This is a genomic window from Streptomyces sp. NPDC037242 (assembly GCF_055604165.1).
The window spans coordinates 34,715-146,760 of the sequence record NZ_JBVJUY010000018.1; the positions used below are offsets into that span (position 1 = coordinate 34,715).

General features: G+C 72.5%; 97 protein-coding genes, 4 tRNA genes and 3 pseudogenes (1 of these 104 cut by a window edge). 55 read left to right on the forward strand and 49 right to left on the reverse strand.

Annotation, left to right across the window (positions count from 1 at the left end; translation table 11 throughout):
- Both ACZ7GJ_RS21865 and ACZ7GJ_RS21870 read right to left on the reverse strand, forming a co-directional pair.
- Positions 1 to 354: hypothetical protein (locus ACZ7GJ_RS21865; RefSeq protein ID WP_470753910.1), on the reverse strand; the 354-nt coding region annotated here is incomplete at its 3' end.
- A gap of 63 nt (positions 355 to 417) precedes the next feature.
- Positions 418 to 594 carry a hypothetical protein gene (locus tag ACZ7GJ_RS21870; RefSeq protein WP_470753912.1) on the reverse strand — a complete coding sequence of 59 codons (177 nt, stop codon included), beginning with the start codon at positions 592 to 594 and terminating at the stop codon, positions 418 to 420.
- 189 nt (positions 595 to 783) lie between these two features.
- Between ACZ7GJ_RS21870 and ACZ7GJ_RS21875 the strand changes: the two genes are divergently transcribed.
- The 3 genes and pseudogenes from ACZ7GJ_RS21875 (at position 784) to ACZ7GJ_RS21885 (ending at position 2,975) form a co-directional block, all read left to right on the forward strand.
- Complete coding sequence (locus ACZ7GJ_RS21875; protein ID WP_470753915.1) at positions 784 to 1,320, forward strand: GNAT family N-acetyltransferase; 537 nt, start codon at positions 784 to 786, stop codon at positions 1,318 to 1,320.
- 50 nt (positions 1,321 to 1,370) lie between these two features.
- Positions 1,371 to 2,465 carry a hypothetical protein gene (locus ACZ7GJ_RS21880; RefSeq protein WP_470753918.1) on the forward strand — a complete coding sequence of 365 codons (1,095 nt, stop codon included), beginning with the start codon at positions 1,371 to 1,373 and terminating at the stop codon, positions 2,463 to 2,465.
- A gap of 118 nt (positions 2,466 to 2,583) precedes the next feature.
- A pseudogene (locus ACZ7GJ_RS21885) lies at positions 2,584 to 2,975 on the forward strand (very short patch repair endonuclease).
- Between the two features lie 839 nt (positions 2,976 to 3,814).
- Here the strand turns inward: ACZ7GJ_RS21885 and ACZ7GJ_RS21890 are convergent.
- Together ACZ7GJ_RS21890 and ACZ7GJ_RS21895 are read right to left on the reverse strand one after the other, a co-directional pair.
- Positions 3,815 to 5,536, reverse strand: coding sequence for a GmrSD restriction endonuclease domain-containing protein (locus ACZ7GJ_RS21890; protein ID WP_470753921.1), 1,722 nt, complete (start codon positions 5,534 to 5,536; stop codon positions 3,815 to 3,817).
- 50 nt (positions 5,537 to 5,586) lie between these two features.
- Complete coding sequence (locus ACZ7GJ_RS21895; RefSeq protein WP_470753924.1) at positions 5,587 to 6,588, reverse strand: SEC-C domain-containing protein; 1,002 nt, start codon at positions 6,586 to 6,588, stop codon at positions 5,587 to 5,589.
- A 56-nt stretch (positions 6,589 to 6,644) separates the two neighbouring features.
- Between ACZ7GJ_RS21895 and ACZ7GJ_RS21900 the strand changes: the two genes are divergently transcribed.
- From ACZ7GJ_RS21900 to ACZ7GJ_RS21925, 6 genes are all read left to right on the forward strand, one after another.
- Positions 6,645 to 7,445, forward strand: coding sequence for a class E sortase (locus ACZ7GJ_RS21900; protein WP_470753926.1), 801 nt, complete (start codon positions 6,645 to 6,647; stop codon positions 7,443 to 7,445).
- A 9-nt stretch (positions 7,446 to 7,454) separates the two neighbouring features.
- Positions 7,455 to 7,691 (forward strand): DUF3311 domain-containing protein, encoded by a 237-nt coding sequence (locus tag ACZ7GJ_RS21905; protein ID WP_470753928.1) that lies wholly within the window; start codon positions 7,455 to 7,457, stop codon positions 7,689 to 7,691.
- A 38-nt stretch (positions 7,692 to 7,729) separates the two neighbouring features.
- On the forward strand, positions 7,730 to 9,271 hold the full coding sequence (locus tag ACZ7GJ_RS21910; protein ID WP_470754082.1) for a sodium:solute symporter family protein: 1,542 nt from the start codon (positions 7,730 to 7,732) through the stop codon (positions 9,269 to 9,271).
- Between the two features lie 104 nt (positions 9,272 to 9,375).
- On the forward strand, positions 9,376 to 9,687 hold the full coding sequence (locus ACZ7GJ_RS21915) for a DUF6412 domain-containing protein (protein ID WP_470754083.1): 312 nt from the start codon (positions 9,376 to 9,378) through the stop codon (positions 9,685 to 9,687).
- Between the two features lie 70 nt (positions 9,688 to 9,757).
- Positions 9,758 to 10,516 carry a YidC/Oxa1 family membrane protein insertase gene (locus tag ACZ7GJ_RS21920; protein ID WP_470753930.1) on the forward strand — a complete coding sequence of 253 codons (759 nt, stop codon included), beginning with the start codon at positions 9,758 to 9,760 and terminating at the stop codon, positions 10,514 to 10,516.
- A 122-nt stretch (positions 10,517 to 10,638) separates the two neighbouring features.
- The gene (locus ACZ7GJ_RS21925; RefSeq protein ID WP_470753933.1) at positions 10,639 to 11,496 is read left to right on the forward strand and encodes a fumarylacetoacetate hydrolase family protein; all 858 of its coding nucleotides are present in this window, start codon (positions 10,639 to 10,641) and stop codon (positions 11,494 to 11,496) included.
- A 76-nt stretch (positions 11,497 to 11,572) separates the two neighbouring features.
- Here the strand turns inward: ACZ7GJ_RS21925 and ACZ7GJ_RS21930 are convergent, their stop codons facing one another.
- Together ACZ7GJ_RS21930 and ACZ7GJ_RS21935 are read right to left on the reverse strand one after the other, a co-directional pair.
- Positions 11,573 to 12,763: an ALF repeat-containing protein gene (locus ACZ7GJ_RS21930; RefSeq protein WP_470753934.1), complete on the reverse strand. Its 1,191-nt coding sequence runs from the start codon at positions 12,761 to 12,763 to the stop codon at positions 11,573 to 11,575.
- Between the two features lie 85 nt (positions 12,764 to 12,848).
- A complete protein-coding gene (locus ACZ7GJ_RS21935; protein WP_470753936.1) occupies positions 12,849 to 13,946 on the reverse strand; it encodes a Gfo/Idh/MocA family protein in 1,098 nt (365 codons plus the stop codon).
- A 56-nt stretch (positions 13,947 to 14,002) separates the two neighbouring features.
- Here ACZ7GJ_RS21935 and ACZ7GJ_RS21940 point away from each other — a divergent pair, with 56 nt between their 5' ends.
- Positions 14,003 to 15,115, forward strand: a complete 1,113-nt coding sequence (locus ACZ7GJ_RS21940; protein WP_470753938.1) for an ROK family transcriptional regulator — start codon at positions 14,003 to 14,005, stop codon at positions 15,113 to 15,115.
- Positions 15,116 to 15,520: 405 nt separating this feature from the next.
- Here the strand turns inward: ACZ7GJ_RS21940 and ACZ7GJ_RS21945 are convergent, their stop codons facing one another.
- Positions 15,521 to 16,255 (reverse strand): hypothetical protein, encoded by a 735-nt coding sequence (locus ACZ7GJ_RS21945; protein ID WP_470753940.1) that lies wholly within the window; start codon positions 16,253 to 16,255, stop codon positions 15,521 to 15,523.
- A gap of 714 nt (positions 16,256 to 16,969) precedes the next feature.
- Here ACZ7GJ_RS21945 and ACZ7GJ_RS21950 point away from each other — a divergent pair.
- The 11 genes from ACZ7GJ_RS21950 (at position 16,970) to ACZ7GJ_RS22000 (ending at position 27,628) form a co-directional block, all read left to right on the forward strand.
- Positions 16,970 to 17,740: a GntR family transcriptional regulator gene (locus tag ACZ7GJ_RS21950; RefSeq protein WP_470753942.1), complete on the forward strand. Its 771-nt coding sequence runs from the start codon at positions 16,970 to 16,972 to the stop codon at positions 17,738 to 17,740.
- 147 nt (positions 17,741 to 17,887) lie between these two features.
- Positions 17,888 to 19,009, forward strand: coding sequence for a TIGR03364 family FAD-dependent oxidoreductase (locus tag ACZ7GJ_RS21955; protein WP_470753944.1), 1,122 nt, complete (start codon positions 17,888 to 17,890; stop codon positions 19,007 to 19,009).
- A gap of 5 nt (positions 19,010 to 19,014) precedes the next feature.
- Entirely contained in the window at positions 19,015 to 19,716 is a 702-nt protein-coding gene (locus ACZ7GJ_RS21960) for a phosphonatase-like hydrolase (RefSeq protein WP_470753945.1), read from the forward strand.
- Positions 19,713 to 20,762 carry an ABC transporter ATP-binding protein gene (locus ACZ7GJ_RS21965; RefSeq protein WP_470753947.1) on the forward strand — a complete coding sequence of 350 codons (1,050 nt, stop codon included), beginning with the start codon at positions 19,713 to 19,715 and terminating at the stop codon, positions 20,760 to 20,762. The genes ACZ7GJ_RS21960 and ACZ7GJ_RS21965 overlap by 4 nt, the downstream gene beginning before the upstream one ends.
- Positions 20,755 to 21,720, forward strand: coding sequence for a 2-aminoethylphosphonate ABC transporter permease subunit (locus ACZ7GJ_RS21970; protein WP_470753948.1), 966 nt, complete (start codon positions 20,755 to 20,757; stop codon positions 21,718 to 21,720). The genes ACZ7GJ_RS21965 and ACZ7GJ_RS21970 overlap by 8 nt, the downstream gene beginning before the upstream one ends.
- The gene (locus tag ACZ7GJ_RS21975; RefSeq protein ID WP_470753950.1) at positions 21,707 to 22,504 is read left to right on the forward strand and encodes an ABC transporter permease; all 798 of its coding nucleotides are present in this window, start codon (positions 21,707 to 21,709) and stop codon (positions 22,502 to 22,504) included. Before ACZ7GJ_RS21970 ends, ACZ7GJ_RS21975 begins: the two co-directional genes overlap by 14 nt.
- A gap of 63 nt (positions 22,505 to 22,567) precedes the next feature.
- Positions 22,568 to 23,644 (forward strand): 2-aminoethylphosphonate ABC transporter substrate-binding protein, encoded by a 1,077-nt coding sequence (locus ACZ7GJ_RS21980; RefSeq protein WP_470753952.1) that lies wholly within the window; start codon positions 22,568 to 22,570, stop codon positions 23,642 to 23,644.
- Positions 23,645 to 23,776: 132 nt separating this feature from the next.
- Positions 23,777 to 25,315: an alkaline phosphatase family protein gene (locus tag ACZ7GJ_RS21985; protein ID WP_470753954.1), complete on the forward strand. Its 1,539-nt coding sequence runs from the start codon at positions 23,777 to 23,779 to the stop codon at positions 25,313 to 25,315.
- A gap of 107 nt (positions 25,316 to 25,422) precedes the next feature.
- A complete protein-coding gene (locus tag ACZ7GJ_RS21990; protein WP_470753956.1) occupies positions 25,423 to 26,202 on the forward strand; it encodes an HAD-IIA family hydrolase in 780 nt (259 codons plus the stop codon).
- Positions 26,203 to 26,294: 92 nt separating this feature from the next.
- Positions 26,295 to 26,972, forward strand: a complete 678-nt coding sequence (locus tag ACZ7GJ_RS21995) for a hypothetical protein (protein ID WP_470753958.1) — start codon at positions 26,295 to 26,297, stop codon at positions 26,970 to 26,972.
- Positions 26,969 to 27,628, forward strand: coding sequence for a class F sortase (locus ACZ7GJ_RS22000; protein ID WP_470753959.1), 660 nt, complete (start codon positions 26,969 to 26,971; stop codon positions 27,626 to 27,628). The genes ACZ7GJ_RS21995 and ACZ7GJ_RS22000 overlap by 4 nt, the downstream gene beginning before the upstream one ends.
- A gap of 167 nt (positions 27,629 to 27,795) precedes the next feature.
- Here the strand turns inward: ACZ7GJ_RS22000 and ACZ7GJ_RS22005 are convergent.
- Positions 27,796 to 27,869 (reverse strand) — tRNA-Lys (locus ACZ7GJ_RS22005).
- 236 nt (positions 27,870 to 28,105) lie between these two features.
- Between ACZ7GJ_RS22005 and ACZ7GJ_RS22010 the strand changes: the two genes are divergently transcribed.
- The 5 genes from ACZ7GJ_RS22010 (at position 28,106) to ACZ7GJ_RS22030 (ending at position 34,577) form a co-directional block, all read left to right on the forward strand.
- Complete coding sequence (locus tag ACZ7GJ_RS22010; protein ID WP_470754084.1) at positions 28,106 to 29,461, forward strand: peptidoglycan-binding protein; 1,356 nt, start codon at positions 28,106 to 28,108, stop codon at positions 29,459 to 29,461.
- 11 nt (positions 29,462 to 29,472) lie between these two features.
- Complete coding sequence (locus ACZ7GJ_RS22015; protein ID WP_470753961.1) at positions 29,473 to 31,899, forward strand: SPFH domain-containing protein; 2,427 nt, start codon at positions 29,473 to 29,475, stop codon at positions 31,897 to 31,899.
- Positions 31,900 to 32,101: 202 nt separating this feature from the next.
- Positions 32,102 to 32,725, forward strand: coding sequence for a lytic polysaccharide monooxygenase auxiliary activity family 9 protein (locus tag ACZ7GJ_RS22020; RefSeq protein WP_470753963.1), 624 nt, complete (start codon positions 32,102 to 32,104; stop codon positions 32,723 to 32,725).
- A 26-nt stretch (positions 32,726 to 32,751) separates the two neighbouring features.
- Positions 32,752 to 34,455: an AMP-binding protein gene (locus ACZ7GJ_RS22025; protein WP_470753965.1), complete on the forward strand. Its 1,704-nt coding sequence runs from the start codon at positions 32,752 to 32,754 to the stop codon at positions 34,453 to 34,455.
- A 48-nt stretch (positions 34,456 to 34,503) separates the two neighbouring features.
- Positions 34,504 to 34,577 (forward strand) — tRNA-Lys (locus tag ACZ7GJ_RS22030).
- 84 nt (positions 34,578 to 34,661) lie between these two features.
- Here ACZ7GJ_RS22030 and ACZ7GJ_RS22035 read toward each other — a convergent pair.
- Positions 34,662 to 35,420, reverse strand: coding sequence for an IclR family transcriptional regulator (locus ACZ7GJ_RS22035; RefSeq protein WP_470753967.1), 759 nt, complete (start codon positions 35,418 to 35,420; stop codon positions 34,662 to 34,664).
- A gap of 250 nt (positions 35,421 to 35,670) precedes the next feature.
- On the opposite strand from ACZ7GJ_RS22035, the gene ACZ7GJ_RS22040 reads away from it, so the two are divergent.
- Together ACZ7GJ_RS22040 and ACZ7GJ_RS22045 are read left to right on the forward strand one after the other, a co-directional pair.
- Entirely contained in the window at positions 35,671 to 36,804 is a 1,134-nt protein-coding gene (locus ACZ7GJ_RS22040; protein ID WP_470753968.1) for an LLM class flavin-dependent oxidoreductase, read from the forward strand.
- Between the two features lie 254 nt (positions 36,805 to 37,058).
- Complete coding sequence (locus tag ACZ7GJ_RS22045) at positions 37,059 to 38,753, forward strand: glycosyl hydrolase family 18 protein (RefSeq protein ID WP_470753970.1); 1,695 nt, start codon at positions 37,059 to 37,061, stop codon at positions 38,751 to 38,753.
- Positions 38,754 to 38,826: 73 nt separating this feature from the next.
- On the opposite strand, the gene ACZ7GJ_RS22050 is transcribed toward ACZ7GJ_RS22045, so the two are convergent.
- A complete protein-coding gene (locus tag ACZ7GJ_RS22050; RefSeq protein WP_470753972.1) occupies positions 38,827 to 40,659 on the reverse strand; it encodes a putative bifunctional diguanylate cyclase/phosphodiesterase in 1,833 nt (610 codons plus the stop codon).
- Between the two features lie 356 nt (positions 40,660 to 41,015).
- Between ACZ7GJ_RS22050 and ACZ7GJ_RS22055 the strand changes: the two genes are divergently transcribed.
- Positions 41,016 to 42,251, forward strand: coding sequence for a M6 family metalloprotease domain-containing protein (locus tag ACZ7GJ_RS22055; RefSeq protein WP_470753973.1), 1,236 nt, complete (start codon positions 41,016 to 41,018; stop codon positions 42,249 to 42,251).
- Positions 42,252 to 42,325: 74 nt separating this feature from the next.
- Here the strand turns inward: ACZ7GJ_RS22055 and ACZ7GJ_RS22060 are convergent.
- From ACZ7GJ_RS22060 to ACZ7GJ_RS22090, 7 genes and pseudogenes are all read right to left on the reverse strand, one after another.
- Positions 42,326 to 42,399: transfer RNA gene (locus ACZ7GJ_RS22060), tRNA-Lys, on the reverse strand.
- A pseudogene (locus ACZ7GJ_RS22065) lies at positions 42,361 to 42,982 on the reverse strand (bifunctional DNA primase/polymerase). The gene ACZ7GJ_RS22060 and the pseudogene ACZ7GJ_RS22065 overlap by 39 nt, the downstream one beginning before the upstream one ends.
- A gap of 119 nt (positions 42,983 to 43,101) precedes the next feature.
- Positions 43,102 to 43,449, reverse strand: a complete 348-nt coding sequence (locus ACZ7GJ_RS22070; RefSeq protein ID WP_470753974.1) for a hypothetical protein — start codon at positions 43,447 to 43,449, stop codon at positions 43,102 to 43,104.
- Positions 43,450 to 43,604: 155 nt separating this feature from the next.
- The gene (locus tag ACZ7GJ_RS22075) at positions 43,605 to 44,936 is read right to left on the reverse strand and encodes an AAA domain-containing protein (RefSeq protein ID WP_470753976.1); all 1,332 of its coding nucleotides are present in this window, start codon (positions 44,934 to 44,936) and stop codon (positions 43,605 to 43,607) included.
- Entirely contained in the window at positions 44,933 to 46,507 is a 1,575-nt protein-coding gene (locus tag ACZ7GJ_RS22080; RefSeq protein ID WP_470753977.1) for a hypothetical protein, read from the reverse strand. Before ACZ7GJ_RS22080 ends, ACZ7GJ_RS22075 begins: the two co-directional genes overlap by 4 nt.
- Positions 46,495 to 47,688 (reverse strand): hypothetical protein, encoded by a 1,194-nt coding sequence (locus ACZ7GJ_RS22085; RefSeq protein ID WP_470753979.1) that lies wholly within the window; start codon positions 47,686 to 47,688, stop codon positions 46,495 to 46,497. The genes ACZ7GJ_RS22080 and ACZ7GJ_RS22085 overlap by 13 nt, the downstream gene beginning before the upstream one ends.
- Entirely contained in the window at positions 47,618 to 48,463 is an 846-nt protein-coding gene (locus tag ACZ7GJ_RS22090) for a phosphatase PAP2 family protein (protein WP_470753980.1), read from the reverse strand. The genes ACZ7GJ_RS22085 and ACZ7GJ_RS22090 overlap by 71 nt, the downstream gene beginning before the upstream one ends.
- Before the next feature lie 155 nt (positions 48,464 to 48,618).
- Between ACZ7GJ_RS22090 and ACZ7GJ_RS22095 the strand changes: the two genes are divergently transcribed.
- Entirely contained in the window at positions 48,619 to 49,215 is a 597-nt protein-coding gene (locus tag ACZ7GJ_RS22095; protein WP_470753981.1) for a histidine phosphatase family protein, read from the forward strand.
- A gap of 13 nt (positions 49,216 to 49,228) precedes the next feature.
- On the opposite strand, the gene ACZ7GJ_RS22100 is transcribed toward ACZ7GJ_RS22095, so the two are convergent.
- Positions 49,229 to 50,587, reverse strand: a complete 1,359-nt coding sequence (locus ACZ7GJ_RS22100; protein ID WP_470753983.1) for a tetratricopeptide repeat protein — start codon at positions 50,585 to 50,587, stop codon at positions 49,229 to 49,231.
- 344 nt (positions 50,588 to 50,931) lie between these two features.
- Here ACZ7GJ_RS22100 and ACZ7GJ_RS22105 point away from each other — a divergent pair, with 344 nt between their 5' ends.
- Together ACZ7GJ_RS22105 and ACZ7GJ_RS22110 are read left to right on the forward strand one after the other, a co-directional pair.
- Positions 50,932 to 51,318 carry a hypothetical protein gene (locus ACZ7GJ_RS22105; protein ID WP_365926696.1) on the forward strand — a complete coding sequence of 129 codons (387 nt, stop codon included), beginning with the start codon at positions 50,932 to 50,934 and terminating at the stop codon, positions 51,316 to 51,318.
- 43 nt (positions 51,319 to 51,361) lie between these two features.
- Positions 51,362 to 52,237 carry a spermidine synthase gene (locus tag ACZ7GJ_RS22110; RefSeq protein ID WP_470753985.1) on the forward strand — a complete coding sequence of 292 codons (876 nt, stop codon included), beginning with the start codon at positions 51,362 to 51,364 and terminating at the stop codon, positions 52,235 to 52,237.
- Between the two features lie 12 nt (positions 52,238 to 52,249).
- On the opposite strand, the gene ACZ7GJ_RS22115 is transcribed toward ACZ7GJ_RS22110, so the two are convergent.
- Positions 52,250 to 52,792: a hypothetical protein gene (locus ACZ7GJ_RS22115; protein WP_470753986.1), complete on the reverse strand. Its 543-nt coding sequence runs from the start codon at positions 52,790 to 52,792 to the stop codon at positions 52,250 to 52,252.
- Between the two features lie 79 nt (positions 52,793 to 52,871).
- Here ACZ7GJ_RS22115 and ACZ7GJ_RS22120 point away from each other — a divergent pair, with 79 nt between their 5' ends.
- From ACZ7GJ_RS22120 to ACZ7GJ_RS22145, 6 genes are all read left to right on the forward strand, one after another.
- Positions 52,872 to 53,561 (forward strand): response regulator transcription factor, encoded by a 690-nt coding sequence (locus tag ACZ7GJ_RS22120; RefSeq protein WP_365926690.1) that lies wholly within the window; start codon positions 52,872 to 52,874, stop codon positions 53,559 to 53,561.
- Positions 53,558 to 54,925 (forward strand): sensor histidine kinase, encoded by a 1,368-nt coding sequence (locus ACZ7GJ_RS22125; RefSeq protein ID WP_470753988.1) that lies wholly within the window; start codon positions 53,558 to 53,560, stop codon positions 54,923 to 54,925. Before ACZ7GJ_RS22120 ends, ACZ7GJ_RS22125 begins: the two co-directional genes overlap by 4 nt.
- 152 nt (positions 54,926 to 55,077) lie before the next feature.
- Positions 55,078 to 55,242 carry a DUF5993 family protein gene (locus ACZ7GJ_RS22130; protein WP_365926686.1) on the forward strand — a complete coding sequence of 55 codons (165 nt, stop codon included), beginning with the start codon at positions 55,078 to 55,080 and terminating at the stop codon, positions 55,240 to 55,242.
- A 10-nt stretch (positions 55,243 to 55,252) separates the two neighbouring features.
- On the forward strand, positions 55,253 to 55,900 hold the full coding sequence (locus ACZ7GJ_RS22135) for a disulfide bond formation protein B (protein ID WP_470754085.1): 648 nt from the start codon (positions 55,253 to 55,255) through the stop codon (positions 55,898 to 55,900).
- Positions 55,901 to 55,970: 70 nt separating this feature from the next.
- Entirely contained in the window at positions 55,971 to 56,633 is a 663-nt protein-coding gene (locus tag ACZ7GJ_RS22140) for an NADPH-dependent F420 reductase (RefSeq protein WP_470753990.1), read from the forward strand.
- A 111-nt stretch (positions 56,634 to 56,744) separates the two neighbouring features.
- Positions 56,745 to 57,044, forward strand: coding sequence for a hypothetical protein (locus ACZ7GJ_RS22145; RefSeq protein WP_470753991.1), 300 nt, complete (start codon positions 56,745 to 56,747; stop codon positions 57,042 to 57,044).
- Here the strand turns inward: ACZ7GJ_RS22145 and ACZ7GJ_RS22150 are convergent.
- The gene (locus ACZ7GJ_RS22150) at positions 56,989 to 58,233 is read right to left on the reverse strand and encodes an MFS transporter (RefSeq protein WP_470753993.1); all 1,245 of its coding nucleotides are present in this window, start codon (positions 58,231 to 58,233) and stop codon (positions 56,989 to 56,991) included. The two genes, ACZ7GJ_RS22145 and ACZ7GJ_RS22150, sit on opposite strands and share 56 nt — an antisense overlap.
- 107 nt (positions 58,234 to 58,340) lie before the next feature.
- Positions 58,341 to 58,871 (reverse strand): MarR family winged helix-turn-helix transcriptional regulator, encoded by a 531-nt coding sequence (locus tag ACZ7GJ_RS22155; protein ID WP_470753995.1) that lies wholly within the window; start codon positions 58,869 to 58,871, stop codon positions 58,341 to 58,343.
- A 93-nt stretch (positions 58,872 to 58,964) separates the two neighbouring features.
- On the opposite strand from ACZ7GJ_RS22155, the gene ACZ7GJ_RS22160 reads away from it, so the two are divergent.
- On the forward strand, positions 58,965 to 59,789 hold the full coding sequence (locus ACZ7GJ_RS22160; RefSeq protein WP_470753998.1) for an NmrA family NAD(P)-binding protein: 825 nt from the start codon (positions 58,965 to 58,967) through the stop codon (positions 59,787 to 59,789).
- An 89-nt stretch (positions 59,790 to 59,878) separates the two neighbouring features.
- Here ACZ7GJ_RS22160 and ACZ7GJ_RS22165 read toward each other — a convergent pair.
- The 4 genes from ACZ7GJ_RS22165 to ACZ7GJ_RS22180 form a co-directional block, all read right to left on the reverse strand.
- Positions 59,879 to 59,951 (reverse strand) — tRNA-His (locus ACZ7GJ_RS22165).
- Positions 59,952 to 60,048: 97 nt separating this feature from the next.
- The gene (gene orn, locus ACZ7GJ_RS22170) at positions 60,049 to 60,651 is read right to left on the reverse strand and encodes an oligoribonuclease (protein WP_266577198.1); all 603 of its coding nucleotides are present in this window, start codon (positions 60,649 to 60,651) and stop codon (positions 60,049 to 60,051) included.
- Positions 60,652 to 60,732: 81 nt separating this feature from the next.
- The gene (locus ACZ7GJ_RS22175) at positions 60,733 to 61,905 is read right to left on the reverse strand and encodes a helix-turn-helix domain-containing protein (RefSeq protein WP_470754001.1); all 1,173 of its coding nucleotides are present in this window, start codon (positions 61,903 to 61,905) and stop codon (positions 60,733 to 60,735) included.
- A gap of 374 nt (positions 61,906 to 62,279) precedes the next feature.
- Complete coding sequence (locus tag ACZ7GJ_RS22180; RefSeq protein ID WP_365926709.1) at positions 62,280 to 62,600, reverse strand: hypothetical protein; 321 nt, start codon at positions 62,598 to 62,600, stop codon at positions 62,280 to 62,282.
- A 422-nt stretch (positions 62,601 to 63,022) separates the two neighbouring features.
- On the opposite strand from ACZ7GJ_RS22180, the gene ACZ7GJ_RS22185 reads away from it, so the two are divergent.
- Both ACZ7GJ_RS22185 and ACZ7GJ_RS22190 read left to right on the forward strand, forming a co-directional pair.
- Positions 63,023 to 63,553, forward strand: a complete 531-nt coding sequence (locus ACZ7GJ_RS22185) for a universal stress protein (protein WP_365926674.1) — start codon at positions 63,023 to 63,025, stop codon at positions 63,551 to 63,553.
- Positions 63,554 to 63,652: 99 nt separating this feature from the next.
- On the forward strand, positions 63,653 to 64,222 hold the full coding sequence (locus tag ACZ7GJ_RS22190) for a GPR1/FUN34/YaaH family transporter (RefSeq protein WP_470754003.1): 570 nt from the start codon (positions 63,653 to 63,655) through the stop codon (positions 64,220 to 64,222).
- 80 nt (positions 64,223 to 64,302) lie between these two features.
- On the opposite strand, the gene glmS is transcribed toward ACZ7GJ_RS22190, so the two are convergent.
- From glmS to ACZ7GJ_RS22205, 3 genes are all read right to left on the reverse strand, one after another.
- Positions 64,303 to 66,120, reverse strand: a complete 1,818-nt coding sequence (glmS, locus tag ACZ7GJ_RS22195) for a glutamine--fructose-6-phosphate transaminase (isomerizing) (RefSeq protein ID WP_470754007.1) — start codon at positions 66,118 to 66,120, stop codon at positions 64,303 to 64,305.
- 74 nt (positions 66,121 to 66,194) lie between these two features.
- Entirely contained in the window at positions 66,195 to 66,470 is a 276-nt protein-coding gene (locus ACZ7GJ_RS22200; RefSeq protein ID WP_385220695.1) for a hypothetical protein, read from the reverse strand.
- A gap of 107 nt (positions 66,471 to 66,577) precedes the next feature.
- Positions 66,578 to 67,510: a DUF4429 domain-containing protein gene (locus ACZ7GJ_RS22205; protein WP_470754010.1), complete on the reverse strand. Its 933-nt coding sequence runs from the start codon at positions 67,508 to 67,510 to the stop codon at positions 66,578 to 66,580.
- 63 nt (positions 67,511 to 67,573) lie between these two features.
- Here ACZ7GJ_RS22205 and ACZ7GJ_RS22210 point away from each other — a divergent pair, with 63 nt between their 5' ends.
- The gene (locus tag ACZ7GJ_RS22210) at positions 67,574 to 69,166 is read left to right on the forward strand and encodes a beta-N-acetylhexosaminidase (RefSeq protein WP_470754012.1); all 1,593 of its coding nucleotides are present in this window, start codon (positions 67,574 to 67,576) and stop codon (positions 69,164 to 69,166) included.
- Between the two features lie 71 nt (positions 69,167 to 69,237).
- Here the strand turns inward: ACZ7GJ_RS22210 and ACZ7GJ_RS22215 are convergent, their stop codons facing one another.
- The 10 genes from ACZ7GJ_RS22215 to ACZ7GJ_RS22260 all read right to left on the reverse strand — a co-directional run bounded on the left by ACZ7GJ_RS22215 (position 69,238) and on the right by ACZ7GJ_RS22260 (position 82,446).
- The gene (locus tag ACZ7GJ_RS22215) at positions 69,238 to 71,019 is read right to left on the reverse strand and encodes an IucA/IucC family protein (protein ID WP_470754015.1); all 1,782 of its coding nucleotides are present in this window, start codon (positions 71,017 to 71,019) and stop codon (positions 69,238 to 69,240) included.
- Entirely contained in the window at positions 71,016 to 71,603 is a 588-nt protein-coding gene (locus tag ACZ7GJ_RS22220; RefSeq protein WP_470754017.1) for a GNAT family N-acetyltransferase, read from the reverse strand. Before ACZ7GJ_RS22220 ends, ACZ7GJ_RS22215 begins: the two co-directional genes overlap by 4 nt.
- Entirely contained in the window at positions 71,600 to 72,901 is a 1,302-nt protein-coding gene (locus ACZ7GJ_RS22225; protein WP_470754020.1) for a lysine N(6)-hydroxylase/L-ornithine N(5)-oxygenase family protein, read from the reverse strand. Before ACZ7GJ_RS22225 ends, ACZ7GJ_RS22220 begins: the two co-directional genes overlap by 4 nt.
- Entirely contained in the window at positions 72,885 to 74,375 is a 1,491-nt protein-coding gene (locus ACZ7GJ_RS22230) for a pyridoxal phosphate-dependent decarboxylase family protein (protein WP_470754022.1), read from the reverse strand. Before ACZ7GJ_RS22230 ends, ACZ7GJ_RS22225 begins: the two co-directional genes overlap by 17 nt.
- Before the next feature lie 181 nt (positions 74,376 to 74,556).
- Positions 74,557 to 75,459 (reverse strand): siderophore-interacting protein, encoded by a 903-nt coding sequence (locus ACZ7GJ_RS22235; RefSeq protein ID WP_470754025.1) that lies wholly within the window; start codon positions 75,457 to 75,459, stop codon positions 74,557 to 74,559.
- A 68-nt stretch (positions 75,460 to 75,527) separates the two neighbouring features.
- Positions 75,528 to 76,565: an ABC transporter substrate-binding protein gene (locus ACZ7GJ_RS22240; protein ID WP_470754027.1), complete on the reverse strand. Its 1,038-nt coding sequence runs from the start codon at positions 76,563 to 76,565 to the stop codon at positions 75,528 to 75,530.
- Positions 76,566 to 76,700: 135 nt separating this feature from the next.
- Positions 76,701 to 77,861 carry an acyl-CoA dehydrogenase family protein gene (locus tag ACZ7GJ_RS22245; protein WP_470754029.1) on the reverse strand — a complete coding sequence of 387 codons (1,161 nt, stop codon included), beginning with the start codon at positions 77,859 to 77,861 and terminating at the stop codon, positions 76,701 to 76,703.
- Between the two features lie 7 nt (positions 77,862 to 77,868).
- Positions 77,869 to 78,801, reverse strand: a complete 933-nt coding sequence (locus ACZ7GJ_RS22250) for a hydroxymethylglutaryl-CoA lyase (protein ID WP_470754031.1) — start codon at positions 78,799 to 78,801, stop codon at positions 77,869 to 77,871.
- Complete coding sequence (locus tag ACZ7GJ_RS22255) at positions 78,798 to 80,813, reverse strand: acetyl/propionyl/methylcrotonyl-CoA carboxylase subunit alpha (protein WP_470754032.1); 2,016 nt, start codon at positions 80,811 to 80,813, stop codon at positions 78,798 to 78,800. The genes ACZ7GJ_RS22250 and ACZ7GJ_RS22255 overlap by 4 nt, the downstream gene beginning before the upstream one ends.
- 16 nt (positions 80,814 to 80,829) lie before the next feature.
- Positions 80,830 to 82,446 (reverse strand): carboxyl transferase domain-containing protein, encoded by a 1,617-nt coding sequence (locus tag ACZ7GJ_RS22260; RefSeq protein ID WP_470754034.1) that lies wholly within the window; start codon positions 82,444 to 82,446, stop codon positions 80,830 to 80,832.
- A 99-nt stretch (positions 82,447 to 82,545) separates the two neighbouring features.
- Between ACZ7GJ_RS22260 and ACZ7GJ_RS22265 the strand changes: the two genes are divergently transcribed.
- The 3 genes from ACZ7GJ_RS22265 to ACZ7GJ_RS22275 all read left to right on the forward strand — a co-directional run bounded on the left by ACZ7GJ_RS22265 (position 82,546) and on the right by ACZ7GJ_RS22275 (position 84,979).
- On the forward strand, positions 82,546 to 83,124 hold the full coding sequence (locus ACZ7GJ_RS22265) for an SACE_7040 family transcriptional regulator (RefSeq protein ID WP_365926642.1): 579 nt from the start codon (positions 82,546 to 82,548) through the stop codon (positions 83,122 to 83,124).
- A 56-nt stretch (positions 83,125 to 83,180) separates the two neighbouring features.
- On the forward strand, positions 83,181 to 84,008 hold the full coding sequence (locus tag ACZ7GJ_RS22270) for a phosphatase (RefSeq protein ID WP_470754037.1): 828 nt from the start codon (positions 83,181 to 83,183) through the stop codon (positions 84,006 to 84,008).
- 134 nt (positions 84,009 to 84,142) lie between these two features.
- Complete coding sequence (locus tag ACZ7GJ_RS22275) at positions 84,143 to 84,979, forward strand: DUF4253 domain-containing protein (protein ID WP_470754039.1); 837 nt, start codon at positions 84,143 to 84,145, stop codon at positions 84,977 to 84,979.
- Positions 84,980 to 85,028: 49 nt separating this feature from the next.
- On the opposite strand, the gene ACZ7GJ_RS22280 is transcribed toward ACZ7GJ_RS22275, so the two are convergent.
- The 3 genes from ACZ7GJ_RS22280 to ACZ7GJ_RS22290 all read right to left on the reverse strand — a co-directional run bounded on the left by ACZ7GJ_RS22280 (position 85,029) and on the right by ACZ7GJ_RS22290 (position 88,164).
- A complete protein-coding gene (locus ACZ7GJ_RS22280; RefSeq protein WP_470754040.1) occupies positions 85,029 to 86,012 on the reverse strand; it encodes a cation diffusion facilitator family transporter in 984 nt (327 codons plus the stop codon).
- 82 nt (positions 86,013 to 86,094) lie between these two features.
- Positions 86,095 to 86,979: an acyl-CoA thioesterase II gene (gene tesB / locus ACZ7GJ_RS22285; protein ID WP_470754041.1), complete on the reverse strand. Its 885-nt coding sequence runs from the start codon at positions 86,977 to 86,979 to the stop codon at positions 86,095 to 86,097.
- A gap of 27 nt (positions 86,980 to 87,006) precedes the next feature.
- Positions 87,007 to 88,164 (reverse strand): acyl-CoA dehydrogenase family protein, encoded by a 1,158-nt coding sequence (locus ACZ7GJ_RS22290; protein ID WP_470754042.1) that lies wholly within the window; start codon positions 88,162 to 88,164, stop codon positions 87,007 to 87,009.
- 201 nt (positions 88,165 to 88,365) lie between these two features.
- Here ACZ7GJ_RS22290 and ACZ7GJ_RS22295 point away from each other — a divergent pair, with 201 nt between their 5' ends.
- Complete coding sequence (locus ACZ7GJ_RS22295) at positions 88,366 to 89,130, forward strand: alpha/beta fold hydrolase (RefSeq protein ID WP_470754043.1); 765 nt, start codon at positions 88,366 to 88,368, stop codon at positions 89,128 to 89,130.
- 33 nt (positions 89,131 to 89,163) lie between these two features.
- Here ACZ7GJ_RS22295 and ACZ7GJ_RS22300 read toward each other — a convergent pair whose 3' ends face one another.
- The gene (locus tag ACZ7GJ_RS22300; RefSeq protein ID WP_470754045.1) at positions 89,164 to 90,618 is read right to left on the reverse strand and encodes a helix-turn-helix domain-containing protein; all 1,455 of its coding nucleotides are present in this window, start codon (positions 90,616 to 90,618) and stop codon (positions 89,164 to 89,166) included.
- 102 nt (positions 90,619 to 90,720) lie between these two features.
- On the opposite strand from ACZ7GJ_RS22300, the gene speB reads away from it, so the two are divergent.
- Together speB and ACZ7GJ_RS22310 are read left to right on the forward strand one after the other, a co-directional pair.
- Entirely contained in the window at positions 90,721 to 91,692 is a 972-nt protein-coding gene (gene speB, locus ACZ7GJ_RS22305; RefSeq protein ID WP_470754046.1) for an agmatinase, read from the forward strand.
- A gap of 3 nt (positions 91,693 to 91,695) precedes the next feature.
- Positions 91,696 to 93,363, forward strand: coding sequence for a thiamine pyrophosphate-binding protein (locus tag ACZ7GJ_RS22310; RefSeq protein WP_470754048.1), 1,668 nt, complete (start codon positions 91,696 to 91,698; stop codon positions 93,361 to 93,363).
- Here ACZ7GJ_RS22310 and ACZ7GJ_RS22315 read toward each other — a convergent pair.
- Positions 93,344 to 93,760 (reverse strand): ATP-binding protein, encoded by a 417-nt coding sequence (locus ACZ7GJ_RS22315; RefSeq protein ID WP_470754050.1) that lies wholly within the window; start codon positions 93,758 to 93,760, stop codon positions 93,344 to 93,346. The two genes, ACZ7GJ_RS22310 and ACZ7GJ_RS22315, sit on opposite strands and share 20 nt — an antisense overlap.
- 163 nt (positions 93,761 to 93,923) lie before the next feature.
- Between ACZ7GJ_RS22315 and ACZ7GJ_RS22320 the strand changes: the two genes are divergently transcribed.
- Positions 93,924 to 94,685, forward strand: coding sequence for a GntR family transcriptional regulator (locus ACZ7GJ_RS22320; RefSeq protein ID WP_470754051.1), 762 nt, complete (start codon positions 93,924 to 93,926; stop codon positions 94,683 to 94,685).
- A 248-nt stretch (positions 94,686 to 94,933) separates the two neighbouring features.
- Positions 94,934 to 98,803 (forward strand): ABC transporter ATP-binding protein, encoded by a 3,870-nt coding sequence (locus ACZ7GJ_RS22325; protein ID WP_470754053.1) that lies wholly within the window; start codon positions 94,934 to 94,936, stop codon positions 98,801 to 98,803.
- A gap of 81 nt (positions 98,804 to 98,884) precedes the next feature.
- Here the strand turns inward: ACZ7GJ_RS22325 and ACZ7GJ_RS22330 are convergent, their stop codons facing one another.
- Positions 98,885 to 99,439 carry an EF-hand domain-containing protein gene (locus tag ACZ7GJ_RS22330; protein WP_470754055.1) on the reverse strand — a complete coding sequence of 185 codons (555 nt, stop codon included), beginning with the start codon at positions 99,437 to 99,439 and terminating at the stop codon, positions 98,885 to 98,887.
- Between the two features lie 201 nt (positions 99,440 to 99,640).
- On the opposite strand from ACZ7GJ_RS22330, the gene ACZ7GJ_RS22335 reads away from it, so the two are divergent.
- Both ACZ7GJ_RS22335 and ACZ7GJ_RS22340 read left to right on the forward strand, forming a co-directional pair.
- Complete coding sequence (locus tag ACZ7GJ_RS22335) at positions 99,641 to 100,042, forward strand: hypothetical protein (protein ID WP_470754056.1); 402 nt, start codon at positions 99,641 to 99,643, stop codon at positions 100,040 to 100,042.
- A gap of 84 nt (positions 100,043 to 100,126) precedes the next feature.
- Positions 100,127 to 101,563, forward strand: coding sequence for a S28 family serine protease (locus tag ACZ7GJ_RS22340; RefSeq protein ID WP_470754057.1), 1,437 nt, complete (start codon positions 100,127 to 100,129; stop codon positions 101,561 to 101,563).
- A 24-nt stretch (positions 101,564 to 101,587) separates the two neighbouring features.
- Here the strand turns inward: ACZ7GJ_RS22340 and ACZ7GJ_RS22345 are convergent, their stop codons facing one another.
- Together ACZ7GJ_RS22345 and ACZ7GJ_RS22350 are read right to left on the reverse strand one after the other, a co-directional pair.
- Positions 101,588 to 103,423 carry a glycoside hydrolase family 3 protein gene (locus ACZ7GJ_RS22345; RefSeq protein WP_470754086.1) on the reverse strand — a complete coding sequence of 612 codons (1,836 nt, stop codon included), beginning with the start codon at positions 103,421 to 103,423 and terminating at the stop codon, positions 101,588 to 101,590.
- A 55-nt stretch (positions 103,424 to 103,478) separates the two neighbouring features.
- Positions 103,479 to 104,453 (reverse strand): LysR substrate-binding domain-containing protein, encoded by a 975-nt coding sequence (locus tag ACZ7GJ_RS22350; protein ID WP_470754058.1) that lies wholly within the window; start codon positions 104,451 to 104,453, stop codon positions 103,479 to 103,481.
- A 107-nt stretch (positions 104,454 to 104,560) separates the two neighbouring features.
- Here ACZ7GJ_RS22350 and ACZ7GJ_RS22355 point away from each other — a divergent pair, with 107 nt between their 5' ends.
- A complete protein-coding gene (locus tag ACZ7GJ_RS22355) occupies positions 104,561 to 105,496 on the forward strand; it encodes an EamA family transporter (protein WP_470754060.1) in 936 nt (311 codons plus the stop codon).
- Here ACZ7GJ_RS22355 and ACZ7GJ_RS22360 read toward each other — a convergent pair.
- Positions 105,447 to 105,944, reverse strand: a pseudogene (locus ACZ7GJ_RS22360) (GNAT family N-acetyltransferase); the annotation flags it as partial. The gene ACZ7GJ_RS22355 and the pseudogene ACZ7GJ_RS22360 overlap by 50 nt on opposite strands.
- Before the next feature lie 72 nt (positions 105,945 to 106,016).
- Complete coding sequence (locus tag ACZ7GJ_RS22365) at positions 106,017 to 106,556, reverse strand: DUF937 domain-containing protein (RefSeq protein ID WP_470754061.1); 540 nt, start codon at positions 106,554 to 106,556, stop codon at positions 106,017 to 106,019.
- Between the two features lie 288 nt (positions 106,557 to 106,844).
- On the opposite strand from ACZ7GJ_RS22365, the gene recD2 reads away from it, so the two are divergent.
- Both recD2 and ACZ7GJ_RS22375 read left to right on the forward strand, forming a co-directional pair.
- On the forward strand, positions 106,845 to 109,091 hold the full coding sequence (gene recD2, locus ACZ7GJ_RS22370) for an SF1B family DNA helicase RecD2 (RefSeq protein ID WP_470754063.1): 2,247 nt from the start codon (positions 106,845 to 106,847) through the stop codon (positions 109,089 to 109,091).
- 183 nt (positions 109,092 to 109,274) lie between these two features.
- Positions 109,275 to 110,564 carry a citrate synthase gene (locus tag ACZ7GJ_RS22375; protein WP_365920199.1) on the forward strand — a complete coding sequence of 430 codons (1,290 nt, stop codon included), beginning with the start codon at positions 109,275 to 109,277 and terminating at the stop codon, positions 110,562 to 110,564.
- 352 nt (positions 110,565 to 110,916) lie between these two features.
- On the opposite strand, the gene ACZ7GJ_RS22380 is transcribed toward ACZ7GJ_RS22375, so the two are convergent.
- Positions 110,917 to 112,046: the 3' portion of a heavy metal translocating P-type ATPase gene (locus tag ACZ7GJ_RS22380; protein ID WP_470754065.1), read on the reverse strand. 1,126 nt of this gene lie beyond the right edge of the window; only the last 1,130 of its 2,256 coding nucleotides appear in the window; its start codon lies off the right edge, out of view; the stop codon is at positions 110,917 to 110,919.

Here is a 112,046-nt window from a genome sequence, read left to right on the forward strand (position 1 = left end):
GGGGGTGGGGTGTGTGGGGGTGGGGGCGGCCCGCCCCGGACCGGCCCCCCCCCCCCCCCCGCGGTCGGCGACGACCCAGGCGGCGGTGGCCACGACCGCGGTGGCCCCGAGTACCGCCGGCCAGGCGCCGACCTTCTTGGCCAGCGGGTGCGCGCCCGCGAACCCGGCGAGGTACAGCGCGCCGAGCCCGGCCGCGGCGGGGGCGCCGCCGCTGCGGTGCCACTCCCGTCCGGCGGCGATCCCGGCGGCGGCGAGGACGACACCGCCGAGGGGTCGCCTCTTGGACCACCGGGCGACGGCGTAGCCGCCGACCAGACCGGCGGCCGCCACTGCGGAACTGGGTACGCGAGCCATGCCAACTCCCTCGTTCGTCTTGTCTGATGAATCGCTCAATGATTGATGAATCGCCCTACGAGGCTAACGGGACCGCTTGGCCACCCGGCGGGCACCCAGTCCCGCCAGGACGATCACGGCCCCGCCGATCACGGTGTTCGGCACCGATTCCTGCACGGTGCGGGGCAGCAGGGCCACCAGGCCCAGTACGAGAAGAAACGCGAGCGCGCACCAGCCGGCGGCCCGAAACAGTCTGTCCACGGGCTGCTCAACGCCCCCGTCGGGTTTCCCGACACGGAGGACGGGGAGGGGATTTGTCGCACACTCGCCGGATCCGTGCGATGTAGGACCCTGGAACGCGACTGGCATAAATTCACTCTCCCCACCCAAACGGGCAAACCACCCCCACCCCTCCCCTTCTCACACATCGACATCAGGAGCTCGGACATCGTGATCTGCTACGGACAGGCCGTCCTCGACCTCGCGGACGAACTGGTCGACGCCTACGCCGACGTCTTCTCCGCCCCGCCGTGGAACGAGGACGAAGAAACCATTCGCCAGTTCGCGATCCGCCTCCAGGCCGACGCCCGGCGCCGTGGCTTCCGTACCGCCCTCGCCCAGTCCGCGGCGGGCATCGACGGCTTCGCCACGGGCTGGATCACCCCCGCGGCCTTCCCCAAGAACCGCGCGTACGCCCAGGTCGCGGCGCAGCTCGGGCCGGACCGGGTGAAGCAGCTCCTGACGGGTGCGCTGGAGATAGACGAACTCGCCGTACGCCCCTACGCGCGCGGCCACGGCACCGGCCGGACCCTGCTCACGGAGATCACCGCCGACGCCCCGGACCAGCGCGCCTGGCTCCTGACCTCCCGCCTGGCGGCGGACACGGTGGCCACCTACCGCCGCCTGGGCTGGCACGAGGTCCCGGCCCTGCCGGGTACGGAGACGGGCGTGGTCGTCTTCCTCTCGCCCCACCACCCGAACCGCTAGCGGGCACCTCCGAGGGGTGTCCGGTCGATCGGGCCGGGCATAACCCGCGCATGATCACGACGCAGCGCACAACGCACCCGGCACACCCGACAGGTTCGGCACACAAGGCGCACCCGGCACACAAGGCGCACCCGGCACACAAGGCGGCCGGCGAGACGGCCCGCATCGCGCGCCGCCAGCTCAACCTCGCGACCCGCCACCAACTCACCACCGCAGCCGGCGTCCCCGCCGGCACCCTCACCTCCCGTACCCGCCCCGGCGGGCCCTGGCAGCGGTTACTGCCGCGCGTGTACCTCCTCCAGACCTGCCCGCCCGACCACCGTCAACGCGCCCTCGCCGCCGTCCTGTACGCCGCCGAGCCCGTCGCGGACCCGCTGTCCGGCGACACCGCCGCCCTCACCGGCGGCGCCGCGCTGGCCCTGCTCGGCATCGGCGACGCCCCCGACACCCCGGCGGACGTCCTGATCCGCGCCCCGCGCCGGCTCGGGGCCACCCCGTACGCCCGCCCGCTGCCGACCAGCCGGTGGCCCCGTACCATCGCCGTCCGCGGCATCCCGAGCACCCGCCCGGTCCGCGCGGCCGCGGACTACGCCGCCCGCGCCGAGGACCCCGACCGCATCCGCTCGACGCTGGCCCACGTGGTCCAGGCCGGCTGGTGCCACCCGCAGGACCTGTACGCCGAACTGCGCGCGGCCCGCCTCCTGGCCCGGCCCGCGGTCCGCGCGGCCGCGGCGGAACTGCTCGTCGGCGTCCGCTCGTTCGCCGAGGCCCGGGCCCGCGACACCCTGACGGCGACCGACCTGCCGACCCCGCTCTGGAACGCCCGCCTCCACACCCCGGACGGCACCTTCCTGGCGAGCCCCGACGCCTATTGGCCCGACGAGGGCGTGGCCCTGGAGATCGACTCCGCGGAGTACCACTACACACGCGACGCCTGGCACGCCACACTCCGCCGCCGCCTCCGCCTGGAGTCCCACGGCATCCTCGTGGTCAGCGCGACCCCCTCGATGATCCGCGACACCCCCGAACAAGTCCTCGCAGCCCTCCGCACCCTCCTCACCCTCCTCACCCTGGCCACCACCCGCCCCACCCCACCCACAGCCCAAGCCCGCGGCCACCAACAACTCCAGCTGTTCAGGTGCTAGGAGAAGGGTTCAAGACGGCAGCTACACTCCGGTTCCCATGAGCGACCAGTCGCAACAGGGCATTCCCTGGGCCCCGCCGCCGGGCTCCTGGGCCTCGTCGGCAGCGAACCGCCGGAGCATGCGCGGCAATCGGAGCAGGGACACTTCGCCTGAGCGGGCGCTGCGGTCCCTCCTCCATGCGAAGGGGCTGAGGTACCGGTGGCGGCCAAGCCGCTCCCGGGCATGAGGAGAACCGCCGACCTGGTTTTCCGGCCGACGAAGGTGGCCGTGTTTATCGACGGCTGTTTCTGGCACGGCTGTCCGGAGCACTTCGTGGCCCCGAAGACCAACCCCGACTACTGGCGGGACAAGATCGGCGGCAAATTCCGGCGGGACCGGGAGACTGATGCGCGGCTCGCTGCCGAGGGATGGCTGGTCCTGCGATTCTGGGAGCACGAGGGCGCGGCCGGCTGTGCGAAGGTGGTGGCGGACGCCGTCAGCGCACGCCGTACGCGGCGCGCTAGGAGCTGATCGCTGTCCGTGAGGCCACTGAGCCCCTGTAGCCGAAAGGCGTCGCCTTCGGCGAAGAGGGAGCCTGACACTGCATGTCATCCGACCCCGCTGCGCCTTCGCCCTTGAAGTCGTACCCCCTGATGAGTCCGCTCTGGTGCTCGGGTCGAAGCACTGCGGCGATAGCGAGGCCACTGTTCCCGCCACCGGCGGCGGGAACGCATTGCCTACTTGCCTGTCCTGAGCAGTCTTGCCGCCTGAGAACGTCCGGCCTTCGAGGAGTTCGAAGGCGCGGTCTCGGAGGGCGCACACCTTTGCAGAACAGCGGCTCGACGGCCGGTTGAGATACGCAATGACGAGGCGGCGGATGTCAGCTTCCAGCTGCTCCAGCGTGCGTGGTCCCACGTTGCTGCCCTGTGCCTTTGCCGCGAGATGCGCCGACTCATGCGCCGCCGCCATGACCACGTCTTCAAGGCCGTACGCGGATGGATCCACCGCATTGCGATCGTCAGCCGCTGGGTGGTGCGGCGAGGCCACAGGCTTGGACTCTGCAGGTCCGAGGAGTCGGGCAGCCGGGATGCGCGGGAACACGAACTCCAGGACGCGGCGGGCGACGGTCTCCTGGGTCCGGACCTCGCCGTGCGCGTACCGGAAGAACTGCCGGCTCCTCGAATGTCGCGGTCGCGATCGGGGGCCCCTCCAGCTCGGCTAGCTGCTTGGCCGCCTGCCCGTAGCGCCGCTTGAAGGCTTGGTAGTCCTGCCATGCCCGTGCCCCGCCGCCGGCACCCCCTACCCACGAGCCACTTCAGAACGCAGATTGCCGCCAGCCAAAGCTGACGACAACTCACAAGACGTCGGGGTTAGTGAGTTGCATCGCGCTGGATCGTCTTTCCAGTGGCCTCTTCGATGAGCTGGATGACGATCTCCAATCGCTCATCGAGGAACATCGTGTAATCGTCCTCCAGGAGCCCGCCGGCCTGCTGACTGGAGATGGCATGGGATGCCAGCACGTCCGCCAGCCTCTGCTCGCCGTATGCGGTCTTCATCTTCTCGATGTACACGCTGGGGGCGTTGCTCGCGATGATGCGATTCGTCTCCCCGTCGATGAGGGAGCGGTTGAGCATCAGCTCGGAACTCTCCGAACCGTGCTGCTTGGCCAGGTACGCCTTCGGGAAGATGTGGTGGGACTCGGCCTCGAGGGCACGGTTGGCCGTCATGCTCTGCCCAGTATGGAAGTCGGCAGCCTTATTCTTGACGAGCAGGCAGATCAGCCCTGAGTAGAGGGCCTTGCGCCGCACCGTCGCCGTGCGCAGAGTTGTGGCGTTGATGTGCAGATCGTCAATTACCTCCGGCGCCTCGCCCTCGCCGGTGCCGATCCACTTCGCGAGACGTGAGTAATCGGCGCCCATTTGACTGTTGGCGCCTTGGTCGTAGTTGGTTGTGAAAGTGCTAGCCCAGAAGAACTGCTGGAGTCGACGCAGCGCCTGGGACCGCTCCAGCGGCTTCAGTTCTTTCTGTTGGTCCCATACGGCCGCCATGGGGGTGAGGATCATCCCGTACGGGAGCCATTTCTGGGAGGTGACACCACAATCCGACTGAATCATGTCGATCACACCCGCGAAGCCTGCGGTGGTGCTCGCCCAGTGGTTCTTGATGTCATCGCCACTTAGCTTTTTCAGAACGTCTGACCGCTGCGCAGTTCCGCGGACCCGCAGGCAAATCGCCTGGAGTACGTTGTACGGATCGATTCGAAAGTCCTTGAGGGCTCTATGGTTCGCCTCAGCCTCGTCCCAAAGGTCGCGAAGATTCACTCCCTGCGGGAAGAAGCGCGCTGTGAGGAGCTCGAAGGGTCCGAGTGGTTTTCCTGTCCGGTTCAACGTCTCGAAGATGGTGCAAACCGCGTCCATGGAGGTCGAACTGGGAAGCGTCAACACAGGCAGGCCGTATGTCTTCAGGGGGCTGATGTATTTGTCGCGCATTTCCCGGTAGAGGCTTTTTGCTTCCCTTGCGGTGAGGGGGAGTTTCGGGTCTTCTCCTATGGTATCCGCATAGTCGTCCAACCAGTCGTCGAACTGGTGCACCGCAGCGATGGGGAGCTGGGATGGGATCAGTGGCTGGCTACGGCGACCCGCCTTCGCTACGGCCGGCATCGAGAAAATTGCCTTCTCGAAGTCGACGTCCGGCACCTCGCGCACGCGCCGGGACGGGATATCGACAAACTCGTCGACGTTGATGAAGTATCGCTCGTCGCCCGATCCAGTCAGGGCTTGGTAGAGGGAGGTGAGGCGCTGCTGCCCGTCGAGGACGAGCACCGAAGGAGGGTTGTTGGACGAGGTCGGGGCGCCGTCGAAGCTCCGACTAGCGAAGGTCTGCCCCTCTCCTTGCTCCCAGAAGAGGAGCGTCCCGACAGGGTAGCGTGACATGATGGAGCCGAGGAGTTCGGCGGTGCGAGCGGAATCCCATACGAAGTCACGTTGGAAATCGGGGAGAGCGATTTCTCGACTTTGGATTCGGGTCACAATATTCAGTACCTGAAGCGGGTTGGTCTGAAAGATCGGGTCCGACTCGTATGCGCTGGTCATGGATTCCTTTATGATGGGAACTGTCTAGCTGGGAAGAGCCTGGCCTTCTGTTACGCGCTCGTGCCGTGGCACTCCGCGTACGGCTTGCCCGAGGTGCACCAGCAGGGGTCGGTGCCCGTCGGGGGCCAGGGGGTGGCTTTGCCGCGGGCGGCCAGGGTGGTGGCGTACTCCGCCAGGAGGGACGGGGAGGCCGGGGAGGTCTTCTCCGAGGCGGCGAAGGCCTCGTACGAGGGGACGCTCGCGGTGACGATGCCGAGGTTCGTCGTGCCCGAGGCGGCCAGGGCGCGCAAGGAGGACTCGATCTGCGCGAGGTGGGCCTCGTGCGAGGGGTACTCCGCCGCCAGGGTGGGGTACGACGTCAGGAGCTCGGCCAGCTCGCGCTGCGGCCAGTGCAGGAGCGCGACGGGGAAGGGCCGCGAGAGGGCGGCCCGGCGGTCGCCCAACTCGGCGCGCAGGCGGGCGATCTCGGCGCGCAGCTCGGCCGGGTCGTCGGAGCCCAGGGCCCAGATGCGCTTCGGGTCGTGCAGTTCGTCCAGCGGGATCGGGCCGATGTGACGGGTGTCGGCGACCATGTCCCAGTCGTCGTGCGGGAGCCCGAGCAGGCGCCGGACCCGGTGGCGGCCCGTGAGGAGCGCGGTGGTCGCCCGGGTGAGGGGGGCGTTGTCGGGGATCAGGAGGGTCACCGCCTCCGTGAAGCAGTCGTGCGAGGCCTCCAACTCGTCGTGTGCCTCCAGGGCTTCGGCGATGACCTCCCAGGGGGCCGGGTCCGCGGGGGCCGCCGCGCGGATGCCCTGGATGAGGGCGCGGGCCTCGGGCTCGTGGCCGTACTCCCAGAGGTTGGCCGCCTGAAGTGCCTTGATCAGGTGGGGGTCGGCGGGTGAAGCGGCGAGGAGCTGGTCGTACAGCGCGCTGGCGCGGTCCCGCGCGTCGCCCAGTTCGAGGTGGGCGGCGGCCTGGAGGAGCAGGGGCTCCTGGTCCTCGGGGTAGCGGGTCGCCGTGCGGATGAGGCGCTCGGCTTCGGCGATGTGCTCGGCAGGCGTGTCGGGGCGCATGGTTCACACCGTACTGCTGCTGGTCAGTTGACGGGGGAGGACTTAAGGTGCGGGCCGTGCGGGATCACGTGCGGGTGGTGGTGCAGGGCCGCGGCCGGCGGGTGCGCCGGGCGGGTCTCGTGGGACTGCTGTGGGTGTGCGCCGAGGTGGCCGTCACGGTGGGCGTGGTGGTGTTGTTGCTGGTGGTGCACCAGGTGTGGTGGACCAACCGGCAGGCCCTCGCCGCCGCGCACGAGCGGGTCGGCCAGCTGGAGCGAGAGTGGAGCGACCTTCCGCCGGTTCTGCCGGCCCCGTCCGACTCGTCGGACCCGCCACCGGCTCCGGTCGATCCGTCTTCCGTTCCCGATCCCACTCCTGTGGCGCCCGCCGCCGAATCCCCCGCCCCCGCCGCCCCCGCCGCCCCCAAGCCCCGGCCGCGGGAGTCGGCGTACGGGGTCCTGCGCATCCCGCGCCTCGGCGTCGTCGTGCCGATCGCCCAGGGGGTCGACAAGCGCACCGTGCTGGACAAGGGGTACGCCGGGCACTACGCCGGGACCGCGCAGCCCGGAGCGCAGGGGAACTTCGCGCTCGCCGGGCACCGCAACACGCACGGGGAGCCGTTCCGGTACATCAACCGGCTGCGGGCGGGGGACGAGGTCCTCGTCGACGTGCGGGGCAAGAGGTACACGTACGTCGTGGGGAAGGTGCTCGCCGAGACGACCGAGCGGGACACCGGGGTCATCGCGCCCGTGCCGCGGAGCAGCGTCAAGCCGGAGTACGGCTACAGCGCGCCCGGGGCGTACATCACGCTCACCACCTGCACGCCCGAGTACACCTCCAAGTACCGCCTGGTGGTCTGGGGGACCCTCAAGTCCTAGGGTGGGGCGGTGCGTCGGAATCGGGTGAAACGTCCTCAGTTGCTGTGGCTGGGTGTGCCGTTCGTGCTGTTCTGCGGGGCGCTGCCGCTGGTGAACCGGGTGGAGCCGCTGGTGTTCGGGCGGGTGCCGTTCCTGCTGGCGTGGTTGGTCGGGGCGACTCTTGTGACCCCGTTCGCCGTCTGGCGGACCTGGCGCGGTGACCACGGCGGTGATCACGGCGGTAGCCGCGGCGGTGGCCGCCCGTGAGTGCGGCGGCCGTGGCGACCTCCGTCTTCGCCGTGTTCATGGTCGCGACCGTCGTGCTCGGGCTGCTCGCCGTACGGGGAGGCGGCGGCGGGGGCGGGCTCGCCGAGTGGTCGGTGGGCGGGCGTTCGCTGGGGACCGTGTTCATCTGGGTCCTGATGGCGGGCGAGGGCTACACCAGCTTCAGCTATCTCGGCGCCGCCGGCTGGGGGTACAACTACGGGGCCCCGGTCATGTACGTGGTCGCGTACATGTCCTGCGGATACGCCCTCGGCTACGTGGTCGGGCCGATGCTGTGGGACTACGCCCGGCGCCACGGGCTCGTCGGGATCACCGACATGGTCGCCCACCGCTACCGGCGGCCCTGGCTGGGCGCGGCCGTGGCCGTGCTGGCCACGGTCTTTCTGCTGCCCTACATCCAGCTCCAGATCACCGGAATGGGCGTCGTCGTCTCCACGGTGACGTACGGGGCCGTGTCGCTGGAGTGGGCCTACTTCGTCGCCTTCGCCGTGACCACCGGCTTCGTCGTGGTCAGCGGGCTGCGCGGCAGCGCGTGGGTGTCGGTGCTCAAGGACGTGCTGGTCATCGGCACGCTCGGGTTCCTGGCGGTCTACGTCCCGGTCCACTACTTCGGCGGGTACGGGGAGCTGTTCGACCGGCTCGTGGAGCAGCGGCCGCAGTGGCTGACGCTGCCCGGCCACGGGAGCCTCGGGGCGGACGCCCAGGGGGCGGGCGGTCGGGGGAACCTGGGGACGGCGTGGTTCGCCTCCACCACCGTCCTCAACGCGCTGACCGTCGTCATCTTCCCGACCACGGTGGCGGGGTACCTCGGCGCGCGCGACGCGGACGCGCTGCGCCGCAACGCGATCCTGCTGCCCGCCTACAACGTGCTGCTGTTCGTGCCGATGCTGCTGGGCATGGCCGCGCTGTTCGTGGTGCCGGGGCTGGCGGGCGCGGACTCCAACCTCGCGCTGTTCAGGCTGATCGTGGACCTGCTGCCGGCGTGGGCGGTCGGGCTGATCGGGGTGGCGGCGGCGCTGTCGTCGATCGTGCCGATGGCGGTGTTCATGCTGGTGATCGGGACGATGTGGGGGCGCAGCGTGCTCTCGCTCGCGCCGCGCTGGAGTTCGGGGGAGCGGCAGAAGCTCGCCTCGCAGGTGGTCGTGGTGGCGGTCGGGTCGGTGGCGCTGGTGATGACGTACGTCGCCCCCAACACGCTCGTGCGCCTGTCGCTCGTCTCCTACGAGGGCATGGCACAACTGGTGCCGATGCTGCTGCTGGGGCTGGTGTGGCGGCGGTTGACGACGGCCGGCGCGCTGAGCGGGCTGCTCGTGGGGGTCGGGGTGGTCTGCGCGCTGGTCTTCACGGGCAACGACCCCGCCTGGGGCGTGAACGCGGGCATGGTCGCGCTCGCCGCGAACCTCGCGGTGGCTCTGGCGGTGACCTGGCTCGGGCCGCGCGAGACGGGGGACGGGCGGCCGGACGAGGAGGTGCTGGCCCGCGATCCGCAGCCAGGGGCGGGGCCGGGGGACGCCGCGGGGTCCGGGGCCGGGGCCGTGCCGGTTGTCAGTGGATCCGGCTAGTATCGACAGCGAGTGTCCGATCTCGTACGGGAGTTCGTACGCGGGAGTGGGAGGGGGCGGTTCGCATGGCTCAACACAGCAGCGGGCGCTCGCTGTCGTTCCTGATGTTCAACGGGGCCTCCCGGATACCGGCCCTGCTGGTCTCGCTGCTCCTGCTCGGCGGAGTCCTCGGGCTCTGCCTCGGGGAGGGCGGCCTGGGCGCGCTGGGCGCCGCCGTGGTCGCCCTCGCGGCCACCGTCGCCGTGGGTTCCGCCGCGCTGGCCGCGCGTCTCGTACGGCCCGTGCCGCCGCACCGAATACGCACCGCGATCCGTGATCGCGAACAGCGCACGGCGTTCCTGCCGCAGCGCGATCCCGACGCCTCGGGCCGGTCGCGGCCCAGGGCTCCCGGCCGTCTGGTCCTGACGGCCGCGTAGGGGCGCGCAGTACTTCTCGCCTTCTGCTGACTGATCACTGTTGTCGCCCCTCGCGGGTCGTCACGCCGAAATGCACCTCTTTTCGACGTTCGACGAGACCCTTCGGAGGGCCCGCGTGTCCGTTTTCACTCATCTTGTTGCCGAGCTGGGCCGGCTCCTGGAGCCGGCGCTGGCCGGGTCCGCGACCGCTGCCGCGATCGTGCTGTTCACCGTTCTCGTACGGCTCGCCCTGCACCCGCTGAGCCGTGCCGCCTTCCGCGGGGCGACGCCTGCGGCGGGCTGCCTGCCCGTACTGCTCCAACTGCCGGTGTTCTTCGTGATGTACCAGGCGTTCTCCTCCGACCGGATCGGCGGGGCCGCCAATGAGCTGCTGGGCCACCGGCTGTTCGCCGCGCCGCTCGGGGCCCGGTGGACGGAGGCGCTCGGGGAGGGCGGCCTGTTCGGGGCGCAGGGGCTGGTGTTCCTCGGGCTGTTCGCGGTCATCGCGGCGGTGGCCGCGTGGAGCGCGGTACGGGGCCGGCGCGCGGCGGCGCTGGCTGCTGCCTCGGCGCCGGCCGCCGGCGCGGTGCCCGGGGGCCCTGCCGTGACCGCCGAGCAGCAGGAGCTCATGCGCAAGCTGGGCGGCGTACTGCCCCTGCTGTCGTTCGGGACGCTGATCACCGCTGCCGTCGTGCCGCTGGCCGCGGGGCTGTACCTGGTGACGACCACCGCCTGGTCGGTGGCGGAGCGCGCGTGGCTCCAGCACCGCAAGGACCGCAGGGAGCGCCAGGAGGGCGGGAGCCCACGCAAGGAGGCGCAGATCACCGGAGCTGGGCGTTCCAGTCTGTGAACAGGGTCTTGCGGATTGGTCCGACTTCTTGGAGGATCGACCAAATCCTCCGATGGCCGCAACCCATCGGCCGGCCCGGGCACGCCCATGGGCCGACCACCCTCGACCACGGGAGAATGCCCATGAAGCTGCTGCGTGTCGGACCCGTCGGGTCGGAGCGCCCCGCGCTGCTCGACCAGGACGGGACCCTGCGGGACCTGTCCGGCCTGATCACGGATGTGGACGGCGCACTCCTGGCCGACGGCTCCGTGCTGTCCCGGGTGCGGGACGCGGCGGTATCGGGCGAGCTTCCGGTCCTCGACGCCGAGGGGCTGCGCATCGGCGCGCCCGTCGGCCGCGTCGGCAAGATCGTGGGCATCGGCCTGAACTACTTCGGGCACGCGGCCGAGGTCGGCGCCGAGCCGCCGGCCGAGCCGATCCTGTTCCTCAAGGCCGCGGACACCGCGGGCGGCCCCGACGACACCGTGCTCATCCCGCGCGGCAGCGTGAAGACCGACTGGGAGGCCGAGCTCGGCGTCGTCATCGGCAGCACCGCCCGCTACCTGGACTCCGCGGCCGAGGGCCTCGCGCACGTCGGCGGCTACGTGCTCGTCAACGACGTCTCGGAGCGCGAGTTCCAGATCGAGCGCGGCGGCACCTGGGACAAGGGCAAGAACTGCGAGACCTTCACCCCGCTCGGCCCCTGGCTGGTCACGGCCGACGAGATCCCGGACCCGCAGGTCCTGGACGTGAAGCTGTGGGTCAACGGCGAGCTGAAGCAGGACGGCAACACCGCGGACCAGATCTTCCCGGTCGGCGAGGTCGTGCGGTACCTGAGCCAGTTCATGACGCTGTACCCGGGCGACGTCATCGTCACCGGGACCCCGGCCGGTGTGGCCATGGGTCAGCCGGAGCCGAAGCCGTACCTGCGCGCCGGTGACGTCGTGGAGCTGGAGATCGAGAACCTCGGCCGCCAGCGCCAGGAGTTCAAGGGCGCGTAAGCGCGGATAGCGGATATACGCAAGGGGTGGGACCGCCGACGGCGGTCCCACCCCTTGCGTATTCGTGCGCTGCCCGTCAGCCCTCGGCCGACATACGGCGACGGCGGCCCGCGAGCACGAGGCCCGCGCCCGCGGCGAGCGCGGCGGCGCTGCCGCCCGCGATCCAGGCGTTCTCATCGCCGGCGCCGGTCTGGGCGAGTGAACCGGAGCCGCCTGCCGGGGTCACCTTGGTGTTGCCACTGGTGGTGGTGACGTTGCCGGTTCCGGTGGCCACGGCCGGCTTGGCACCGGCGGTGTTGCCCGTGTTGCCCGTGTTGCCCGTGTCCGGCTTGCCGGTCTGGCCCTCGGCGGCCTTGTCCTTGGCGCGCGCCTCGTGCTGCCCGACCTTCAGGAAGTCGGCGCGGGCCTCGGGGGTGCCGTTCAGGGCGGCGAGGGCGGCCTTGTTCAGCTCCGCACCCGTTTCCTTGCTGATGATCGAGAGGATGGCCACCCGGTTGTCCGTGTCGCGCAGCTGGTGCTGCGTGGTCTTCACGAACTCGCGCAGCTGCGCGGGGCTCGGGTTGCCTTCGAGGAGCTTGATGATGCCCTCCTTCAGGCCCGGCCCGGCGGCGCCCAGCATCCGGAGCACCGCCACCCGGTCGTCCTCCGCCCGGACCTTGTGCTGCCCGGTCGCGACGAACTCGCGGACCTGCTCGCGCGTGCCGCTGCTCAGCAGGAGGTTGACCGCCTCGGTGACGCCCCGGCCGGCGCCGTCCAGCATCCGCGCCAGCTCGACCCGGTCGTCCTCGAAGCGGGCCACGTGCTGCCCGTTCTTGAGGAACTCGGTGAAAGCGGCCTGTGTGTTCGTGTCGAAGGCCCGCTGGGCCGCGCGCTTCACGGCGGTGCCGCCGGCCTCTGCGATCCGCGCGGTCCGTATCCGGTCGTCGTCGAGCTGCTCCCGGGCCCACTCGACCTCAAGGAAGTGCCGCATCTGCGCGGCCGTCCCCTGGAGGGCCTTCTCGGCCGCCTTGCGTACGCCCGACCCGCTGGCCGGGTCCCTCAGGATCGCCTCTATCGCGGCCCGGTCCCTCGCGGCCTGCGGGTCCTCGGCCGTCTGCTCCGCGGCCCTGTCCGCGGTGTTCTCACCCTGGGGGAGCCGGTCGGGCACGGTCGAGCCCGAAGGCGCCACCGGCGACGTGGAGTCCGCGGCGAAGGCCGGGGAGGAGAGCAGGACGGCCGGGGCCATCGCCGCGGCGGCGACGACGGTTGCGATCCGGGGCAGCTTCAAAGCGGAATTCCATTCTTCACATGTGTGATGATCGATAGCCTGTCAAGAATAGATCGTTTTTCGGCCCCGGCGTGCGAACTTTCCGCTAAATGACGGCTTTCAGGTCGACGGCCACCCCGTCCCGGGACGACACGCGCGCCGCCTCCAGCACGGCCAGGCACTCGGCCGCCTCGCGCGCCGTGACCGGTGCCGGGCCGCCTTCGCGCAGCGCGGCCGCCACCGCCGCGTAGTACGCGGGGTAGTCGCCGTGCTCGGTCGGCACCGGGGTCCCGCCGCCGGTCGCCGGGGACTCCCCGGAGCCCAGGCGGCCCCACAGGTGCGGCGGCTCCTCGCCCCACAGCACGTCCGTGGCCGGCCGCAGCCCGTCCCGCAGGGCGGCTTCCTGCGGGTCGAGGCCGTACTTCACGTAGCCCGCCCGCGAGCCCAGGACGCGGAAGCGCGGACCCAGTTGGGCGGTGGTCGCGCTGACGTACAGGTGCGAGCGGACCCCGCTGGCATGCGTGAGGGCGATGAAGGTGTCGTCGTCCGCCTCGGCGCCCGGGCGGCGCACGTCGGTCTCCGCGTAGACCCGTACCGCCGGGCCGAACAGCACCAGCGCCTGGTCCACGACATGGCTGCCCAGGTCGTACAGGAGGCCGCCGATCTCCTCCGGTGCGCCGGACTCGCGCCAGCCGCCCTTGAGTTGCGGACGCCAACGCTCGAAGCGGGACTCGAAGCGCTGGATCTCGCCGAGTTCGCCCTCGGCGAGGAGGCGGCGCAGGGTGAGGAAGTCGTTGTCCCAGCGGCGGTTCTGGAAGACCGAGAGGAAGGTTCCGGTCCGGTCGGCCAGGTCGGCCAGTTCGCGGGCCTCGGCGGCGGTCGCGGCCAGCGGCTTGTCCACGACCACCGGGACTCCGGCGTTGAGGGCGGCGGTGGCGAGCGGGACGTGGGTCTTGTTGGGGGAGGCGATGACGACGAGGTCCAGGGCGGGGGCGCGCTCCCAGAGCTCGGCCGCGGAGTCGGCGGTCCGGGCGTCCGGGTACGCCTCGCGCACCTGGGCCCGGCGGTCCGGGTCGGAGGTGACGACGGTGTCGAGGACCAGGCCCTCGGTGGCGGTCACGAGGGGGGCGTGGAACACGGAACCGGCGAGTCCGTAGCCGATCAGTCCGACGCGGAGGGGGGTGCCGGGGGCGGTGTCGTTCATGGTGAACACTTTGGCAACAGTGTTGCCGAAGTGCAAGGAGGGTGGAGAATGGGCGGGTGAACAGGGGCGATGAGGGCGGCGGCGCGGGTGCGCGCGGGAGCGGTACGGGCGGTGGGCGCGGCGGGGTGAACCTGCCTGCGCTGCGCGGGCACAACGACGCGCTCGTGCTGGACCTGCTGCGCGGCGCCGGCCCTGCGGGACTGGGGCGCGGCGAGCTCGCGGGCCGTACGGGGCTCACCCCGCAGGCGGTCAGCAAGATCACGGCGCGGCTGCGTGCCGAGGGGCTGGTGGCGGAGGCCGGCCGCGAGCCCTCCACCGGCGGCAAGCCGCGCACGCTGCTGCGGCTCGCGCCGGGGGCCCGGCACGCGGTCGGGGTGCAGCTCGACCGCGACGAGCTCACGGCGGTACGGGTGGACCTGGCGGGCCGCGTCCTCGCGCGGTGGCGGGGTCCGCTGGACTTCGGGGCCGGTCCGGAGGCGGTCGTGGAAGCGGTCGTACGGGGAGTCGCGCGGGTGGCGGACCCCGCCGGGCCCCCGCTCGGGGTGGGGGTGGCGGCGCCGGGTCCGCTGGACTGGCGGGCCGGGGTGCTGGGGCGGGTCACCGGGTACCCGGAATGGGAGGGGTACCCGCTGCGGGAGGTCCTGGCGGGGCGGCTGGGGGCTCCGGTGCGGCTGGACAAGGACACCAACGCGGGTGCGGCGGCCGCGGCCGGCTTCGGCGACGGCTCCGCGGTGTACGTGCACGTCGGCACCGGGCTGGGCGCGGGACTCCGGCTGGGCGGCGAGGTGTACCGCGGGGCCCGTTCGGCGGCGGGGGAGTTCGGCCACCAGGTGCTGTCGCTGGACGGGCCGCCGTGCCGGTGCGGGGCGCAGGGCTGCGCGGAGGTGCTCTGCCTGGCCGCGGTGGCCCGCGGGGACTCGGCGCGGGCGGCACGGATCGTGGGCGAGGCCGCGGCGAACCTGGTCGCGCTGCTGGACGTGGACCGGGTGCTGCTGGGCGGGCGGGTGGTGGCGGCCGCCCCGGAGGCCTTCGTGGCCGGGGTCCGCGCGGTCCTGGCGGCCCGAGCCCTCACCCCGACCCCGCCCGAGGTCTCCCTGTCCCCGACGACCGTCGCCGAAGGCGCCGCAGAACTGGCCCTGTCCCCCTTCTTCGGCCACGGCCCCACGTAACCCGGGGCGCCGGCGCGGCGCCGCCGTGCTGTCGGCACCCTGTGCAGGTGTGCCCCGGGTGGCGTGCACTCGGGACTCGCGCCCGCCGGGCCATTGCGTGCCCCGGCCACGCCGCCTGCGCGGCCGGTGCCCCCGGGCCTCGGCTGTGCTGCCTTGCGTGGCGGCACCTTGCGCAGGTGTGCCCCGGTTGTGGTGGCCGTGCTGGGTGCACCTGGCAGTCGCGCACGCCGGGCCTTCGGCGCCCCGGACGCGCTGCCTTGCGCGGCGGCATCTCCGGGCCTCGGCCGTGCTGCCCGGCGCGGCGGCAGCCTGCGCAGCTGTGCCCCGGGGCCGCGCACTCGGCACTCGTGTCAGGGCTCCGGCCCGGGGCGCCACCCGCCGGCCACGCCGGGTGGCGACGGGGTGTCAGTGGTCGGAGGGGCGGCGCAGGCGGCGGGCGCCGAGGAGCAGGGCGCCGCCGGCGGCCAGGGCGGCCACCGCGCCGAACGCGTACGTCGTCTCGCGCGGCCCGGTGTGCGCGAGCGAGCCCGCCTCGCCGTCGTCCGGCCCTTCCACGGCGAACCGGTAGCCGCCGGCCTCGCCGATCCAGTCGCCGTCGTCGCCCTTGCGCTGCACGAGGGCCGCGTCGGCGACGGCCTCGCCGTGCGGGGCGTCGGAGGTGAAGGCGAGCCGGACCTTGACGGTCAGGGACCCGCCGGCACCGACGGTGAAACCTGAGAAGGCGTCGCCCCCGTCGAACACGGCGATGATCTCGTCGCGGTCGGTGCGCTCCATGCTGACGGGGAAGGTGCCGCCCTGGGTGTCGAACTCCATCCGGAAGTGCGCGGGCCGCAGCGCGCGGGCGGTGTCCGTGAACACCACCACGGGGTGGATGGCGCTGCACTCGCCGGCGGTGGTGTTGGTGAGGTCCAGGTACCAGCCCTGCGCGTCCCCGCCGGTCCGGTACACGGCCGGGCCGCCCCGGATCCGGGCTCCGATGGGGAACTGCGGGGCCTTCGCGTCCCCGCACGTGGCTTCCACGCGGGAGGGCAGCGCGGGCGCGGGGCGGGCTCCGCCGCCGGTGCCGATGTCCGCGGCCGCGGAGGATGCGGCGGCGGCGACCAGGACGGCGGCGAGGGCAAGGGCTTTGCGCAGTCGCATGGAGGGCCTCGCTACTCGCCGGACAGGACGATGGTCGGACCAGGCGACAATCACCCCGGCCTGCCCGCACCCTGCCACGCGTGCGCGACCCCCCTCCGCCGCCACGCCTGGATCACACGGGTTTACCCCCATTCGGCCACCCGGTCAACCCACCCCCAGCCCAACGCCCCGCCCCAGCACAGCACCGGGCGCCGCGGCAGCGGTGCGCAACGGCCCGGAGGCCTCCCCCACCCGGCCAGGCCCGCCCACGCCCCCGGAACCCCGCACGCCGATGCCCCGCCGCCGGGCCCGGCGCCCCCGCGCCCCGCGCCCCGCGCCCCGCACCCCGTGGCCTGCCCGCCTCCGGCGGCCCGTGGCAGGACCCGCAGCCTCGCGCGCCGCCGCCCGCGCCCGGGCGGCCCGCAACCCCGCAACCCCGCAGCCCCGCAGCCCGCACCGTGCGCCCCCCGCGGCCCCCGCCCCCGGTGCCCCGCGGCCCGCACTTTCCGCCCGGCAGCCCGCAACCCGCATCCGGCGGGCAGGCGGCGGACCCGCAACCCCGCTGCCCGGCGCCCCGCACCCGGCGGCCCGCAGCGGGACCCGCAACCCGCCCCCGGCCGCCCGCGGCGGGACCCCCGGCCCCAGCGGCGGACCCGCACCCCGCCCCCGGCGCCTCCGGCGCCCCCGGCCCCGCGCCCGTGATCTCCGTACACCTCGCCCACGTACAGTCCGAGGGTGGAAGAACAGACCCGGCATCAGCCCCATCGGCCCGGCCAGCCGGTGCGGGCCGGCATTCCGGAGCACGGCCGCATCCCCAAGTACTACGCCGTCAAGGCCCGCATCGCCGAGCTCCTCGACGAGCTCGGCGAAGGCGGGCTGCTGCCCACCGAGCGCGATCTCGCCGAGCGGTACGAGGTCTCGCGAGAGACCGTCCGCCAGGCCCTGCGCGAGCTGCTGCTGGAGGGCCGGCTGCGCCGCTCCGGCCGCGGGACCGTCGTCGCCGGGCCGAAGCTGGAGCAGCCGCTCTCGCTCGCCAGCTACACCGAGGGCGTACGCCGCCAGGGCCGCAGCCCCGGCCGCCACCTCATCGGCCTGGAGCGCTTCCCCTGCCCGCCCGACCTGGCCGCCGGCATCGGCGCCGAGCCGGGCGAGCCCGTCTGGCACCTGGAGCGCGTACTGCTCGCTGACGACGAGCGCGTCGGCCTGGAGAGCACCTACATCCGGGTCGCCCGCGCACCCCGCCTCGACGACGATTTCCAGCCGGATTCCTCCTTCTACGGATACCTCCACGACAGCCTCGGGATCTCCTTCGGCGACGCCGACGAGAAGCTGGAGACGGTGCTCGCGACCCCCCGCGAGGCGCTGCTGATCGGCACCCCGCCCGCCCTTCCGATGCTGCTCATCCACCGTTTCTCCAGGGACCAGGACGGCCGGCCGCTGGAGCGGGTGCGTTCGCTCTACCGTGGCGACCGGTTCAGCTTCACGACCCGGCTGCGGCCCGAATAGTCCCCGGCCAAACAGTCATCAAGGGAAGAAAGGTGCATACCAGCATCACGGAACAGTAACGGGTCTGGTCCAAGCGTCGGAGGCTGTTCACCGGCCCGTTGCCGGGGGGATCCCCCCGGTCCATGGGCCGCGGCCACCGTGGACGACGTGAGAGTCATAGTCGTCGGAGGCGGCGTGGTCGGCACCATGCACGCCTGGCAAGCAGTCGAACGCGGCCACGAGGTCGTCCAGATCGAGCGAGAAGCGGAGGCCCGCGGAGCGTCCCTGCGTAATTTCGGCCAGATCTGGGTCAGCGGACGGGCCGGGGGCGAGGAGCTCGACACCGCCCTGCGGGCCCGTGAGCTCTGGGAGCGCATCGGCGCGGAGGTGCCCGGCCTGGGCTTCCGCGCGATCGGCTCCCTCACCCCCGTACGGGGCGCCCACGAGTACGCGGTCGCCGAGGCGGCCGTCGCCCGCCCCGACGCCGCCGCCCGTGGCTACGAACTGGTCACCGCCGCCCGGGCGCGGGAGATCAACCCGGCCCTGCGCGGGGACTTCGAAGCCGCCCTGTGGTGCGAGCGCGACGCGGCCGTCGAACCGCGCACCGCGCAGCCGTACCTGCGCGAGGCCCTGCGGGCCACCGGCCGCTACACGTTCCTGCCCGGCCGCGAGGTCCGCGAGGTCGTCGGCGCGGGCGCCGTCCGCGACGACCACGGCGACGTCCACCGGGGCGACGCCGTCGTCCTCGCCACCGGCGCATGGCTGTCCGGCCTGGTCCGCGAGCTGGTCCCCGACCTGCCCGTGCGCCGGGTCCGGCTCCAGATGATGCAGACCGCCCCGCTCGGCGAGCCGCTGACCACCTCGGTCGCGGACGCCGACAGCTTCCGCTACTACCCGGCGTACCGGGGCGAGGCCCTCGACGCGCTGGCCGCCGCGCAGGCGCAGGCCCCGATCGCCGCCGCCCACAAGATGCAGCTCCTGATGGTCCAGCGCCAAGACGGCGGACTGACCATCGGCGACACCCACGAGTACGAGCACCCCTTCGCCTTCGACACCCTCGAAGACCCCTACGACCACCTCACCGGGGTCGTCGAGTCCTTCCTGGGCCGCCCGCTGCCGAAGATCATGCGGCGCTGGGCGGGCGTGTACGCGCAGTGCACCGACACCACCCGCGTCGTCCACCGCCAGCAGGTGGCCGAAGGCGTCTGGCTGGTGACGGGCCCCGGCGGCCGCGGCATGACCTGCTCGCCCGCCATAGCCGAGACCACCGCGAACGAACTGGGCTGGTAAGTCAGATGACCGACAACAGCGAGAAGAACCTGATCGTCCTCGACATGGCCGGCACCACCGTCGCCGACGGCGGCCTCGTCGAGCGAGCCTTCGAGCGGGCCGCCGAGCACCTCGGCGTCGAGCCCGGCAGCGCCGACCACGCCGCCAAGCTCCAGTACGTACGCGACACCATGGGCGAGTCGAAGATCTCCGTCTTCCGGCACCTCTTCGGCACCGAGGAGCTCGCCCGGCGCGCCAACTCCGCCTTCGAGGAGGCCTACGGGGGGCTCGTCGACGGCGGTCTCGTCGCCCCGCTCCCCGGCGCCCGCGAGACCATCGAGGAGCTCCGCGCCGGCGGCCGCACCGTCGTCCTGACCACCGGCTTCGCCCGGGTCACCCAGGACGCCATCCTCGACGCCCTCGGCTGGCGGGACCTGGCCGACCTCACCCTGTGCCCCGCCGACGCGGGCGGCCGCGGCCGGCCGTTCCCCGACATGGTGCTGGCCGCCTTCCTGCGCACCGGCGCCGTGGCCGACGTACGCCACACCGTGGTCGCCGGAGACACGGCGTACGACATGCTCAGCGGCAGCCGCGCCGGAGCCGGGATCGTGGCCGGCGTCCTCACCGGCGCCCACGACCGCGCGGCCCTCCAGGAACACGGCGCCACCCACGTCCTCGCCTCCATCGCCGGACTCCCGGCGCTGCTGGCCCAGGAGCCCGGCGCGTGAGCGGCATCCGGTTCGACGCGGTCTGCGTCGCCTACGGCGGCAACACCGTCCTGGACTCCCTCGACCTGACCGTCGAGCCGGGCGAGGTCATGGCGCTGCTCGGCCCCTCCGGCTCCGGCAAGACCACCGCCCTGCGCGCCGTGGCCGGCTTCGTACGGCCGGTCCGCGGCCGGGTGCTGATCGGCGGCCGGGACGTCACGGCGCTCCCGCCCCACAAGCGCGGCATCGGCATGGTCGTCCAGCAGTACGCGCTCTTCCCGCACATGCGGGTCGAGGACAACGTCGCCTTCGGACTGAAGGCGCACAAGGCCCCCAAGCCCGAGGTCCCCGGCCGGGTCGCCGAGGCCCTGGAGATGACCGGGATGGCCGCGTACGCCAAGCGCTACCCCCGCGAGCTCTCCGGCGGGCAGCAGCAGCGCGTGGCCATCGCCCGCGCGCTCGCCATCCGCCCCGGCGTGCTCCTGCTCGACGAGCCGCTGTCCGCGCTCGACGCGCAGCTGCGCTCCGGGATGCTCACCGAACTCGCCCGGCTGCACCGCGAACTGCCCGACGTCTCGATCCTCTACGTCACCCACGACCAGGTCGAAGCGCTCACCCTGGCCGACCGGATCGCCGTCATGGACAAGGCCCGGCTGCAGGACTGCGGCACCCCGCAGGAGCTCTACCGGGCCCCGCGCACCGAGTTCACCGCCTCCTTCGTCGGCAACGCCAACCTGCTACCGGTGACCGTGGCCGCCGGCGGCGCGCTCTTCGCCGGGCGGACCCTCGAACTGGACGCGGGCCGGGCGGCCGTCGGGGCCGGCGCCACCCTGTGCGTACGGCCGCACCTGCTCGGCCTCGGCGACGGCCCCAACGCCCTGTCCGGCACCATCACCGAGGTGCAGTGGCGCGGTGCGACGCACCGGCTCTACGTCGACGTCGGCGGCCACCGGGTCAAGGCGGACCTCCCGGAACTGCGCGAGACCCCGGCCCTCGGCGACCGCGTCACCCTGCACTTCGAGCCGCGCGACGCCGTACTGCTGGCCGCGGGGGTGTCCGATGGCTGAGGCCGCGCCGCGCACCGGGGCCGCCCTGGCCCAGCGCGCCGGACGCGGTGTGCGGGCCGAGCCGCGCGGGGGCGGCGGCGGCCGCACCAGCGGTCCCGTCCCGCCGCAAGGGCACGACCGCGCCGCGCGGGCGCCCCGCGGGGTTCCGCGCTGGGTGTGGTCCCTGCCGCCCGTGGCCGTGCTCGCGGTGGTCTTCCTCTACCCCCTCGCACTGGTCGTCCAGCAGTCCCTCACCCCCGAGAACGGCGGCGGCGCCTTCGACGCGTACGCCTCCGTCTTCGCCTCGCGCGGCTTCCGCGAGGCGCTCGGGACCACGGTGTGGCTGGCCGTCGGCGCCACCGCCGGCTGTCTGGTCCTCGGCTTCGCGCTCGCGCTGGTCATCGCCTTCGTCCCCTTCCCCGGGGCCCGCGCGGTCGCGAAGTTCATCGACGTCTTCCTCTCCTTCCCCTCCTTCCTCATCACCCTGGCCCTCCTCTTCCTCTACGGCACGGTCGGCATGGCCAACGGGCTGTGGACCGACGTGTTCGGCGTCGCGGACGGCCCCTTCCACTTCCTGACCACGCCGTGGGGCGTCCTGCTCGCGGAGATCACGTACTTCACGCCCTTCGTGATGCGCCCGCTGCTCGCCGCCTTCTCGCAACTGGACACCGCGCAGCTGGAGGTGGCCTCCTCGCTCGGCGCGAAGCCGGGGAGGATCATCCGGCGGGTGATCCTCCCCGAGGCCCTCCCGGCCCTGGCCGCCGGCGGCAGCCTCGTCCTCGTCATGTGCCTCAACGAGTTCGGGATCGTCCTCTTCACGGGAGCCAAGGACGTCACCACGCTCCCGATGCTCATCTACGGCAAGGCGATCCTCGAATCCGACTACTCGGCCGCCTGCGTGGTCGCCGTCGTCAACATCGCGATCTCCGTCGGCCTGTTCGGCCTCTACCGGGTGGTGGGCAAGCGTGCTGGTGCATAGCAAGACGGGCCGCTGGGCGGCCTGGGGCCTCTTCGGCCTCCTCTTCCTGCCCCTCTTCGCCCTGCCGCTGCTCGTCGTGGTCGCGGCCTCCTTCGCCACCCACTGGTCCGGCGCCTTCCCCTCCGGCCCGACCACCTCGAACTACGCCTCCGCCGTCCAGGGCGAATCCCTCCAGGCACTGACCACCTCGCTGGTCACCGCCCTGGTCGCCAGCCTGCTCGCGCTCACCGTCGGCAGCTGGGCGGCGCTGGCCGCGGCCACGCTGGGCAAGCGCGGGAAGCGGTCCCTGGACGCGCTGTTCATGCTGCCGGTCGCCGTGCCGTCGGTGGTCGTGGGCCTCGCCGTGCTCGTGGCGTTCAGCAAGCCCCCGCTGCTGCTCAACGGCACCAGCTCGATCGTGATCCTGGCGCACACGATTCTTGTCACGGCGTTCGCCTACCAGTCGGTTTCGGCCGCCATCATTCGTCTCGACCCCGCGTACGAGCAGGCGGCGGCCTCCCTGGGCGCCCGTCCCTCGTACGTGCTGTGGCGGGTCAAACTGCCCCTCCTGCTGCCGTCCCTCACCGCGGCCGCCGGGCTCTGCTTCGCCCTGTCCATGGGTGAGTTGAGCGCCACGATGATGCTCTACCCGCCGGACTGGCTGCCCCTGCCCGTCCGCATCTTCACCGCCACCGACCGCGGTTCGCTCTTCAGTGGCTCCGCCGTCGCCGTGGTCCTGATGGTCACCACCCTGCTGGTGCTGCTGGCCGTCTCGCGCATCCGTACCAAGGCCTCGTACCGCTGAGGCCTCCGCTGTTTCCCCGCCCCCGCTTCCCCCGCTGACTCCCTTTCCCCGTAAGGAAGTTCCATGCCCAGAGCGCTCCTGATCCGTACTGCCGCGGCCGTCACCGGCAGCCTCGCCCTCGCCGTCTCCCTCACGGCCTGCGGCGGCTCCTCCACCGCCGACTCCAAGGACGGCGGCGAGAAGGTCGTCACCGTCTACAGCGCCGACGGCCTCAAGAGCGACAAGGGCGACGGCTGGTACGACAAGGTCTTCGCCGACTTCACCAAGAAGACCGGCATCGAGGTCAAGTACGTCGAGGGCGGCTCCGGCGAGATGGTGCAGCGCGCCGTCCGCGAGAAGACCAACACGCAGGCCGACGTACTGATCACGCTGCCGCCGTTCATCCAGCAGGCCGACGGCAAGGGCCTGCTCCAGACGTACCGGCCGCAGGGCTCCGACAAGGTCAAGGGCGCCGACAAGGCCGCCGACGGCAAGTGGACCTCGGTCGTCAACAACTACTTCGGCTTCATCTACAACAAGAAGGAGCTCGCCGCCGCCCCCAAGACCTGGGAGGAGCTGCTGGACGGCAAGTACAAGGGCAAGCTCCAGTACTCCACGCCCGGTGTCGCGGGCGACGGCACCGCCGTGCTCATCAAGTCGATGCACGACTTCGGCGGCAAGGAGCCGGCGATGGAGTACCTGAAGAAGCTCCAGGCCAACAACGTCGGCCCGTCCTCCTCCACCAGCAAGCTCGCGCCCAAGACCGACAAGGGCGAGCTCCTCGTCGCCAACGGCGACGTCCAGATGAACTTCGCGCAGTCCAAGTCCATGCCGAACCTGGGCATCTGGTTCCCGGCCAAGGACGGCGGCAGGCCCACCACCTTCGCCCTTCCGTACGCGGCCGGCCTGCTCGACAAGGCCCCGCACACTGAGAACGGCAAGAAGCTCCTCGACCACCTCCTCAGTGAGGACGCCCAGAAGCTGGTCAGCGGGGTCGGCGGCGGCTTCCCGGCGCGCAGCGACGTCAAGCCCACCGACGCCAACGCCGTCGAGCTGACCAAGCTCATGGGCGGTGTCGAGATCTTCGAGCCGGACTGGGCCGACATCGACAAGAACCTCACCGCCTACGTCGACGCGTGGAAGTCGGCAACCGGAAGCTGACTCGTCGCCTCCTGGTCACCCCGGACCGGGACCGTGACACTTACATAACGGGTCTGGACCGAAGACCGCACCTTCGGTCCGGACCCGGCGCATGTCCGAGCGCCTTCCCCACGATTACTCCCGGAGGAGTACGTGCCCACTGTCCTGTCCGGACGGACCCTCGCCGTGGCCGCCACCGCCACCGCCCTGCTCGCCACCGCCCTCGGTGCGCACGCCGCCACCGCCGCCCCGGCCGCCCCCGCCGCCAAGGCCGCCGCCAACACCGACAAGGTCCTCGTCATCGGCATCGACGGCACGGTCCTGGACCGCGTCAAGGTCGCCGACGCCCCCCACCTGAACGGTCTGATGGCCGAGGGCCTGACCGCCCGCAGCAGCCTCTACGCCGGCCCGATGGGCGCCACCTCCTCGGGCCCGGGCTGGTCCACCATCGCCACCGGAGTCTGGCCCGACAAGCACGGCGTGAAGGACAACTCCTTCACCGGCAAGAACTACGCGGCGTACCCCGACTTCCTGACCCGCATCGAGAACGCCAAGCCGGCGCTCAACACGTACGCGGCCGCCGACTGGGAGCCGGTCACCTCCACCGACCAGAACGGCCCGATCTTCTCGGCCAAGGTCGACAAGCGCCTGAGCCTCAAGGGCGACCGCGACGGCTACGGCAGCGAGGACCCGAAGATCGCTGCCGCGGCCTCCGCGGAACTGCGCGACCAGAACCCGGACGCCGCCTTCGTCTACCTCGGCGAGATCGACCACGCGGGCCACACCTCCGGCGCCGCCAGCCAGGAGTACCTGAACACCATCGCCCGCGTGGACAAGCTGGTCGGCCAGCTCCTCACCGCCGTCCGGTCCCGCCCGACCTACGGCCAGGAGAACTGGAAGATCGTGGTCACCACCGACCACGGCCACACCGCCACGGGCGGCCACGGCGGCTCCACCATCGCGGAGCGCGGCACCTTCGTCATCGCCAAGGGCGCCGGAATCCCGGCCGGTTCGGTACGCGACGACGTAAAGCTCGTCGACGTCGCGGCCATCGCCCTCGGCCAGGTCGGCATCACCAGCCCCGCCATCGACGGGCTCCCGCTGAACGCCCCGGACAGCGACCCCTTCGACACCCTGCGCCCCAGCCTCCAGGCGCGCGTGGACGAGACGGGCATCCCGGCCGGCACCAAGGGCTTCACGCACACCCCGCCGGCCGGCTGGTCGGTCGACAACTCCAAGATGGGCACCGGCGGTGTCACCGAGTGGGCCGGCTGGGCCTTCGCGACGGACGAGTTCTGGACCCAGTCGCAGCGCGACCAGTGGCGCGAGCTGAACGTCCGCTCCCGTGACGTGTTCGCCGTGGCCGACTCCGACGAGTGGGACGACAAGGCCCACACGGGCACCTTCGACTCCACGCTGATCACCCCCAAGTGGGCGGTGTCCGGCGGCACCACGAAGAACCTGACCTTCCAGACGCACTACCGCCACGAGACGGGCCAGACCGCCCAGGTCCTGGTCTCCTACAACGGCGCCGCCCCGACCGTGGTCAAGACCTACACCGCGGACGCCGTCGCCCGCTCCGAGTCGCTCGCGCTCCAGGTCCCGGCCGGCGCCACCGACGTCCGGGTCCACTTCCGCTACAGCGGCACCAACAACTGGTTCTGGACCGTGGACAACGTCCGGCTCGGCTGATCCGTCCGGGCCGTGGACGCCGAACGCGTCCGCGGCCCGGCCCGGATAGGGTGGTCGAGACCACAGGTCCCAGAGGTCAGACGCCACCGAGAGCGGAGAACAGTCCAGTGGCAGAGCGCAAGCCGATCGAATCCTGGCTCACCGACATGGACGGGGTCCTCATCCACGAGGGCACCCCGATCCCCGGCGCCGATGCCTTCATCAAGCGGCTGCGCGACTCCGGCAAGCCCTTCCTGGTGCTGACCAACAACTCCATCTACACCCCGCGCGACCTCCAGGCCCGCCTGAGCCGCATGGGCCTCGACGTCCCGGTCGAGAACATCTGGACCTCGGCGCTGGCCACCGCGAAGTTCCTCGACGACCAGCGCCCGGGCGGCACGGCGTACGTCATCGGCGAGGCCGGTCTGACCACCGCCCTGCACGACATCGGCTACATCCTCACCGACCACGAGCCCGACTACGTGGTCCTGGGCGAGACCCGCACCTACAGCTTCGAGGCCATGACCAAGGCCGTCCGGCTGATCAACGGCGGGGCCCGCTTCATCTGCACCAACCCGGACGAGACCGGCCCCTCCACCGAGGGCCCGCTCCCGGCCACGGGTGCAGTCGCCGCGCTGATCACCAAGGCGACCGGCAAGAGGCCGTACTTCGCCGGCAAGCCCAACCCGCTGATGATGCGGACCGGTCTGAACGCCATCGGCGCGCACTCCGAGAGCAGCGCGATGATCGGCGACCGGATGGACACCGACGTACTGGCCGGGCTGGAGGCGGGCATGCAGACCTTCCTCGTGCTGACCGGACTGACCTCGGCCGAGGACACCGAGAAGTTCCCCTACCGGCCCACCAAGACGGTGAACTCCATCGCTGACCTGGTCGACCTCGTTTAGCGCGTTCGGCTGACACGTACGGGCCAAGAGAGCGCCGCTCCGGATGCGGAGCGGCGCGTCGCGCGTGAATCTCCTTGTTGAGGAGGTTCACCATGCGCACCGATCCGATCGCTCTCCGTGCCGCCGGGGTGGCCGTCGTCCTGACGGCCCTCACCGCCGTGACCGCGCCCATCGCCCTCGCGAACGAGGGGAACCGCGGCAGCGTCTCGGCCGACCCGAACCCGGCCGAACCGGGGGCGCAGGTCAAACTGCGCGTCCACGGCTGTGACGCCGACTGGGCCGTCGCCCAGTCCTCCGTGTTCGTCTCGGAGGTCCGGCTGTCCTCCGGCCACGACCGCCGCACCCTGTGGGGTGACGCGATGATCCGATCCTGGGCCGATCCGGGCCGGCACGACATCCGGGTGAAGTGCGGCGGCCGGGGCGGCGACCGGGAGTGGGGCTCCATCGAGATCGTCCGCCGCCGCGACCACCACCCCAACCCGCACCACACGCCCGTCTGGCCGGTCCACGCGGGCGGCGGCGGCATGGCCGCGGAGCTCGCCCGGAAGGCGGAGCTCGCCGAGGCGGCCAAGGCCAAGGCCCAGGGCAAGGCCGCCGCCGACGCCGCGGCGCCGCAGACGGGCGAGCAGGCCGCCGCCGCCAAGCGCGACCACGAGGGCGACGGCCCCGGCCTGCCGCACACGGTGATCGGCGCCATCCTCGCCGCCGTCGCCACCCTGGCGGTCGCGGGCCGGGCGCTGACCTTGCGCCGCCGCCGCAGCGGCGAGTGAACGAGGGCCGGGCGAGCAGCGGCGGCCGGCTGCTGACCTTCGCCGCCTGGTCGGTGCTGGTGCTCGGGCTGTGGCTCTGGGGCCGCGAGATCACCGGGGTCCCGGCCTCGCTCACCGGTCAGGCCGGGGGCGTGGCGCTGCCGGGCCTGCCGGTCGCGCACGCCCCGCTGGCGGCGGCCGCGCCCGCGCGGGTCGACGTACCGTCCATAGGCATCCAGGCCCCGGTGATCGCCCGGGACCTGGACCCCCAAGGCGCGATCGACCCGCCCCCGTACGACCAGCCGGGCGCGGTGGGCTGGTGGCGCGGCGGCGCCCAGCCGGGCGCGGCCGGCACCGCGCTGATGGTCGGGCACGTGGACACGAAGTCCAAGCCGGCGGTGTTCTACGGCCTGAGCTCGGCGCAGCCGGGCGACAAGGTGCGCGTGGTGCGGACGGACGGATCGGTCGCGGAGTTCACGATCGAGGACGTACGGGTCCACGAGCGCGCGGGCTTCGACCCGGACAAGGCCTACGGGCCGCGGGTCAGGGGCCGGGCCGAGCTGAGGCTGGTGACCTGCGGCGGCACCTACGACAAGACGATCAAGCAGTACACGGCGAACGTGGTCGTGTCGGCCTACCTGACGGGCGTCGGGATCCGGCCCGGCACGGCGGCGTGAGGAAGCTCCGCTCCGGCCGCCGGCCGGCCGGCCCTCGACCGCGCGGGAATGCCCGGAGCGCGGGAGGAGTCCGGGAACCGGCGGGAGGCCCGCTCGCCACTGTAGGGCCGCAGGGCACGACGAAGAAGCCCCCCGCAGCTTTCGCTGCGAGGGGCTTCTTCCGTCTGTGCGCCGCCAGGGACTCGAACCCCGGACCCGCTGATTAAGAGTCAGCTGCTCTAACCAACTGAGCTAGCGGCGCTTGCTGACAGGGAAAACTCTACCCCACCTCCGGTGGTGCTCGTGACCAGCCGCGCCCGCGTTGTCCGATTAACCCATGTTTGAGGTGTTTATCGTGCACGATATGTCTGGGCCCGGCCCTATCTGACGCCCCGCCAGGTACGGCCCGCCCGATCAGTGCCAGTAGGGGACGAGCAGGGGAGTGGACGGAACCGCATGACGACGCAGCCTCCGAAGCACGTGTGCACGCCGACGTCGATGCCGATGCCCGTTTTCGAGGAGTACGAGCCCGCCGGCGACTGCGTGTGCCGGGGCTGCGCGCAGCGCCGTCGCGCTCTCGCGCGCGGCCGGGCCATACGGCTGCGCGACGGCGGACACCCCGCCGCGCGCGGGGCCCGCCGGGCGCTGGTCCTGGCCACCGCGGCGGGGGTGGTCCTGGGCGGTGGCGGCGGGGCCGCGGTGGCGGTGACGGCGCAGAGCCCCGAGGCCGTCTCGCTGGACGACCCCGGTTCGCCGCAGGGCGCGAAGTCCCCGCTGCACGGCCGTCCGGCGAAGCCGGGGCCGGTGGGCACGCCCGGGCGGCCGGGGGCGCCGCCCGCGGTGAAGCGGATCGACCGCACGACGATCATCAAGCGGGCGAAGCTGTGGCTGGACGCGCAGGTCCCCTACAGCATGTCCGAGTACTGGACGGACGGCTACCGGCAGGACTGCTCGGGGTACGTGTCGATGGCCTGGAACCTTGGTACGAACGAGTGGACCGGCAGCCTCGACACCTTCGCCACCAAGATCACGAAGGAGGAGCTGCTGCCGGGGGACATGCTGCTCTTCCACAACCCGGCGGACCCCAACAAGGGCTCGCACGTCGTGCTCTTCGGCGGCTGGGTCGACGAGACCCGGGGCCACTACATCGCCTACGAACAGACCCGGCCGACGACGCGGAAGCAGGCTACGCCGTACGGGTACTGGGAGAACTCGGCGAAGTACATCCCCTACCGGTTCAACGGGGTGACGGGCGGGATCGTGCCAGAGCCCCCGCCCGCCGAACCGCCCGCGCCGGGCGCCAAGCCGGTGGTCTCGGCGACCTTCCCCGGCGCGTCGAAGTTCGGCCCCGGCGCCAAAAACGAGTACGTCGCCCAGCTCGGCGCGATGCTGATCGAGCGCGGCGGCGCCCGCTTCTACCCCCAGGGCGCGGGCAAGCTGTGGACCGACTCCGACCGGCTGGCCACCCAGGCCTTCCAGCGGGCCCAGGGCTGGACGGGCGCGGACGCCGACGGCATCCCGGGCGAGTACACCTGGCGGCTGCTGGCCCTCCACCAGGGCAAGGACATCCCGCCGACGCCGGGCAGCGCGGTGGGCGCACCGGGCCCGTCGGGGGTCCCCGCCTACCCGGGGCGGGCCGCCTTCCGTCCCGGGGCGTCCCACCCGTCCATCACCGCCCTTGGCCGCCAGCTGGTGAAGAAGGGCTTCGGCAAGAACTACACGTCCGGCCCGGGCCCCCGCTGGAGCGAGGCCGACCGCCGCAGCGTCGAGGCCTTCCAGCGCGCCCAGGGCTGGCGCGGCGCCTCGGCCAATGGCTATCCGGGCCCGGAAACCTGGCGCCGGCTGTTCGCATGACGGAGGCAACGATGTACCCCACGCGCACCACATCGACCACGGGCACCCTCCAGGTCCCCCCGGCCCTACGGACCCCCGCCGCCGCTGCCGCGGGCTCCGCGCAGGAACCGACCCCGGGCCTCGCGCCCGCCGCCGGTTCGGGCCTCGCGCCCGCCGCCGGTTCGGGCTTCGCGCCGGGCCTCGGCTCGGGCCGTGCGCCGGAGCCCGCCCCGGGCCTGGCGCCGGGCCTCGCCCCGGGCCTGGCGTCGGACGCCGAGTCGGGCTCCGCCCGGGAACCCGCGTCCGGTTTCGCGCCGGGCCTCGGCTCGGGCCGCGCGCCGGAACCTGCGCCGGGCCGAGCGTCGGACGTCGAGTCGGGCTCCGCCCGGGAAACCGCGTCCGGCTTCGCGCCGGGCCTCGCCTCGGGCCGTGCGCCGGAGCCCGCCCCGGGCCTCGCCCCGGGCCTGGCGTCGGACGTCGAGTCGGGCTTCGCCCGGGGACCCGCGTCCGGCTTTGCGCCGGGCCTCGCCTCGGGCCGCGCGCCGGAACCTGCGCCGGGCCGAGCGTCGGACGCCGAGTCGGGCTTCGCCCGGGAATCCGCGTCCGGTTTCGCGCCGGGCCTCGCCCCGGGCCTGGCGTCGGACGCCGAGTCGGGCTCCGCCCGGGAACCCGCGTCCGGCATTGCGCCGGGTCTCGGCTCGGGCTGCGCACCGGAACCTGCGCCGGGCCGAGCGCCGGGCTTCGCCTCGGAACCCGCCTCCGGCTTCGCGCCCGGCCTCGGCGCGGGCTTCGCGCCGGAACCCGCGGCCGGTTTCACGCCGGGCCTCGGCTCGGGCTTCGTGCCAGAACCCGCGTCCGGCCTCGCGCCGGGACTGGGCTCCGGCTTCGCCCCGGAACCCGTTCCGGGTCTCGCGCCGGAGCCCGCGCCGCGAGCCGTGGTGCCGGTGGCCGAAGGCGCGGTGCTGCCGGTCTGCGACGTGCCGGCGGCGCGGGGGGAGACGGAGGCCGGAGCGGTCCACGCCGCTTCACCGGCGCCGGGGGTGGACATCCCGCACCCGCAGGACGAGGCGGCCCACGCGGACGTGGCCACCCAGCGCCTGCGCACGCCCGAAGCCGTCCTCGCGGCCGAGCCCGCGTGCGGGCAGCGCCACCCCTGGCCCGCGGTGGTGTCCGCCGGGGCGGAGCAGCACGCCCGCTCCGCGGACGAGGCCGCGCCGCCCGAGTCCGAGTCCGCGCCCGAGCCCTGGCCCGCCCCCGTGGCCCTGGCCGTGGCGCAGCCGCCGACGCCGACCCCCGAGCCCGCGGCCCCGTACGTACGGGACGAGCCCGACCCGGCGCAAGCCGGGCCCGCGGTGGCGGACATCGTTGCCCGGGCCGTGGCCCGGGGCATGGGGGACGACGTGCCGGAGCTGCCCGCCGCCGGCCGCGGCACCGGCACCGCGGTGACCGACGTGCCGGTGCACCTGCCCTTCCGCGGGGCCGCACAGGCCATGGCCCCCGCCCAAGCCGCGCCGGCCGGGCGCCCGGCCGGCCGCCGGGCCGCCCCCGGACGCCGGGTGCCCCGCGGGGACGACCGGCTCCGCGAGCACCACGGCCCCGTCATCCCCGGCTGGATCGGGGTCGCCGTCGGCGGGATCGCCCTCACCGGCTGCGCGGCGGTCCTCTGGCGGGCCGGAGCCGTCCCCGCCTCGCTCGTGGCCGCCTTCGGCGCGACCCCCCGCGCCTACCGGGGGCTCCAGGCGGCGCACTGGCCCCCGCTCGCCTTCCTCGGCATCGTCGCCCTCCTCGCCCTCGGCGGACTCGGCCGGGCCCGGACCGGCCACGCCTGGGTGCTCACCCTCTTCGGCCGCTACCGCGGCACGGTCCGCCGTACCGGCCTGACCTGGGTCAGCCCCCTGCTCCTGCGCCGCCGGGTCGACGTACGGCTACGGCACTGGCGCAGCGATCCGATGCCCGCCGTCGACTCCGGAGGCCTCGCCCTCCAGGTCGTCGTCCAGGTCGTCTGGCAGGTCAAGGACACCGCGCGCGCCACGCTCGCCGTCGCCGACCACACCGAGTACCTGGCCGAGCAGGTGGAATCGGCCATGGCCCGGGTGCTGTCCCAGCTCCCGGCCGACGCCTTCCACGAGGACGCCCCGACCCTGCGCGACGCCGAGGCCGTCGGCGATGCGCTGACCCGGATGCTGGCGGCCGAGACCGAGGCCGTGGGCGTGGAGGTGTACTCGGCGCAGCCGACCCGGATCGAGTACGCGCCCGAGGTCGCCGAGGCCATGCGGCGGCGCCGGGTCGCGGCGATCGACGCCAAGCACCGGGACACCGTGCTGACCTCGGTGGTGGACGCGGTCGACGACACCGTGCACCGCCTCACCTCGCGCGGGCTCGTGGAGCTGGACGACTACGAGCGCAAGGCGCTGGTGAAGGACCTCACGGTCGCCTTCTACACGGGGCGCGCGGAGTAGGTCGCGACGCGCCGGCAGCGGCGGGACGGGCCGCCGCGCGGAGCCAGGAGAACGGGTGGAGCCGGAAAGGACCGGACCACCCGTTCTTCCGTTGGTATGGACATGGCCAACTCCCGTCAATAATCTGGGACTTGGTCTAGACCTAAACATCCCCACGCGTGCGCACGCTCTCGTCGAACTCCCCCCACGTTCAAGGAGCATCATGCGTAACATCCGCATGCCCAGATCCGGCCAGGCCGGGAAGGCCGGTGCCGCCGCGGTCGGCCTCGGCGTCGTCACCGCCCTCACGCTCCTCACGGCCCCCACCGCGAGCAGCCACGGCTACACCGACACCCCCATCAGCCGCCAGAAGCTCTGCGCCAACAGGACCGTCGCCGACTGCGGAGCCATCCAGTGGGAGCCGCAGAGCGTCGAGGGCCTCAAGGGGTTCCCGGCCGCGGGCCCCGCCGACGGCAAGATATGTTCCGCCGGCCTCACGCAGTTCGCGGAGCTCGACAACCCCCGCGGCGGCGCCTGGCCCACCACCAAGGTGACCAGCGGGCAGAGCTACGGCTTCCGGTGGCAGTTCACCGCCAACCACTCCACCACCGACTTCAAGTACTACGTCACCAAGAACGGCTGGACCGGCACCCGGGCCCTCACCCGCGCCGACCTCGAACCCCAGCCCTTCCTCACGGTGGCCTACAACGGGGCCCGCCCCGCCATGACCACCGTCCACCAGGGTGCGATGCCGAGCGGCAAGAGCGGCCGGCACCTGATCCTGGCGGTCTGGACGGTCAACGACACGGCGAACGCCTTCTACGCCTGTTCCGACGTTCAATTCTGACGATACGTCAGCTACCCTCCGGCGGCATGCGGACGACATCCGGAACCGTCGCGGAGCTCATCGCGCGCCAATGGGGCGACCACCGGCCAGGACTGGCATTCGAGGAGACCGTCCTCAGCCGCCACCGGACCGCCCAGGAGGCCGCCGCGCGCGCCGCGCTGCTCGTCGACCTCCTGCCGCCGCGGGCGGAACCGCACGTCGGGGTGCTGCTCGACAACACCCCCGAATTCCCGTTCTGGCTCGGCGCGGCGGCCCTCGCGGGGGCCGCCGTCGCCGGGATCAACCCCACCCGCCGCGGCCCGGAGCTGGCCCGCGACATCCTGCACACCGACTGCCGGATCCTGGTGACCGAGCGGACCCACCTGCCGCTCCTCGACGGGCTCGCGCTGCCCGGCGTACGGATCCTGGTGACCGACACCGAGGAGTACGCGGCCCTGCTCGCCCCGTACGCGGCGGCCGAACCCGGCGCGGCGACGCTGGGCGGCCGCCCGCCCGGCCCGCAGGACCGGCTGCTGCTCTACTTCACCTCGGGCTCCACGGGCGCCCCCAAGGCGGCCATCTGCACCCAGGGCCGGCTGGCCGGCGCCGGGGGCTCCCTCGCGCGGCAGTTCGCGGTCACCCCGGACGACGTCCACTACATCTGCATGCCGATGTTCCACGGCAACGCCGTCATCGCCGACTGGCTGCCCGCGCTGGCCGGCGGGGCCTCGGTGGCGCTGCGCCGCCGCTTCTCGGCGTCCGCGTTCCTCGACGACGTCCGGGCGTACGGGGCGACGTACTTCACCTACGTCGGCCGCGCCGTCCAGTACCTCCTGGCCACCCCGCCCCGCCCGGAGGACCGCGAGCACGCGCTGCGCCTGGGCTTCGGCACCGAGGCGGGCGCCGTGGACGCGGCGCGCTTCGCCGAGCGCTTCGGGGTCCGGCTGGTGGAGGGCTACGGGGCCACGGAGGGCGGAGCCTCCGTACAGCGCACCCCGGACACCCCGCCGGGCGCACTGGGCCGCGCCGGGGCGGGGGACGACCTGGCGGTCATCGACCCCGGGACCGGCCTGGAGTGCCCGGCGGCCGTCCTCGACCCGCGGGGCCGCCTGCTCAACGGGGCCGAGGCGATCGGCGAGCTGGTCAACAAGGGCCGCAGCCTCTTCGAGGGGTACTGGCGCAACCCGGACGCGGAGGCCGCGCGGACCCGCGAGGGCTGGTACTGGACCGGGGACCTCTTCTTCCGCGACGCGGACGGCTTCCTCTACTTCGCGGGCCGCACCGACGACCGGCTGCGCGTCGACAGCGAGAACCTGGCCGCGGCGGTGATCGAGAACATCCTGGCCCGCTGGTCCGACGCGGCCGCGGTCGCCGTGTACGCGGTCCCGGACGAGGTCGCGGGCGATCAGGTCATGGCGGCCGTGGCCCTGCGCGAGGGGGCGAGCTTCTCGCCGGACGCCTTCGCGGCCTTCCTGGCCGCGCAGCCGGACCTGGGCACCAAGATGGCCCCGCGCTACGTCCGCGTACTCGAAGCCATGCCGACCACGGCGACGAACAAGGTCCACCGGGTCGGCCTGCGCCGCGCGGGCTTCCTCCCCCGGCCGTCGCCGGGAGGCGCCCGCGGCCCGGACCCGGTGTGGTGGCGGCCCCGGGGGGAGGCGGCGTACCGGCTCCTGGACGAGGCGGCGCTGGCCGGGCTCCTCGCGGCCTACCGGGCCCAGGAGCGCCTGGTCCTCCTGGAGCGCGGGTGATGGTTTTGAGCACCCCGGATGACCAGGTAGTATTTTCTCTGTCAGCAGGCGCCGCTAGCTCAGTTGGTTAGAGCAGCTGACTCTTAATCAGCGGGTCCGGGGTTCGAGTCCCTGGCGGCGCACCTGTCCTTCGGGCGGTTTCCGGTTCACCGGGAACCGCCCGAAGTGTTTTCCGGGCCTCCCCGTCCGGCCGGGCGCCGCAGGGGTCACAGGGTGAGCGACAGCAGCAGTGGTGCGGCCTTGCGGTTCAGGGTGTCGGCCGCGGCCCGCAGCCGGTGGGCATGCTCGACCGGCAGCGACAGGGCCAGGCAGCCGACCGAGGAGCCGGCGGTGATCGGGACGGCCGCGCAGACGGTGCCCACCGCGTACTCCTGGAGGTCCAGCATCGGCACCGTGGCGGGCTGGCTGTCCAGCTTCGAGAAGAGGATCCGCTCGTTGACGATCGTCTTCGACGTCAGCCGGGCGATCTTGTGGCGGGACAGGTGGTCGCGCCGCCCGTTCAGGTCGAGCTGGGTCAGCAGGCACTTGCCGACCGCGCTGGCGTGCGCAGCAGAGCGGAAGTCGACCCACTCGTGCACCTTCGGAGTGCGGGGGCTGTCCGCGAACTGCGTGATCCGGACCTCGCCGTCCACGTACCGGCTGATGTAGACCGCCGCACCCACCGAGTCCCGCAGCCGGTCCAGGGTCTCCTGCAGCTTGCTCTGCAGGGCCGTCTGCCGGTCCACTCCGGAGCCGAGCAGCACCAGGGAGTCGCCTATCGCGTAGGCGCCGTCCGACACCTGGAGCACGTACCCCTCCCGGCGCAGCATGAGGAGCATCGGCGCGAGATGGACCGCGGGCAGGCCGGTCTCTCGTGCGATCTGTACATCGGTCACGCCGCCGGTATGGCGGGCGACCGTTTCGAGTACGCGCAGGGCGTACTGCACCGAGTGGAACGGCGCGGTCGGCTCGGGCTTCAGCGCCACGGTTTCCCCCTAGCAGGTTGTTACCGCTTGCCCTACCACGATAGCCATCAAGAGGCCCACGTGGAGCGCCTGTTGATGAGATTGATGGCTCAATCATGTCCCCCTGCCTGGATCTACCCGCCTGGCATATGCCATGGTCACGCGCGTTGTCCCGGAGCGCCGGGAATGCCGGGCCGCCGTCGAGAGTTCGAAATCTTCGTACGGACGTGTACGGATGTCGTACGAACGGCACAACGAGGCGGGAGCGACGATGAGTGACACCGGGGACGCACAGCAGCAGGGGAGTCGCGGCGGGCGCCGCCCGGACCAGGGCGGCATCCGGGGCACGGCCCTCGGCCGGGCCCCGGTACCCCTGTCCGTCCTCGACCTCGTCACCGTCGGCGCGGGCAGCACGGCCCACGCCTCGCTGCGCACCAGCGTGGAGATCGCGAAGCTCGCCGAGTCCCGCGGCTACCACCGCCACTGGGTCGCCGAGCACCACTCGATGCCCGGGGTCGCCAGTTCCTCCCCGGCCGTGATCCTGGCCCACCTGGCCGCGCACACCTCCCGGATCCGGCTCGGCTCGGGCGGGGTCATGCTGCCCAACCACGCCGCGCTCGCCATCGCCGAGCAGTTCGGCACCCTGGAGGCGCTCGCGCCGGGGCGGATCGACCTCGGGCTCGGGCGGGCGCCGGGTACCGACGGGCGCACGGCCGCCGCGCTGCGCGGGCCCGGGCGACAGGGCGACGCCCCGGACGAGTTCCCCCGCCAGCTCGCGGAGCTCACCCGGTTCCTGGACGACGACTTCCCCGACGGGCACCCCTACACCCGGGTGCACGCCGTACCGGGCCCGGTGCAGGGCCCGGCCGGACGGCCGCCGCTGTGGCTGCTCGGCTCCTCCGGGTTCAGCGCCCGGCTCGCGGGCGAGCTCGGGCTGCCCTTCGCGTACGCCCACCACTTCTCGGCAGCCGGCACCTTGCCCGCGCTCGACCTCTACCGGCAGAGCTTCCGCCCCTCGGCCGTGCTGGACGCCCCGTACGCCGTGATCGGGGTCGCGGCGCTCGCCGCCGACACCGCCGGGGCGGCCCGCGCCCAGGTGCTGACGGGCGCCCTGTCGATGCTCCGGCTGCGCACGGGGCGGCCCGGGCTGATCCCGACGCCCGAGGAGGCGGCCGCGTACCCCTTCGCCCCGGCGGAGCGGGAGTTCGTCGACGGGTGGATGGCCAACATCGTCCACGGCACCCCCGACGAGGTCCGCTCCGGACTCGACGACCTCGCGAAGCGGACAGGCGCCGACGAGCTGATGCTGACCTCGAACGCCCACAGCGGAGAAGCCCGGCTGCGCTCGTACGGGCTCGTCGCAGATGCGTACGGGATGCCGGTGGAGGCCCCCGCGGCCGGTTGACCGCGTGGAAACGCAGTTCGGCTGGTTTGTTGCCGAAACCTTGCGGGAGCATGGCTGAAGACAACCTTAAACCGCTCGTCACCCGGGGTGGCGGGCGGTTTTTGACGTGCCCTCAAGTCTCTGACGTGGGGATGTGGGCCGTGAGTGGTCTAGTCCTTCTTTGGTCCAAACCATTGACGCGGGCCTTGCGTGATCGCTATCACTTCTCCCACCTGAATCGATTGCTCTCCCCTCCCACCCCCCGGAGACAGTTCATGCACATCCGTAAACCCCTCATCGCGGCCGCCGCCACGGCCGCGCTGGCAGCCGGAGCGCTGGCCACCTTCGCGGGGCTCGGTACCGCGGCGGCCGCGGACGCCCCGGCCGCCGCCGCGGCCGGCAACGTCAAGATCGCCTACTACGACCAGTGGAGCGTGTACGGGAACGCCTTCTATCCCAAGCACCTCGATACCCGTGGGATAGCGGGCAAGCTGGACGTCATCAACTACTCGTTCGGCAACATCCACCCCACCGACCTCACCTGCTTCGAGGCGAACAAGGCGGCGGGCGACGACAACAACCCCAACGCCGGCGACGGCGCGGGCGACTCGTACGCCGATTACCAGAAGTCCTTCAGCGCCGCGGACAGCGTCAGCGGGGTCGCCGACAAGTGGGACCAGCCGATCGTCGGCGTCTTCAACCAGTTCAAGCAGCTGAAGGCCAAGTACCCGAACCTGAAGATCAACATCTCGCTGGGCGGCTGGACGTACTCGAAGTACTTCAGCGACGCGGCCAAGACCGACGCCTCCCGCAAGAAGCTCGTCTCCTCCTGCATCGACCAGTACATCAAGGGCAACCTGCCGGTCGAGGGCGGCTACGGCGGTGTCGGCAGCGCGGCCGGGATCTTCGACGGCATCGACATCGACTGGGAGTACCCGGGCTCGTCCGGCGGCCACCTCGGCAACCACTACGCCCCCGAGGACAAGCAGAACTTCACGCTCCTGCTCAAGGAGTTCCGCACCCAGCTCGACGCCCACGGCGCGGCCAACGGCGGCAAGAAGTACCTGCTGACCTCCGCGCTCCCGGCCGGCCAGGACAAGATCAAGTACATCGAGACGGACAAGATCGGCGCGTACCTCGACTACGCGAACATCATGACGTACGACATGCACGGCGCCTGGGACTCCGACGGGCCGACGTACCACCAGTCCCCGCTGCTGCCCTCCTCCGCCGACCCGACCGACCCGATCGCGCCGGGCAGCGAGAAGTACAGCATCAAGAACGCCATCGACTCCTGGATCGACGGCAACGCGGCCTACGGGATCGCGGGCGGCTTCCCCGCCAACAAGCTGACCCTGGGCTACGAGTTCTACTACCGCGGCTGGAAGGGCGTGCAGGCCGGCGCCACCAACGGCCTCGCCCAGCCGGCGAGCCAGGCCTCCGGGGCCCGGCCGACCAGCCAGCAGGCCGGCATCGCGCTGTACAAGGAGCTCGGCGGGATCGTCGACAGCCCGGCGAACACCTTCTGGGACGACCAGGCCAAGGCCTCGTACTTCTTCAAGGACGGCGAGTTCTTCACCGGCCTGAACCAGCGGTCCATCCAGGCCCGCGTCGACTACGGCAAGCAGCGCGGCCTGGCCGGCGCGATGATGTACTCCCTGCTCGGTCTGGACGCCAACACCACCCTGCTGAACCAGATCTCGGACGCCCTCGGCGGGACCACGCAGCCGCCCACCACCCCGCCCACGACGCCTCCGACGACGCCGCCCACCACGCCTCCGACCACGCCCCCGACGACGCCGCCCACCACGGGCTGCACCGCCGCGGCCTACGTCGCGGGCACCATCTACACCGGTGGCAGCGAGGTCTCGTACAACGGCCGCAAGTGGAAGGCCCAGTGGTGGACGCAGAACGAGGTGCCCGGCACCACCGGTGAATGGGGTGTCTGGAAGGACCTCGGCGCCTGCTGATCCCCCCACCCCGCGCCGAGCGCCGGCCGCCCCCGCCTCCTCCCCAGGGGGGCGGGGGCGGCCGTGCGCCGCGTCACGGGAGGGTGCCGGGCCGGTCGGCGATCATCTCGGCGATCCGCTCCGGGGCCACCGCGCGCGAGTACAGCCAGCCCTGCCCGGTGTCGCAGCCGACGCGGCGCAGCCGGGCCGCCTGGCCGGCGGTCTCCACGCACTCCGCCGTCACCGTCAGGCCCAGCCGGTGCGCGAGCTGGACCAGCGCCTCCACGATGGTCTCGTCGGCCGGGTTCGGGTGGGTGCCCTCCTCGTAGCGGAAGCCCCGGACGAAGGAGCCGTCCAGCTTCAGCACCGACACCGGCAGCCGGCTGAGGTAGGCGAGGTTGGAGTACCCGGTGCCGAAGTCGTCGATGGCGATCCGCACCCCCATGTCGCTCAGTGCCTGGAGGGCCTGGAGCGGCCGCCCGGCCGAGCCCATCACCGCCGACTCCGTCAGCTCCAATTGCAGGAGCTGCGGCGCCAGTCCGGTGTCGGCCAGGATCTCCGCGACGTCGCCGACCAGGTCGGAGTCCCACACCTGGCGCACCGCCACGTTGACGGACACGAAGACGGGGGAGTCGCTGGGCTGCTCGATCTGCCAGCGCCTGGCCTGTCGGCAGGCGGTCTGCAGCACCCAGCGCCCCAACTGGACGATGGAGCCGTCCTCTTCCGCAATTCCGATGAACCGATTCGGCGTCAGCGTGCCGAACTGCGGGTGGTTCCAGCGCACCAGGGCCTCGACCCCGCGCACCGCCCCGCTCTCCAGATCCACCAGCGGCTGGTACTCCAGCGCGAACTCGCCCCGCTCCACGGCCGGCCGCAGCGTCGAGGACAGTGCCTGGCGCGTCATGCGGTGCGCGTTGCGCTCCGGGTCGAAGAGGGTCCAGCGGGCCTTGCCGTCCGCCTTGGCCCAGTACAGCGTCGTGTCCGCGGCCTGCATCAGCCCGGTCGCCGAGGTCCCGGCCGCGTCGCGCTCCACCACACCGATCGAGGCGGAGACCGACAGCCGCTGCCCGGCCAGGTCGAAGGGCTCCTGCAAGGCGGCCAGTACGCTGCGCGCCAGGTCCGCGAGCTGCTCGGTGCCGGTGGACTCCTCGACCAGCAGTGCGAACTCGTCGCCGCCGAGCCGGGCCACCAGGTGTCCGCCCGTGCGCCCGTACCCGGACTGGTCGGCGCACTGGGTCAGCCGGGCCGCGACCGCGGTCAGCAGCCGGTCCCCGACGCGGTGGCCGAGGGTGTCGTTGACGGCCTTGAACCCGTCGAGGTCCAGGTAGCACAGCCCGATCCGACCGGTGCCGCCGTGCTCGTACGAAGAGGCCTCCAGGGCGGTGGAGAGCCGCTCGAAGAACAGCGCCCGGTTGGGCAGCCGGGTGACGGGGTCGTGCATCTGGAGGTGCCGCAGCCGGGCCTGGAGGTCGCGCCGGTCGCTGATGTCGGCGACGGACAGCAGGACGTCACGGGTCCCCGGGACCGGCCCCACCGTCACCTCGGTCCACAGCGAGTGCCCGTCGGGGTGCTTGAGCCGGCGGGTGCAGCGCAGTCTGGCCTGGCGGCCGCGCAGGACCTCGCGGTACGCCTGCCAGGTGCGGGCCTCCGCGGCCAGGTCCACCAGGTCGGCGGCGGACTGGTCGACGAGCGCGTGCGGCTCGGTGCCGAGCAGGCCCGCGAGGGCCTGGTTGGCGGCCACGACATGGCCGTCCCGGTCGACGACGGCCATGGCGAGGTGGGCCGCGTTGAAGGCGGCCCGGTAATCGTGCAGTTCGGACTCGGATCGGACCGGAATTGCCGTTGCCGACACCGTGTTGTGACGCTCCGTAACGGCCGATCGGATGCTGTCGGCCGCCGAACCGGTTCCGTCTGGGGTTCCGCTCACCGTTGGCCCCGCATTGCTTGTGAGTGTCCGTGCAGGAAAGTGTGCCGAATCATAGAGGCTGCCGGACGGCCCTATCCAGCGGCGTCGCCGTGTGGGGCACGGCACTTCCCTGGGCTGACGCCGCGCTGACGGAACGTCGGACCGGCGCCGGGCGATCGATCCTGCGCGGCTCTGAGCACCGATGGCAGCAGCTGATCTCACGTGACCGGTAGTAACTTTCCGTAGGCATGTGCCCGAGGTGAGACGTCACCGGCTTGCCGTAGTGCTCACTCTTGTGGGGCAGCGGAACAGGGCGTTAGTAAGACAATCGCCTCAAGGTGGATGAAGAGGGTACGAATCCACCACCGGAGGTCGATGTGCCGCGACAGCAGACACCCGGGGGAGTGGACCGCTCCCGCATGCGAAGTACTGCGGCGGCGCTCACTTCCCTGACGGCGCTGGCCGCCATGTCGCTCGTCGCGGGACCCGCGGTGGCCGTCACCGGGGCCGGCCCCTGCGAGCTGGCCCGCACCTCGGCGCACCACTCCCTGGGTCTGGACACCTGGAACGCCGCCTACCCCAAACCCGAGCGCACGCTCAACGCGGTCATGGTCTTCCTCTCCTTCCCCGACCACCGGACCACGCTCACCACGCAGCAGCTGACCGGCGACTACTTCCCGGCGACCAGCGACTTCTTCGAGCGGGCCTCCTACGGTCGGTTCCGCCTGGTCCCGCACCCGCAGAAGCGGTGGATCCAGATGCCCAAGTCGTCCACCGCGTACGGGATACAGCGCGACTGGGCCCCAGGGAACCGGGCGGCCTACCTGCGCGACGCGGTCGCCGCCGCCGACCCGCAGGTGGACTTCAACCAGTACGACGTCGTGTACTTCATCGCCGACCCGGACGCGCCCGGCGTGGACTCGGACGCCACCAAGGTCGTCAACTTCGAGCGGCCGATCGTCGCGGACGGCGCGCAGCTGCGCCGGATCGTCACCGTGTTCGAGAAGCATCCGCCGGACCGGAACGTCCTGGCGCACGAGACCGGGCACGTCTTCGACCTGCCCGACCTCTACCATCGGCCGACCGACGGCAAGGGGGACTGGGACACCTACGTCGGCGACTGGGACGTCATGGGCAGCCAGTTCGGCATGGCCCCGGACCTCTTCGCCTGGCACAAGTGGAAGCTGGGCTGGCTGGACGACTCCCAGGTGGCCTGCGTGCGGTCCGGCTCCTCCCTGCACACGCTCCAGCCGCTGGCCGAGGCCCCCCGGCAGGGCGGTACGGGCGGGACCCGGCTGGCGGTGATCCGTACGGGCTCCGGCAGCGCCATCGCCATCGAGGCGCGCGGCTCCACCGGCAATGACGGGGAGACCTGTACGGAGGGCGTGCTCGTCTACCGGGTCCGCAACGAGGCCGTGTCGGGCGGCGGGCCGATCGAGGTGATGGACGCGCATCCGGACACCGAGGCCTGCTGGGAGCGGTCGGTGTACCCGCCGCTGGCGGACGCGCCGCTGGAGGTCGGGGAGAGGTTCACGGTGCCGGGCGAGCGGATCACGATCGAGGTGGCGGACCGGACCCAGTCGGGCGCGTACACGGTGAAGGTCACGACGTAGCGGCGAGGCGGCGGGAAGACAGGAGCGGGAAGACAAGAAAGGCCCCCACTCGCGTGGGGGCCTTTCTCTGTCTGTGCGCCGCCAGGGACTCGAACCCCGGACCCGCTGATTAAGAGTCAGCTGCTCTAACCAACTGAGCTAGCGGCGCCTGCCTGACGTCGTAGACATTAGCACCCGGATCGGCGATCCGAAAAATCGATATCCGCAGCTCCGGCAGCCCGGGCGGCGCGCACCAGCGACCAGAGCAGCGCCTCGGGCCCGGGCAGCCAGGGCAGTCGCGTGTCGGGGGCCACGAGCCAGCGCGACGGCCCGGGAGTCGCGGCCAGCGGGGGCACGGTGACGGCGTCGCCGTGGCCGTGGCACAGCGGCGCGGGGACGGGGGTGCCCCACTCCTCCCAGGCCAGCAGGGCCGGGAGCCGGTGGGCGGTGCCGGGGGAAGCGAACAGGAGCATCCGGCCGCGGTGCACCGCGGCCGGCCCGGAGCCGGGGCCCTCGTGCCAGAGCAGGTCGAGCATCCGGCGGCCGAGGACGAGCGGGACGTTGACGACGTCGAAGGCGGTCCCGCAGGGCAGTACCGCGGGCGCGGTGGGCCGGGCCTGCCAGGCCGCGAGGGTGCTGCCCGGGCGGGCCGAGGCGGAGGCGAGCCAGGCGGCGCCCGTCGGGGTGACGTGGGCGGCGGCGGGCGCGGCGGTGCGTACGTCGAGGGCGGGGCAGCCGGTCAGGGTCGTCATATGCCAAGGTCTACCCGCCGTAGCGTTCCGGTTTCCGGGAGTTACCGGAAACCGGGACGGCGCGGGGCGTGTTGGGGTATCTTGCGCTTCGCATATGCCATGTGTGACGTACGCCGCAGTCAGGAGGCGTCCGCTTCGCCGCCCCGCAGGAGCGACTCACCGAACTCGATCATCTTGCGGGCGTAGTCCTCGGTCCACTGGGCCTGTTCCGCGATGGCCGCCGGAGCGAGCCGGTCGAAGCGGCGCGGGTCCGCCAGTTGGGCCGCGGCCAGGGCCTGGAACTCCACGGCCCGGTCCTGGGCCGCCCGGAAGGCGACCGTCAGCTCGGTCGCGCGGGTCAGCAACTCGCGCGGGTCCTCGATCGACTCCAGGTCGAAGAAGTGCTCCGGATCGGTGACGGCCTCGGCGGGCTCGAAGAGCAGCGGTGCGGGCCGAAGCCTGCGCTCGGTCCGCTCGGGCTCTGCCATGCGTGTCCTCCTGTACGTGCTGTGCGTGCGTGCCGTGCTGTGCCTGCTGTGCTTGCTCTGCGTGCGTGCCGTGCGGGTGGATCCGTACGGCCGAGTGGGCCACCGTCCATTGTCCAATGCCGCGCAAGAGCGCACGTGGGGCCGCGGGACAGGCCCTAGAGCTGCCAGGGGACCCGGTGCTCCGCGAGGTGGGCGAGGACCGAGTGGTTCGCCTCCCAGCCGTCCGGGAACTTCACCGTCACGCCCAGTTGGACCGGTTCGGTCGAGGGGTGGTCGTCCAGGAGCTCCGCGATGCCCGCCCGGGCCACCACCACGCAGGCGTGCCGGTGCCGCGAGGCCAGCACGCACAGCCGGCCCGTCTCCAGGTGGAAGGCCGTCGCGTCCGGGCGGCCCGACAGCGGGTGCAGCACCACCGTGAGGTCGTACTCGCGGCCTTGGAGCCGGTTCGCGGTGTCCACCGTGACCCCCGTGACGCCCAGCGCCGCCAGCGCCGCGCGGACCGCCGCGGCCTGGTCGCGGTGGGCGGTGCCGACGGCGATCCGGTCGGCCGTCAGCGGGACCGGCCCCGGCGACTGCTCGTCGGTGGAGACCGCCCCGCGGTCCAGGGCCCGGCGCACCACCAGGGCCACCGCCCGTACCGCCTCCGGGTCGGTACGGGGCGTGTGCCGCGCCGGGAGCTCCAACAGCCCCCACCCCGACGCGGCGGCCTCGTCCAGCACCCGGTCCGGGCCCGAGCCGTCACCCGCGACCCCGAACCTCAGGCTCCGCTCGCCGTGGTCCGTACCGCTGCGGAACTGCGTGTACGGATAGAAGGCGCGGGAGACCAGCGGCGCGGCCGTCGCCGGCAGCCGCCACGACACCGGCAGCCGGTGCTGCGGCAGCTGCGGGTTGTGCGCCAGCAGGGTGGACACCGCCGACGCCGAAGGGTCGTAGGACAGCCCGGCCCACTGCTCCGCGCCGACCACGCTGAAGGGGTCCAGCTGCCCCGGGTCGCCCACGAACAGCGCCCGGTCGAACAGCCCGGCCACCGCCAGCAGCGCGTCCGAGCGCATCTGGTACGCCTCGTCGACGATGGCGTGCTCCCAGGGCTCGACGTCCTTGACGTAGGCCCACTTCGCCGCCGTGGAGATGGTGATCGGCAGCTCGGCGAGGTCCCCCGGCTTGGCGGAGAGCACCACCGAGGGCAGCTCGCGCAGGGCCGGGTCGTACGCGTCGCCGTCGCTGCTGTGCAGCCGGCCGACCTTGAGCTCCGGGTCCTTGTCGGCGAGCCGCAGCACCAGGTCGTCGACCTGCGCGTTGGTCTGCGCCACCACCATCAGCCGGCGTCCGGCCGCGGCCAGCTCGCGCGCGGCGCGGACCACGAGCGTGGACTTGCCCGCGCCGGGCGGGGAGTCGACGACCACGCCCCGCTCGGTGCCGTGCAGGGTGTCGCGCAGGATGGCGGCGGTCGCCTCGGCGGCGGCCGCGCCGGGGTCGAAGGCGGTCACAGCAGGTCCTCGTCGGTCACGGCGTCGGGCAGGGGTACGGCGCTCAGGTGCCCGGGGGGCCCGCCGTGCGTCCACGGGGTGTGCTCCGGGTCCGGCAGCTTCGGGCCGCCCCGCGCGTCGTGCTCGAAGAGCGTCCAGCAGACCCGGTCGCCCTTCTCCGGCACCGAGCCCTCGACCGGCTCCCGGCCCGCGCCCATCTTGTCGAGCACGCGCAGCACCAACTGCCCGTCCTCCTCGCGGCGGACGAACTCGAAGGCCTGCTGGCGCCCGTCCAGCGAGCGGAACACCTTCCCGCCGCCTGCGTCCGCCAGTTGGGGCCGGTCCTCGGTGGCCACCGTCACCAGCGGCCGCGGGCGCGGCCGCTTCGCCTCCGTCCACTCCATGACCACCTCGGTGACCTCGCCCGCGAAGGCCTCGCCCGCGTGGCGCCGGCCCGCCATGACGAGCGGATCGTCCAGCGCCTCCTGCGCGTCGAGGCGTACCTGCTCGGTCTCGCGCGTGGCCAGCTTCTGCGCCGCCGTCACCGCGTCGTCCCGGCGCGGCTGCGGCGGTTCGCCCGCGCGGACGCGGTCCCGGTGGCCGGTGAAGGACCACCGGTCGCGGGTCCAGCGCTCCTCGGTCCGCTCGCCGGGCGGCAGGGAGCGCAGCAGGTCGACCGCCTCCCAGGTCTGCCGCCAGGTGTCGCGCATCTGCTCCGCGACGAGGGTGTGGACCGCCCGTTCGGCGAGCCGCGCCTGGGCGCCGTCGCGGGTCCCGCCCGCCGCCCGGGCCGCGTCGAACCGGGCGATGGCCGGGGCCAGCAGCTTGTTGTCGAAGGCCGGGTCGGTGGCCGGACCGGCCGGCGGGTGGAGCAACTGGCCGCTGCCGTCCCGCGCGAGCTCCACGCGCAGCGCCCACTCGGCGCCCGAGGCGCCCTCGGGCGGGTCGATCCAGCCCAGCAGCGCGCCGAGGTGCTGGTCCTCCAGGTTGCTCTGGCCGGTCGCCCAGTGCCGCCCGAGCAGCTCAGTGGCGGACAGCAGCATGGAGGAGCCGGGCACCCGGGAACGCTCGGAGAGGTGGGTGAACCATCGCCCCAGCAGCGGGACCTGGGCGGGCGCCGGGTAGGGGTTCTCGGGATCCTCCTCGGCCGTCCGCCGGAACCGCATCGACCGCCCGAGCAGGCGCACGTACTCGATGCCCGCGCGGCTCGGCACGATGATCTGCGGCGCGTCCACGCACAGCTCGGCCTCGACCTTGACCTTCTTGCCGCTCTCCGGGTCGGTCTCGGTCCGCTCGGCCGGCTCCACGACGTCCGCGTACGAGTCCAGGTACGGCACGACCTGCGCCGCCAGTTCGGCCAGGAACCCCCAGCGCAGGTCCCGGTCGCGGGGCTGCGGTATGACGAGGATCCGCGGTTCGTCCCGGTCGGTGCCCAGCATCGCGCCGAGCGGAGCCCCCGCCTCACCGGCCGTGGTCAGCGGTACGAGGACCAGCGGGCGCTCGCTCAGATGGCGGTGCCGTACGGTCGCGAGCGGCTGGGCTCGGCCCGCGCGGACCGCCTCCAGCCGGGCCAGGGTGCTCAGCAGGGGCATTCGGGGCCCTCCGGGGCGTGGTGCGGCGGCCGGGCGGCGGCCAGGTCCAGGGCTTCGGCGCGCAGCCGGGCCGCCCGGTGCAGCGCGGCCGCGGTCGGATCCCCGGCGGGGCCCTCGGCGGAGCACGGCCCGCCGGCCGCGGCGGCGAGGGCCGCCTCGACGGTGGTCAGCCCGCCCAGCTCGCCCCGTACGGAACGGCCCAGCGCGGCCGGATCCCCCGCGGCGCGGGACCGCTCCCGGCAGTGGAAGGCCAGCTCGCAGGCGGCCAGGCACTCGGGGGCGTACGCGGCGGCGATGGCGGACACGGCCTCGGTCAGCTCCGCGGCGGGCCGCGCCGGGTCGAAGCTCAGCCCCTCGGGCAGCTCCGCGGCCAGCTCCTCGACCAGGGCGAGGCGCTCCAGCTGGCGGCGGGTCACGGCGCGCTCCCGGCGGACGTCGACGGGCGCGGCGGTGGGCACGTTGGAGAAGTCCTTGGGGCAGACCAGCAGCGCCGTGTGCCCGACCTCGGCGCCGGCCAGCTTCCCGGCGGTCGTCTCCAGGGCCAGCACGTACACGGCGGCCTGGCGTGCGGCGGCGCCCACCTTCGCGGCGTCGGCGGCCCCGTCGATCATCGGGAAGGACTTGATCTCCACGACGGTCCAGCGGCCGCCGGGGTGCACCACGACGGCGTCCGGCTCCAGGTAGGCGGGCGTGCCCGCCACCTCCAGGGCCAGCATCGGGTGGTCGAGCAGGGTCCAGCCGCCGGCCGCGGTGGCCTCGCGCAGCGCGAGCGCGGTGCGGGCGGCGCGGCCCTCGGGTCCGGCGGCGGTGAGGTCGGGGACCCGGGCGTCGGGCCCGGGCGGCTCGGCTCCGGCGCCGAGGTGCTCGTACACCAGGCGCAGCAGCTCGGCGCCGCCGTCGCCCTTGACCTTGGCCTCGAAGGAGTTCCCGCGCACGATGGCGAACTGCGACTGCCCGAAGGCGGCCGGTGAGCCGAGGGCTGCGGCCAGGGCGGTCTTGTCCACGCCCGCTCCGTCGAGCAGGGCGCGTCTGCCGCAGCCGGGGTTGGCGGCGAGCGCCGCCAGCGCGCGGGCGTCGAGCGGGCGCGGGGGCACGGCGGGGCCGCGCAGCTCAGCGAGCCGCTGCCGGAGCGTCGTCTGCGGAGTTCTCTGCTGCGGGCCGCTGGGCGGGTAGGAGCTCACCCGCGGAAGTGTCCCATCCGCCACTGACAATCGTGGACTTACCGCGGAAACCGCCTGCTCGTGCAGACAGCGCGGTCGCGACGAGGTAGCCGATGCCCATCACGGCGGCCCCGGCGGCGGCGTCGAGGAAGTAGTGGTTGGCCGTGCCCATGACCACGAGGGTGGTGGCGGTGGGGTAGGCGACGGCGAAGGCCCGCGTCAGCGGGTGGCGTCCGTGGCGCCAGAGCACGATCCCGCACCACAGGGCCCAGCCGACGTGCAGGCTCGGCATGGCGGCGAACTGGTTGGTGAAGGAGCCGAGCCCGCGCGGGGCGCTGGCCTCGGCGCCCCACCAGCCGTAGTCGCTGAAGCGGGCCATGGTGTCGACGAACCCGTACGCGGGGTCGAGCAGCCGGGGCGGGCAGGTGGGCATCAGGGCGAAGCCGACGAGCCCGAGGAGGGTGGAGGCCATCAGCCAGCTGCGGGCCGCGCGGTACTGCCGCGGGCGGCGGCGGTAGAGCCAGACCAGTACGGCCGGGGTGATCAGGTAGTGCAGCGAGGCGTACATGAAGTCGGCGGGTATGCCCAGCGAGCCGTGGTGGGTGAACAGCCGGTTGAGGGGCCGTTCGAAGTCGATCCGCAGGAGTTCCTCGGCGCGCAGGATCGCCAGTCCGTGTTCGACGGCGAGTCCGGTGTCGCCCCGGGCGAGGAGTCTGCCACCCGAGTACGCGCCGTAGACGAGTCCCAGGAGGAGCAGTTCGGCCCACCATCGAGGGGGCAGCTGCCGATTAGTCATACAACGTAAGACGTGTGTAAGGCGGGGGAGGTTGCCCGGCGTTCATGTGGTGGATGATGGGTGGACGACAGAATCGCCGCAAAGGCGTGCGAATCCGCACAAACCCGCTCATGCACACCAGCTCATGAAAACCCTATGGACCGGGAGAAACTCATATGGCCCCCCGCATCCTCCTGGCCCGGCACGGCCAGACGGCGTGGTCCCAGCTCGGCAAGCACACCGGACGCACGGACGTGCCCCTGCTGGAGGAGGGCAGGAGGGGAGCGAAGCTGCTCGGCGAACGCCTCGCCCGCGACCCGTGGAAGAGCCTGCGCGGCCTGGAGGTCCGCACCAGCCCCCTGGTGCGCGCGAGCGAGAGCTGCGACCTGGCCGGCTTCGGACTGCAGGCCGAGCCCTGGGACACGCTCATGGAGTGGGACTACGGCGACTACGAGGGCATGACCCCGGCCGAGATCCAGGCGGTCCGGCCCGGCTGGCTGATCTGGCGCGACGGGGTCCCGGGCGGCGAGTCCGTCGCCGACATCTCCGCCCGCGCGGACGAGGTGGTCACCTGGGCCCGCTCGGCGGAACGCGACGTCCTGATCTTCGCCCACGGCCACGTCCTGCGCACCCTGGCCGCGCGCTGGCTCGGCTTCGACGCCTCCTTCGGCGCCCGCATCCGCCTGGACCCGACCTCGCTGTCGGTCCTGGGCTGGGCGTACGGGGCCCCCGCGCTGGAGCGCTGGAACGACACGGGGCACCTGGACGGCTAGGGGGTCGGCGGGGTCAGACGGCCGCGTGGCGGGTCAGGAAGGCGCCCACGCGCGGGGACCGCTGGTGGGGTACCAGGGCCCGGGCCGTCTCCGCCAGCATGGACCGGATCCGGGTGGACTGGACCTCGGCGAGCAGGTCCAGCACCCGGCCTCCCGCCCAGGCGCCTTCGTCGGGGGCGCCGGCGCGGGCCAGGTCGTCGGCGAGCTCGGCGGTGTAGAAGGCCACGTTCCGGGCGAAGTGCGGGTCCTGGAGGTCCGCGGCCCTGCGGGCGTGCCGGGCCGCGCGGGCGTGCTCCCCGAGCGCCGCCCAGCACCGGGACTCCAGGGACTCCAGCTCGGCCTCCCCGAAGAAGGACATCCACTCCGGGTCGGCGCCCGTCGCCCCGCGGGAGAACTCGGTGTGCGCCCGGGCCAGCGCCTCCTCGCAGGCCTTGCGGTCGGCCAGCCCCGCCCAGCCGCCCGCCTCGCGCAGGGCCAGCAGGGAGAGCAGCCGCGGGGAGCCCAGCGAGCGCGCGGCGCGGCGGCCCGCCTGGGCCGCCCGTACCGACTCGCGCGGACGCCCGCAGTCCCGGGCCAGGAAGGCCATGTTGCTGAAGGCGTGCGCCTCCAGGCCGGCGTTGCCGGAGACCCGGGCCGTGGCCAGCGCTTCCGAGTAGTGCGAGCGCGCGTCCTCGAAGCGGCCGGAGTCGTGCGCGAGCCAGCCCACCGAGATGGCCAGCTCGCCCGCGCCGGCGTGCAGCCGGTCCTCGGTGGACTGCCGGGTGGCCCCCGCGTCGAGCAACGCGTAGGCGGTGCGCAGGGGTTCCGCGGCCCGCCGGTACAGCGCGTCGGCCCCGTGCCGGTCGTCCAGCAGCCGGATCTGGCGTACGGCGTCCTCGACCGCGGCGGCCTCGGAGTCGCCGGCGCGGGAGGGCATCCGGCGGGTGTCGCCGAGCAGGGTGAGGCCGAGCGTCGCGGCCGCCACGGTCGCGGAGCCGCCCGCCATGAACGCGCGACGCAGCACGTCGCTCTCCTTGGGGCGGGAACCGGAGTCCGCAGCGGAACCGCAACGGACGCCGGGGCGTTGGGTGAAGGGGGAGAACGGGGAGGGGGCGCCCTGGTGCGCCGAGCGTCCGCGGACGCTCTCGCGCGGGGGGAATCCGAGGTCGGCCAGGGTGCGGCCGGGGAACATGTGCAGGAAGACCCGCTCGTAGGCGTAGTTGGGGCAGCGGATCTCCCCGGACTCGACCCGGCCGATGTAGCGGGCGTCGCAGGAAACCGTTTCGCCGATCTCCTTGGCCGCCCGGCGAACCAGGGCGGCGAACTCGGCGGGGGAGTGCTGTCCGCGCAGCCGACGGAAGGAGGAGTTGGGTGAGTGGGGGAACGCCGCCATGGACGTGGCCTCTCTGGTACATCTCTGGCAAGGAACGCACTGCCGGTGACTGTGACCCGCTGACTCCGGCTTCTCCGACCCGACTCTGTCCGTGGTGTGTGACGGGGCGGTGTCGCTGAGGTCCGGCGCGCATGAACGTACCGCCAGTGACGGGGGGTTCATGCCGTGTTTGGCTACAAAACGGATATCTCACCCGCGATCCGCCATGAACTGCCATCCTTTGCAGCGTCTCGCCGCCGCACCCGTTGACGTTTCCGCGCGTTGAACCCATGCGGAGTGGGAGGTGGCTCCCCGCTCCCGGCTCGTATGCGGATCGAGGAGGGGTTCCCTTGGTGGAGGGCGGCATGGAGAGCATCGGAACGAACACCGCGCCCGACGGGGAGCCGGACCTGGTGACCGTGCCCACCCGCCAGGGACTGGAGGCCGTGGACATCATCCGCCGGGCCGCCAGCCAGGCCGGCGGGGTCGGCCCGGTGCTGCACGACGGATCGGGCGACACCCTCGGCTTCCTCGTCCCGCCCGGCACCGCCGATGCCTGGGACCTGCCCGGCAGCGCCTGTACGCAGACCGACGGGCGCGGGATGCGCTTCGGCGACTGCTCGCCCTCCGCGGGCGCCGCCGCCTGGCTGCTGCCCCCGGAGGCCGTCGGGCCGGTCACCGACCCGGAGGTGCTGCGCGCCGCGCTCGGCGAGGCCGCCCGACTGATCGAGGCCGCCGACAACTGCCGCTGACGACCCTCGCTGACAACCCCCGCTGACCAGGCACAATGGGAAGGTGGCGAGCAAGGGCAGAGGCAAGCAGCAGCGCGGGCGCACCGTCCCCGAGGCGGTCTCGGGGCAGGTGGACGGCGGCCTGGCCGAGCTGGCGCCCGACCGGGAGCGCGCGGGTGCCTGGACCCTGCTGATCGACGGGGCCCCGCAGTCCCATGTGGACCTGGACGACCCCGGGTACCTGGACTTCGCGTACCAGCGGCGCATCGGCCACCTGATCGACCTCGTCGCCCCCGCCCGGCAGCCCCTGAACGTGGTGCACCTGGGCGGCGGCGCCTTCACCCTCGCCCGCTACACGGCGGCCGGCCGGCCGCGCTCCACCCAGCAGATCGTCGAGATCGACGCCGGGCTCGTGGCCTTCGTACGGGAACACCTGCCGCTGGACCCGCAGGCGCGGGTCCGCGTCCGGGCGGTCGACGCCCGGGCCGGGCTCGCCAAGATCCCGGACGGCTGGGCCGACCTGGTCATCGCGGACGTGTTCGACGGCGCCCGCACCCCGGCCCACCTGACCAGCACCGAGTTCCTGGACGACGTACGCCGGGTCCTCACGCCCACCGGCTGGTACGTGGCCAACCTCGCCGACGGTCCGCCGCTCGCCCACCTCCGGGGCCAGATCGCGACGGCCGCGTCCCGCTTCGGGTACCTGGCCGTGGCCGCCGACCCCGTCGTCTGGCGGGGGAAACGCTTCGGCAACGCCGTCATGGTCGCCGCCGACCAGGAGCTGCCCCTCGCGGAGTTCACCCGCCGCGTGGCGAGCGACCCCCACCCCGGCCGGGTGGAGCACGGCCGCCCCCTCACCGACTTCGCCGGCGGCGCCGCCCCGGTCTCGGACGCCTCCGCACAGGCCTCGCCGGAGCCCCCGCCCTCGGTCTTCCGCTGAGCCGGCGCGGCGTCAGCCGTTCCAGACCTCCACGGCCGGCGGGTGGTCGTGCCAGGTGCAGAAGACCGACACCTCGCGTCCGTCGCGGGTGAAGGTGACCCGGATCCAGACGTCCTGCTTCCAGACCTGCATCCGCCAGCCGGCCGCCGGGGTCGCCGAGACCAGCTCGGCCGAGGAGGTGCCGAGGTCGAAGACGACCAGGCCGCCCGCCACGGTGTAGGACTTCACATTGCCCGACTCACCGCCTGCGCCCCGGCGGCCCGGGCTCGCGTCGGCCGACGGCTTCGACGAGGGCTGGGCGGAGGAGGGCGCCGGGGACTGCGAAGGGGCCGCCGACGCGGACGACGGCGTCCCGGAGGGCTCCGGGGACGAGGTCGAGGGCGAGGGATCCGCCCGGTGCGTCGAGGAGGACAGGGGCTGCGTGGTCAGCGGCACCGCGAGCGGCCGGTCGTAGGCCGTACCGGACATGACGGTGTGCACGCCCCACCACGACAGCGTCACCGCCGCCCCGGTCGCCAGCGTCCAAGCCATGGCATGTACAAGTCCTCGCTGCATCAGTGGACATACTGCACCACCCGTCACAGAGGTGGCCCGACCCCTCCCGGGGTCGCCCGAATGGACTACGGTGCGGGCCATGGCAAGTGTGCTCGTGGTCGAGGACGACCAGTTCGTACGTTCCGCCCTCATCCGGCACCTCACCGAGGCCTCGCACACCGTGCGCAGCGTCGGCACGGCCCTGGAGGCGCTGCGCGAGGTCGCGCACCACCGCTTCGACGTGGTCATCCTCGACCTCGGACTGCCCGACCTGGACGGGTCGGAGGCGCTGAAGATGCTGCGCGGCATCACCGACGTACCCGTGATCATCGCGACCGCGCGCGACGACGAGGCGGAGATCGTGCGGCTGCTGAACGACGGCGCCGACGACTACCTGACGAAACCGTTCTCCGTGGAACACCTGTCCGCCCGGATGGCCGCCGTCCTGCGCCGCGCCCGCTCCGCCGCCGGGGCCGAACCGCCCTCCCGCGTCCTGCGCGTCGGCGGCCTCGCCATCGACCCGCTGCGCCGCCAGGCCGAGCTGGACGGGGCCGTGCTGGACCTCACCCGCCGGGAGTTCGACCTGCTGGCCTTCCTCGCCGGGCGGCCCGGCGTGGTCGTCGCCCGGCGCGAGCTGCTCGCCGAGGTCTGGCAGCAGTCGTACGGGGACGACCAGACCATCGACGTCCACCTGTCCTGGCTGCGCCGCAAGCTCGGCGAGACCGCCGCCAGCCCGCGCTACCTGCACACCCTGCGGGGAGTGGGGGTCAAGCTGGAGCCGCCGCTGTGAGATGGGCGCTGGTCAAGGTGTGCCTCGCGGTCACGGCCATGGTGGTCGTGGCCTTCGCCGTACCGCTCGGGCTGGTCGTCCAGGAGATGGCCAGCGACCGGGCCATCTCCAACGCCGAGCGGCAGGCCGCCACCATCGGGCCGACCCTGTCGATCACCACCGACCCGGCGCAGCTGCGCAAAGCGGTGGAGACCACCCAGATGGGCGCCGCCCGGCGGATGGCGGTGCACGTGCCCGCCATCGGCGACAGCGCGCCCGTCGACATCGGCACCGGCTGGGCCGGCGAGCACGCGGTGGCGGAGACGCGGCGGATCGGGCGCGCCACGACGGCCTCCGTGGCGGGCGGCGGCTCGGCGCTGCTCCAGCCGACCGCGCTCGGGTCCGGGGACATCGCGGTGGTGGAGATCTACGTGCCGGAGAGCGAGGTCAGCAATGGCGTCGCGACCGCCTGGGTGGTGCTCGCGGGCGTCGGGCTCGCACTGATCGTGGGCTCCGTGGCGGTCGCGGACCGGCTCGGCGCCCGCCTGGTGCGCCCGGCGGAGCGGCTCGCGGACGCCGCGCACCAGCTGGGCGAGGGCCGGCTCGGGGCGCGGGTCCCGGAGGACGGGCCGAAGGAACTGCGCTCCGCGGCCGTCGCGTTCAACTCCATGGCGGACCAGGTGGTGGAACTCCTGGCCAATGAGCGGGAGCTGGCCGCCGACCTCTCGCACCGGCTTCGGACGCCGCTGACGGTGCTGCGGCTCAACACGGCCTCGCTCGGGGACGGCCCGGCTGCCGAGCAGACCCGGGCGGCGGTCGAGCAGTTGGAACGAGAGGTCGACACGATCATCCGTACCGCCCGCGAACAGCGCGCGCCCGCCGCCGTGGGCGGTGGCGGGGGAGCCGGCTGCGACGCCTCGGAGGTGATCCGCGACCGGATGGCGTTCTGGTCGGCGCTGGCCGAGGACGAGGGCCGCGAGGTACGGCTCGCGGGCGTCGACCGTACGGTACGGATCCCCGTGGCCCGGCCGGAGTTGGCGGCCGCCCTCGACGCCATGCTGGGCAACGTCTTCCGGCACACCCCCGAGGGCACCCCCTTCGCGGTGGACGTGCACGACGCCGGGGACGCCGTCATCGTCCTCGTTTCGGACGCGGGGCCCGGCATCGACGACCCGGACGCGGCCCTGCGGCGCGGCAACGACGGCGGACGCACCGGTTCCACGGGACTCGGCCTGGACATCGTGCGCCGGGTCGCGGAGTCCACGGGCGGCGACGTCCGGCTGGGCCGGTCGGTACTGGGCGGGACCGAGGTCCGGGTGTGGATCGCGCTCGACGGGCGGGACCGGGGCGCCCGGCGCAGCAGGCGCAAGCGGCGCGGCAACTGAGCGTCCCGCAGGCTGCGCGGGCCGCGCGCACGGACCGGACGTGCGCCGATGGCCCGCCGGCGGGCCCCGCTGACCGGCAACCGACGTACACGGGTGGTCATCGGGGGCGCGCCTGGCTGGACGCGCGCCCTCGTCTCGGTACGGTCCGCGCCATGGACACCCTCATCTTCGGCGGCCTCCTCGCCACGCTGATCGCGATGTACCGGGACTCCTCCCGGATGGTCGTTCTCGGGGCCTGGTGGGTCATGCTCGTCGCCGTGATCCTGCTGATGGCGCACCACATCACCAGCAGTCTCGCCCTCAACCTGAGCTACTGACGTGGCCTCGATGCGGGGCCTCCTCCCGGAGGCGCAGCCGGAGGGCGGGCTGCTGGGGCGGGTCCAGTACTGGTTCGCGTGCTTCTTCGCGATCGGCTGGACGGGAGTCGTGTGCGGCGGGCTCTTCTACCAGTTCGGGCTGTGGGAGTACCCGTGCCCGCTCTGCATCGTGCAGCGGATGTTCATGCTGCTCGCGGCGATGGGGGCGGCCCACATCATCCGCACGGCCCTGACGCACGGCTCCGTGACCGGCCGCGACTACATGATGGGCTGGGGCCTGGCCCTGGTCGCCGTGATCGCGGGCTCGTTCGCCTCGTGGCGCCAGACGATGCTGCACATCCTGCCGGGCGACAAGGGGTACGGCAGCGAGGTGCTCGGCCTGCACCTGTACGTGTGGGCGTGGATCCTCTTCCAGGCCTCGGTCGTCGCGGTCGGCATCGTCATGGCCTTCGCCCACGCGACGGCGGACCGCGCCGTTCCGGCGAGCGGCCCCGGTCCGTACCGCACGGTGGGGCTGATCGCGCTGTGGTTCCTCGGACTGGTCATCGCGGTGAACGTGGTGGCCGTCTTCTTCGAGGAGGGCTTCAGCTGGTTCCTGCCCGACGACCCCACGCGCTACGAACTCCCGTACGACGTCGGGATCCTGGACCGCAAGTGACGCGGGGCGCGGGAGGCATACCGTACGGGGTGGTTGTTCTCCCTGCCTCTCGAACGGAACGGAACTGATCATGCGCTACGCAGTCCTCGGCACCGGGATCGTCGGCCGGACGGTGGCCGCCCGGCTCGCGTCCCTGGACCACGAGGTGCTCATAGGCACGCGCGACCCCGAGGCCACCCTCGCCCGCGCCGAGTACGCCGACTGGGCGGCCGAGCACCCGCGGGTGGGCCTGGCCGCCTTCCCGGAGGCCGCACGGCAGGGCGAGGTGCTCGTCAACGCCACCGGCGGGCGGGTCAGCATCGCCGCCCTGGAGGAGGCCGAGGCGGAGCACCTCGACGGCAAGGTCCTGATCGACATCGCGAACCCGCTGGACTTCTCGAACGGGTTCCCGCCGTCCCTGGACCCGGTGGACACCGACAGCCTGGGCGAGCTGATCCAGCGGAGCTTCCCGGGGCTGCGGGTCGTCAAGACGCTGAACACGATGAACTGCCAGATCATGGTGGATCCGGCCCGGCTCCCCGGCGACCACCACGTGTTCCTGTCGGGCGAGGACGCGGACGCCAAGAAGGCCGTGCGCGAGCTGCTGTACTCCTTCGGCTGGCCGGAGGCGAGCGTCCTCGACCTCGGAGGCATCGAGACGGCGCGCGGGACGGAGATGCTCCTGCCCGTCTGGCTGCGGCTGATGGGCAGCCTCGGCCACACCGAATTCAACTTCCACATCCAGGGCGCCTGACGCTCCTGCTGCTGTCGGCCGTCGGCTGTCGGCCGTCCGCCCGGACGGGGGCGCAAATGTTGCCGCGCTCCCGTCCCGCGCCGAACGTGGGCGTGACGGAAGGAGCCATGCATGAGAGTCATGCTCAGGGCCCACTTGGACACGGCCACCAGCAACGAGGGCATCAAGTCCGGCGCCCTGCCCCAGTCGATCAAGAAGCTGATGGACAAGGTCAAGCCGGAGGCGGCCTACTTCGGGCTGCACGAGGGCGTGCGCTCCTGTTGGATCGTCTTCGACCTCCAGGACAGTTCGCACATGCCCGCGCTGATGGAGGACCTCTTCCTGCAGTTCAACGCCGAGCTCGAAGTCGGCCCGGTCATGAACGCAGAGGACCTGGCGAAGGGACTGGCGGCGATGTCCTCGTCGCCGTAGCAGCACCCGCCGCAGCCCTGGAGGCCGCCGGCGCCAACAGTGCGGAGCCGGCGGCGGCCGCGCAGGAGACGGCGAAGGCGGCCCGATGGCCGTACGCGGCCGCCAACGGCCCGGCGGCGGCCGCCGCCAGGGCCTGGCCGACGATCAGCCCGCTGCCGACCACGGTCATGGCCTCGCCCATCCGCTCCGCCGGACCGGCCCGTTCCACCAGGCCGAACAGCGCGATCAGGTGCGGGGCCACGGCCAGCCCGATCCCCGCGACGGCGAGAGCCGCGCCCCACAGCCCCGACACCGCCAGCAGGGGCAGGGTCAGCGCCGCTTGGGCCGCGATGGTCCACCGCAGCCGCACGCCCAGGTCCGCCGACCCCGGCCGGGCCACCGTCACGAAGCCGGCGATCGAGCTGGTCACGGCCATCGCCGACCACACCAGCCCGGCCGCGCCCGGCTCACCGACCGCCTCGGCGAGCGCGTTGACCCCGGTGTTGGCCCCGCTCCAGGCGGCCCCCTGGAGTACGGCCATCGCGAAGAGCAGGGCCAGCCCCCGCGACCACAGCGGTACGCCGCCCCGCGCGCCCGTGGCGACGACGGTCGGGTCCGGCGCCGTGGGATGCAGCGCGAAGAGCGTCCCGGACACCAGGATCAGCCCGGCCGCGAGGACGAGCGCCGACGCGGGGTGGACGGTCACCGCGAGGATCCCGGCCAGCGCGGGCCCCACCACGAACCCGACCTCGTCGAGGGTGGTGTCGAAGGACAGGGCGGACCCGACGAGCGCCTTGTCGTCCCCGGCCAGCCGCGCCCAGCGGGCCCGCGCGAGCGGGCCCACCTGCGGGACGGTGAGCCCGGCGGTGACGGCCAGGGCCATCAGGACGGGCAGCGACAGCCCGCCCAGGACGGCCGCGACGAGTGCGGCGAGGGCTGCCGCGTTCGCCGCGCAGGCGGCGAGCAGCACCGGGCGGTGCCCGCGGCGGTCGGCGAGCCGGCCGATGACCGGGCCACCGAGTGCCTGGCCGAGCCAGAGCGCGGCGGCGACGGTTCCGGCGTCGCCGATGCCCTCGCGCTCGTTGATGAGCAGGAGCGTTCCGATGGGGCAGAGCGCGGCGGGGAGCCGGGCGAGGAACGCGTGGAAGGGGAGAGTGCGTCCGCCGAGTGCGAGCACTGCGCGGAGGCCCGTGGGTGTGGGTGTGGGCATGCGTGGACAACCTCCAGCCGCGCGCCGACCCACCCGTTTCTCCGGCGCGCACCGTTGCCCGTTGCCCGGCACCGTAGACGCGGAACCGGGCGTTCGGGAGCCCCTTCTCAGGGAGCGGTCGCGGAGGGGTCGCCGGCGGCGTCCGGGTCGCCGGAGGCCAGCCGCTTGGCCTGGGCCCGGCCGACCTCGGCGGCGCGGTGCAGGTAGTCGCCGATGACGGCGAGCTCGCTGTCGGAGTAGCCCTCCAGTACGGCGCCGAAGGCCCGGCCGGGGGTGTCCCAGGCGGCGCCGATCCGCGTGCGGGCGGCGGGGGAGAGTGCGACGAGGGAGCGCCTGCGGTCGTTCGGGTCGGCCTGCCGCTCGACGACTCCGGCCTTGACCAGGCGGTCGACGAGGCGGGTGGCGGAACCGGAGGTCAGGCCGGTCAGGCGGGCGATGTCGCCGGTGCTGACGGGGCCGGGCTCCAGGTCGAGGAGGCCCACGCACTGGAGGTCGGTGGGGTGCAGGCCGAGGTGGTCGGCCATGGCCTGGCTGAAGAGCGAGTAGTCGGCGTAGTGCCGCTGGCTCTCGGTGACGATCCGCGCCAGCAGCTCGGCGCGGCTCCACTGATCACCCGAACGAGGGGAATCGGTTGACATCGGTTTCTCCATGCTTCAGATTTGACTGTGTGACGCAGAGAGTGTGTCACGAAGAATCTGTGCCACGTATTCAGTCTAGAACAGGAAGACGCCATGTCGAAGATCCTCGTCACCGGCGGCCGCGGCGCCATCGCCCGCGGCCTCTCCTCCCTCCTCACGGCCCACGGCATCCCGTACCGCCTCGCCTCCCGCGAGCCGGACCGCCCGGACACCGTGCACTGCGACCTGGGCGACCCAGCCACCTTCCCCGGCGCCCTCGCCGGCGTCCGCTCCGTCTTCCTCTACGCGGAGGCCTCCGGCATCGAGGCCTTCGTCAAGGAGGCCGTCGCCGCAGGCGTCGAGCACATCGTGCTCCTGTCCTCCTCCTCGGTCCTCGCCCCCGACGCCGGCGACAGCCCGCTCGCCGCCGGCCACCTCGCGGTCGAGGAAGTCCTGCTGGCCTCCCCGCTGCGCACCACGCTGCTGCGCCCCGGGGCCTTCGCGGGCAACGCCCTCGGCTGGGCCTGGTCACTGAAATCCGGCCGCCCGGTCCACCTGCCCTACCCGGGCTCCTACGGCGACCCGGTCCACGAGAGCGACATCGCCGAGGCCGCCTTCGCGGTCCTGACGGACCCGGCCCTCGCCGGCCGCGCGTACACCCTGACCGGACCGCAGTCGCTGACGTTCCAGACGCAACTGGCCATACTCGGCGGCGTCCTCGGCCGCCCCATACCCTTCGAGACCGTCTCCCGAGAGCAGTGGAAGTCCGAGGTCGACGGCTACATACCCGGCCCGTACGCCGAGGCGCTGCTCGACTACTGGGCCGCCGGCGACGGCCTGCCGGTCGAGCTCACCGACGCGGTCGAGCGGCTCACCGGGCACCCGGCCCGCTCCTTCGACGCCTGGTGCGAGGACCACGCCGAAGCGTTCGCCGCATAGTGGCGGGGGAGGGCCGTGGGGGGCTGGGGGCCGTGCCCGCCCATGCAAAAGGCCCCGGTCCGCTTTCGCGCACCGAGGCCTTCATGCAGGGTGAGTGACGGGACTTGAACCCGCGGCCACCTGGACCACAACCAGGTGCTCTACCAACTGAGCTACACCCACCATGTCCGGTCGGAGAAACCGACCGGCCGAAGAAAAGGGTACAGGGTCCGGGAGGGTGCTCGCTCCCCCCTTTGTCCGCACCCGTCTCCGGTGTGTCCTACTCGCCCGCGACCACGTGCTTGGCGGCGATGGTCCGCGCCGTGTCCGAGTCGGGCCCGGGCTGCGGCACGAAGACGGCCTCCCGGTAGTAGCGCAGCTCGGCGATGGACTCCTTGATGTCCGCGAGCGCCCGGTGGTTGCCGTTCTTCGGCGGACTGTTGAAGTACGCCCGGGGGTACCAGCGGCGCGCCAGCTCCTTGACCGAGGACACGTCCACGATCCGGTAGTGCAGGTAGCCCTCCAGTGCGGCCATGTCGCGCAGCAGGAAGCCGCGGTCGGTGCCGACCGAGTTTCCGCAGAGCGGGGCCTTGCGGGGCTCCTTGACGTGTTCCCGTACGTACGCCAGGACCTGGGCCTCGGCATCCGCGAGGGTGGTCCCGCCGGCCAGCTCATCGAGCAGGCCGGAGGCGGTGTGCATCTCGCGCACCACGTCGGGCATGGTCTCCAGGGCAGCGTCCGGCGGGCGGATCACAATGTCCACGCCTTCGCCGAGCACGTTGAGCTCCGAGTCGGTGACCAGTGCGGCCACCTCGATAAGTGCGTCGTCCGTCAACGAGAGCCCGGTCATCTCGCAGTCGATCCACACCATGCGATCGTTCATGTGTCCCACCTTATGCGGAAGGTCCCTCACATCGGTGCCGTACCGATGTGAGGGACCTCCGTCAGGCAGTACCCGTTGGGGCTACGCGTGCTCGCGCAGGACCCGGCCGGGGGCGTACAGCTCCGTGACCGAGGGGCCGGCCGCGGCCAGGGCCGCCGCCGTCCGCTGGGGCTGCGGAGTGCGCTGGTGCGGAACCGGGCTCTCCTGGATCTGGGACACCTGAGCCACATCCGCCTGCGGGCGGCGAGCCCGGTAGGCGGAGCGGTAGGCGGCCGGGGAGGAGCCCAGCTGGCGCCGGAAGTGCCCGCGCAGCGCGACCGGCGAGCGGAACCCGCAGCGCCCGGCGACCTCGTCGACCGAGTAGTCGGAGGTCTCCAGCAGCCGCTGTGCCTGGAGCACCCGCTGGGTGATCAGCCACTGGAGCGGCGCGCTGCCGGTGAGCGAGCGGAACCGCCGGTCGAAGGTGCGCCTGCTCATGTAGGCGCGCGCCGCCAGCGTCTCCACGTCGAACTGCTCGTGGAGGTGTTCAAGTGCCCAGGCGACGACCTCGGCCAGCGGGTCGGCGCCGATCTCCTCCGGCAGCGACCGGTCGAGGTAGCGCTCCTGGCCGCCCGTGCGGCGCGGCGGGACGACGAGCCGACGGGCCAGAGCCCCGGCCGCCTCGCTGCCGTGGTCCGTGCGCACGATGTGCAGGCACAGGTCGATTCCGGCCGCGGTGCCCGCGGACGTCAGCACATCGCCGTCGTCGACGAACAGCTCGCGCGGATCGACATGGACGGACGGGTAGCGCTTGGCCAGCGTCGGCGCGTACATCCAGTGCGTCGTCGCGGGCCGGCCGTCCAGCAGACCGGCGGCGGCGAGCACGAAGGCTCCCGTGCACAGTCCGACGATCCGGGCACCCTCCTCGTGCGCCAGACGCAGTGCGTCGAGCGCCTCCGGCGGCGGCGGTGAAGTGATGGAACGCCATGCGGGCACGACGACCGTGCCTGCCCGGGCGATCGCCTCCAACCCGTACGGCGCGGTCAGTTCGAGTCCGCCGGTGGTCCGCAGCGGACCGTCCTCCCCGGCGCACACGAGCAGTCGATAGCGTGGAACTCCCGCGTCCTGCCGGTCAATGCCGAACACGGAAAGTGGAATGGAGCTCTCGAAGATCGGTCCGCCGCTGAACAGCAGCACCGCGACGATCTCCCGGCGGCGACGCCCCGCGAGCTTCCGGCCGGCGTCCGCGACGACGGCGGTGGAATCCTGGCTCATGGCTAAGCCCCCCTTGGGTGTCGCGACTCCTTGGTCTGGTCGCACCTGCACGTTTCCCCTCGGCCTTGCACGTGGATCCCCCGCCGTAAATACATGATCGAATCTACTGCGTCCCGTGGTGTCGGCGTGACAAGTTCAGCACGCAGCGCTATGTCGACTTGGCAACTTGGCGAAAAGCATTCGATCAGGAAGCGTTCCACTCCGCTACCTGGGTGGGAAGCGCGCAGGTTGGTCATGGCCAGTACCCATAGGGTCACGGAGCCCCTCGGCCTCTGTCGTCGCTGGTGGTAGGGGGGTTGGGTGGACATTCCGGCAAGGGGGCCACCCTGCCGGGAAGTTGGCTGAAAACATGCGGGTGTGGGTGTGCGAACCGGTCAGTCGTGGGGGGACATCGCGCCGGAACCGTGGCAACCGCGGTGGGTTCCGGCCCCGCCGCGCGAGTGCCGGCCCCGGTGAGCGGTCGGAAGCCGGTCCTCCGCCAGCACCCGGGCGGCGGCCCGCTCCACCTTCTCCGAGTGGCGCAGCAGCACCCGGCAGGCCGCCGTGACGGCCGCCAGCCCCAGGGTCGCCACCGCCGCACCGCCGAAGGACGTCCCGTAGACGACCAGGACGACGGGAACGAGCAGACAGCTGAAGGCGGCCCAGCGCACCACGTCACCCGCAGGGTCGTCGTGGGGGCGCCCGGCGGAGTGCACGGACGAGTGAAGGGGAGGCGGCGGCGTGTGGACGGACTGCGTCGGCTGAGCGGGCTGGACGGGGTGAACCGGATGGCCGGGCACGGCGTGCTCCCTGCGGGCTCTTCCTGGACGGTCGGACTCGTGTCCAACGCCGGGCGGCGGGGCTCGGTCACTGCGCGCACGGGTGGCGCATACCCGGCGGGCGGGTGGCTCGTCACTGGCTGTAGGGGGCAGCGGCCATTGCCAACGGGGCCGCGCTCCGTCATGCTCCCTGGGACGCTCTCCAGAGGCGGCAAGCCCTGTGCAGGACAGGAGTGTCGCCGTACCCTGGTGGGTACGAGCTTGGGAAGATGCTTCCCGGACAGAGCACCGTCACCCTGAGTCGCCGATTTCGCCCCACCCCTGTCCCTTCCTCCGAGGACCCCTTCGCCGAGACATCCATGGCCGGTCACGAATTCTCCGAACCCGCGGACCGCAAGCGCAAACGCCTCGCCGATCCTGAATCGGCCGACCTGCGCGCGGTGGAACAGCCACGCCATCCCTGCGACCCGGCCTTCCGGCACGGCGTAGTGGTGGGATTCGACGGCTCCACGTCCAGTGAGAGAGCCCTCGCCTACGCGATCGGGATGGCCCGCCGCTCCGGCTCCGGTCTGATCATCGTCCATGTCGCGAACCGGCTCCCCACCACGATGTGGGCCGGCTGCGAGCCGCCCGTCTTCGTCGACGTGCCGGATCACCGCACCGAGGTCCTGGGGCTGGAGCTGGCCTGCGCGGACTACCTCGCGGAGGTGCCGTGGATCCTGGTCGAGCGGGGCGGTGACATCTGCCACGAGCTGGAGGAGGTCGGCCGGGAGTACTCGGCCGACGCCATCGTGGTCGGCTCCACGCACGGGATCGTCGGCCGGATCTTCGGCTCGGTGGCGGGCCGGCTCGCCAAGCGGGCGCAGCGACCCGTTGTTGTCATTCCGTAACCCGCTGTACTTCGGTTGTGCGGTTGTGAACCCCTTTGTAAAGGGTAGATAAATGCTGCTGGGACGCAGCAAACAACTGCAGATCGAAGGGAGCCCGCCGTGGACAATGGTGTCTCTGCGGGAAGCACGGCCTCGACTTCGACCCTCGGGAACATCGCCCTGGGTCTCACCCTTCTCGCGTTCGGTATCGGCCACACCGGGATCATCGACGGCGTGACCGCTGCCAACTCCGTGTCGATCGCGACCTACGTCGGCGGTCTCGCCCTGTTCGTCCTCGGAATCCTTGAGTTCCGCGGCGGCAACGGCTTCAACGGCACGGCGTTCGCGGGCCTCGGTGCCTTCTGGTTCACCTGGGCCGCCGGCGCCGACGGAAAGGTTTCGGCAGACGCTGCCGGAATGTTCCTCGTCCTCTTCGCGATGCTCGCGCTGACCCTCACCGCGGGCGCGTCGGGCGGACTGTTCGGGCAGGGCGTGTACGCGCTGTTCACCCTCTCCCTGGTGCTCCTCGCGATAGGCGCCTTCGCCGAGAGCGACGGGCTGGGCAAGGCCGCGGGCTGGGTGGCCGCGGTCTCCGGGCTGCTGGCCTGGTACGGCGCCACCGCGGCGCTGGCGCACTGGCCCATGTCGCTGGGCAAGGCCTCCGGCCGCGGTGCGGTCGCCGCGAGCTGAGGGAAGCGACGGCGAGCAACGACAGAACGGCCCCCGGGATCCCCGGGGGCCGTTCTGTCGTGCGGTGCGGTCCGCCCGGTCTACTCGACCGTGACCGACTTCGCCAGGTTGCGCGGCTTGTCGATGTCCCGGCCCATGGCCAGGGCCGTGTGGTACGCCAGCAGCTGGAGCGGGATGCCCATCAGGATCGGGTCCAGCTCGTCCTCGTTCTTGGGCACGATGATCGTGTGGTCGGCCTTCTCCTGCTCGCGGTGGGCCACCGCCAGGATCCGGCCGCTGCGGGCCTTGATCTCCTCCAGCGCCGCGCGGTTCTTCTCCAGCAGGTCGTCGTCCGGGACGATCGCGACCGTCGGCATCGCCGGCTCGATGAGCGCGAGCGGGCCGTGCTTGAGCTCGGAGGCCGGGTAGGCCTCGGCGTGGATGTAGGAGATCTCCTTCAGCTTCAGGGAGGCCTCCAGGGCCACCGGGTAGCCGCGCACCCGGCCGATGAACATCATCGACTTCGCCTCGGCGTACTCGGCCGCCAGCTTCTTGATGTCCTCCTCGCCGTCGAGGATCTCCTGGATCTGAGCGGGCAGCTTGCGCAGGCCCTCGATGATCCGCTTGCCGTCGGTGACCGAGAGGTCCCGGATCCGGCCCAGGTGCACGGCCAGCAGCGCGAAGGCCACGACCGTGTTGGTGAAGCACTTGGTGGAGACGACGCAGACCTCGGGGCCGGCGTGCACGTACACGCCGCCGTCGGCCTCGCGGGCGATGACGGAGCCGACGACGTTGACCACGCCGAGGACGCGGGCGCCCTTGCGCTTGAGCTCCTGGACGGCCGCGAGCACGTCGTACGTCTCACCGGACTGGGAGACCGCGATGTAGAGGGTGTCGGGGTCCACGACCGGGTTGCGGTAGCGGAACTCGGAGGCCGGCTCGGCGTCCGCGGGGATGCGGGCCATGCCCTCGATGAGGCCGGCGCCGATCAGACCCGCGTGGTACGAGGTGCCGCAGCCCAGGATCTTGACCCGGCGGATACCGCGCGCCTCGCGCGGGTCCAGGTTCAGGCCGCCCAGGTGCACGGTGTTGAAGCGGTCGTCGATCCGGCCGCGCAGCACGCGGTCGACCGCGTCGGGCTGCTCGGAGATCTCCTTGTGCATGTACGTGTCGTGGCCGCCCATGTCGTAGGAGGCGGCCTCCCACTCCACGGTCTCCGGGGTGGAGTTGGTAGTCGTACCGCTGGTGGTGTAGGTGCGGAAGTCGTCGGCCTTGATGGTGGCCATCTCGCCGTCGTCGAGGGTGACGACCTGGCGGGTGTGGGCGATCAGCGCGGCGACGTCAGAGGCGACGAACATCTCCTTCTCGCCGATGCCGAGGACGACCGGGGAGCCGTTGCGCGCGACGACGACGCGGTCGGCGAAGTCGGCGTGCATGACGGCGATGCCGTAGGTGCCGTCGATCACCTTGAGGGCCTCGCGGACCTTCTCCTCCAGGGTGTCGGCCTGGGAGCGGGCGATCAGGTGGGTGATGACCTCGGTGTCGGTCTCGGAGACGAAGACGACCCCGTCGGCCTCCAGCTTGGCGCGCAGCTCGGAGGCGTTGTCGACGATGCCGTTGTGGACGACGGCGACCTTGTTCTCGGGGTCGAGGTGCGGGTGCGAGTTGATGTCGCTCGGGGCGCCGTGGGTGGCCCAGCGGGTGTGCGCGATGCCGGTGGTGCCGGCGAACCGCTTGGGGACGCGGGCCTCCAGGTCGCGGACGCGGCCCTTGGCCTTGACCATCTTGAGCGCGCCGGACTTCGGGCTGTTGACGACGATGCCCGCGGAGTCGTACCCGCGGTACTCCAGCCGCTGCAGGCCTTCCAGCAGCAGCGGAGCCACGTCGCGCTTGCCGATGTAACCCACGATTCCGCACATAAGGTGATACCCCTCCTGAGGTTCGTCTGTTCTCGTCCGCCGGAGCCCGGCCGATCGGGCCGGGCCGGGTCGGGTCAGCCGTAAACGATGCGGCGCAACTGCCGGAGCGAGAGCTCCGGGGGCGCCACGGCGCGGTGCGGCAGTTCCGCCGCGATCCGCTCGAAGATCTCGGTGTTGACCGCGCCGCCGGACTGCAGTTCGCGGTGGCGGCGGCGGACGAAGTCCTCGGTCTTCTCGTCGAAGTACGCGAGCACGTCGAGCACCACCCGGGCGGCTTCACCCCGCTGGAGCGAGGTGGTCCGAACCAGGTGGTCCACAAGATCGTCATGCGACGGGCGGCGGTCGAGCATCCGTCGATACTGACGGTCCGCGGCCAGGAACGCAAAGATCCTGCCCGATTTCGGGCAGGATCTCGCTGGTCTGGACCAGAGGAATGGTTAATTCCGGTCAAGCTTGATCAGAAACGACCCAAAATCGCCGCCTTGGCCGTACTGAACTCCTCGGCGGTCAGGACCCCCGCCTGGTGCAGCTCACCGAGCTCGCGCAGCCGCCGCAGCAGGGCGTCGTGGTCCACGGGCTCCGCCGCAGGGCCGGCGCCCGACGGCGCCCCGGGCGCCGGCGCGGTCGGGAGCGCGGGGGCCGCAGCAGCGGGCGCGAGGGCCGGCGCGGGCTCCGCCGCCGCAGCTGCCGCCGGGTGGGGCATCCGCAGCGCCACGGCCGCCGCGACCAGCGCCATCAGCGGGTCCTTCTTGAAGCCGAACAGCTCCACCGCGCACGGGTCGTACTTCGGCGGGGGCGAGGACGCCGGGGCGCCCGCCAGGGTGAAGCGGATCCACCCGTTCTCCAGCCCCCGCGACGGGTACCACTCCACTGCCCGCACGTCCGCGAGCCGGAATTCGCGCGGCCCGCCGGAGCGCTTGGCCTCCTCCGTCGTCCAGTTCCACTCCAGGGCCACCCGGTCCCCGTCGAAGGCCACCGTCCCGTCGCCCGCGCCCACCGTGATCGGCACGGCCGGACCAGGCAGGAGGTAGGAATCCGACGGGCCGGGGTCCACCTGGTCCAGCAGCAGGGCGTTGCGCACCTCGTCCACGAAGTACTCCGCGACCCCGGCCCGGTCCGAGTCCACCGCCAGCCGGTACGGATCGGAGGCCTCGGGCAGCCGCCCCGCCGTGACCTGGAGGAGGGGGTCGGCCCCGTCACGCAGCCGCAGCCGCAACCGGCCCGCCTTGCGCCCCGGTTCGTAGCTGATACCCGCCAGCGCCCGCAGGGGGACGGCCACTTCGCCCAGGGTCTGGCGCAGCAGCCCCACCCCCTTGTCGCGGCCCGGCACGATGCGCACCGTGTCCCCGTCGAAGGTCCACGTGCCGTCCTTCTGGATGATTTCCGCCATCCCGCGATTCTCGCATCGGCCCGGACGGGTGAGTTGGCCGCGCGTTGCCCTATACCTGGGCGCATGAGAGTCCTGCGACGCACGCTCGGCGCCCTCCTCGTCCTCAGTACCGTCCCCGCCTTCGCCACGGCCTGCACCGCCGCCCGCGGCGACGACGCGAAACCCGGCGGCGAACGGCCCGCCGTCCTCGCCCCGTACGAACGGCTCCTGCCGGCGCCGGTCTCCGCCCGCGCCGAAGGCCCCGGGTACGCCTTCGGGCCGGGCACGGTGATCCGTACCGGCCCGGGCGAGGACGAGGAGGTCCGGCAGATCGGCGAGCTGCTCGCGGAGCAGCTGAGGGGCCCCAGCGGGCTCCCGCTGCCCGTGGTCGACGGGGCGGAGGGGGACGGGGTCCGGCTGCGGCTCGACGAGGAGGCCGAGGGCGTCGGGGACGAGGGCTACCGGCTGGAGTCCGGCCCGACCGGGGTCACCCTCACCGCACGCACGCCGGCCGGGCTCTTCCACGCGGGCCAGACGCTGCGCCAACTCCTGCCGGTGGCCGGGCGGGGGACGGTGCCCGGCGGGACCGTCACCGACGCGCCGCGCTTCGCCTACCGGGGCGTGATGGTCGACGTGGCGCGGCACTTCTTCTCGGTGGAGCAGGTCAAGCGGTACGTCGACCAGCTCGCCCAGTACAAGGTCAACACCCTGCACGTGCACCTGACCGACGACCAGGGCTGGCGCCTCGCGATCGACGGCTGGCCGCGGCTCGCCGAGTACGGCGGCGCCAGCGAGGTCGGCGGCGGGGCCGGCGGGTACTGGACGAAGGACGAGTACCGGTCCCTGGTCGAATACGCCGGGGAGCGGTACGTGGACGTGGTGCCCGAGATCGACATGCCGGGGCACGTGAACGCGGCGCAGGCCTCCTACGCGGACCTGAACTGCGACGGCAAGGCGCGCGAGCGCTACACCGGGATCAAGGTCGGCTTCAGCTCGCTGTGCGTGGCGAAGGAGCGGACGTACGAGTTCATCGACGAGGTGCTCGGCGAGGTCGCGGAGCTCACCCCCGGCCGCTACCTCCACATCGGCGGCGACGAGGCGCACTCGACGCCCGCGGCGGACTACGCGGCCTTCATGGACCGGGCCCAGGAGGTGGTGGGCAAGCACGGGAAGACGGTGGTCGCCTGGCACCAGCTGGCCACGGCGCGGCCGGCCGAGGGCGCGGTGCTGCAGTACTGGGGCCACGACCGGACGGCGGCGCCCGAGAAGGCGGCGGTGGCCGCGGCGGCGAAGGCGGGACACCGGCTGATCCTGTCGCCGGCGGACCGGCTGTACCTGGACATGAAGTACGACGCGGCGACGAAGCCCGGGCTGGCCTGGGCGGGGTACGTCCCGGTCCGGCGGGCCTACGACTGGAACCCGGGCGCCTACCTGCCCGGTGTCGCGGAGGCGGCCGTACTCGGCGTCGAGGCACCGCTGTGGACGGAGACGATCGGGACCCGTCCGGACCTGGAGTACATGGCCTTCCCCAGGGTCCTGGGCCTGGCGGAACTGGGCTGGTCCCCGGCCGGGTCGCACCGCTGGGAGGCGTACCGCCAGCGGCTGGCGGCGCAGGGGCCGCGGCTGGACGCGCAGGACGTGAACTACCACCGGGCCCCGGACGTGCCCTGGGGGTAGCGGGTAGCGACCGGGCGAAGAGGTGCGGGCGGCCCCCGAGGGACCGGGACGGGGACCGCCCGCGCTTCTTGCTACCGCCGCGCGAAGGGCGCGACGGGGTTCTTGAGGGTGCCGATCAGCTGGAGGGCCGCGGCGGGGTCGGCGAGGTCGACCATCTGCTTGTTGTTCCGCAGCTGGAGCCGGTTGAGGCAGGACAGCTGGAACTCCTCGGCGAACAGGTCGTAGCGGGCGAAGCGGTCCGCCAGCGCGGGGATCGAGTCCTGGTAGTCGTGGGCGCAGTCCGCCACCGCCTGCCAGAAGGTCGACTCCTCGCAGATGCCCTCGGTCACCAGGATCGAGCCGAGGAAGCGGAAGAAGCAGTCGAAGACGTCCGTGAAGACGGACAGCAGCTTCATGTCCTCCGGGATGTCCGCCCGGACCCGCTCGACCGCGGGCGGCAGGACCGCGTCCGGGTCCATGACGACGATCTCCTCGGCGATGTCCTTGAAGATCGCCCGCTTCACCACGCCGTTCTCGATGACGAGGATCGTGTTCTCGCCGTGCGGCATGTACGCGAGGTCGTACTGGTAGAAGCAGTGCAGGAGGGGCAGCAGGTACGCCCTCAGGTACGGCTTCAGCCACTCGGCCGGGGTCAGGCCGGACTCCGCGATCAGCGCGCCGACGAAGGAGTTGCCCTCCGAGTCCACGTGGAGGAGCGAGGCCATCGTCGCGAGGCGCTCGTCCCCGCTCAGCGACTCCACCGGGGACTCGCGCCACAGGGCGGCGAGCATCTTGCGGTAGGGGGAGTAGCGGTCCGTGGCGCGCTCGTACTGGCGGTGGTGATAGCCGATCGCCGCGCGCTCGCGGATGATCGAGAAGTCCACCGACCGCAGGACCTCGTCGCCCTCGATCAGCTGGTGGAGCCAGTCGTTGATGGCGGGCGTGGCCTCCATGTAGGCGGCCGACAGGCCCCGCATGAAGCCCATGTTGAGGACGGAGATGGCCGTCTTCACGTAGTGCTTCGTCGGCGTGGTCGTGTTGAAGAACGTACGGATCGACTGCTGTGCGAGGTACGCGTCCTCGCCCTCGCCCAGCAGGACGAGGCGGCGGTTGGCGATCTCGGCGGCGAAGGTGACCGCGGTCTTGTTCCACCACTGCCATGGGTGGACCGGCAGCAGGTGGTAGTCCGCCAGGTCGAGGCCGAGGGAGGCCATCTTCGCGGAGAAGCCCGTGAGGGCGGCCTCGCCGAGCTCCCCGCGGATGAAGGAGTCGTGGTCCAGGCCCGCGCCCGCCGTGAAGGTGGAGACGTCCTTGCGGGCCGCCACCCACACCAGGTGGACCGGGCTCGCCGTCTCCGGGGCGTACGAGAGGTACTCGTGCACGCCGAAGCCGAGGCGGCCGTTGTTCGCCACGAAGCAGGGGTGGCCCTCGGTCATGCCGGTCTCGATGTCCTGGAAGGAGGACTTCGCCAGGACCGAAGAGGGGATCTGCGGCTTCGTGTACTTGTAGCCCGTGCCGGCCAGGGTGGAGGAGATCTCCTCCAGGTAGACCGGCAGGACCTCCGCGCTCAGGCCCAGGGCCTCGCGCAGCTCGATGTGGAAGTCGAGGGCGTCCAGCGGCAGCTCGGCGCCATCCCGGTGGCGGGTGACGGACGACTCGTCCACCGACCAGTGGTCCAGGGCGTGCAGCACGGCCGTGAAGCGGTACTCCACCGTGCCGTCGTCGCTGGCGACCGAGTAGCGGTCCTCGCCGAGCGGCTTCGGGGTGAGCAGGCGCTCGTGGGAGAACTCCGACAGGGCCTTGCGGACCAGCGCGCGGTTCGCGCGGGCCCACAGCTCGGGGGAGAGGTGGGAGACGGCGTCGGCGAGGCTCATATCGAGACCCCCGTCGCGATGCCGGTGGCGGCCTCGAACTGGGCACGCGTGCAGAAGCTGAGCAGGGCGACCTTCTCGGGCTTCTGGACCGGGCCGTCGGGGACGAAGCCGACGGCCTCGTTCAGGGCGTGCACGGCGGTGTTGCGGACGTCCGGCTCGACGACGACGCGCTCGGTGGCGGGGTCGGCGAACAGCGCCGCCATCACCGTGGTGATCACCGCGCGGGTGAAGCCGCTGACGGGCTGGTCGCTCGGCGCGACGAGGAAGTGCATGCCGACGTCGCCGGGCCGGGCATCGTAGAGGCCGACCAGTTCGAGCTCGCTCGGGTCGTAGCGCTCCATCAGGAAGACCGGCAGGCCGTCGCGCAGGCCGATGAAGGCGTCGTGGTGCTCGGCGGCGCAGATCTTCATGTACTCGCGCTCGACGTCGGGCAGCGAGGCGTCCTGCATCATCCAGAACGCGGCCTTGGGGTGCGTGACCCAGCCGTGGAGCATCTCCGCGTCGGCGAAGGGGTCCAGCGGGCGTACGGCGAATTCGCCGAGGGCCGCGTCGGTGTGGGTGAAGAGGGTTTCGGTGGTGCTCATGCGAGGGTGCCTTCCGGGGCCGCGAACTGCTGGAACGCGATGGACTTCTCGACCTTGTAGTACTCGCGGCCGAGGAGCTCTCCGATGATGTACGCGTTGCGGTACGCGGCCATGCCCAGGTCGGGCGAGGTGATGGAGTGGTTGTGGACCGTGCCGTTCTGGAGGAACACGCCGCGGCCGGTGGTGTCGATGCTGTAGTTGCGGGCGGCGTCGGGGCGCCCGTGGCTGTCGAAGTTCAGCCGGTCGCGCACCGGGTCCAGGAACCCGGGGACGCTGTACTTGTAGCCGGTGGCCAGGACCAGGCCCTCGGTGGTCAGCGAGAAGTCGCGCTCCTGCTCCTCCTGGCGCAGCCCCAGGGTGTAGGCACCCGTGGTGGTGTCGTACGCCGCGGAGTTCAGCGAGGTGTTGGTCAGCAGGGTGGTCGGGACGGGGCCCGGGCTGCTGATCTTCTTCTGGTAGAGCAGGTCGAAGATCGCGTTGATCAGCTCGCCGTCGATGCCCTTGAAGAGGTTCTTCTGCTGGGTCTCCAGGCGGTAGCGGGTGTCCTCGGGGAGGGCGTGGAAGTAGTCCACGTATTCCGGGGAGGTCATCTCCAGCGTCAGCTTGGTGTACTCCAGCGGGAAGAACCGCGGGGAGCGGGTGACCCAGTTGAGCTGGTAGCCGTGGACGTCGATCTCCGACAGGAGGTCGTAGTAGATCTCCGCCGCGCTCTGGCCGGAGCCGACCAGCGTGATCGACTTCTTGCGCTGGAGCTCCGCCTTGTTCTGCATGTAGGCGGAGTTGTGGGTGAGGTCGCCGCCCACGTTCGCGCACGCCTCGGGGACGAAGGGCGGGGTGCCGGTGCCCAGGACCAGGCGGCGCGCCCGGTGGGTCTGACCCTGGTCCGTGTGGACCTCGTACAGGCCCGCCCGCTCGTCATAGGTGACCTCGGTGACGGAGGTGGAGTACAGGACGTTGTCGAGGCGGTCGGCGGCCCAGCGGCAGTAGTCGTTGTACTCGGCCCGCAGCGGGTAGAAGTTCTCCCGGATGTAGAAGGAGTACAGCCGGTCCTTGTCCTTCAGGTAGTTCAGGAAGGAGAAGGGCGAGGTCGGGTCGGCGAGGGTGACCAGGTCCGACATGAACGGCGTCTGCAGGTGCGCGCCGTCCAGGAACATCCCGGCGTGCCACTCGAAGTGCGGCTTCGACTCGATGAACAGCCCGTCGAGCTCGTCGATCGGCGCGGTCAGGCAGGCGAGTCCCAGGTTGAACGGGCCGAGGCCGATGCCGATGAAGTCGTGGGGCTCAGTGGTGGACGGCAAGGGATTCTCCCAGGAACTGCTCGGCGTGTGCGGCGAGAAGGTCGAGGACGGCCGTGATGTCGGCCGTCGTGGTCTGCGGGTTGAGGAGGGTGAACTTCAGGTACTGCTTCTCGTCCACCTTGGTGCCGGCGACGACCGCCTCGCCCGAGGCGAACAGCGCCTTGCGGGCGTGCAGGTTGGCCTCGTCGACCAGGTCTGCGCGGACCTCGCCCTCGGGCACGTAGCGGAACACCAGCGTGGAGATCTGGGGCTTGACGACGACCTCGTAGCGCGGGTCGGCGTCGATGAGGTCCCAGCCGGCGGCGGCCAGGTCGATGACCTCGTCGAAGAGCGAGCCGATGCCGTCGGCGCCCATGACGCGCAGGGTCATCCAGAGCTTGAGCGCGTCGAAGCGGCGCGTGGTCTGGATGGACTTGTCCACCTGGTTGGGGATCCGCTCCTCGGCCATCCGGCGCGGGTTGAGGTAGTCCGCGTGGTACGTGGCGTGCTTGAGGGTGTCGCGGTCCCGGACCAGCATCGCGCTGGAGCTGACGGGCTGGAAGAAGGACTTGTGGTAGTCGACCGTGACCGAGTCGGCGCGCTCGATGCCGTCGAGGAGGTGCCGGCGGGTGGGGGAGACCAGCAGTCCGCAGCCGTACGCGGCGTCCACGTGCATCCAGGCGGAGTGCTCGTCGGCCAGGCGGGCGATCTCGGGGAGCGGGTCGATGGACCCGAAGTCGGTGGTGCCGGCGGTGGCGACGACGGCCATCGGGAAGAGGCCCTCGGTGGCGCACTCCTCCAGTTCCAGGGCGAGCACGGCGGTGTCCATGCGGCGGTTGCGGTCGACCGGGACCGCGATGACGGCCTCGTAGCCGAGTCCGAGCATGGCGGCCGACTTCTTCACGCTGAAGTGGCTGGCCTCGGAGGTGAAGATGCGCAGCTTCGGGAGGAGCTCGGCCTTGGTGAGCTCGCGGCCCGCGTCCAGCTCCTTCTTCATCACGATGCGGCAGGCCTCGTCACGGGCGAGGAGGAGCGCGTGGAAGTTGGACTGGCTGCCGCCGGAGGTGAAGATGCCGTCCGCGGCGGGGCCGAGGCCGATGCGCTGGGCGGTCCAGTCGATGAGGCGGCGCTCGATGAGCGTGCCGCCGATCGACTGGTCCCAGGTGTCGAGGGAGGAGTTGACGGCCGAGAGGACGGCCTCGCCGAGCACCGCGGGGATGACGACCGGGCAGTTGAGGTGGCCGAGGTAGCGCGGGTGGTGGAAGTACACCGCGTCGCGCAGGTACACCTCTTCCAGCTCGTCGAGGACGGCAGCGGGGTCTTCGAGCGGCCGGTCCAGGTCGATCCCGGAGATGACAGGGGCGAGTTCGTCGACGGATATGCCGGTGTGCGGCCGCTGCGTGGCGGCGAGTTTCGCGGCAACACGCTCGACGCCCTCGGTGACCGAACGCCGGTAGAGGTCCGCGGTCGTCTCGTTGAGCAGATGCTGGCGCATCAACTGTCCTCCGGGCAGGGAGAGGTGGGGTGGGTGGGGGTGGGGGTGCGAGGCTTAGGTTAGCCTAACCTAACCTTCACGCCAAATGGAGATGGGCCCCGGCCGAAAGCCGGGGCCCATCTCTTGAGCGGTCCTGTGGTGAAGGCAGCTTGGAGCTACAGCGCGGGACTGCGGCGGGGGACTACAGCGCGGAGCCGGGGTCCTCACTCGGAGCCTTGCCGGCGTACGCCTCGGCGAGGAGCTCCTCCTCGCTCGCGCCGAGCCGCCAGTAGCCGGTGAAGCGTACGGAGCGGCGGTCGATGGAACGTTCCTGCACGAAGTGCCGGCGCACCGCCCGGATCGTGCCCGCCTCGCCGGCCAGCCAGACGTACGGGGCTTCGGCCGCGGGCGGTTCGGCCGCCCGGACCACGTCGAGCAGTCGCTCGGTGCGCTCCCGGCCGGGGCCGGCCTCCCGTACGACCCAGGTGATGTCCGCGTCCGCGAGCGTCGACAGCGCGAGCCGGTCGTCCTCGTGCGGGACCTCGAACCAGCCCCGGACCCGGGTGCCGGCGGGGAGCCGCTCCAGGATCGCCGCGGCTGCGGGGAGCGCGGTCTCGTCCGCGTACAGGTAGAGCGCGTCGGCGTCGGCCGGCGGCTGGAAGCGTACGGACTTGTTCTCGGCGACGGCGGGGCCGATCGCCATGATCCGCCGGCCGGTGACGGCCCGCCCGGCCCAGAAGGAGGCGGGTGAAGAGTCCCCGTGCAGGACGAAGTCGATGTCGACCTCGTCCACGCCCTCGGGTGTGCGGCGCTGCTCGCGCACCGTGTAGGAGCGCATCACCGGACGCTCCTCGTCGGCCATCGCGCGCCACGCGCCGAACCAGGTGTCCTCGTCGGTGGACGGGAGCACGGTGTGTTCCCGGTGCGCGGGCGGCAGGAAGAGCGAGAGGCTCTGGTCGTAGCCGCCCGAGCGGAAGTCCGCGAGGGACTCCCCGCCGAACGTGATCCGCAGGAACGAGTGCCCCAGGCGGCGCGTACGGAGCACTTCCATCTCGAAGAAGCGGAAGTGCGCGATCGCCGGGGCGTCGGATGCGGTGGCGGTCATGCGGTGAGTCCCCCCTGGGAGTCGGTGCGGGGCTCGGGGCCGCGCGGGCCCCGAGCCGGAGCCGAGGGTCAGCTGACCTTCTTGGCGCTCTGGATGGACTTGGCGAGGTCCTCCAGGATCTGCGCGCACTTCTCGTACGAGTAGATCGGCTCGGTCACGCGCGGGATGACCTGGTTGGCCTTGACCGCGGGCAGCTCGGCCCAGGTCGGCTTGGCCTTCAGGTCGTTCGGCTGAAGGGTGCCGGTGCGGTTGTCGAGCAGGATGACGTCGGCCTTGTACTTGCCGGCGTTCTCCCAGCTGAGGCTCTCGAAGAAGCCGCCCTCGTCGAGCTTCTCCGGGATCGCGAACTCGACGCCCAGGCTCTCGAAGTACTTCAGGTCGGCCGAGGTCTTCGGGGTGGAGGCGTAGAACAGGTCCGGGGAGCCGGAACCGACGAGCACCTTGATGCCCGGGTTGGCCTTGGTGGCCTCGCGGACCTTCGCGGCGGCGGCCTCGAAGCGGGCCTTGGCGTCCACGGTGGTCTTGGCGTTCATGTCGGCGCCGAGCGACTTGGCGAGGTCCGCGGTGCGGGCCAGCGCCTTGTCGAGGGTGGCGTCGCCGCCCACGGAGATGGCGGCGGCCGGGGCGAGGCCCGCGATCTTGTCCTTGGACTCCTCCGGGACGTACCAGAGGGTGCCGTCCCAGGTGTTGGTGACGAGGAGGTCGGGCTGGAGGGCCGCGAACTTCTCGACGTTGAACTCGCCCCAGACGTTGCCCAGGATCTCGACCTTGGAGATGTCCATCGAGCCGGCCTGCACGTCGGGCTTGCCGTCGGCGGTCTTGGTCGGGCCGAACACGCCCTTGACGTGGATGCCGTAGTCGTGGAGCGCGGCGGCCGTGCCGGTGAAGGCGACGATGTTCTTCGGCGTGGACTTGGCGGTGACGTCCTTGCCGAGGTCGTCCTTGAAGGACCACGGGCCCGAAGCGGCGGCGCCCTTGTCTTTCCCGCCGTCACCCTTCGCCGCGTCGGAGCCGCCGCACGCGGTGAGCGCCGCGACGAGGCCGAGGGCGCCGCCGGCCGCGATGAGACCGCGGCGGGAGAGGTGGGTGGATCGGGACTTGGGCATGTCGATGTCCGCTTTCGTACGTACCGGGCCGCCACTGGGCCGTTCGGAACGAAGGTTAGCCTAACCTTGGCCGAAAATGGTAAGGGGGCCCTAAGTTTTTCGGGCCCCCTTCTTCGTACGGCAGAACCCGCCCGACTAGCCCGCGAACCCCAGCTCGCGGGCGATGAGCATGCGCTGGACCTCGCTCGTGCCCTCGCCGATCTCCAGGATCTTGGAGTCCCGCCACATTCGGGCCACCGGGTACTCGTTCATGAACCCGTAGCCGCCGTGGATCTGCGTGGCCTCACGGGCGTTGTCGACGGCCACCGTCGAGGAGTACAGCTTGGCGATGGCCGCCTCCTTCTTGAACGGCTCGCCCGCCACCAGCCGGGAGGCCGCGTCGCGCCAGCCGATCCGGGCCATGTGCGCGCGCATCTCCATGTCCGCCAGCTTGAACTGGACGGCCTGGTTGTCGCCGATCGCCCTGCCGAAGGCGTGCCGCTCCTTGGCGTACTTCACCGACTCGTCCACACAGCCCTGCGCCAGGCCCGTGGCGAGCGCGGAGATGGCGATACGGCCCTCGTCGAGGATCCGCAGGAACTGGGCGTAGCCGCGGCCCTCCTCGCCCACCAGGTTGGCCAGCGGGACCCGTACGTCGGAGAAGGACAGCTCACGGGTGTCCGAGGCGTTCCAGCCGACCTTGGAGTACGGGGCGGCCACCGTGAAGCCCGGGGTGCCGGAGGGGACGATGATCGAGGAGATCTCCGGACGGCCGTCCGCCTTGCGGCCCGTCACGGCGGTGACGGTGACCAGACCGGTGATGTCCGTACCGGAGTTGGTGATGAAGCACTTCGAGCCGTTGATCACCCACTCGTCGCCGTCGCGGACGGCGGTGGTGCGGGTGCCGCCCGCGTCCGAGCCCGCGCCGGGCTCGGTCAGGCCGAAGGCGCCCAGGATCTCCCCGGAGCACATCCTCGGCAGCCACTGCTGCTTCTGCTCCTCGGTGCCGAAGAGGTAGAGGGGCATGGCGCCGAGGGAGACCCCGGCCTCCAGGGTGATGGCGACCGAGGAGTCGACGCGGGCCAGCTCCTCCAGGGCGATGCCGAGGGCGAGGTAGTCGCCGCCCATGCCGCCGTACTCCTCGGGGAAGGGCAGGCCGAACAGGCCCATGCGGCCCATCTCGGCGACGATCTCGTACGGGAACTCGTGGCGCTCGTACAGGTCGCCGATCTTCGGCGCCACGACGTCGTGCGCGAACGCCTCGACGGTACGGCGGAGTTCCTCGTGCTCGGGGGTGAGCCGGTGGTCGAGGGACATGGTGTGACTACTCCTTGTGGGAGAGGGCGCGGACGGTACGGGAGGGGCTGGGCCGGCCCAGCTGTTCGGCCATCCACACGCTCGTGGCGGTGAGGGCGGCCAGATCGACCCCGGTCTCGATGCCGAGACCGTCGAGCATCCACACCAGGTCCTCGGTGGCGAGGTTGCCGGTGGCGCTCTTCGCGTACGGGCATCCGCCGAGGCCGCCTGCGGAGGCGTCGACGGTGCTCACGCCGTGCTGGAGGGCGGCGAGGGTGTTGGACAGGGCCTGGCCGTAGGTGTCGTGGAAGTGCACGCCGATACGGTCGGTCGCGACCCCGGTCTCGTTCAGCGCGGCGAGCAGGGCCTGGACGTGGCCCGGGGTGGCGACGCCGATGGTGTCGCCGAGGCTCAGCTCGTCGCAGCCGAGGTCGAGGAGGGCCTTGGCCACGGAGACGACCTGGTGGACCGGGACGGGGCCCTCCCAGGGGTCGCCGAAGCACATGGACAGGTAGCCGCGCACATGCGCCTTCTCCTGCCGGGCGCGGGCCACGACGGGCTCGAACATGGCGAGGGACTCGGCGACCGTGCGGTTGAGGTTGCGGGCGGCGAACGTCTCGGTGGCCGAGCCGAACACCGCGATGCGGGTGGCCCCGAGGGCGAGCGCGCGGTCGAGCCCGCGCTCGTTCGGGACCAGCACGGGCAGCGCGGCGTCCACGTCGGCGAGCAGCGGGAAGAGCTGCTCGGCGTCCGCGAGCTGGGGCACCCACTTGGGGTGCACGAAGCTGGTGGCCTCGATGGTGGTGAGGCCGGCCGCGGCGAGGCGGTGGACGAACTCCGCCTTCACCTCCGTGGGGACGGCCGTCTTCTCGTTCTGGAGGCCGTCGCGGGCGCCGACCTCGTGGATCCTCACGCGGGCCGGGAGCCCGGCGGCGGGAACGGTCATGGGCAGGCCGGTCATTCGCCCTCCTCCTCCGGGGTGACGACGGCCAGGACCTGGTCCATCGCGACGGTGGTGCCGGGGGTCACGTCGAGCTCGGTGACCGTGCCCGCGTGCGGGGCGGAGATGACGTGCTCCATCTTCATGGCCTCGACGACGAGCAGGCTCTGACCGGCCGCCACCTTCTCGCCGACGGCCACCTTGACGACGGTTACGGTGCCGGGCATGGGGGCGGCGAGGGTGTCGGCCCCGCCCCGCGCGGCGCCGCTCAGGGAAGCCGCCACCGGGTCGTGCGCCTGGACGTGCCAGGAGTCGCCGTCACGGCCGAGCCAGATCCCCTCCGGGGAGGCGGCGTGGCTGAACCGGTGCGTGACCCCGTCGAGTTCGACGGTGACGGCGCCGGCGGCGCGGGCCACGATCCGGCCGCGCGCCGGTGCCGCCGGAGGCGCCCCGTCGGGGTCGGGGACGAGCAGCTCGAAGTCCGCGCCCGCCGGACGGGTGCGGACCGCCACCGGGTCCGTTCCCGGGAGGCGGAAGTGGTGGACCGTCCAGGCCGGAGTCCCTCCCAGGCGCCATCCGTCGGCGGCGTCGAAGGGGTCGGCCCATCCGCCGCGTTCCGGTCGCACCGGCTGCGCCAGCAGCGCTGCCGCGGCGTACACCTCGTCCGGGATCCCCTCCGGGAGGAGGGCCGGCAGGTCGCGCTCCACCAGACCGGTGTCCAGGTCGCCGGAGACCACGTCCGGGTGGGCCAGCAGCCTCCGCAGGAAACCGGCGTTGGTCTGCACGCCCAGGATCACCGTGTCGGCGAGGGCGCCCCGCAGCACCCGCAGGGCGGCCGCGCGGTCGGGACCGTACGCGATGACCTTCGACAGCATCGGGTCGTACGTCGAGCCCACCGCCACGCCCGCCGTCAGGCCGGAGTCGGTGCGCACCGCCCCGCCGTCCGGCTCGGACAGGGCCAGGACCGTACCGCCGGAGGGCAGGAAGCCGCGCGCCGGGTCCTCCGCGCAGACGCGGGCCTCGATCGCGTGCCCGGTCAGCCGGATCCCTTCCTGGGCGACGGGCAGAGCCTCGCCGGAGGCGACCCGCAGCTGGAGCTCCACCAGGTCCAGGCCCGTGATGAGCTCCGTCACCGGGTGCTCCACCTGGAGGCGGGTGTTCATCTCCATGAAGTAGTACGAGGAGGGGTCGCCGCCCGGGACGATGAACTCCACGGTGCCCGCGCCCACGTACCCGCAGGAGCGCGCCGCCTCCACGGCCGCCGCGCCCATCGACGCCCGGAGCTCCGGCGTCAGCAGGACCGACGGCGCCTCCTCGATCACCTTCTGGTGACGCCGCTGGAGCGAGCACTCGCGCTCGCCGAGGTGGACGACGTTCCCGTGGGAGTCCGCCAGGACCTGGATCTCGATGTGCCGGGGGCGGTCCACCCACCGTTCGACGAGCAGGGTGTCGTCGCCGAAGGAGGACTTCGCCTCGCGCCGGGCCGCCGCGATCTCCTCGGCCAGCGCCGCCGCGTCGCGCACCAGCCGCATGCCCTTGCCGCCACCGCCCGCCGAGGGCTTGAGCAGCACCGGCATGCCGATCTCCTCGGCCGCCGCGACGAGTTCGGCGTCGGTCAGCCCGCTGCCGGAGGAGCCGGGGACCACGGGCACGCCCGCCGCCCTGACCGTCTCCTTCGCGCGGATCTTGTCGCCCATCAGGGAGATGGCGCTCGCCGGCGGCCCGATGAAGGCCAGCCCGGCGTCCGCGCAGGCCTGTGCGAAGGCCGCGTTCTCCGCGAGGAACCCGTAGCCCGGGTGGACCGCCTCGGCGCCGGTCCGCCGGGCGGCATCGAGCAGCCGCTCCACCGACAGGTAGCTCTCGGCGGCCGCCGCCGGGCCGATCCGGACGGCCGTATCGGCCTCCCGTACGTGCCGGGCGTCCGCGTCGGCGTCGCTGAAGACGGCCACGGAACGGATGCCGAGCTCCCGCAGGGTGCGGATGACCCGGACCGCGATCTCGCCCCGGTTCGCGACCAGAACAGTGCTGAACATCGAAGAGGTCCTCACGTCACATACGGAAGATGCCGAAAGCGGAGTCGCCCAGGGGGGCGTTCGCGCACGCGGTCAGGGCCAGCCCCAGCACCTGCCGGGTCTCCATCGGGTCGATGACCCCGTCGTCCCACAGCCGGGCGGTGGCGTAGTAGGCGTTGCCCTGCGCGTCGTACTGCGCCCGGACCGGGGCCTTGAAGGCCTCCTCGTCCTCGGCGGGCCACTCCTGGCCGGCGCCCTCGATCTGGTCCCGCTTGACCGTGGCCAGCACGGACGCGGCCTGCTCGCCGCCCATCACCGAGATCTTGGCGTTGGGCCACATCCACATGAACCGCGGGGAGTACGCCCGGCCGCACATCGAGTAGTTGCCCGCGCCGTACGAGCCGCCGACCACCACCGTGAGCTTCGGGACCCGCGTGCAGGCCACCGCCGTCACCATCTTGGCGCCGTGCTTGGCGATGCCGCCCGCTTCGTAGTCCCGGCCGACCATGAAGCCGGAGATGTTCTGGAGGAAGAGGAGCGGGATCCCGCGCTGGTCGCACAGCTCGATGAAGTGCGCGCCCTTCTGGGCCGATTCGGAGAACAGGATGCCGTTGTTGGCGATGATCCCGACCGGGTGTCCCTGGATCCGGGCGAAGCCGGTGACCAGCGTCTGCCCGAACTCCGCCTTGAACTCCTGGAACCGCGAGCCGTCCACGATCCGGGCGATGATCTCGCGGGCGTCGTACGGGGTGCGGGAGTCGACCGGAACCGCGCCGTAGAGCCCGTACGGGTCCACCTTGGGCTCCTCGGGCGCCTCGACCGACCAGGGCAGGGCCCCGCGCTCGGGCAGGGTCGCCACGATGTTCCGTACGATCCGCAGCGCGTGCGCGTCGTCCTCCGCGAGGTGGTCGGTCACGCCGGAGACCCGGGAGTGCACCTCGCCGCCGCCGAGCTCCTCGGCCGTGACGACCTCGCCGGTGGCCGCCTTCACCAGCGGCGGGCCGCCGAGGAAGATCGTGCCCTGGCCGCGGACGATCACGGCCTCGTCGCTCATCGCCGGGACGTACGCGCCGCCGGCGGTGCAGGATCCGAGGACGGCGGCGATCTGCGGGATGCCGGCCCCCGACAGGCGGGCCTGGTTGTAGAAGATGCGGCCGAAGTGCTCCCGGTCGGGGAAGACCTCGTCCTGCATGGGGAGGAAGGCGCCGCCGGAGTCGACGAGGTAGAGGCAGGGGAGACGGTTCTCCAGGGCCACCTCCTGGGCGCGCAGGTGCTTCTTGACCGTCATCGGGTAGTAGGTGCCGCCCTTGACGGTGGCGTCGTTCGCGACGATCACGCACTCGCGGCCGCTGACCCGCCCGATGCCCGCGATGACCCCGGCGGCCGGGGCCGCACCCCCGTACATGCCCTCGGCGGCCAGCGGGGCCAGCTCCAGGAAGGGGGACCCGGGGTCCAGGAGGGTGTCCACGCGGTCGCGGGGGAGCAGCTTCCCGCGGGCGGTGTGGCGGGCGCGGGCCTTCTCCCCACCACCGAGGCGGGCCGCGTCGAGCCGGGCGCGCAGCCCGTCGGCGAGCTCGCGGTGGGCGGCCTCATTGGCCCGCCAGGCCTCGGACGCCGGGTCCGCGGCGCTCGTCAGCACTGGTGCCTGCTGCATCGGTCGAGCTCCCTTGCTCGGTGCACGCTGTTAATGAGCGTTAACGCATGTGGGACTTAGGTTAACGAGCGCTAACGGCCCTGTCTAGAATGGATTCCCATGAGCACCAGAGCGGCCGCCCCCACCCGTCGCGAGCAGATCCTCAACGAGGCCGCTCGTCTCTTCGCCGAGCGCGGCTTCCATGGCGTCGGTGTGGACGAGATAGGCGCCGCGGTCGGCATCAGCGGCCCCGGGCTCTACCGGCACTTCGCGGGCAAGGACGCGATGCTCGCCGAGCTGCTGGTCGGCATCAGCGAGCGGCTGCTCACCGGCGGCCGCCACCGGGTGGCCGAGGCGGCGGGCGACCCGACCGCGGTACTGGCCTCGCTGATCGACGGCCACATCGACTTCGCCCTCGACGACCGGGCGCTGATCACCCTGCACGACCGGGAGCTGGACCGGCTGCGGGAGGCCGACCGCAAGCTCGTACGGCAGCTGCAGCGCCAGTACGTGGAGCTGTGGGTCGACGTCGCACGGGCCCTGCACCCGGCGGTCGGCGAGGCGGAGGTACGGGTCTGCGTGCACGCCGTCTTCGGACTGCTCAACTCCACCCCGCACCTGGCCGCCCTGGGGCGGGAGGCGACCGAAGCACTGCTGCGGCGGCTCGCGCACGGGGCGTTCGGGGCCCTGTCGGGGTGAACCCCCGCGTCCGGCGGTCGGAATGGAACAGACGGCTCCGGCCCGGCGACGGCAGAATGGACCCCATGCCGAAGCCGATAGAGACGCCCGCCCAAGCCGCCCAGCCGCCGAGCCGCGCCGAACTCATCGACCACCTGGTCCGGACCCGGATCGCGGGGCAGGTCGCGACCCCCCGCGAGAACAACCTCTCCCACTACAGGAAGCTAGCCAACGGCGACCGGCACTACTGGCTCGGACTGGAGCTCGGGGACCGCTGGACCGACGAGCAGGACGTGCTCGCGGTGATGGCGGAGCGCTGCGGAGTCGTGGACGACCCGGCGCACCGCTTCGGCCAGGACACCATCGACCCGGAGCTGACCGTGGCCGGCCTGGACCGGCTGGCGGCGCGGCTGCGCAAGGCCGCGCTGGACCGGCAGAGCGTGCTGCTGGCCACCGGGCACCCGGGTGGCCTGCTGGACGTCCACCGGGCGACGGCTGACGCGCTGCGTGCGGCGGGCTGCGAGATCGTACGGATCCCGCAGGGCCTGATCGCCGACGAGGGCTCGGTGTGGCAGTTCGCCGACGTGGCGGTGCTGGAGCGGGGCGCGACCCTGTGGCACACGCACTCGCCGGCGCCGATGGCCGCGATCCTCGACGGGCTCGCGGCGGAGGGCCGGCCGCAGCCGGACCTGGTCGTGGCCGACCACGGCTGGGCGGGCTGCGCGGCCCAGCGGGGCCTGGACGCGGTGGGCTACGCCGACTGCAACGACCCGGCGCTGTTCCTCGGTGAGGCCGAGGGAACCCTCCAGGTGGCGATCCCCCTGGACGACCACGTCCGGGACCCGCGCTTCTACGACCCGATGGTGGCGTACCTGCTGGCTGCCGCGGGGCTCCTCTCTTCCTGACGCGGCCCTCGCACCGCTCCGCGGGCTTCGGGCCGCTGCGGCGGATTCCGTCCGCCGGGGGCCGGGCGGCGCGGAAGGCCGCAGCGACGCCGCCCGTCCGCGCGTTGTCGGTGGCGGCGGCTACGGTCGCCCGCATGAGAGCCGAGCGGAGCCCCCTGAGCGTCCTCGCCGCGGACTCCCGGGGGCGGGGCCCGGACGTCGGGCTGCCTCCGGGCGGCCTGATCACCCGGCCCGGCGGGCGCTTGCGCCGTGCGGCCCCGCTGCTGTGGGTGTCCGACGCAGCCGTGGGCGGCGACGCCCTGGCCCGTCACCGCGGCGGGGCCCTGGCCGCCCTCGGCCTGTACCCGGTCCTGCTCCAGGACCGGCGCGGGCTGGAGGAGTGGTGGCTCCGGCGGGAGTTCCGTCCGGAGCGGATGTCCGACCCAGGCGACCACGATGCCGGGCAGGTCCTGCGGGAGTACTGGAGCGGCGTGGTGCCCGATCCCGAGGAGGGCGCGGAGGGTGCCGAGCTCATCGACCCCTTCGGCCGGGACTGGCCCGGGCCGGCGGCGCCGCTGATCGCGGGGCAGGACCCGCAGGCCGCGGCCGGCGTGCTCGCCCGCGACCTGGTCCGCGGCGGCGGCTGCCTGCCGAGCCCGCGGCTGGCGCTGGTCCCCGCCGGGCGCGGGGCCGACGTACCCGCGGCGATCGGCTGGGGCGGACCGGTCAACCACGAGAACGACACCGCCCGCATCTGCGCCGTACTGCGGTCCTGGGAGGACCGTTTCGGCGCCCGCGTCCTCGCGCTGGGCTTCGACGAGCTCCACGTCTCGGTGGCCGCCCCGCCCAGGACGCGGGCCGAGGCGCTCGCGGTCGCCGCCGAGCACTTCGCCTTCTGCCCCGACAACGTCTGGCAGGGCTCCGGCAGCATCCGCGCCTATGCGGACGAGGCCCTGACCGGCTCCGCCCACTGGTCCTTCTGGTGGGACTAGGGGGTGTCTGACGGGCGTCGCGACGCCGCGGACACCCGTCAGACACCCCCTAGTCCGGCGGAGGCGTCGGCGTAGGCTCCGGTGTCGGCGTCGGGTCCAGGTACACGCGGCGGATCGCCGGGAAGCGTTCGCGCAGCTGCGCCTCCGCGTCCTCGCACGCCGCCTCCACCTGCCGCGCCGACGCCAGGTCATGGAAGTCGATCTTCGCTGCGACGAGCACCTCCGCCGGGCCCTGGACCAGGGTCGTCAGCTCCAGCACCCCCTCGATGTGCAGGACCGACAGCAGTTCCTCCCGGACCTCCGCCCGCATCGCCGCGGGGAGCGGACGCCCGATCAGGTAGCGGGCGTTCGAGCGCCCCAGCTCCCACGCCACCCACACCAGCAGCAGCCCGATCAGCAGCGAGGCCACCCCGTCGTACGCCCCCGACCCCGTCAGCTGCGCCCCCAGCAGGCCGCCCGCCGCCAGTGCCAGGCCGATCAGCGCGGCCGCGTTCTCCAGCAGCACCGCCTTCACCGCCGTGTCCGGGGTGTGCTTCACGTACAGGCCGACCGGCGCCGCCATCCGCGCCGCCTCGCCCTTGACCTGCCGCCACGCCACCACCAGCGAGTAGCCCTCCAGCAGGAAGGCGAGGCCGAGGACCGCGTAGGAGAGCGTCGGGTCGCCCGGTTCCTCCCCGTGCACCAGCGTGTGGATGCCGTCGTACACGGCGAACACCGCACCACCGACGAAGGTCGCGATCGACGCCAGCAGCGCCCAGATGTACCGTTCGGGCCCGTACCCCAGCGGATGCGCCTCGTCCGCGGGCTTCACGCTGCGCTTCAGCGAGGCCAGCAGCATCACCTCGGTCACGGTGTCGGCCACCGAGTGCGCGGCCTCGGACAGCATCGCGCTCGATCCGCTGACGACCCCGCCGACCGCCTTGGCGGCCGCGATCCCCAGGTTGGTGACCACGGCGACGAGGACCGTACCGAGGCTCTCGTCCGTCACCGGCCCGTGTACGGGTCCGGTCGGCGACGGCTCGCTGCTGGGCATGAAGTGACGGTATGTCCGAATGTCTGCCCGCGCGAGCCGACCGTGCGCAGCCTGCCTCGCGTGCCGCTTACGCCCGCGCCGCTTACGCCCGCGCCCGCGGTACGCGCACGACACCTTCCTGGATGACGGTGACGGCGAGCCGGCCGTCCCGCGTCCAGATGCGGGCCTGCCCGAGCCCGCGCCCGGCGGCCGCCGAGGGGGACTCCTGGTCGTACAGCAGCCACTCGTCCGCCCGGAAGGGCCGGTGGAACCACATGGCGTGGTCCAGCGAGGCGCCCACGACGTCGCCGACGGCCCAGCCGCCGCGCCCGTGGGCGAGCAGCACCGAGTCGAGCAGCGTCATGTCGGAGACGTAGGTGGCCAGGCAGGTGTGCAGGAGCGCGTCGTCGCTCTCCAGCTTGCCGGCCGTACGGAACCACACCTGCGAGCGCGGTTCCACCGGCGCCCCGACGCTGCCCCAGGGCGGGGTGGTCGCGTAGCGCAGGTCCACCGCGTCCCGCGCCTCGATCAGCCGCTCCACCGTCCCCGGGTCGCGGAAGATCTCCCGGTACTCGGGCAGGGACTCGGCCGCGGTCGGCAGGGTCTCCGGGTCGGGGGCGTCCGGCATGGCGGCCTGGTGGTCGAGGCCCTCCTCGTACGTCTGGAAGGACGCGGAGAGGTGGAAGATCGGCTGCCCGTGCTGGACGGCGACGACCCGGCGCGTGGTGAAGGAGCGGCCGTCGCGGATCCGGTCGACCGAATACACGATGGGCGCGCCGGGATCCCCGGCGCGCAGGAAGTACGAGTGCAGCGAGTGCGCGGTCCGGTCCTCGGGCACGGTCCGCCCGGCGGCGACCAGCGCCTGGGCCGCGACCTGTCCGCCGAACACGCGCGGTACCAGCGCCGAGCGGCTGGTACCGCGGAAGATGTTCTCCTCGATCTGCTCAAGGTCGAGCAGATCGAGGAGCGTCGTCAGTGCCTCGTTCATGGAGGGAAGGGTAGGTGCCCGATTCCCTTACAGACCCATGGACTTGGCGATGATGGACTTCATGACCTCGCTGGTGCCGCCGTAGATGCGGTTGACGCGGTTGTCGGCGTACAGGCGGGCGATCGGGTACTCGTTCATGTAGCCGTAGCCGCCGTGCAGCTGGAGGCACTTGTCGATGACGCGGTGCGCGACCTCGGTGCAGAAGAGCTTCGCGGAGGCGGCCTCGGCGGCGGTCAGCTCACCGGCGTCCAGGGCCTCCAGGGCGCGGTCGGCGACGGCCTCGGCGGCGTCCACCTCGGCCTGGCAGGCGGCCAGCTCGAACTTGGTGTTCTGGAAGTGCGCGACCGGCTTGCCGAAGACGGTGCGCTCCGTCACGTACTGCTGGGCGAACCGGATGGCGGCCTTGGCCTGCGCGTACGCACCGAAGGCGATGCCCCAGCGCTCGGAAGGCAGGTTGGCGCCGAGGTAGTAGAAGCCCTTGTTCTCCTCGCCGAGCAGGTCCTCGACCGGGACCTTCACGTCGACGAACGCCAGCTCGGCGGTGTCGGAGGTGCGCAGGCCGAGCTTGTCCAGCTTGCGGCCGATGGAGTAGCCCTCGGACTTGGTGTCCACGGCGAAGAGCGAGATGCCGAAGCGGCGGTCCTCGGCCGTCGGGGCGGAGGTGCGGGCGCAGACGATCACGCGGTCGGCGTGGACGCCACCGGTGATGAAGGTCTTGGCGCCGTTGAGGACGTAGTGCGTGCCGTCCTCGGAGAGCTTGGCGGTGGTCTTCATGCCCGCGACGTCGGAGCCGGTGCCCGGCTCGGTCATCGCGAGGGCCCACATCTCCTCGCCGGAGACGAACTTCTCGAGGTAACGCTTCTTCTGCTCGTCGTTGGCGAGCATCTTGATGTAGGGGAGCGCCAGCAGCACGTGCACGCCGGAGCCGCCGAACTGCACGCCCGCGCGCGAGGTCTCTTCGTAGAGCACGGCCTCGAACTTGTGGGTGTCCAGGCCCGCGCCGCCGAACTCCTCGGGGACGTTGATGCCGAAGAGGCCCAGCTCGCCGAGCTTGTAGTAGAAGTCGCGCGGCGCCTGGCCCGCGGCGAACCACTCGTCGTAGACGGGGACGACCTCGGCCTCGATGAAGGCGCGGATGGTCTCGCGGAACGCCTCGTGGTCCTCGTTGAAAACTGTGCGGCGCACGGGCCGACTCCCTTCGGTCGCGGCGGTCCGCCGCCTATGGCTAAGCGCTTGCTCAGACTAAGTTACCGGCGAGTTGTCCCCGCTGTCCAGAGTGCGGATGACCACACGCCCCAACCGCCCGTAAATACCGTGGCGCGCGCCGGTGAGTTTCGCCTGGAGTACCGGTCTACCTTCACAAGAAGCGCGAGGAGGAGACAGACGATGGGTACGTACGTCCAGCTCGGCGATGTGAACACCTGGTACGAGGAGCACGGCGCGGGCGATCCGCTGGTGCTGATGCACGGCGGCCTGGTGGACGCCCGGTTCTTCGCGCCGAACCTCGGCCCCCTCGCCGAGCACTTCCGCGTGTACACCCCCGAGCGCCGGGGCCACGGCCACACCCCGGACGTACCGGGGCCGATCACGTACCAGCTGATGGCGGACGACACGATCGCCTTCCTGGAAGCGGTCGTGGGCCGGCCTGCCGTTCTCGTCGGGCACAGCGACGGGGCGTTCGTGGCCATGCTGGTGGCGATGCAGCGGCCGGAGCTGGTCGAGCGGCTGGTGATGATCAGCGGCGGGTTCAGCAAGGAGGGCGAGGCCGCGCCCGACATGGAGTGGGACGTCGAGCAGATCTTCCGGTTCCTCGGGCCGTCCTACGGCGAGGTCTCCCCGGACGGCATCGACCACTTCCGGGTCGTGGCCTCGAAGATCGGCGAGATGGCCGCCGTGGAGCCGAACCTCAAGGCCTCCGACCTGGCCGCCGTGACCCAGCGGACGCTGGTGGTGTTCTCCGACGACGACCTGGTGACGATGCGGCACGCGGTGGAGACCTACGAGGCCCTCCCGAACGCGGAACTGGCCGTCGTCCCGGGCACCTCGCACTTCCTCACCCAGGAGAAGCCCGCGCTGGTCAACGCGATCGTCATGGACTTCCTGCTGAACGAGCCGGTCCCGACGGTCGCCGCGATCCGCCGGGCCCGCTGAGGCGGTCGCGCTGTGGCGGTCGCGCTGTGGCGGTCACGCCCACCGCAGCGCGAACCACAGCTCCATACGGGTGTCCGGGTCGTCGAGGTCCGTGCCGAGGAGCTCCGCGCAGCGGGACACGCGCTGGCGCACGGTGTTGCGGTGGACCCCGAGGGCCGCGGCCGTGCGGTCCCAGCTGCCGTGGTGGGCCAGCCAGGCGCGCAGCGTCTCGCGGTGGGCCGGGTTCAGCGGGGCGAGCAGGGCCTCGGCGTGGGCGCGGGCCTCGGCCGGGTCCAGGAGGGTGCCGAGGCCGCCGGGGGAGTGCCGGGCCAGCGGTGTCCGGGCCGCCTCGGCGCGCTTCAGGGCCCGTACGGCCTGGGCCCCGGCCGTACGGAGCTCCGCGGGCGCGGCCGGGGCGCTGACCCCGAGGCGCCACCCGGGCTGCGGGGCGGGCTCCCGGTCGGTGAGCAGACGTACGCCGTCCTCGCGCGGGTCCAGCAGTACGGTGCCCAGCGCGGCCGCCAGGGCCCGCGGGTCCCCGGCGCCGCGGGCGTGGACGGCGTACCAGGGCCCCGGTGCGAGGGCGCCCGCGGGATCCCCGTCGAGCAGCAGCCGGGTCAGCGCGGCCGCCTCGTCCCCCGCGGGACGGCTCGCGGTGAGCAGGGTCAGCAGTACGGCGGCGACGGAGGCGATGGTGTGGTCGCCGGGGGCCCGCCCCGGGGTGGCCAGGGCCAGTACCTGGCCACCGCCCACGGCGTAGGCGGCGAGGTGCGTCCCGCCCAGGGTGTCGGTGGCGGTCGCCGTCGCCCCCGGGGCCACCCGCTCGGCCAGCGCGCCCACGGCGGCGAGCGCCGCCTCGCCGGGAGCGCCGCCGGCCGCAGCGCGGCCGGGTCCGGCAGCGGGGTGCGCCGCCCCGCCCCGGCCCGGGGCGAGCAGGGCCGTCCAGCCGCCCAGGCTCGCCGCGAGGCGGGAGAGCACGGCCGCGACCGGATCGGGCCGGGCGGCCGCCGCGGCGAGCGACTGCTGGGCCTCGGTGACCCGGCGCAGCTCCCGCGTACGGGCCTCCGCCATCAGCCGCCAGACGGTCCGGGCCACCGCCGTGAACGGGGTGCGCTGCGGGACCTCCAGCAGCGGCAGCCCGCGGCGCGCACAGGCGGCCGCCAGCGCGGGGGGCACCTCCTCGTGCACGGGCGCCACCCCGAAGCCGAGCGCGGCCGCGCCCGCCGCGACGAGCCCGGTCACGTAGCCGTCGGGGTCGCCCACCCGGCCGTCGGGGCCGGCCACCGCGCCGTCGGGGCCGGCCCGTAGCTCCGCACCGGCCGTGAGCAGCAGCTCCCCGCCCAGCAGGTAGGGCGACGGGTCCGCCATCTCGGACGCGTGCACCCCGTGCACATCGGCCTCGGCGGGCCCCGCGAGGTGCCGCAGCCCCAGCTCGCGGTCGGCGAGCAGCGCGGCCAGCGGGACCGGTGGGGTGGGCGGGGCCGGGGCCTCCATGGATGCTCCGTACATATTGGTGGGTGTGCGGTGGATAAAACGTACACTTCGCGCCCCCGTGGTGTCGGCTTACGCTCGAAGCACCGCACCAGCAGGACCTCCAGAAGGGCACCCCCCATGAGCACGCAGCCGCGCGGCCCCGTCGACTCCTCCCGCATCCCGCGCTACGCGGGCCCGGCGACCTTCGCCCGGCTGCCGCGCCTCGACGAGGTCGGCGGCAAGGCCGATGTCGCCGTCGTCGGCGTGCCCTTCGACTCCGGCGTCTCCTACCGCCCCGGCGCCCGCTTCGGCGGCAACGCCATCCGCGAGGCCTCGCGCCTGCTGCGCCCGTACAACCCGGCGCAGGACGCCTCCCCCTTCGCCCTCGCGCAGGTCGCGGACGCCGGCGACATCGCCGCGAACCCCTTCAACATCAACGAGGCCGTCGAGACGATCGAGGCCGCGGCCGACGAGCTGATCGGCAACGGCTCCCGCCTGATGACCCTCGGCGGCGACCACACCATCGCGCTGCCGCTGCTCCGCTCGGTGGCGAAGAAGCACGGCCCGGTCGCGCTGCTGCACTTCGACGCGCACCTGGACACCTGGGACACGTACTTCGGCGCCGAGTACACGCACGGCACCCCGTTCCGCCGGGCGGTGGAGGAGGGCATCCTCGACACCGAGGCGCTCTCCCACGTCGGCACGCGCGGCCCGCTCTACGGCAAGCAGGACCTGGACGACGACGCCAAGATGGGCTTCGGCATCGTCACCTCGGCGGACGTATACCGCCGCGGCGCCGACGAGGTCGCCGACCAGCTGCGCCAGCGCATCGGCGACCGCCCGCTCTACATCTCGATCGACATCGACGTGCTGGACCCGGCGCACGCGCCCGGTACCGGCACCCCCGAGGCGGGCGGCATGACCTCCCGCGAGCTGCTGGAGATCATCCGCGGCCTGTCCTCCTGCAACCTCGTCTCGGCCGACGTCGTCGAGGTCGCCCCGGCGTACGATCACGCCGAGATCACCTCGGTCGCGGCCTCGCACACCGCGTACGAGCTCACCACGATCATGAGCCGTCAGATCGCGGCGGCGAAGGCGAAGGGCAACTAACACGTGACGCACGACCACGACCTGGTACTCCGTCCCACCGCGGCCCAGACGGCGGCGGCGCTCGCGCCACCGCCCGGGCGGACGGGCGGGGACCTGGTCGTGGAGACGCTGCGCTCCCTCGGCGCGAACACCGTCTTCGGCCTGCCCGGCCAGCACGCGCTGGCCCTCTTCGACGCGGTCGGCCGCTCCGACCTGCGGCTCGTGGGACTGCGTACGGAGAACAACGCGGGCTTCGCGGCCGACGCCTACGGCCGGATCACCGGCGAGGCGGTCCCCCTCCTCCTGTCCACAGGACCGGGCGCGCTGATGGCGCTGCCCGCCCTGGCGGAGGCGGCGGCCGCCTCGGCCCCGGTCCTCGCCATCTCCTCGCAGGTCCCGGTGGCGGGCCTGGGCGGCGGCCGGCGCGGACACCTGCACGAGCTGCGGGACCAAGCGGCCTCCTTCCGGGACGTGGTCAAGTCGGTCCACGAGGCCCGTACCCCCTCCCAGATCCCGTCGGTGATCGCCGAGGCCTGGGAATCGGCGCTGACCGCCCCGCACGGGCCGGTCTTCGTCGAGATCCCGGAGGACGTCCTGCGCGCCGAGACCCTCGTCCCCGAGGTCACGGGCGTGGACGCCACCCCGCACGAACTCGCCCCGCGCCCGGAGCTGACCGCGCTGGCCGCGCACTGGCTCTCGCGGGCCTCCCGCCCGGTGATCATCGCGGGCGGTGGGGTGGTCCGCTCGGACGCGTCGGGCAAGCTGAAGCAGCTCGCGGAACGCCTGAACGCGCCGGTCGTCACGACCTTCGGCGGCAAGGGCGCCTTCCCCTGGACCCACCCGCTGTCCCTCCAGTCCTGGCTGGAGGACCGCCGCATGACGGACTTCCTGGAGGACGCGGACGTCCTGCTGGTGGTGGGCTCGGGCCTCGGGGAACTCTCCTCGAACTACCACACGTTCTTCCCGGAGGGCCGGGTCGTCCAGATCGACGCGGACCTCGGCAAGCTGGAGTCCAACCACGCCGGCCTCGGCATCCACGCGGACGCCCGCCTCGCCCTCCAGGCCCTGCTGGAGACGGTGGACGAGCGCGAGGACCCGACGGCCCCGGAGCGCGTCCGCCTGGTCCTGGCGGACATCGCGGCCCGCCTCGACGCGCAGGAGGTCGCCCTGGAGCGGTCCCTGCTGACCGCCATCCGCTCGGCGCTCCCGCCGCGCTCCCCGTCCTTCTGGGACATGACGATCCTGTCCTACTGGGCCTGGTCGGCCTTCGACGCCAAGCACCCCAACACCATGCACTCGGCCCAGGGCGCGGGCGGCCTCGGCTACGCCTTCCCGGCGGCCCTCGGCGCCTGCGTCGCCGAACCCGGCACCCCGGTCCTCGCCGTCTCCGGCGACGGCGGCGCGATGTACTCGATCGCCGACCTCGCCACCGCCCGGCAGCACGACCTGGACGTCACCTGGCTGATCGTGGACGACGGCGGCTACGGCATCCTGCGCGAGTACGGCTGCGCCACGGGCACGGACCTGACCCGCCCCGACTTCGTCGCCCTGGCCGCCTCCTTCGGCGTCCCGGCGACCACCACCACCCCGGAGTCCCTCCGCGAGGACCTGGCAAAGTCCCTGGCCACCCCGGGCCCCTCGCTCCTCGTCCTCCCGGCAACCCTGAAAATGTTCACCCCGACCCACCTCTGACCTCGGCCCACACCGCCTTTCCGATCCCGTGCCGCCGCGGGCACTGGCCCCACCGCGCGGCGAGCGCCGCCACGATGGCGAGCCCGCGCCCCCGCTCGTCCGAGTCCGCGACGACCTGCGGCGTGAGCTTGACGGCGGGGCCCGCGTCGGCCACCTCCACGCGCAGCACCCCCTCGTACCGCGCGAGCCGGACCCCGATGTCCCGGCCGTGGGGGGCGCGGGCGTGTCGTAGCGCGTTGGTGACCAGCTCGGACAGGAGCAGCTCTGCCGTTTCGGCGGGTTCGCCGTCGGTCTTCCACTCGGTGAGTTGTTGGCGCAGGAGCGCACGGGCACGGCCGGGGGCGCGGGGGCTGCGGGGCACGATCCAGGAGATCTCGTCGGCCGGAAGCAATGTCATCGCGTCACCTCTCTAGAGATACAGGAGAAGTGAAGCGCCTGCCTGTCTGGGGAGTCAAGGGTTCTCTAGAGATCTGTTGCTGCAGATGCGGATTGGACGAGCGCGACGACTCTCCGCCCCCACGGGGTGCCTAGGATGACTAGAGATGATCAGGGAGGACCGCATGCCAACCGACGGCGCCGTACGACAGCCCAAGTACCAGCGCATCGCCGCCGCCCTGAAGGAAGCCATCGCCTCGGGTGAGTACGGTCCCGGGGACCGGCTGCCCGGAGAGAACGACCTGATGGCCGCGTACGGCGTCGCCCGGATGACCGCGCGGCAGGCGCTCGGGGTGCTCCAGGCGGAGGGGCTCACCGAGGCCCGCAAGGGGGCCGGGGTGTTCGTGCGGGAGTTCCGGCTCATCCGGCGGCGCGGGATCCAGCGGCTGGCCGCCGAGGTCTGGGGTGCCGGGCGCTCCATCTGGGACGCCGACACCGAGGACCGTGAACCCGAGGTCGAGTTCCTGTCCGTCACCGACGAGCCCGCCCCCGCGGCCGTCGCCGCCGTGCTCGGCCTCGCCGGCGGCGCACCGGCGTGCGTGCGCCGCCGGAGGTTCCTGCTCGACGGGAAGCCCGTCATGCTCGCGACCTCGTACCTCGATGCCGTCCTCGTCGCCGGTAGCCGGATCGCCGAGCCGGACAGCGGACCCGGCGGGATCTACGCCCGGCTCGCCGACCTCGGCCACCGGCCGACGCGCTTCCGGGAGGAGGTCCGCTCGCGGATGCCCGGCGCCGACGAGGCCGCCCGGCTCGGGCTGGCCGCCGGAACCCCGGTCGTACTGATCGCACGTACCGCCTTCACCGCGGACGGGCGGGTCGTCGAGGTCAACGAGATGGTGCTCGACGCCTCCGCGTACGTCCTGGAGTACGAGTTCGACGCCCCGTAGGGCGCCCCCGCAGGAGGAGGAGACCCGGATGGACCGCATCCGTCCGGCGGACATCGACCAGGAGGTTCTGGCGGCGGCGGCGCGGATCCTGTGCACCACGCGCCCGCCGACACCATGAGCCGCCGTAACCCCCCTCCAGCGCCCCGCGAGCCGGTCGCGTACGGGAGTGCGATGGTTGCGGTGGGATGAAATCCGCCGGTGGGGGCGTTGGGGGTGGCGGTAGGACACGACCAACGGGGAGGCACCACGTGGTGGCGGCAGAGACGGCAGCCGACGGAAGCAAACAGAGCTGGGGCAGGCGGCTGGCCGCGTACACATGGCGCTACAGGCTCAACGTACTGCTCGCACTCGGGTCCTCACTGGCGGGCATGGCCGTCATGGCGGTCGTGCCGCTGGTCACCAAGGTGATCATCGACGACGTCATCGGGGACAAGACCAAGGACATGGCGCCCTGGGCCGGGATGCTCATAGCCGCGGCCCTGCTCGTGTACGTGCTGACCTACATACGCAGGTACTACGGCGGCCGCCTCGCCCTCGACGTGCAGCACGACCTGCGCACCGACATGTACGACGCCGTCGCCCGCCTCGACGGGCGCCGCCAGGACGAGCTGTCCACCGGGCAGGTCGTCGGGCGGGCCACCAGTGACCTGCAGCTGATCCAGGGCCTGCTGTTCATGCTGCCGATGACCATCGGGAACTTCCTGCTCTTCGGGATGTCCCTCGGCATCATGCTGTGGCTCTCGCCGCTGCTGACCCTCGTCGCGCTGCTCATGGCCCCCGCCCTCTGGTTCATCGCCAAGCTCAGCCGCAAGAAGCTCTTCCCCGCCACCTGGTGGGCCCAGGGCCAGGCCGCCGCCGTCGCCACCGTCGTCGACGGGGCCGTGACCGGCGTACGCGTCGTCAAGGGCTTCGGCCAGGAGGAGCAGGAGACCGGCAAGCTGCGCACCGCCGGGCGCCGGCTGTTCGCCGGCCGGATGCGGAGCATCCGGCTGAACTCGCGCTACACCCCCGCCCTGCAGGCCGTGCCTGCCCTCGGACAGGTCGCCATGCTGGCCCTCGGCGGCTGGATGGCCACCAAGGGGCAGGTCACCCTCGGTACCTTCGTCGCCTTCTCCACCTACCTCGCCCAGCTCGTCGGACCCGTCCGCATGCTCGCCATGGTCCTCACCGTCGGACAGCAGGCCCGCGCCGGCGTGGAGCGCGTGTTCGAGCTGATCGACACGGAGCCCGTGATCCAGGAGGGCAGCCGCGAGCTTCCCGCCGACGCGCCCGCCACCGTCGAGTTCGACGGCGTCGGATTCGGCTACGACCCCGAGCGGCCCGTCCTCGACGGCTTCTCGCTCTCCATCGCCGAAGGCGAGACCGTCGCCGTCGTCGGCGCCTCCGGCAGCGGCAAGTCCACCGTCTCGCTGCTCCTGCCGCGCTTCTACGACGCCGACCGCGGCACCGTCCGCGTCGGCGGCCACGACGTGCGCGAGCTGACCTACGAGTCCCTGCGCGGCGCCATCGGCCTGGTGCCCGAGGACTCCTTCCTCTTCTCCGACACCATCCGCTCCAACATCGCCTACGGGCACCCCGGCGCCACCGCCGAACAGGTCGAGGCCGCCGCCCGCGCCGCCCAGGCCGACGGGTTCATCGCGGCCCTGCCCGCCGGGTACGACACCAAGGTCGGCGAGCAGGGGCTCACCCTCTCCGGCGGCCAGCGCCAGCGCATCGCGCTCGCCCGCGCCATCCTCACCGACCCCCGCCTGCTGCTCCTGGACGACGCCACCTCGGCCGTCGACGCCCGCGTGGAGCACGAGATCCACGAAGCGCTGCGGTCCGTCATGGCCGGCCGCACCACCCTGCTCATCGCCCACCGCCGCTCCACGCTCGCCCTCGCCGACCGGATCGCCGTACTGGAGCACGGGCGGCTCGCGGACATCGGCACGCACGAGGAGCTGGAGCGCCGCTCCGCCCTCTACCGGCGTCTGCTGACCGACCCCGACGCCCTCGGGGCCGCCTCGCCGCGGACCCCCGACGCGCCCGCGATGACGGAGTTCGAGCGCGACCTGGAACGCGACCTTGAACGCGACCTGGAACGGGACATCGAGCTCGAGGCCGAGATCGACTCCGAGCCCGTCAACGCCAAGCGCCGGGTCTCGGACGGGGTCACCCCCGAGCTGTGGCGGCGCAGCGAGGAGACCGCCCCGGCCTCCGCGGCCGCCCCCGCCGCGGGCAGCGGCGCCCCCGCCGCAGGGCCGCCCTCCATGGCCGGGGCCGTCGCCGGGATGCCCGCCACCCCCGAACTGCTCGCGCAGGTCGCGGCGCTGCCGCCCGCCGACGACACCCCCGAGGTGGACGAGGCGCGCGCCGCGGCCCCGGAGGAGAGCTACGGTCTGCGCCGCCTGCTGGGCGGTTTCTGGGCGCCGCTCGCCGTCAGCCTCGGCCTCGTCGCCGTCGACGCGGGCTCCGGGCTGCTCCTGCCCGTCCTGATCCGGCACGGCATCGACAAGGGCGTCACGCAAGCCGCCCTCGGCGCCGTCTGGGTGGCCGCCGGGCTCGCCCTGGCCGTCGTCGTCGCGCAGTGGGCCGCGCAGTTCGCCGAGACCCGGATGACCGGGCGTACCGGCGAGCGCGTGCTGTACGCGCTGCGCGTCAAGATCTTCGCCCAGCTCCAGCGACTCGGCCTCGACTACTACGAGCGCGAGCTCACCGGCAAGATCATGACCCGGATGACCACCGACGTGGACGCCCTGTCCAGCTTCCTTCAGACCGGGCTCGTCACCGCCGTCGTCTCCGTCTTCACCTTCTTCGGCATCCTGATCGCCCTGCTCGTCCTCGACGTCGAGCTCGCGCTGATCGTCTTCGCCACCCTTCCCGTGCTGGTGCTCGGCACCATCGTCTTCCGCCGCAAGTCGGTCGCCGCCTACGAGCTCGCCCGCGACCGGGTCAGCCTGGTCAACGCCGACCTCCAGGAGTCCGTCTCGGGGCTCCGCATCGTCCAGGCGTTCCGCCGCCAGGGTTCGGGCGCCGCCCGCTTCGCCGAGCGCAGCGACTCGTACCGTGAGGCCCGGGTCCGCGGCCAGTGGCTGATATCCGTCTACTTCCCCTTCGTGCAGCTGCTGTCCTCCGGGGCCGCGGCCGCCGTGCTGATCGTCGGCGCGGGCCGGGTCGAGGCCGGCACCCTCACCACCGGTGCGCTGGTGGCGTACCTGCTCTACATCGACCTGTTCTTCGCCCCCGTCCAGCAGCTCTCCCAGGTCTTCGACGGCTACCAGCAGGCCACCGTCTCCCTCGGCCGCATCCAGGGGCTGCTGCGCGAGCCCACGACCACGCCGCGCGCCGCCGAGCCGCGCGAGGTCGCGGCCCTGCGCGGCGAGATCGCCTTCGAGGACGTCCGCTTCGCCTACGGCACCGCCGAGGAGCGGGGGGAGAAGGGGGACGCGCTCGCCGGGATCAGCCTGCGGATACCCGCCGGGCAGACCGTCGCCTTTGTCGGCGAGACCGGCGCCGGCAAGTCCACGCTGGTCAAGATGGTGGCCCGGTTCTACGACCCCACCTCCGGGCGGGTCACCGCCGACGGCACCGACCTGCGCGAGCTCGACCTGACGGCCTACCGGCACCGGCTCGGGGTCGTCCCGCAGGAGTCGTACCTCTTCCCGGGGACCGTCCGCGACGCCATCGCCTACGGGCGGCCCGAGGCGGGCGACGCCGAGGTGGAGGCGGCCGCGCGCGCCGTCGGGGCGCACGACATGATCGCCACCCTCGACGGGGGCTACCTGCACACCGTCAGCGAGCGCGGCCGCAACCTGTCCGCCGGGCAGCGGCAGCTGATCGCGCTCGCCCGCGCCGAGCTCGTCGACCCGGACGTGCTGCTGCTGGACGAGGCCACGGCCGCGCTCGACCTGGCGACCGAGGCGCAGGTCAACCAGGCCACCGACCGGCTCGCGGGCAAGCGCACCACCCTGGTGGTGGCGCACCGGCTGACCACCGCCGCGCGCGCCGACCGGGTCGTGGTCATGGACCGGGGCCGGGTCGTGGAGGACGGCACGCACGCCGAGCTCCTGGCGCGCGGCGGCCGGTACGCCGAGCTGTGGCGCACCTTCGCCGGTGAGGACGAGCGCGCGGCCGCCTAAGGGGTGTCTGACCGATGTCCGCGGCGTCGCGGACATCCACCAGACACCCCCTAGCCCCGCGCCCAAGGCTGCGCCCGGGGCTCAGAGCTCGCCGAAGAGCAGGTTGCCCGGGGCGTCCTCGTCGTCGCCCGTGTAGTACTCGCGGACGGCGACGAGGAGTTCGTCCACGGACAGGTACCCGTCGTGGTTCAGGTCGATCCGCGCGAAGAGCGCGTCGGTCTCGGCGGGCTCCAGCTCCGTGCCGAAGGCCCGCTGGGCCCTGTGGAACTCCTCGGGGCTGATGTGCCCGTCGCCGTTGGTGTCGACGACCGTGAGGATCGCCTGCATCATCGGCCGGAACGACCGGTCGTAGGCCGGGCCGCCGCCCCGGTAGAGCCGGGTCATGCCCAGCTTGTACTCCTCGGGCGTGACCTTGCCGTCCCGGTCCATGTCGAGCTCGGTGAACAGGTCCTGCCAGAAGTCCGCCAGACCGGCCATCACGCGCTCGGCCTTGGGCGAGCCGTCGGGCTCGTCGAGCGCGCTCAGCAGCCGGGATCCGAGCGCGATGATGTCGGTCGCGTCGATCACCTGGTCGGAGTTGACGTCGAGGTGCCGGAAGGCGCGGTCCAGCTTGCGGTCGAGCAGGTCGTTCGTCATGGAAGTGCCCTTTCCTGGGTATCTGGTTACTCAGCGTAATCTCCCGGCGGGTCGTGAACTCCCGCATCGGCGGCCGGGAGTTGCGGATCCACCCGTACGAGGTCACTCGGAGCAGAAGTCCTTGCCCACTGCAACCTTCCGGCAGGCCCGGGCGTCGTACGTGCGTACGCACGCGGTACGTACGACCGATCGGGGGGCAGGGTGTTGCTGAGGTCGAGGGCGCGCGGCCGGTGGGCCGCCGGCCTCTGGGTGTGCGCGGGGGTCCTGTGGCTGAGCGTGGCCGGGCCGTTCGCGGCGCCGCCCGCGCAGGCCGCGACCGGCGGCTGTCCGGGCCGGCTCGTCAAGGCGCTGCCGTTCTCCACGGGCGAGGTCCGCGTCTACCGGACCCGTACCCAGGTCTGCGCGGTGACGGTGGCCCGCGAGCCCGGCAGGCGCCGCGCGATGACGGTGAGCGTTCAGCCACGCGGCGGGGTCCCCGTACGCGATGCGGGGCAGTTCACCCGGTATGCCGGACCTGTCACCGTCCACGTGATCAACCGCTGTGTGTATGTAAAGGGGAGCGTGGCGGCCGGATCGGCTGATTCCGGCTGGATTCTTTGCTGAGGCTGCGACCCAACAAGGTCTGTTCAGCAGCGTGTTGACCCAGCTAGGTTCACGGCGACCGAAGTGAACTCAAGGGGAGGGTGAATGCGCAAGACGCTCGGATGGCTGCTGTCGCTCGTGGTGCTGATCGGCACCATGGGTGCGGCAAGCTTCACGGCTCAAGCGGCCACCGCCGCAGGGCCGGCCGCCGCCACGGACATCAAGGACCAGATCCTCGGCATTCCGGGGATGAGCCTGATCGAGGAGAAGCCGTACCCCGGCTACCGCTTCTTCGTACTGAACTACGAGCAGCCGGTCGACCACCGCGCTCCGTGGAAGGGCACCTTCAAGCAGCGCCTGACCCTGCTGCACAAGGACGTCTCCCGGCCGACGGTCTTCTTCACCTCCGGCTACAACGTCAACACCAACCCGCGCCGCAGCGAGCCGACGACCATAGTCGACGGCAACCAGGTGTCGTTGGAGTACCGATTCTTCACGCCCTCCCGGCCCGACCCGGCCAACTGGGCGAACCTGGACATCTGGCAGGCCGCCAGCGACCAGCACCGCGTCTTCACCGCCTTCAAGAAGATCTACAACAAGAACTGGCTGGCCACGGGCGGCAGCAAGGGCGGCATGACGGCCACCTACTACGAGCGCTTCTACCCGCGTGACATGGACGGCGTCGTCGCCTACGTCGCCCCGAACGACGTGGTCAACAAGGAGGACTCGGCCTACGACCGGTTCTTCAGCAAGGTCGGCACCAAGGAGTGCCGCGACAAGCTGAACGCCGTGCAGCGCGAGGCGCTCGTGCGCCGCGAGCCGCTGGAGGCCAAGTACGCGGCCGCCGCCGCCGAGAACGGCTGGACCTTCAACACCGTCGGCACCCTCGACAAGGCCTACGAGGCCGTCGTGCTCGACTACGTGTGGGCCTTCTGGCAGTACAGCCTGCTCGCCGACTGCGCCGGCATCCCGGCCGCCGCCACCGCGAGCGACCAGGAGATCTGGGACACCGTCGACGCGATCTCCGGCTTCTCCGCCTACGCCGACCAGGGCCTGGAGACGTACATCCCGTACTACTACCAGGCGGGCACCCAGCTCGGCTCCCCGGACATCAAGCAGCCGCACCTGGGCAACCTGAGCCGCTACGGCTACCAGCCGCCGCGCAACTTCGTCCCCCGCGACATCCCCATGACCTTCAAGCCGGCGGCCATGGCGGACGTGGACACCTGGGTGCGCAACAACGCCAACCAGATGCTCTTCGTCTACGGGCAGAACGACCCGTGGGGCGCCGAACCGTTCCACCTCGGCTACAACGTGCGCGACAGCTACGTGATGACCGCGCCGGGCGCCAACCACGGGGCCAACGTCGCCAAGCTGCTCGACGGCGAGCGCACGCTGGCCACCGCGAAGATCCTGCAGTGGGCCGGAGTGGCCCCGGCCGCCACCGCGCTCAGCGCGGACGGCGCCGCACAGGCCGCGCCGCTGGCGAAGCCGGACGCGCAGCTCGACCAGGTCGACCGCGAGCCGATGCTCCGGCCGTAGCCGCCACCCCCGCTGGGCCTCCGGCTAGTACGTCAGCCCGTGGCCCAGCGGGTAGCGCCCCGGCACCGGCACCGGGAGGCGGCCCGAGGGCCGCAGGGCCCCGGTGAGCACCCGGGCCGCCGCGCGCAGCTCCACATCCGTCCAGGAGTACGTCGCCAGCTCGGCCGCGCACCGCGGGAGCCGGGCCGGATCGTACGGATTGCGGATCGCCACCAGGACCACCGGGACCCCGGTGGCCAGCAGCTCCGCGACCAGCGTGCGCTGCGGGCTGTCCCCCTCCGGGACGTTGTACGTGCACACCAGCACGGCCGCGTGGCCCGCGGCCGCCGCCACCGCGCGGGCGGGCGGCGCGGCCGTCGCCCGGCAGCCCAGAGCGGACAGCTCCCGGGCCAGTACCTCCGTGGGGGGTCCGGTCGTACCGGTGGGGGAGGCGGGGTCGGTGCCCGTCACCAGCAGCAGGGGCCGGGCCGCCGGATCCAGCGGCAGCAGCTTCACCGGGTTGGCCAGCAGGGTCGTCGTCCCGGCCGCGATCTCGTCGGCGGCCGCCAGGTGCTCCGGGATCCCGACCACGGCCTCCACCTCCGCGGCCGCGTCGGCTGCCGTGACCGTGGCGTACGACCGGCCGAACAGGCCCCGGCGGGACTTGAGTTCCAGGATCCGCAGCACCGACTCCTCGATCCGCGCCCGCGACAGCTCGCCCGACTCCACCGCCGCCACTACGCTGCGCACGGCCAGCCCCAGGTCCGGCGGGTTCAGCAGCTGGTCGCAGCCCGCCTTCAGCGCCAGCACCGGGACCCGGTCGTCCCCGTACTTCTGACGGACCCCGGCCATGTCGAGGGCGTCGGTGACCACCACCCCGCGGAAGCCGAGGCGTTCGCGCAGGATGCCGGTCACGATGGGCCGCGAGAGCGTCGCCGGATCCCGGGACGGATCGAGCGCGGGGAAGACGATGTGCGCCGTCATGACGGCGTCCACACCCGCCTCGACCGCCGCCCTGAACGGGGGCTCGTCCAACTCCTCCCACTGCGCGCGGCTGTGCCGCATCACCGGCAGCCCGACGTGGCTGTCGGTCTCGGTGTCCCCGTGGCCGGGGAAGTGCTTGGCCGTCGCGGCCACCCCCGCGCCCTGGTAGCCGCGCACCTGGGCGGCGACCAGGGCCGCCACGGCGCGCGGGTCGGAGCCGAAGGACCGTACCCCGATCACCGGATTGGCCGGGTTGACGTTGACGTCCGCCACCGGTGCGTAGTCCTGCCGGATGCCCATCGCGGCCAGCTCGGAGCCCGCGATCCGCGCGGCCCGGCGGGCATCGGCGGTGGAGCCGCCCGCACCGTGCTGGGCGCCCAGCGCCATCGCCCCCGGGAACAGGGTCGCGGGCTTGCCGATGCGGGCGATGATCCCGTGCTCCTGGTCCGTGGAGAGCAGCAGCGGGACGCCCCCGCCGGACCGGGCAGCCGCCCGCTGGAGGCCGGCCGACAACTCCGCGATCTGCCGCGGGCCACGGGTGTTGTGCGCCCAGGCGAAGTAGATGATCCCGCCGAGGTGGTGGCGGGCGACCAGCTCGGCGGCGGTGCGCACCCCGAACAGCGCCATGTTCCGCTCGGCGTCCGCCGGGTCGGGGTCGGTCGCGGAGTGCCCGTACACCCGGGACACGAAGAGCTGCCCGACCTGCTCGGCCAGGCTCATCCGGGCCACCAGCCCGCGCAGCCGGGCCGCGTCCGGCCGGTGCCCCGGCGGGCCGCCCGGCCGCTCCCCGCGGGGCGGGCGGTCCCCGGGGCGCGGGTCGTCGGGGTGCGGGTCACCGGGCGCCGGGTCGCGCCCCACGGCGGCGGAGGCGGCCCCGGCGGCCGTGACGGCGGCCATGGCGGCCACGGCGAGCAGGGTCCGGCGGGAGGCTTGGTACGGCACGCGCCGGACCCTACTGCGGGGCCGCCCCCGCGCGGCCGCGGACACTCGGGAGGTCCCCCGGACGGGGCCCCTGTGCGGCCCAGTGCTCCTGGAGGGCCCAGTGCTCCTGGAGGGTGCGTACGGCCTCGGTGATCGCCGGCCGGCGGGCCGCCCCGGTGCGCCACAGGGCGTACAGCCTGCGCACGGGCCCCGGCCGCAGCGGTACGGCCACCGCGCCCGGCGGCAGCGCCCCGGTGCCCAGCCGCGGTACGACGGCCACCCCGAGGCCGGCCGCGACGAGCGCGACGATGGTGTGGTTCTCCTCGGCGACGTGCGCGATCTCGGGCTCGAACCCGGCCGTGCGCATGGTCCGCACCAGCCAGTCGTGGCAGACGCGGCCCGGCGGCTGGCACACCCAGCGCTGCCCGCCCAGGTCCGACCGCCGGACCACCGCCCGGGAGGTGAAGGGGTGTCCCCGCGGCACGACGAGGTCGCAGGGGTCGTCGCCGATCACGGCCTGCTCGACGCCCTCGGGCGCCGGGAGCGGGGCGATGTCCCAGTCGTGCGCCACGGCCAGATCGGTGACGCCCCGGGCCACCAGGTCCACGGAGAGGTGGGGGTCGACCTCCGTCAGGCGCACGTCCAGCGCCGGATGGCGGCGCGCCAGGTCGGCCAGCACCCCCGGCAGCAGCCCGCGCGCCGCCGAGGCGAAGGCGGCCACCGTCAGCAGCCCGCTCGGCTGCCCGCGGCGCTCCTCCAGGGTGGTCTCGGCGCGCTCGACGATGGCCAGCAACTCCTGGGCCGTGTCGGCCAGATGGCGGGCCTCCTCGGTGAGCGCGACCCCGCGCCCGCGCCGCTCCAGCAGCGTGGTGCGGGTCTCCCGCTCCAGCTTGGCGATCTGCTGCGAGACCGCGGAGGGGGTGTAGCCGAGGGCGGCCGCCGCGCCGGCGACCGAGCCGTGGACGGAGACGGCGTGCAGGGCGCGCAGCCGGGACAGGTCGAGCATGGGGCCATCCTAGGCGCGACGGGCCCGCCCATTCATAAGCATTGCTTCATCCTTCCCGGAAGAGATCCGCGCTGGTGCTACATCCTCCCGGGGTCGATGCTCGATCCATGCGTCCCGTACACACCGCACTCGCCGTGCTCGTCGCCGCCGTCTGGGGCTTCAACTTCGTCGTCATCGAGATCGGACTCGACCACTTCCCGCCGCTGCTCCTGTCCGCCCTGCGGTTCCTCGTCGCGGCGCTGCCCGCCGTGTTCTTCGTCGGCCGGCCCAAGGTCTCCTGGAAGTGGATCGCCGGTGTCGGAGTGGCCCTCGGCATCGCCAAGTTCGGCCTGCTGTTCACCGGCATGGCCGAGGGCATGCCCGCCGGGCTCTCCTCCCTCGTCCTCCAGATCCAGGCCGTCTTCACCGCCGTCCTCGCCGCCGTCGTGCTGCGCGAACGGCCCGGCCGGGTACGGGTGGCCGGCATGGCCGTCGCGCTCGCCGGGATCGCCGTCGCCGCCGCCGACGGGGGCGCTTCCGGCCCGGTGCTCGGCTTCACCCTGGTCGTTGCCGCCGCCGCGTGCTGGGGCGTCTCCAACGTCCTGACCCGCAAGGCCTCCCCGCCCGACGCCCTGAACTTCATGGTCTGGGTGTGCACCGTCCCGGTGCTGCCGCTGTTCGGGCTGTCGCTGCTGGTGGAGGGGCCCGAGCGGGACCTCGCGGCGCTGCGCGCGCTCGACTGGTCCGGGGTCGCCGTGATCGGGTACGTGGCCTGGGTGTCCACCGTGTTCGGCTTCGGCGCCTGGGGGTACCTGTTGCGCCGCTACCCGGCCTCGTCCGTGGCGCCGTTCTCGCTGCTGGTCCCGGTGTTCGGGATGTCCTCGGCCGCGCTGGTGCTCGGCGAGGGGATCTCGGGGCTGCGCTGGCTGGCGGCCGCCCTGCTCGTCGGCGGGGTGGCGCTCACCTCGCTGGCCCCCGCGCGCGCTTCGAACCGTACGGGGGTCGGTTCTGGCGTCAGTGCGGGGAGCCCTCCTGCAGTGGCAGCCGCCAGTCCTGCCCCGTGAGGGCGACGCCGTACGAGCGGTGCGGGTGCTCGGCGACCAGGGTGAAACCGGCCCGCCGGTACAGGGCGCCGGCATCGCGCAGCACGTCGTTGGTCCACAGGACCAGTTCGCGGTAGCCGACCGAGCGGGCGAAGTCGACGACCGTGTCCACGAGCAGGGTGCCGATGCCGTGGCCGCGGCCCTGCGGCTCCACCAGGAGCAGCCGCAGCCGCGCCGTGGTGGGGGAGCCCTCCTCGCGCACGCACATCACCGAGCCGACCGGGCGGCCGGCCAGCTCGGCGATCCAGACGCGTTCCAGGTACGGGTCGTGGTCCTCGGCGAAGTCCGCGACGATCCGGGCGACCAGGCCCTCGAACTCGGTGTTCCAGCCGTACTCGGCGGCGTAGAGCGCGCCGTGCCGCTGCACGATCCAGCCCAGCTCGCCGGGCGCCGGATCCCGCAGCCGTACACCGGGGTTGTCCATGGCGCCCGAGGATAGCGCGGGGGCGGCTGCGCCGTACGGGCGGCCTTGCCGCCGTGGCTACTTCTTGCCGCCGCCCAGGATCTGGCCCAGCAGGTCACCGAGGTTGCCGCCTTCGGCCGCTGACGCGCCGGGGGCGGCCGCGGGTGCGCCCGCGGTGGCCGCGCCGGCGCCCGCGCCCTTGCCGGCCGCGCGCTTGGCGAAGACGGCCAGCAGCACCGGGATCAGCAGCTCGATGACCCGGCTGACGGTGGCCGCGGGGATGCCCGTCTTCTTCGAGACGGCGTTGGCGACGGGCTTGCTCGCCTTGGCGAGCACGCCGGCCATCATCCCGCCGCTGAGCAGCCCGCCGAGGCCGCCGAGCGTGGCCACGCCCTCCAGCGGGGGCTGGGCCACCTCGGCGAAGGCCTGGCGGACCTCCACGCCGTCGTCGTCATCGGCGGCCGCCTTCTCCTGCAGGCCGCCGGTCATGGCGCCGACGGTCTCGGCGACGGTCTCGCGGGCGGCGCCCACGTCGGTGCCGAGCAGCCCGGCGATCTCGGTCAGCTTGTCGTCGCCGAGCTCATTGAGCACGTCGTCCTGGAATGAAGATTCGCTCATGCCCGAAACGCTACTTCTGTGTCGATTCACCGGCACCTCGGGTCGCGCTCGCGCCCCCCTTGGGTAATGGAAAAGTAAAGTTGTAGATCGGTGTGCAACCCCCGGCGGGGGTTGTGGGTCGTACGTTGCGTCGGCACTTCCGGGGAGGGATCTGGGGGGATCGGGAAGTCCGACACGGGAGGGGTAACCGTGAGGGGGTCCGGCCGCGAGGCCGGACCCCCTTCCGGTTTCCACGGGCGTTTTCCACAGGCCCGCCGGGCTGTCGGCGCCAGGCGGTAGCTTCTGGTCATGGCAACCAACGGGGCGCTCCAGCCGGCAGTGGTCGAGGGGGTGCTCGAGCGCATCACCTACGCCAACGAGGAGAGCGGTTACACCGTCGCGCGGGTCGACACCGGCCGGGGCAGCGGCGACCTGCTCACCGTCGTCGGCTCCCTGCTCGGCGCCCAGCCCGGCGAATCGCTGCGCATGGAGGGCCGTTGGGGCTCCCACCCGCAGTACGGCAAGCAGTTCACCGTCGAGAACTACCGCACCGTCCTGCCCGCCACCATCCAGGGCATCCGGCGCTACCTCGGCTCCGGCCTGATCAAGGGCATCGGCCCGAAGATCGCCGACCGGATCGTGGAGCACTTCGGCACCGACACGCTCGACATCATCGAGGGCGAGCCGAAACGGCTGGTCGAGGTGCCGGGCCTCGGCCCCAAGCGGACCAGGCTGATCGGCGCCGCCTGGGAGGAGCAGAAGGCCATCAAGGAGGTCATGGTCTTCCTCCAGGGGGTCGGCGTCTCCACCTCCATCGCGGTGCGCATCTACAAGAAGTACGCCGACGCCTCCATCTCGGTGGTCAAGAACCAGCCCTACCGGCTCGCCGCCGACGTGTGGGGCATCGGCTTCCTCACCGCCGACCGGATCGCGCAGGCCGTCGGCATCCCGCACGACAGTCCCGAGCGGGTCAAGGCCGGGCTCCAGTACGCCCTGTCCCAGTCCACCGACCAGGGCCACTGCTTCCTGCCCGAGGAGAGGCTCATCGCCGACGGGGTCAAGCTGCTCCAGGTGGACACCGGGCTGGTCATCGAGTGCCTGGCCGAGCTCGCCGCCGACCCCGAGGGCGTCGTACGGGAGTCCGTGCCCGACCCGCAGGGCGGCCCGGACCCGCTCACCGCCGTGTACCTGGTGCCCTTCCACCGCGCCGAACTCTCGCTGGTCGGGCAGGTGCGCCGGCTCCTGCAGGCCGAGGAGGACCGGATGCCGGGCTTCCGGGACGTGGACTGGGACAAGGCCCTGGGCTGGCTCGCCGGCCGCACCGGAGCCGAGCTGGCCCCCGAGCAGAGGGACGCGGTCAAGCTGGCCCTCACCCGCCGGGTCGCCGTCCTCACCGGCGGGCCGGGCTGCGGAAAGTCCTTCACCGTCCGCTCGATCGTGGAGCTGGCCCGGGCGAAGAAGGCCAAGGTCGTCCTCGCCGCTCCCACCGGGCGGGCGGCGAAGCGGCTCTCGGAGCTCACCGGGGCCGATGCCTCCACCGTCCACCGCCTCCTGGAACTCAAGCCGGGCGGGGATGCGGCGTACGACCGGGACCGGCCGCTGGACGCCGACCTGGTCGTGGTCGACGAGGCCTCGATGCTGGACCTCCTGCTGGCGAACAAGCTGGTCAAGGCCGTGGCTCCGGGAGCGCACCTGCTGCTGGTCGGGGACGTGGACCAGCTCCCCTCCGTCGGCGCCGGCGAGGTGCTGCGCGACCTGCTCGCCGAGGGCGGCCCGGTCCCGGCCGTCCGGCTGACCCGGATCTTCAGGCAGGCCCAGCAGTCGGGGGTGGTCACCAACGCGCACCGGATCAACACCGGCCTGCCGCCCATCACGCAGGGGCTGCCCGACTTCTTCCTCTTCCCGGAGGAGGACACCGAGGAGGCCGGGCGGCTCACCGTGGATGTCGCCGCCCGGCGGATTCCGGCCAGATTCGGTCTCGACCCGCGCCGGGACATCCAGGTCCTCGCCCCCATGCACCGGGGCCCGGCCGGCGCGGGAAACCTCAACGGGCTGCTCCAGCAGGCCATCACCCCGGCCCGGCCCGACCTGCCCGAGAAGCGCTTCGGCGGCCGGGTCTTCCGGGTGGGTGACAAGGTCACCCAGATCCGGAACAACTACGAGAAGGGCGCCAATGGTGTGTTCAACGGCACTGTCGGCGTGGTCACCGGCCTCGACCTGGACGAACAGCGCCTGACGGTGCGGACCGAGGAGGACGAGGAGGTGAGTTACGAGTTCTCGGAGCTCGACGAGCTGGCCCATGCGTACGCCGTCACCATCCACAGGTCCCAGGGGAGTGAATATCCGGCGGTCGTGATCCCGGTCACGACCGGGGCTTGGATGATGCTCCAGCGCAACCTCCTCTATACGGCGGTGACCAGGGCGAAGAAACTGGTCGTCCTGGTCGGGTCCCGCAAAGCCCTCGGTCAGGCAGTGCGTACGGTTTCCGCAGGCAGGAGGTTCACGGCGGTCGCGCCCAGGCTGTCCGGCCGCATACCGGTGGGAAACATCACCTAGATGATCGATCATTTGGGGTATCCGCCACTGGTGCGGAGGGGGCAGGATGAGCAGGTTGACGGCACTCAGTGCCGTCAAACAGACCAAAGGCCGACCCCGAGTGCACTCTCCTGCGCCAAATGGGGGAAGGTAGAGGCAGTCAGGGCACCTCGAAGAAGAGGCACTACGTCGGTGAGGGATGACGTGAGCGACAACTCTGTAGTACTCCGGTACGCGGACGGTGAATACACCTACCCGGTGGTCGAGAGCACCGTCGGTGACCAGGGATTCGACATCGCGAAGCTGCGAGCCCAGACCGGGCTCGTCACCTTGGACAGTGGCTACGGCAACACCGCCGCCTACAAGTCCGCGATTACCTACCTCGACGGTGAGCAGGGGATCCTGCGTTACCGCGGCTACCCGATCGAGCAGCTGGCCGAGCGTTCGACCTTCATCGAGGTCGCGTACCTGCTGATCAACGGCGAGCTGCCGACCGTCGACCAGCTCGCGTCGTTCCGCAACGAGATCACCCAGCACACGCTGCTGCACGAGGACGTGAAGCGGTTCTACGACGGCTTCCCGCGGGACGCGCACCCGATGGCGATGCTGTCCTCCGTGGTCAGCGCGCTGTCCACGTTCTACCAGGACAGCCACAACCCGTTCGACGAGACGCAGCGCAACCTCTCGACGATCCGGCTGCTGGCCAAGCTGCCGACGATCGCCGCGTACGCGTACAAGAAGTCGGTCGGCCACCCGGTGGTCTACCCGCGCAACGACCTCGGCTACGTCGAGAACTTCCTGCGCATGACCTTCTCCGTGCCGGCCCAGGAGTACGACCTGGACCCGGTCGTGGTCTCGGCGCTCGACAAGCTGCTGATCCTGCACGCGGACCACGAGCAGAACTGCTCGACCTCCACCGTGCGCCTGGTGGGCTCCTCGCAGGCGAACATGTTCGCCTCGATCTCCGCCGGTATCTCGGCCCTGTGGGGTCCGCTGCACGGTGGCGCCAACCAGTCGGTCCTGGAGATGCTGGAAGGCATCAAGGCCGACGGCGGCGACGTCGACACCTTCATCCGCAAGGTGAAGAACAAGGAAGACGGCGTGAAGCTCATGGGCTTCGGGCACCGCGTCTACAAGAACTTCGACCCCCGGGCGAAGATCATCAAGGCGGCGGCGCACGACGTCCTCTCGGCGCTTGGCAAGAGCGACGAGCTGCTCGACATCGCGCTCAAGCTCGAAGAGCACGCGCTGGCCGACGACTACTTCGTGGAGCGCAAGCTCTACCCGAACGTCGACTTCTACACCGGCCTGATCTACCGGGCCATGGGCTTCCCGACCGAGATGTTCACCGTGCTCTTCGCGCTCGGCCGGCTCCCCGGCTGGATCGCCCAGTGGCACGAGATGATCAAGGAGCCCGGCTCCCGCATCGGGCGTCCGCGCCAGATCTACACCGGTGAGGTCCTGCGGGACTTCGTTCCGGTCGAGGCCCGCTGACCCGAGGCTCTCTCCGAGGTACCTGCGAAAAGCGCCCCGCCGCCGATCCCCCCACGGGTCGACGGTCGGGGCGCTTTCCTTTCCCCGGAACGGATTCCCCCCACGGGACCCGAGCCGGGGCGATCGGTGCTGCCGGGACCCGCTACGGGTCGGGAGGGCCGCTCAAAGCCTCCCGCGGGCGCTGGTCCCGGCCGGCCGATGCCCGGGCGTCCCCCAAGACCCCCGCGAACGTCCCCCAGACGTTCTTGGCATCGCCCCATTAGACCCACGCCGGTGGCAGAAGGTTACGTTCCAATCACTGTGATCTGCGTCTCGCGTGAAGGACCTGTGTGCGAGATGGGGAGGAGATCCACTACCGGAACGACCTCAACCGCAGGCTGTTGGTGACCACGAAGACCGAGGAGAAGGCCATCGCGGCCCCCGCGATCATGGGGTTGAGCAGGCCCGCGGCCGCCAGCGGCAGGGCCGCCAGGTTGTAGCCGAAGGCCCAGAACAGGTTGCCCTTGATGGTGGCCAGCGTCCGGCGGGAGAGCCGGATCGCGTCCGCCGCGACCCGCAGGTCGCCCCGTACGAGGGTCAGGTCGCCGGCCTCGATCGCCGCGTCGGTGCCGGTTCCCATGGCCAGCCCCAGGTCGGCCTGGGCAAGGGCTGCCGCGTCGTTGACCCCGTCGCCGACCATGGCGACCGTACGGCCCTCGGCCTGGAGCCGGCGTACGACCTCCACCTTGTCCTGGGGCAGCACCTCGGCGATCACCTCGTCGATGCCCACCTCGCGGGCCACCGTCTCGGCGACGGCCCTGTTGTCGCCGGTCAGCAGGACCGGGGTGAGGCCGAGCTCCCGCAGCCGGGCCACGGCTTCGGCGCTGGTGTCCTTGACCGCGTCGGCCACGGTCAGCACCCCGCGCGCGGCCCCGTCCCAGGCCACCAGTACGGCCGTGGCCCCCTCGGCCTCGGCGGCCGCCTTCGCCTCGGCGAGGGCGGCGGGCAGGGCGATCTCCCAGTCGGCGAGCAGCCGTTCGCGCCCCACCAGGACCGCGTGTCCCTCGACCACGCCCTGGACTCCGAGTCCGGGGACGTTCTCGAACGACTCGGGGACGGGCAGCTCCCCGGCCGCCTCGACCGCCCCGGTCGCGACGGCCCGGGCGATCGGGTGCTCCGAGGCGTGCTCCAGGGCGCCGGCGAGCCGCAGCAGCTCCTTCTCGTCCACGTCCTCGGCGGCGTGTGTGCCCGACAGGGACATCCGCCCGGTGGTGACGGTTCCGGTCTTGTCCAGCACGACGGTGTCCACGCGACGGGTGGACTCCAGCACCTCGGGCCCCTTGATCAGGATCCCGAGCTGGGCACCCCGCCCGGTGCCGACCATCAGGGCCGTCGGGGTGGCCAGGCCCAGGGCGCACGGGCAGGCGATGATCAGGACGGCGACGGCGGCGGTGAAGGCGGCCGTGGGGTTCTCGGTGATCAGCAGCCAGGTCACCCAGGTGC

Bases quoted from the DNA above. Each gene is read 5' to 3' on its own strand.
- ACZ7GJ_RS21880 (WP_470753918.1), top strand. From the start codon at position 1,371: ATGATCACGACGCAGCGCACAACGCACCCGGCACACCCGACAGGTTCG.
- ACZ7GJ_RS21890 (WP_470753921.1), bottom strand. From the start codon at position 5,536: ATGACCAGCGCATACGAGTCGGACCCGATCTTTCAGACCAACCCGCTT.
- ACZ7GJ_RS21895 (WP_470753924.1), bottom strand. From the start codon at position 6,588: ATGCGCCCCGACACGCCTGCCGAGCACATCGCCGAAGCCGAGCGCCTC.
- ACZ7GJ_RS21910 (WP_470754082.1), top strand. From the start codon at position 7,730: ATGGTCGCGACCGTCGTGCTCGGGCTGCTCGCCGTACGGGGAGGCGGC.
- ACZ7GJ_RS21915 (WP_470754083.1), top strand. From the start codon at position 9,376: ATGTTCAACGGGGCCTCCCGGATACCGGCCCTGCTGGTCTCGCTGCTC.
- ACZ7GJ_RS21920 (WP_470753930.1), top strand. From the start codon at position 9,758: ATGCACCTCTTTTCGACGTTCGACGAGACCCTTCGGAGGGCCCGCGTG.
- ACZ7GJ_RS21925 (WP_470753933.1), top strand. From the start codon at position 10,639: ATGAAGCTGCTGCGTGTCGGACCCGTCGGGTCGGAGCGCCCCGCGCTG.
- ACZ7GJ_RS21935 (WP_470753936.1), bottom strand. From the start codon at position 13,946: ATGAACGACACCGCCCCCGGCACCCCCCTCCGCGTCGGACTGATCGGC.
- ACZ7GJ_RS21945 (WP_470753940.1), bottom strand. From the start codon at position 16,255: ATGCGACTGCGCAAAGCCCTTGCCCTCGCCGCCGTCCTGGTCGCCGCC.
- ACZ7GJ_RS21960 (WP_470753945.1), top strand. From the start codon at position 19,015: ATGACCGACAACAGCGAGAAGAACCTGATCGTCCTCGACATGGCCGGC.
- ACZ7GJ_RS21970 (WP_470753948.1), top strand. From the start codon at position 20,755: ATGGCTGAGGCCGCGCCGCGCACCGGGGCCGCCCTGGCCCAGCGCGCC.
- ACZ7GJ_RS21980 (WP_470753952.1), top strand. From the start codon at position 22,568: ATGCCCAGAGCGCTCCTGATCCGTACTGCCGCGGCCGTCACCGGCAGC.
- ACZ7GJ_RS21995 (WP_470753958.1), top strand. From the start codon at position 26,295: ATGCGCACCGATCCGATCGCTCTCCGTGCCGCCGGGGTGGCCGTCGTC.
- ACZ7GJ_RS22010 (WP_470754084.1), top strand. From the start codon at position 28,106: ATGCCGATGCCCGTTTTCGAGGAGTACGAGCCCGCCGGCGACTGCGTG.
- ACZ7GJ_RS22015 (WP_470753961.1), top strand. From the start codon at position 29,473: ATGTACCCCACGCGCACCACATCGACCACGGGCACCCTCCAGGTCCCC.
- ACZ7GJ_RS22020 (WP_470753963.1), top strand. From the start codon at position 32,102: ATGCGTAACATCCGCATGCCCAGATCCGGCCAGGCCGGGAAGGCCGGT.
- ACZ7GJ_RS22025 (WP_470753965.1), top strand. From the start codon at position 32,752: ATGCGGACGACATCCGGAACCGTCGCGGAGCTCATCGCGCGCCAATGG.
- ACZ7GJ_RS22040 (WP_470753968.1), top strand. From the start codon at position 35,671: ATGAGTGACACCGGGGACGCACAGCAGCAGGGGAGTCGCGGCGGGCGC.
- ACZ7GJ_RS22045 (WP_470753970.1), top strand. From the start codon at position 37,059: ATGCACATCCGTAAACCCCTCATCGCGGCCGCCGCCACGGCCGCGCTG.
- ACZ7GJ_RS22070 (WP_470753974.1), bottom strand. From the start codon at position 43,449: ATGGCAGAGCCCGAGCGGACCGAGCGCAGGCTTCGGCCCGCACCGCTG.
- ACZ7GJ_RS22080 (WP_470753977.1), bottom strand. From the start codon at position 46,507: ATGCCCCTGCTGAGCACCCTGGCCCGGCTGGAGGCGGTCCGCGCGGGC.
- ACZ7GJ_RS22090 (WP_470753980.1), bottom strand. From the start codon at position 48,463: ATGACTAATCGGCAGCTGCCCCCTCGATGGTGGGCCGAACTGCTCCTC.
- ACZ7GJ_RS22095 (WP_470753981.1), top strand. From the start codon at position 48,619: ATGGCCCCCCGCATCCTCCTGGCCCGGCACGGCCAGACGGCGTGGTCC.
- ACZ7GJ_RS22100 (WP_470753983.1), bottom strand. From the start codon at position 50,587: ATGGCGGCGTTCCCCCACTCACCCAACTCCTCCTTCCGTCGGCTGCGC.
- ACZ7GJ_RS22105 (WP_365926696.1), top strand. From the start codon at position 50,932: ATGGAGAGCATCGGAACGAACACCGCGCCCGACGGGGAGCCGGACCTG.
- ACZ7GJ_RS22115 (WP_470753986.1), bottom strand. From the start codon at position 52,792: ATGCAGCGAGGACTTGTACATGCCATGGCTTGGACGCTGGCGACCGGG.
- ACZ7GJ_RS22120 (WP_365926690.1), top strand. From the start codon at position 52,872: ATGGCAAGTGTGCTCGTGGTCGAGGACGACCAGTTCGTACGTTCCGCC.
- ACZ7GJ_RS22130 (WP_365926686.1), top strand. From the start codon at position 55,078: ATGGACACCCTCATCTTCGGCGGCCTCCTCGCCACGCTGATCGCGATG.
- ACZ7GJ_RS22135 (WP_470754085.1), top strand. From the start codon at position 55,253: ATGCGGGGCCTCCTCCCGGAGGCGCAGCCGGAGGGCGGGCTGCTGGGG.
- ACZ7GJ_RS22140 (WP_470753990.1), top strand. From the start codon at position 55,971: ATGCGCTACGCAGTCCTCGGCACCGGGATCGTCGGCCGGACGGTGGCC.
- ACZ7GJ_RS22145 (WP_470753991.1), top strand. From the start codon at position 56,745: ATGAGAGTCATGCTCAGGGCCCACTTGGACACGGCCACCAGCAACGAG.
- ACZ7GJ_RS22150 (WP_470753993.1), bottom strand. From the start codon at position 58,233: ATGCCCACACCCACACCCACGGGCCTCCGCGCAGTGCTCGCACTCGGC.
- ACZ7GJ_RS22155 (WP_470753995.1), bottom strand. From the start codon at position 58,871: ATGTCAACCGATTCCCCTCGTTCGGGTGATCAGTGGAGCCGCGCCGAG.
- ACZ7GJ_RS22160 (WP_470753998.1), top strand. From the start codon at position 58,965: ATGTCGAAGATCCTCGTCACCGGCGGCCGCGGCGCCATCGCCCGCGGC.
- orn (WP_266577198.1), bottom strand. From the start codon at position 60,651: ATGAACGATCGCATGGTGTGGATCGACTGCGAGATGACCGGGCTCTCG.
- ACZ7GJ_RS22175 (WP_470754001.1), bottom strand. From the start codon at position 61,905: ATGAGCCAGGATTCCACCGCCGTCGTCGCGGACGCCGGCCGGAAGCTC.
- ACZ7GJ_RS22185 (WP_365926674.1), top strand. From the start codon at position 63,023: ATGGCCGGTCACGAATTCTCCGAACCCGCGGACCGCAAGCGCAAACGC.
- glmS (WP_470754007.1), bottom strand. From the start codon at position 66,120: ATGTGCGGAATCGTGGGTTACATCGGCAAGCGCGACGTGGCTCCGCTG.
- ACZ7GJ_RS22200 (WP_385220695.1), bottom strand. From the start codon at position 66,470: ATGCTCGACCGCCGCCCGTCGCATGACGATCTTGTGGACCACCTGGTT.
- ACZ7GJ_RS22205 (WP_470754010.1), bottom strand. From the start codon at position 67,510: ATGGCGGAAATCATCCAGAAGGACGGCACGTGGACCTTCGACGGGGAC.
- ACZ7GJ_RS22210 (WP_470754012.1), top strand. From the start codon at position 67,574: ATGAGAGTCCTGCGACGCACGCTCGGCGCCCTCCTCGTCCTCAGTACC.
- ACZ7GJ_RS22215 (WP_470754015.1), bottom strand. From the start codon at position 71,019: ATGAGCCTCGCCGACGCCGTCTCCCACCTCTCCCCCGAGCTGTGGGCC.
- ACZ7GJ_RS22220 (WP_470754017.1), bottom strand. From the start codon at position 71,603: ATGAGCACCACCGAAACCCTCTTCACCCACACCGACGCGGCCCTCGGC.
- ACZ7GJ_RS22230 (WP_470754022.1), bottom strand. From the start codon at position 74,375: ATGCGCCAGCATCTGCTCAACGAGACGACCGCGGACCTCTACCGGCGT.
- ACZ7GJ_RS22235 (WP_470754025.1), bottom strand. From the start codon at position 75,459: ATGACCGCCACCGCATCCGACGCCCCGGCGATCGCGCACTTCCGCTTC.
- ACZ7GJ_RS22240 (WP_470754027.1), bottom strand. From the start codon at position 76,565: ATGCCCAAGTCCCGATCCACCCACCTCTCCCGCCGCGGTCTCATCGCG.
- ACZ7GJ_RS22245 (WP_470754029.1), bottom strand. From the start codon at position 77,861: ATGTCCCTCGACCACCGGCTCACCCCCGAGCACGAGGAACTCCGCCGT.
- ACZ7GJ_RS22250 (WP_470754031.1), bottom strand. From the start codon at position 78,801: ATGACCGGCCTGCCCATGACCGTTCCCGCCGCCGGGCTCCCGGCCCGC.
- ACZ7GJ_RS22255 (WP_470754032.1), bottom strand. From the start codon at position 80,813: ATGTTCAGCACTGTTCTGGTCGCGAACCGGGGCGAGATCGCGGTCCGG.
- ACZ7GJ_RS22260 (WP_470754034.1), bottom strand. From the start codon at position 82,446: ATGCAGCAGGCACCAGTGCTGACGAGCGCCGCGGACCCGGCGTCCGAG.
- ACZ7GJ_RS22265 (WP_365926642.1), top strand. From the start codon at position 82,546: ATGAGCACCAGAGCGGCCGCCCCCACCCGTCGCGAGCAGATCCTCAAC.
- ACZ7GJ_RS22270 (WP_470754037.1), top strand. From the start codon at position 83,181: ATGGACCCCATGCCGAAGCCGATAGAGACGCCCGCCCAAGCCGCCCAG.
- ACZ7GJ_RS22275 (WP_470754039.1), top strand. From the start codon at position 84,143: ATGAGAGCCGAGCGGAGCCCCCTGAGCGTCCTCGCCGCGGACTCCCGG.
- ACZ7GJ_RS22280 (WP_470754040.1), bottom strand. From the start codon at position 86,012: ATGCCCAGCAGCGAGCCGTCGCCGACCGGACCCGTACACGGGCCGGTG.
- tesB (WP_470754041.1), bottom strand. From the start codon at position 86,979: ATGAACGAGGCACTGACGACGCTCCTCGATCTGCTCGACCTTGAGCAG.
- ACZ7GJ_RS22295 (WP_470754043.1), top strand. From the start codon at position 88,366: ATGGGTACGTACGTCCAGCTCGGCGATGTGAACACCTGGTACGAGGAG.
- ACZ7GJ_RS22300 (WP_470754045.1), bottom strand. From the start codon at position 90,618: ATGTACGGAGCATCCATGGAGGCCCCGGCCCCGCCCACCCCACCGGTC.
- speB (WP_470754046.1), top strand. From the start codon at position 90,721: ATGAGCACGCAGCCGCGCGGCCCCGTCGACTCCTCCCGCATCCCGCGC.
- ACZ7GJ_RS22315 (WP_470754050.1), bottom strand. From the start codon at position 93,760: ATGACATTGCTTCCGGCCGACGAGATCTCCTGGATCGTGCCCCGCAGC.
- ACZ7GJ_RS22320 (WP_470754051.1), top strand. From the start codon at position 93,924: ATGCCAACCGACGGCGCCGTACGACAGCCCAAGTACCAGCGCATCGCC.
- ACZ7GJ_RS22330 (WP_470754055.1), bottom strand. From the start codon at position 99,439: ATGACGAACGACCTGCTCGACCGCAAGCTGGACCGCGCCTTCCGGCAC.
- ACZ7GJ_RS22340 (WP_470754057.1), top strand. From the start codon at position 100,127: ATGCGCAAGACGCTCGGATGGCTGCTGTCGCTCGTGGTGCTGATCGGC.
- ACZ7GJ_RS22345 (WP_470754086.1), bottom strand. From the start codon at position 103,423: ATGGCCGCCGTCACGGCCGCCGGGGCCGCCTCCGCCGCCGTGGGGCGC.
- ACZ7GJ_RS22350 (WP_470754058.1), bottom strand. From the start codon at position 104,453: ATGCTCGACCTGTCCCGGCTGCGCGCCCTGCACGCCGTCTCCGTCCAC.
- ACZ7GJ_RS22355 (WP_470754060.1), top strand. From the start codon at position 104,561: ATGCGTCCCGTACACACCGCACTCGCCGTGCTCGTCGCCGCCGTCTGG.
- ACZ7GJ_RS22365 (WP_470754061.1), bottom strand. From the start codon at position 106,556: ATGAGCGAATCTTCATTCCAGGACGACGTGCTCAATGAGCTCGGCGAC.
- recD2 (WP_470754063.1), top strand. From the start codon at position 106,845: ATGGCAACCAACGGGGCGCTCCAGCCGGCAGTGGTCGAGGGGGTGCTC.